The following is an 87,329-nucleotide window of genomic DNA, read 5'->3' on the forward strand; positions in this document are numbered from 1 at the left end:
TCGCGGCCGGCACGGTCATCGCCGTGGCGCCGCTGATCGCCCTCTTCGCCTGCCTCCAGCGGTACTTCTTCCGCGGGGTCGGCGAGGGCGCCGTCAAGGGCTGACTCCCGCCCGGACACGACCCCGGGCCGAGGGCCGACTCCCGAACCTCCCCGTAGCAAGGACACCGCATGCCTTCCGCCGTGCGCTTCGGCGTCAACTACACCCCCAGCCAGGGGTGGTTCCACCACTGGCTCGACTTCGACCTCGACTCCGTGCGCGCCGACCTCGACTCGATCGCCGCGCTGGACGTGGACCACATCCGGGTCTTCCCGCTGTGGCCCTACTTCCAGCCCAACCGCTCCCTCATCCGCGAGCGTGCGGTGGAGCACCTGGTGGCGCTGGCCGACGCGGCCGGCGAACGCGGACTCGACGTCAACGTGGACGGCCTCCAGGGGCACCTGAGCAGCTTCGACTTCCTGCCGGCCTGGACCCGCACCTGGCACCGCCGCAACCTGTTCACCGACCCCGAGGTCGTCGAGGGCCAGGCAGCCTATCTGCGCACCCTCGCCGCCGCGCTCGCCGGCCGGTCCAACTTCCTCGGCATGACCCTCGGCAACGAGGTCAACCAGTTCTCCGCCGGCCCCCACCCCGACCCGGACCGTGCCACCGCCGAGCAGATCGACGCCTGGCTGGATCGGATGCTGGCCGCCTGCGAGGAGGGCGCCCCGGGCCGCATGCACCTGCACGCCGAGTACGACGCCACCTGGTACCAGGACGACCAGCCCTTCACCCCCGCCCAGGCCGCCCGCCGGGGCGCCGTCACGGCCGTGCACTCCTGGGTCTTCAACGGCACCGCCCAGCGCCACGGCCGCACCTCCGTGCCCAGCGAGCACCACGCCGCCTACCTCGTCGAGCTGAGCAAGGCGTGGGCCGACGACCCGCACCGCCCGGTCTGGCTCCAGGAGGTCGGCGCCCCCGCGCCCCTCGTCCCCGCCGAGCACGCCGCCGCCTTCACCGAGGCGACCGTCGCGAACGCCCTGGACTGCCCGGACCTGTGGGGCGTCACCTGGTGGTGCTCCCACGACGTGTCCCGGGCGCTGGCCGACTTCCCCGAGCTGGAGTACGGCCTCGGCCTGCTCACCAACGACCGCCGCCCCAAGGACACGGCACGGGTCCTGGCCCGCGCGGCCCGTGCGGCACGCGGGGGAACACACCCGGCCCCCGCCCCGCGCACCACCGCGCTGACCGTCCCGGCCGACCCCGCCGCACGCGCGGCCTGCGCGCCCGGCGGCGCCGTCTTCGACGCCTTCTTCCGGCTGGTCGCCGACGGCGCCCGACCCACCACCGTCCTCGAGACACGCGCCGCGGACCCCGGGCACCTCGCCGCCCGCGGCATCACCGAGGTCGTCACCCCCGACGACGCACTCGCCGCCCCCGGCCCGCACGGTTCGGACCGCGTACGGCGGGGGAGCTGTACTCCAGGCCGGCCCCCGTCCTGACCCCTCCGCCGCGCCGGAAAGCAGCCGCAGCACCACCGGAACCAGCCGCCCCCGACCCCGGAGCACCCGCATGCATGACGACCGCAACCTGGTCGAAGCCCGCCTCAAGCGCGTCCTCGACGAGCGCGTCCGCCCCGCCGTGTATCCCGAGTCCGTGCCGCTCGACGTCGCGGTGTGGAACGCGCCCGGCGAGCCCGTCCCCGTCGAGGAGGGACTCGCGGCCGAACCCGAGCCCATCGCGGTCGGCGCCCGCTGGGGCGCGCCCTGGGGCACCAGCTGGTTCCGGGTCACCGGCACCGTGCCGGAGGAGTGGGCCGGGAGGACCGTCGAGGCGGTCCTCGACCTCGGCTTCGACGAGAACATGCCCGGCTTCCAGTGCGAGGGCCTCGTCTACCGTCCCGACGGCACCCCCGTGAAGGGCCTCAACCCGCGCAACCAGTGGGTGCGCATCGGCGCCCCCGTCGAGGGCGGCGAGGAGGTCCGCCTGCACATCGAGGCGGCCTCGAACCCCGTCATCCTCGACTACCACCCCTTCGTGCCCACCCGGCTCGGCGACAAGGACACCGCGGGCAGCGAACCGCAGTACACCCTCGCCCGCATGGACCTCGCCGTCCTCGACGAGACCGTGTGGAACCTGGTGCTCGACCTGGAGGTCCTCGGCGAGCTGATGACCGAGCTGCCCGTGGAGTCGCCGCGCCGCTGGGAGATCCTGCGCGCGGTCGACAAGGCCCTGGACGCCATCGACCTCCAGGACGTCAACGGCACGGCACAGGCGGCACGTTCCCGCCTCACCGGGGTGCTGTCCGCCCCCGCCGTGCCCTCGGCGCACCGGATCAGCGCCGTCGGCCACGCGCACATCGACTCGGCGTGGCTGTGGCCGCTGCGCGAGACCGTGCGCAAGGTCGCCCGCACCACCTCCAACATGACCGCCCTGCTGGAGGAGGAGCCGGACTTCGTCTTCGCCATGTCGCAGGCCCAGCAGTGGGCGTGGGTGCGCGACCACCGGCCCGAGGTGTGGGCGCGGGTGAAGAAGGCCGTCTCGGACGGGCGGTTCGTGCCGGCCGGCGGCATGTGGGTCGAGTCGGACACCAACATGCCCGGCTCGGAGGCGATGGCCCGGCAGTTCGTGCACGGCAAGCGCTTCTTCCTCGACGAGTTCGGCGTCGAGAACGACGAGGCGTGGCTCCCGGACACCTTCGGCTTCGCGGCCGGGCTCCCGCAGATCATCAAGGCGGCCGGCGCCAAGTACCTGCTGACGCAGAAGATCTCCTGGTCGCAGACGAACAAGTTCCCGCACCACACCTTCCGCTGGGAGGGCATCGACGGCACCCGGATCTTCACCCACTTCCCGCCCGTCGACACCTACAACTGCTCGATGAAGGGCAGCGCGATCGCCCACGCGGCGAAGAACTTCAAGGACAAGGGCGTCGCCCGGCACTCCCTCGCCCCCACCGGCTGGGGCGACGGGGGCGGCGGCACCACCCGGGAGATGGTCGCCAAGGCGGCCAGGCTGCGCGACCTCGAAGGCTCGGCCACGGTCGAGTGGGAGACCCCGCGGGCCTTCTTCGAAAAGGCCGAGGCCGAGAACCCCGAGCCCCCGGTCTGGGTCGGCGAGCTGTACCTGGAACTGCACCGCGCCACCCTCACCAGCCAGGCCAGGACCAAGCAGGGCAACCGGCGCAGCGAACACCTGCTGCGCGAGGCCGAGCTGTGGGCGGCCACGGCCGCCGTGCGCGCCGGGTTCCCCTACCCCTACGAGGACCTGGACCGGATCTGGAAGACGGTGTTGCTGCACCAGTTCCACGACATCCTGCCCGGCTCCTCCATCGCCTGGGTGCACCGCGAGGCACGCGCCACCTACGACAAGGTCGCCGACGAGCTGAACAGCATCATCGACGCCGCCCAGCGCGTCCTGGCCGGCGAGGGCGACACCCCGCTCGTCTTCAACTCCGCCCCGCACGCACGGGCCGGCGTCCCGGCGGGCGCCGCCGCGTCGCCCGTCACCTGCGGCCGCACCGACGTCACCCCCCGCCCCGGCGGCGGCCACGTCCTGGACAACGGCCTGCTGCGCGTCGAGATCGACGCCCAGGGGCTGGTCGTCTCCGCGTACGACATCGACGCCGAGCGCGAGACGATCGCACCGGGCGGCGCGGGCAACCTGCTCCAGCTCCACCCCGACTTCCCCAACATGTGGGACGCCTGGGACGTCGACGAGTTCTACCGGAACACGGTCACCGACCTCACCGACGCCGACGAGGTCGCCCCCGGCGACGACGGCGCCTCGGTGCGGATCGTCCGCTCCTTCGGTTCCTCCCGCGTGACCCAGGTGCTGACGCTGGCGCCGGGGGAGCGGCGTCTCGAGCTGGACACGGAGGTCGACTGGCACGAGACGGAGAAGTTCCTCAAGCTCGCCTTCCCACTCGACGTGCACGCCGAACGGTACGCCTCCGAGACCCAGTTCGGGCACTTCCACCGGCCCACCCACACCAACACCAGCTGGGAGGCCGCCAAGTTCGAGGCCTGCAACCACCGGTTCGTCCATCTGGGGGAACCCGGCTGGGGCGTCGCCGTCGTCAACGACTCGACGTACGGCCACGACGTCACCCGCACCGTCCGCACCGACGGCGGTACGACCACCACGGTCCGGGTCTCCCTGCTGCGCGCCCCGCGCTTCCCCGACCCCGAGACCGACCAGGGCGTGCACCGCTTCCGGCACGCCCTGGTGCCGGGCGCGGGCATCGGCGACGCGGTGCGCGAGGGCTGGCGGATCAACCTGCCCGAGCGGCGGGCCACCGGCGCCGGGGAGGTCGCGCCGCTGGTCACCGTCGATCAGGACGCGGTCGTGGTGACCGCCGTCAAGCTGGCCGACGACGGCAGCGGCGACGTGGTCGTCCGCTTCCACGAGGCCCATGGCGGCCGGGCCCGCGCCACCCTCACCACCGGGTTCCCGGTCACGGACGTGCAGGTGACCGACCTGCTGGAACGCCCGCTCGCGGACGCAAAGGCGCCCCGGCCGGACGGCGACCGGATCGCCGTACGGCTGCGGCCGTTCCAGCTGATGACCCTGCGGCTGAAGCGCGCCTGACGGCACCGGCGGGCCCGGTTCATTCCGCGAGCCGGGCCCGCAGCCACTCCTCCACCCCGCGCACGTGCGCCGCCGCGGCCGCCCTCGCCGCCTCAGGGTCGCGCGCGGCCAGTGCGCGGTGGATGGCGGCGTGCTCGCGGCGCGTGCGGTCGAGGGCGCCCTCGTCCTGGTGACCGCGCCGCACCCGGTCCCGGAAGGTGCGCGAGGACAGGCCCTCCAGGATCGCCGCCATGGTGTCGTTGCCGGCCGCCGCGACGATCTCCCGGTGGAAGGCCAGATCGTGGGCGACGAGCTCCTCCGGGTCCTCGGTCGCGTCCATCGCCACCAGATGCTTCTCGACCTCGGCCAGCCGCTCCGGAGTGATCCGGGCCGCGGCGAGCGCCGTCGCCGCCGACTCCAGGACCCGGCGGACCTCCAGCAGCTCCACGGTCCGCGTGCCCCGCGACAGATCGGCCACCACGCCGAACGTCTCCAGCAGGTCGCCGGCCTCCAGCCGCGTCACGTAGATCCCCGAGCCGTGCCGGGCCTCCAGCACGCCCAGCGCCGTCAGCGCGCGGATCGCCTCGCGCATGGAACTGCGGGAGATGCCCGACTGGGCGGCGAGTTCCCGTTCCGTCGGCAGCCGCTGCCCCGGCTCCAGCAGGCCCTCCGCGATCATCGCCTTGATCCGCTCGATGGCGCGCGCGGTCACCGTGCCCTTGCGCGGGGCCCTCTCGTCCACGCCGTTCCTCCACTTCACCGGGGGTGCGCCGCAGTCTAGGCCGCGCACCGGGCCCCGGGACTACGTCCGCCGCGCCTCCCCGACCAGCCGGGTCGGCGGCAGGAACTCCCGGACGTACGTCCGCTCCCAGCACGCGCCCGTCTCCCGCAGCTCCCGCCAGGTCGTGTACCGGTAGCGGAACAGGCGGGCCCGCACGAACCGCGGCGGCGCGTCGGGCGGGAACGGGGAGCGGCGCAGCAGCCTCAGCGTCGCCCGGTCGTTCTCCAGCAGCCGTTCCACCAGGACGCCGAACCACGGCGAGGCGTACGAGGGCGACAGCGCGGCGAACCACATCAGCCAGTCCAGCCGCAGATGGTACGGCGCGAACTGGCGCGGCCAGCGCCGCGGGTCACCGGGCTTGCCCTTGAACTCGTACTCCCGCCACTTGGAGTCCCGGCGCGCGACCTCGTCGGCGGTGCCCTCGATCACCACCTCGTACCGGACCCGGCTGACGCTGCCGAAGGCACCGTAGGTGTTGACCAGGTGGAGCGGGTCGAAGGACCGGTTCATCACCTGCTGGCGGGAGATCATGTTGAGGACCGGCCGGTGACTGAGGAAGACCAGCAGCGCCGCCACCGCGAGGACCACGACCACGTACCACAGGGGAGCGTCGGGCACGGACGGCGGATCCGACGGGAACCGGAGCGCCGACAGGGCCAGCACGATGGTGATCCAGTTCAGCCAGGCGAAGTTGCCCGACAGCACCAGCCACAGCTGGGTGACGATCATGAGCGCCGCGGCGGCCGTCGCGACGGGCTGCGGCGTGAACAGCAGGAAGGGCACCAGCAGCTGCGTGACGTGGTTCGCGGCCACCTCCACACGGTGCAGCGGCCGGGGCAGGTGGTGGAAGAACCAGCTGAGCGGGCCCGGCATCGGCTGGGTCTCGTGATGGTGGTCCAGGCACGTCAGCTTCCGCCAGCACTCGTCGCCGCGCATCTTGATCAGCCCCGCTCCGAACTCGACGCGGAACAGCAGCCAGCGCAGCAGGAACAGCACGACGACCGGCGGGGCAACCTCCTCGTTGCCGAGGAAGACCGCGAGGAACCCCGTCTCGAGCAGCAGCGACTCCCAGCCGAACGCGTACCAGGTCTGCCCGACGTTGACGACCGACAGATACAGCGCCCACGGCACCAGCCACAGCAGCATGGCCCCCCACAGCGGCAGCAGCGAGTCCAGCCCCGCCGCCAGTGCCGCCGACACCGCGCAGCCCGCCCAGACGCAGCCCGCGAAGAAGCGGTCCGAGCAGCGCCACTGGAACAGGCTGGGCGCCCGTTTGAAGGGCACCCGCTCGACGAACCGGGACACCGGCAGCAGACCTCGTTCGCCGATCAGCGCACGGAACTGCAGGGCCGCAGCGACGAACGCGATCAGATAGACGACGGCCAGGGCCCGCTGGAAGACCAGCCGGGTCAGCCAGTAGTCGGGTGCGGTGAACCACTCCACGGCTCGCGCTCCTCTCGTGCCACGCTCCCGGGTACCCCGGCCCGCGCGGAGTCCCTCGCGGCCTCCTCCGGCAGCCGATCAGGAGTCGAATATCGGAGCAAATCCTGGCAAGGTGGTGCGCATGGTTGATCGGGGAGCGCATGCCCTGTCACTCCCGGACGACTGGCCCGCCCACCCGGACCCGACGATCCTGGCGCTCAACCGCATGGGGAGCTTCGACTGGGACCTGGACTCCGGGCTGTTCCACATGGACGCCCAGGCGCACGAGGTGTTCGACCTGCGCCCGGACGAGTACGACGGCCGTCCCGAGTCGCTGGCGGTCCGCGTCCCGGCGGCGGAGGGCTCCCGCCTGGACGCCCTGGTCTCGCAGGCGCTGAAGGACGGCAGCGAGAACTACGGCACCTACTTCCGCATCCGCTGCCGCGACGGCACCCTGCGCTGGACCCACACCCAGGGCTACATCCGCCGCGACGAGACCGGCCGGCCCCGCCGCATCATCGGCATCCTCCGCGACGCCACCCAGGAGCTCGGGGACATCGAGGCCCGCCGCGAGCAGGCCGCCCTGGACGAGGCCCGCCGGCAGCAGACCAACGTCGTCCAGCTCACCACGGCCGCGCTCGCGCACGCCCGCACCGTGGACGACGTCATCGACGCCCTCCGGGACACCCAGGGCCTCACCCATCTGGGCGCCACCAGTTTCGTCATGGGCCTCGTGGAGGCCGACCGCATCCTGCTGGTCGCCGAGCAGCCGCACGGCAGCTTCGTCCACGGCACCCGCGTCACCGGCGTCGACGACGCCTACCCGATGAGCGAGGCCGTCCGTACGCTCAGTCCGCGCTTCATCGAGTCGCCCCAGGAGTTCGCCGAACGCTATCCGGTGCTGTGGCCGCACCTCACCGGCCTGCACGTGACCGCGGCGGCCTATCTGCCGCTGATCGCCCAGGCCCAGCCCATCGGCGCCCTCGGGCTGCTCTACAGCGACCGGCGCGAGTTCTCGCCCGAGGAGCGCAACGTCCTCGTCGCCCTCGGCAGCAGCATCGCGCAGAGCCTCCAGCGGGCCATGCTCTACGAGCAGGAGATGGACCTCGCCGAGAGCCTCCAGCAGGCCCTGCTGCCGCGCACCATCCCCAGCGTCCCCGGCTGCGACGTCGCCGTCCGCTACCGCGCCGCCACCATCGGCGGCGCCCTCGGCCGCGACATCGGCGGCGACTGGTACGACCTGATCCCGCTGCCCGGTGGACGCGTGGGCGCCGTCATCGGGGACGTCCAGGGCCACGACACGCACGCCGCCGCCGTCATGGGGCAGCTGCGCATCGTGCTGCGCGCCTACGCGGCCGAGGGCCACCCCCCGGCGACCGTGATGGCACGGGCCTCCGTCTTCCTGCACGAGCTCGACACCGACCGCTTCGCGACCTGCCTGTACGCGGAGGCCGACCTGACCACCGGAGTGGTCCAGGTGGTGCGCGCCGGGCACCTCGACCCGCTGCTGCGGCACGGCGACGGCAAGTGCCGGCGCGTACCCGTCGAGGGCGGGCTGCCGCTCGGCCTGTCCGCCGAGTTCGGCCGCCTCGCCTACCCGGTCGCCACCGTGGAACTGGACCCGGGCAACACCCTGCTGCTGTGCACCGACGGCCTGGTCGAGGAGCCCGGCGCCGACCTGGACGACGGCATGCAGGCGCTCGCGGAGCTGGTCGCCTCCGGCCCGCAGGACGTCGGGAGCCTCGCCGACCTGCTGATCGAGGCGGCCGAGCAGCGCCGCGGCGACGACGACGTGGCCCTGCTCGTGCTGCGCCGCCGTGTCCCCGACACGCCCCGTGTCGGCGGCCGGGTCCGCCAGCACGTCGCCCCGGGCGACCCGGAGGCCCTCACCGAGGCCCGGCACATGATCCGCACGGCGGTCCGCTCCTGGGGCGACGAGGAGCACGCCGACTCGATCGAGCTGGTCGCCGACGAGATGATCACCAACGCCCTCATGCACACCGAGGGCTCCGCGATCGTCACCCTGCGGTTCCTCTCCGGCACCGACCGGCGGCTGCGTGTCGAGGTCGAGGACGGCTCCAGCGCCCTGCCGCGCCGCCGTGACCCCGGGGACGACGGGGTCTCCGGGCGGGGACTGCGCCTGGTCGACGCGCTCGCGGACGCCTGGGGCGTGGAGGCGCGCGGCAGCGGCAAGTGCGTGTGGTCGGAGTTCGTGATGCCGCACGCCTGATGCCGCGGCGACGGTGCCCCGGGGGGGCCGGGGCGCGTGGCACGGCCGGCGTTGTCGGAGGCGGGTGGCACTCTGGACACATGCCCGAACTGCCCGAGGTCGAGGCGCTCAGGGACTTCCTGACCGAGCACCTCGACGGCCGCGAGATCGTACGGGTGCTGCCCGTGGCGATCAGCGTCCTGAAGACGTACGAGCCTGCGCTGTCCGCCCTGGAGGGCCACCAGGTGGCCGCCGTGCACCGGTACGGCAAGTTCCTCGCCATCGAGACCGCCGGCGGCCCCCATCTGGTGACCCATCTGGCCCGCGCGGGCTGGCTGCACTGGAAGGACCGCCTGCCGTCCGGCATGCCCCGGCCCGGCAAGGGCCCCCTGGCACTGCGCGTCGCCTTGGACACCGGCGCGGGCTTCGACCTGACCGAGGCGGGCACACAGAAGCGGCTCGCGGTGTACGTCGTGGCCGACCCGCAGCAGGTGCCGGGCGTGGCCCGGCTCGGCCCGGACCCCCTGGCCGACGACTTCGACGAGGCCCGCTTCGCCGCACTCCTCGACGGCGAGCGGCGGCAGCTCAAGGGCGCCCTGCGGGACCAGAGCCTGATCGCGGGCGTGGGCAACGCGTACAGCGACGAGATCCTGCACGCCGCGAGGATGTCGCCCTTCAAGCTGGCCGCGTCGCTCACCGACGAGGAGACGGCGCGGCTGTACACGGCGCTGCGCACCACCCTGACCGAGGCGGTCGAACGCTCCCGGGGGCTGGCGGCCGGCCGGCTGAAGGCCGAGAAGAAGAGCGGCCTGCGCGTCCACGGACGCACCGGCGAGCCCTGCCAGGTCTGCGGCGACACCGTCCGGGAGGTCTCCTTCAGCGACTCCTCCCTCCAGTACTGCCCCACCTGCCAGACCGGCGGCAAGCCGCTCGCCGACCGGAGACTGTCGCGGCTGCTCAAGTAGCGGCCCGATACCTCCCCAGAGACCCGAGTCGCGCTGTTGATGCGGAAGTGAGCGGGAGGAGTGAAAAAAGCAGAAAGGGACGAAAGTCCCGAATGATGCCACGGGGTGCATGGGCACAGAAGGCCGGAGAGCACGTGACCGAGCCCACAGTGAGGACGCCCGCCGTATGCAGACCGAAGTAGCCGCCCGCCCCTGCCCGCCCGCACCCTCCGCCCGCACCGCCGCACTCGACAGCCAGGAGGCCGTCGCCGCCGCCTTCGACCGCCTCGCCACCCTGGACGACGGCCCCGGCAAGGAACGGCTGCGGGAGGAGCTGACGCGGGCCTGGCTGCCGATGGCGCACCGCCTCGCCGCCCGTTTCCGCGACAAGGGCGAGAGCGCCGAGGATCTGCGCCAGGTCGCCGCACTGGGCCTGCTCAAGGCGATCGGCCGGTACGACCCGGCCAGGGGACCGTTCGAGCCGTTCGCGATACCCACGATCCGGGGCGAGCTGCGCCGGCACTTCCGCGACCGCACCTGGGACGTACGGGTGCCGCGCCGCGTCCAGGAACTGCGCAACCGCGTCCGGACCGCCTACGTCGAGCTGGCCCTCGCGCCCGGCGGCGCGCGTCCCACCGTGACCCGGCTGGCCCGGCACACCGGGCTCGGCGAGGAGGAGGTCGGCGAGGGCCTGGAGGCCCTGGAGAGCTACCGGGCGCTCTCCCTGGACGCGTCGCACGGCTCCGCCGGCGAGGCCGACGGGGGACCGGGCCTCGTCGACGTGCTGGGCGAGCCCGACCGGGGCTTCCAGCTCGTGGTCGACCGGGAGAGCGTCAAGGAGGCGGTGCGCCGGCTGCCGTCGCGCGAGCGCGCCATTCTCTACCTGCGCTTCTTCGAGGACTGGTCGCAGAGCCGTATCGCCCGGCGGCTGGGGATCTCCCAGATGCACGTCTCCCGGCTGCTCGCCCAGACCTGCGCCCGGATACGCCGCGAGACCCTCGCCGCGCGGTGAGCCCCGCTCATCCGACGGGGAGGGTCACCAGACGCTCCCCCTCCGCGGTCCGCACCTCGTAGCGGGCGGTCTGGCCGGGGCGCAGCGCCGCGCCGCCGTGCATCGTGTTCCGCCGGGCGTCGTGATCGGGGACGCTCCAGCTGGTGACCGTCTCCTCGGTGCCGTCGCGGCCCACGGCGACGAGCCGGCAGGAGCGCGGTCCCGCCCCGTCCTCGACCTGGAGCTCCACGTCGCTGCCCCAGGCCTCGTCCTCGGCCGTGACCCGCGCCCACACCCCCGTCCGCTCGTCGGTCGCGGTGACGCGCACACCCGGCGCGTCCTGCTGCGCGTGCAGTGCGAGGGCGGGGCCGGCCACGGCGCAGACCACGGCCGCGGCCACGGCGTACAGCAGCCGGCGGCGGCCGCTCCGGCGGCGGGCCGCCACCTGGGCCAGCAGGCGGTCCAGCAGCCCCGGCCCGGGCCGGGTCAGCGGGTGGACGAGGCGTGGCGTCGCGTTCCGGTAGAGCATCAGCTGACGGGCGGTGGGGCCGAATTCGGTGACCTGCACCGCGCACCGGGGGCATTCCATGAGGTGGTCCTCGAAGCGGAACGCCTCCGCCTCGTCCAGCACGCCGAGCGCGTAGGCGCCGACGTCACGATGCCTTTCCAGGGACCTCATGCCGAATCCTCGTACCGTTGGGTGCGGGTGGGGTTACTCCTTGCTCCCACCGGTACGCACCGGGCAGCCGAATCACTCAAGCCACACACGGAATCGACACCCACGGGTTCGGAGCGGCCGAACCCGTGGATTGGTCCGTGGGCGAAGAAAACCGGGCCGGGGGCGGCGCCGGATCGGTCGAGGCGACGCCTGTGTCGGGTGGGGCCGCCTAGAAGAGGTGAATGGCCAGGTGGCCCAGTGGCAGCCCCAGTTGCCAGGCCGGGGTCCACACCTTCGGCCCCTCGTCCTCGCCGCCGCCAGGGCCGCCGCCCGGCACCGCGTTGAGGTCCGGGGCGAGCAGTTCGGTCTCCTGGAGCCAGCGCCACGCCGCCCGGGCCAGCTCCAGGTCCGGCGAGTGCCGGCCGTCGGCGACGGTGTCGGCCGTGACCTCGTCCAGCCGCTCGCGCACCCACTCCTGCCACGGCTGGTCGTACGCGGTGAGGGACAGCCAGGTCTCCAGTCGGGTGACGACCCGGATGCCGCTCAGCTCGTTCTCCGTGTCGGACAGGAAGACGGTCAGTGCCAGCGCGTCGCGCCCGGCGCGGAACTCGAAGGACGTCGGCGGCATCAGGTCGCCGGTCCGCAGCAGCTCGTCGGCGATGTACTCGGCGTACAACCAGGCCATCGGGACGGTCAGTTCGCCTCCGCCGGTGCCGTCCGTGCTCTCTGGACCTCTGTGCAGCATCCCTTCCCTGCCTTCCTCCGGTGCGTGCGCGTCGCCCGACCCGGGTCATGGGCCCCCGTCCGGAACACGGATGAGAACAGCCGATTACTCAACCGGGGTCCACGGCAAGGCGCTTTACGGAGGCTTGACCATGTGGTCGGTTTCACCGCAGGTCGGCGGCGTATCCCGGTAGCACCCTGCGCAGGGCTCGCAGCGCGTAGTACGCGCGGGACTTCACGGTACCGGGCGGGATGCCGAGGGCGGTCGCGGCTTCCGCCACACTCGCCCCCTGGAAGTACACGAGCACCAGGACTTCACGGTGCTCCGGAGTGAGTGTCTTCACAGCCTCCCGCACATCGAGGGCGGCGGCGGCCCGTTCGGCGTGGTCGGCGCAGACCGGCGCGTTCTCCAGCACCGCGTCGCCGACCTCGGCCGGCCGGGCCTGCCGGGCCCGGCGCGCGTCGATCGCCAGCCGCCGGGCCACGGTGAGCAGCCAGGGCCGTACCGAGTCGAAGGCGTCGGCGCGCAGCGCCTCGGGATGCTGCCAGGCGCGCACCAGTGTCTCCTGCACGAGGTCCTCGGCGCGCTGGCGGTCGCCGTCGCTGAGCCGCAGCAGCAGGGCGAAGAGCGGCCGGCCGTGCTCGCGCTGGAGTGCGGCGAGCTCGTGCTCGGCGGTCGTCGCGTCGGGGAGGGTGATTCCGGCCGTCATGGCCGTATGGCACCGCAGGGCCCCGTGCGGGGACAGGGTGCGCGCACGGGTCTGCGACGGACGGTCGATCGCGTCGGTGAACGGTCCGACGAACGGTCGGCGCCCCCCTTTCGCGCGTGCCGGACGGGCTAATGGGCGTGTCGGAGCCCTCTGGGGCGGACTCCGTCTCTATACCTGTTTGTGTGTAAATGTGATTTTCCTCGTGCATGCGACCACAGCGGAGTGAACGGATGATCACACGCAGTCGGCAGGTGGCCCTGGCCCTGACCGTCCTCCTCACCGCGGGCGCGGCGTGCCAGGCCCGCGATCACGAACCGCCGGCGCGACCGGCCCCCGCCCCGTCCGCCACGCCCGCCGGTTCCTTCACGCTCGTCGCCTCCGGCGACGTCCTGCCGCACGACTCGATCATCGAGCGGGCGCGCTTCGACGCGGGCGGTACCGGCTACGACTTCCGCCCGATGCTCGCCGGCGCGAAGCCCGTCGTCGGGCGCGCCGATCTCGCGCTGTGCCACATGGAGACGGTGTACGGCGTGAACGGCGACTACAGCGGCTACCCCCTGTTCAAGTCCCCGCCCGAGGTGGCGACCGCGCTGGCCGCCACCGGCTACGACGGCTGCTCCACCGCCTCCAACCACACCTTCGACGACGGCGCGGACGGCATCCGCCACACCCTGGACGCCCTCGACCGCGCCGGCGTACGGCACGCCGGGTCCGCCCGCACCGAGGACGAGGCGCGCACCACGACGATCCTGCGCGCGGGCGCCGCCCAGGTCGCCCACCTCGCCTACACCTTCGACACCAACGGCCGCCCGGCACCGCAGGGGCAGCCGTGGGCGGTGCAGCTGATCGACGAGCACCGGATCGTCACGGACGCACGGGCCGCACGGCAGGCCGGCGCCGACGTCGTCGTCGTGTCCCTGCACTGGGGCACCGAGTGGCAGGACGAGCCCGACGACCAGCAGCTGGCCCTCGCCGAGGGCCTGACCGCCGCCCGCAGCGGCGACCGCCCCGCCATCGACCTGATCCTCGGCACCCACGCCCATGTCCCGCAGGCCTACGAGAAGGTCAACGGCACCTGGGTGGTCTACGGGATGGGCGACCAGATCGCCGGCGAGATGATCAACGACGACGGCGAGCGCGACCCGCGCGGCAACCAGTCGAGCATCGGCCGCTTCACCTTCGCCCCGCCCGCCCGGCCCGGCGAACGCTGGCGCGTGACGAAGGCCGAGTTCCTCCCCCAGCTCTTCGACGTAGACGCCGGCCGGGTGGTCGACCTCAACAGCGCGCTGAAGGACGGCGCCGAGGTCCGCGCCGTCCGCGACCGCATCCGAGACGTGGTCCTCAGCCGCGGCGCGGCCGAGGACGGCCTGGTGATGGGGGAGTAGGGCCGAGGCGCCGGACGCTAACGGCCCGCCAGCTCCGACTTGCGGTAGGAGTAGCCGAAGTAGATCACCAGGCCGATCGCGAACCAGACCGCGAAGCGGACCCAGGTCTGCCACTGGAGGAAGGTGATCAGCCAGATCGAGAAGACGATGCCCAGCGCCGGTACGAACGGCATCCACGGGGTGCGGAAGGTGCGCGGGAGGTCCGGCTGGCGGTAGCGGAGCACGATCACCGCGGCGCACACGACCACGAACGCCAGCAGGATGCCGATGTTGGTCAGCTCGGCCGCCTCGCCGATCGGCAGGAACCCGGCGATCACGGCCGACGCGACCCCGACGATCCAGGTGACCCGCGTCGGCACATGGCGCGTCGGGTGCGTCTTGGCGAACCACTTGGGCAGCAGCCCGTCACGCGACATGGAGAACCACACGCGGGTGACACCCAGCATGAAGGTGAACATGACGGTGAGGATGCCGATGATCGCGCCCACCGCGATGACGTCGGCCAGACCGCTGAGCCCCACCGACTTGAACGCCGTCGAGAAGCCGCTCTCGGGATCGATGTCCTTGTAGTTCTGCATGCCGGTCAGCACCAGACACGCCGCCACGTACAGCACCATCGAGATGACCAGCGAGTAGATGATCGCCTTCGGCATGTGCCGCTGGGCGTCCTTCGACTCCTCGGCCGCCGTCGACATGGCGTCGTACCCGAACACCGCGAAGAACACCGTCGCCGCACCCGTGAAGGCGCCGCCGACCCCGAACGGGAAGAACGGGTGGTAGTTCGCGGTGCTGATGTGGAAGACGCCGACGCCGATGACGAGCAGGACCACCAGTACCTTCAGCACGACCACGACCATCTCGAAGCGGGCCGCGTTCTTGATGCCGAGGGTCAGCAGATAGGCGATCAGCAGGCACAGCACCGCCGCGAACAGGTCGACCTTGTGCCCGTCGCCGGTGCCCGGCGCCCCCAGCATCCAGTCCGGCAGGTCGGCGCCCATCTCCCCGACCAGGAAGCTGAAGTAGCCGGAGATGCCGATCGCGACCACCGCCACGATCGCCGTGTACTCGAGGAGCAGGTCCCAGCCGATGAACCAGCCGACCAGCTCGCCGAGGACCGCGTAGCCGTACGTGTAGGCCGAGCCCGCCTTCGGGATCAGCCCGGCGAACTCCGCGTACGACAGCGCCGCCGCCGCGCTCGCGACACCCGCGATGAGGAAGGAGATCAGCACCGCCGGGCCCGCGGTGCCGTTGGCCACGGTGCCGGCCAGGGTGAAGATGCCGGCACCGATGATGCCGCCCACGCCGATGGCCGTCAGCTGCCACAACCCCAGCGACCGCACCAGGCCGGCACCCTGCCCGGCCTCCGTGTCCTCGATGTGCTCGATGGGTTTGCGACGCAGAACGCCCTCGCCCATGCGCAACCCGGCCATGCGCCTCACCTCTTTGTGATCGGCAAACGGCTGACGGTGGATCATGATGACTCACTCGCGTCCCCGACGGAAGGCACGACGCACGCACCGGACCCACCCGTGTCACGGCACCACGGTCACCGGCCAGCGCCCCGCCTTCACCAGCCGCACCGCGACCGAGCCGACGATCCGGTGCCCCGCCTGTTCCGACGCCCCCACGACCACGGCGTCCGCCCGCAGTTCGTCGGCCGCCTTCACCAGGCCGTTGTAGGGGTCGCCCCGGAACGTGTGGAACTCCCAGCGCACGTCGAATATCCCCCTGGACCGCTCCGTCGCCGCCCGGATCTGGGCCACCAGGTCCTCGGCGATCTCGTCGGTCGTGTCCGCCACCGGCGCGCCCAGCGCCGCCCCCGCCGCCAGCACCGGCTGCACGTACACCACGGCGAGCAGCGCGCGCTGCCGCCGGGCCAGACCGCCGGCGTAGGCCGCCGCGCGGAGCGAGGAGTCGGAGCCGTCCACCCCGACCACGATGACCTTCGGTCCGTCCGTGCCCCGTTCGAACTGAGAGGAGTGCTGTTGCGTCACGCCGCGAGGCTATCGGAACCCCCGCCTCCGGCCACGGGCCCCTTCGTCCGCGGCCGGCCCGGGCGGGCCCTCGCTGCGCCGCGCGGGTGGTTCCGTGCCGCCGCACCGGTGTCGTTCAGGGGCGTCGGCCCCTGTCCGGGCGAGGGATGAGTCATGAAGAAGGATCAGTTGCTCACACGGCGCCGCGCCCTGCTCGCCGGTGCCGCGGCGGCCGGAGCGGCCGGTACCGCCGGCGTCCTCGCGGCGGGCCGGGGCCACGGACCGGCCCGGCCGGCCGCACCCGCCGCGGGCGCCCAGGCGCAGAGCCCGCTCAAGCCCTCCGCCTACCGCCTCCAGCCCCTGACCGGATACGGCACACCCGGGACCGGACCCCGCCGGCCCGCGGTGCGCAGCGAACCGATCCTGCGCATGTCCGGCCGGGGCCGCACCATGATGCTCACCTTCGACGACGGACCCGACCCCCACTACACGCCCGAGATCCTGGACACGCTGGCGGAGTACGACGTGCACGCGACGTTCTTCGTGTGCGGGGAGATGGCCGGCTACTACAAGGACCTGCTGTCCCGGATGGCCGACGAGGGCCACGTCGTCGGCAACCACACCTGGTCCCACCCCCTGCTGACCAAGCTCAGCCGCAGCCGCGTCCGCGCCGAGATGGAGAGCACCTGCGAGATCGTCGAGAAGACCTACGGCGAGCCGCCCCGCTGGTTCCGCGCCCCCTACGGGGCGTGGAACCGCGCGGTCTTCCAGCTCGGCGCCGAACTCGGCATGGAGCCCCTCGCCTGGACCGTCGACTCCCTCGACTGGACCACCCCCGGCACCGCCACCATCGTCGACCGGGTCGAGGACGGCGCCGCCCCCGGCGTCGTGGTGCTCTCGCACGACGCCGGGGGCGACCGCTCGCAGACCGTGCGCGCCCTGCGCACCTATCTGCCGCAGCTGCTGGACTCCGGCTACCACCTCACCGTCCCCCGGCGGCAGCAGGTGTGACGCGCGCCGCCCGCCCGGACGGGCCCGCTCAGCGGACCTCGACCAGGCGGGCGAAGGCGACGACGTTCCCGTCGTAGCCGTTCTGCTTGGTGAAACCACCGCCGCAGGTGATGACCCGCAGTTCGGGCGTGCCCTTGGACGCGTACACCCGGTCGCCGGGGAAGTCGTCCTTCGCGAACACCTCGATGCCGTAGATCTCGAACACCGCGGTCTTCCCGTCCTGCCGGGACACCTCGACCCTGTTCCCCTTCTTCAGCGCACCGAGCCCGTAGAAGACGGCGGGGCCCTGCTTGTTGTCGACGTGGCCGACCACCACCGCGGTGCCCTTCTCACCGGGGGAGACCGCGCCGGTGAACCAGCCGGCGAGGTTCGGGTCCTCCGGCGGCGGCGCGCCGACCCAGCCGTCCGCGTCCAGGCCCACCGGCATGATCGGCGCGTCGACCTGGATGGCGGGGATCGCGACCCGGTCGGGCACCGCGTACGCCAGCGGGGCGAGGCCCGCGACGGCGTTCTCCCCGCCGGCGACCCGGGTGTCGGCGGCGGCCGCCGAGGCGGGCTGCGGCGGGCCCTCGTCGAACTCCCCCGAACCATTGCGAATGAGCGCGAGCCCGGTCAGCAGAACCAGCGCTATCACGCCCCAGGGAGCGCGCTTGCGCCGCCGCTCCTCCTCCTCGGCCAGCTCCTCGGACCCGTACATTCGCCTTCCCCTCTCGGCCCGGCCGTCGCCGGGGCGTCCGCGCATACGAGCACGCTAAGCGCGGTGCGCCCGAGCGGCGACGGGGCGCATGCGAACGGGTGGCCCGCGCACCCGGCGGTGCGCCATCCGGGACACGCCCGGCCGGAATTTCCTGACGGTCCGTGACCTGCGGCGATATCCACTCGCCGGTTCCGGCCCGGCATAGCCCCTCACCAGGACGGACCACTCCCGAAGTGCGGTGGCGGGCAGGGCAACTGAGGGTCTCTCTGGGAGGCGCTTTCTCGCCGATCGACCGGGGACGGGTCCCGGGGCGCCTTCCGCGGAGGATGACATGCGCAACTTTCGTGCCCTGGCGGCCGCGGGTGCCGCGGTCGCCGTTCTCGGGATGGCCGCCCCCACGGCCACCGCCGGCGGCGACCACAACACGCCGAGCAACATCGTCGCCCTGCCCAGCGTCATCGCGCGCGGCGGTCAGCTGACCGTCACGGTCGACGGCTGCCCGCAGGGCGGGAGCATGACCTCGGACGCGTTCGGCAGAGCCCACCTGACCCCGGTGCGGGGGGCCAACGAGACCTCCCGGGGCACCGCGACCATCAGGAACGACGCCCGGCCCGGGGCCTACGACATCACCGTCAACTGCTCGGGCCGCACGCTGACCCGCCCGTCCGCCTTCACCGTCATCGGCGGCGTCCGCGGCGGTCTCGGCGGCAGCAGCTCGAGCGGCGCCACGCCGACGGACATCGCCATCGGCGGCGGACTCGTGGCCGCGGCCGTCGCCGGCACCGGCCTGTTCTGGCTGCGCCGCCGGTCCGAGCGCCGGATCTGACCCCGCCTCCGGGCCCGTCCGTCACCGCTCCCGGCGCAGCGCACGTCGACAGGGCGTCGCCCCGGACCCTCAGGGGGATCCGGGGCGACGCCCTGTGCACGCGGGGCGACGACGTCGGCGCGGGACCATGAGGTCAGGCACCCTCCTCGCCGGATCGGCGCCGGGACAGGTGGTACGCCACACCGACGGAGCCCGCGATCAGCGCGACGCCGAGCCCCGTCTCCTTGAGGTCGAAGCCGGCGACGCTGCCGCCCTCACCGGCGTGCACCCCCTTGGGCGGCACGGTGCCCGGCCGGTGCGACTGGCCGCCGGCGATGGTCAGCTCCGCCGTCCCGCTCCTCCCGTCACAGGTGAACGACACCTCGTAGACCGCGCCGGGCCGGGCGTCCCGGTCGACCCGTGTCCGCGCCGAGTCCTGCGTGCGCGGGATGACCACCGTGTCGAACACCGGGGACGCGACCCTCACCCGGCCCCGGCAGGCGCCGTCGCTCCGGTCCACGCGCAGGGTGACCTCCCCGCCCGGTGGGACGGTGGAGGGCCGGACGCTGAAGCCGAACGGCGTGTGGCCGCCGACGGCCGCGCCGGCCGGCACGCAGGACGAGAGAGCGGCGACGCCGAGCAGCGCGGCCGAGGCGACGGGTATCGCGCGCATGGTGAATCCTCCGGGTCCCGAGGAGCAGCTGCGGACCTGTTCCGCTCGCGCCAGGAATGCACCTCGATGCCCGAAACGCTAGGAAGCTCCGCTCGCGGGCGCGATCGCAGTCGCGCGAATGGGGCAAGGGTGTGGGCCGTCCGGGGGGCGGCGGCCCGGCGGCCGGAGGACGGCATCGGCGTGTCGGTGCGCGTGCGGGCCGCTCCCCGTGTAGGAGCGGCGGGCGGCCCGCATCCCCGCCGGTGCCGGCTCAGCCCTTGACGCCCGGGAACAGGCTCAGGAACGGTTCCGTCGACGCCGCGACGCCGCGGCTGTAGGGCGCGTCGAAGTCCCAGATCAGGAAGAGCAGGAAGGCGATCAGCGCGGAGAACAGCCCGGCGAGGACCAGTTCCCGTGTGGTGCGCCGGATCTGCAGGGCGAAGACCATGCCGATGGTGACGACGGCACCGGCGATGAGCCCGAACCACACCACGCCCGGCATCGTGGCCCCCGTCGACTCCGCCCGGGACGTCCGGGCCTGGTCCGCGGCGGCCACCTGGTCGACGAGCGGCTGGTAGGCCTGGGCCTCGAAGTCCGACCGCGGCTCGTAGTCGGTGACGTCCGCGCGGACCCGGTCGAGGAGCTCGGTGCCCCGCTCGGTGACCTCGCCGTCGTCGGCCATGGACCGCCACTCGGTCGTCACGACGTGTCCGACATAGGCGTTGACATCCTCCCGGATGCGGTCACGGACATCGGGGGGATAGACCCGGACACGTTCGGAGATCTCGTGCAGCGCGACGGCCTCCGCCTGCACATGGTCCTCGGCGGCGCTGCGTGCCTCCCAGACGCCGGCGATGGCCAGGCCCAGGACGATGGCGTACACCACGCCGATCCACATCGTCATGTACTCGATGACGTCCGGTGTCTCGGAGACGTCCTCGTCGTCGGAGGCCCTGCGGTGCCGCAGGAGCGTGACGATGACGACGACGGCGCACGCGGCCAGCATCGCGAGGATGAGAACAAGCCATTCCGGCAAGAGAAGCCTCCAGGATCAGCGCGCGCGGAGCGCGGCGACGGCCACCACCGCGGGCACCGTGATGAGCAGGACGAAGACGAGGGGGGAGGTCGCGCCGCGCGTGGACCGCTGCTGCACCCGGGCGGTGCGGTGGCGCGGGTAGTGCACCGGGGTGAGTGACGGGCGGGGCGTCGGCGTGGCCGAGGGGGCGGGCGCGGGAACGACGGGCCGGGCCCGCGTCGGCGGGGGAGTCGGTGCCGGCGTGGGTGCGGGCGTCGGGCGGACCGGTGCCGGGCGCGGTGACGGCGTGGGCTTCGGCGTGGGCTTCGGCGCAGGCGGTGGCGTGGGCTTCGGCGCGGGCGGCGGTGGGGTCGGCGTGGGCTTCGGAGGCGGCGGTGGCGGTGGTGTCGGAGGGGGAGTGGGGGTGGGGGTCGGAGTGGGCGTCGGCGGGGGCGTCGGCTCCCGACACGGTGGGAAGGCGGGCCAGGTGGCGCTGCCGGCGATCGCCACCGCTTCGGTGCCGTCCGGGCCGGTCGAGGCCCACGCACAGGCGTCGGCCTGCGCCGGGCCGACCGGTGTGCCGACGAGCGTGAAGGTCAGCGTCACCAGGGCCAACACCCGTCCGGCGAAAGCGGATCGGGTCGGTTCGGGTCCATGCACGACGAGATCATCGGACGCGGCGCGCGCTGCCATGCGGGAGAAGCCGGTGATTGCCCCGAACGCGTGAGAAGGGCCCGCGCGCGGTTTGAACGGCGCCCGGGCGCCCGCGCACGGAACCGCACGAGGGTACGAGGGGGAGTGCCAGGAGAAAGAAATCAGCACCCGGTTGAACACAACCCGCTCCGCCGTGCGTACCCAGTGTCGTGCGTCGGCGCAGCAGGGCGCCGCAACACCTTTGTGACGATCGGGGATTGACGATGAAGACCTCCTGGCGGAGCGCCTCACTCGTGGCGAGCGCCGCGGCGGTGCTGGCGCTGACGACGGCGTGCGGCCAGGACGGCGGCAGCACCGCGGGCAGCCAGAACGTGGGAGCGACGGCCGCGCCCGGCGACGTCAGCACCATCGGCGCCGGAGCCGGCCTCGGCGACGGGCTCGGCGCCAAGGGCGGACAGTCCTCCGCGGCTCCGCCCGTCTCCGCAGGCAAGCTGTCCGTCACCGCCGACGCCGAACTCGGCGAGCTCGTGACCGACGGCAGCGGCCGCACCCTGTACCGGTTCGACCAGGACACCGCCCAGCCGCCCAAGACGACGTGCGAGGCCGACTGCGCCACGACCTGGCCGCCGGTGGCCGCGGACGACGCCATCGCCGGCGAGGGCATCGACAAGGCGCTGCTCGGCGAGGTCACCCGCGCCGACGGCACCAAGCAACTGACCATCGGCGGCTGGCCGGCGTACCGCTACGCCAAGGACGCCGTCGGGGATGTCAAGGGCCAGGGCGTCGGCGGCAAGTGGTACGCCCTCGCCCCCGACGGCAAGAAGGCCGAGGCCGCCGACCTGGCGGGACTGTCCACCCGCAAGGATCCCGAACTCGGCGAGATCGTCGTCGACAAGAACGGCATGACCGTCTACCGCTTCATGAAGGACGAGGCGTGGCCGAAGCCGGTCTCCGCGTGCACCGGCGCCTGTCTGGAGAAGTGGCCGATCGTGGCCCCCGTGGAGGCGAACGACACCAAGGGGGTCGTGAAGAAGGGCCTGATGAGCTTCACCCGGCCCGACGGCGGCGCGCAGCAGACGGTCAACTGCTGGCCGATCTACACCTTCGCGGGTGACAAGAAGGCCGGCGACACCAACGGCCAGGGCGTCGGCGGCACCTGGTACGCCGTCGCACCGGACGGAAAGCCGGTCGGCGCGCCGAAGGAGTGACGGTTCCCTCTCCCCGCAGCCCCCTCCCCGGTGCCGTCCCCTCCGTGTCCAGGCGGAGGGGGCGGCACCTTTCGCGCGCTTTGGCGTGCCTTGGCGCCCGGCACGTGCCGCAGGCAGTGACCGGGAACGGACGGTCAATCTCCGCTCGGGCTCGCTCGTTTGGCGGGCGATCAGTAGCCTCAGCTCGAACACCGGATCGCCCGAGCCCTTGGAGAGATAGATGGAGCGTCCCGCCTGGGCCCCACGGAGCATCGACATCTCGGTGCCGAGCGTGTCCCGCATCTACGACTTCTACCTGGGCGGTTCGCACAACTTCGAGGTCGACCGCGAAGCGGCCCGCAGGGCCATGGAGTTCATGCCGGGACTCCCCAAGATCATGCAGGCGAACCGGGCGTTCATGCGCCGCGCCGTGCGCTTCGCGGCCCGGGAGGGCATCGACCAGTTCCTGGACATCGGCTCCGGCATCCCCACCTTCGGCAACGTCCACGAGGTGGCCCGCGAGGCCCGGCCCGGCGCCCGCGTGGTGTACGTCGACCACGACCCGGTCGCGGTGGCGCACAGCCAGGCCGTCCTGGAGGGCGACGCGGACGCCGACGTCGTGGCCGCCGACCTCCTCAAGCCGCGGGACATCCTCGGCAGTCCCCAGGTGGAGCGGCTGATCGACCTGAATCGGCCGGTGGCCCTCCTGCTCGTTGCCATACTGCACTTCGTGGAAGACGCGGACGACCCCTACGCTGCGGTGGCCGAGCTGAGCGGCGCGCTCGCGCCCGGCAGCCTGCTCGTCCTCACGCACGCCTCGTACGAGGGGATCCCGGGCCCCGCCGAGCGGGCCGGGGGCGCGGTGGACGTGTACCAGGACATCCGCAATCCGCTGATCATGCGTTCGCGCGACGAGATCGCCCGGTTCTTCGAGGGGTACGACATGGTGGAACCCGGACTGGTTCCGATGCCGCGCTGGCGGCCGGAGACGGCGCCGGAGGACGAGGACCCGTACGCCTTCTCGGGCTTCGCCGGCGTGGGACGTACGGCGTGACCGCGGAGCCGGGCGGGCCGGAGGACAGACTCCGCCGGTTCGCGACGATCTGGAGCCGCGCGGTCTTCCCGGTGACCTCGACGTCGTCGACCCGGCCCGAGTTCGAGGAAGAACTGATGCCGCTGGCCCGACGGCTGAGCGCGCTGCTGCGGGCCCGGAGCCTCGACACCGAGGAGGCGAAGGCGGTCGGCGCGGCACTCGTCGACGTGCACTGCACCGACCCCGACGCCCTCGCCCGCACCCTCGACTGCGTCGACGCCTACCTGGTGCTGTACTGCGGAGGGGACGGCGACCCCGAGGCCCTGCGGGCACGTTCGGCGCGGCTCCAGCACGCCATGGCGGCCGGGTTCGCCGGGGCGCTGCGCGGCCGTACGCTCGCCGAGCAGGAGGCCATCGCGCAGGCCGCGCTGAGGGCGCAGGGCGTGGTCGCGGAGGCGCTGCACGCCAGCGAGGCCCGCTTCCGAGCGGTCTTCGAGGGTGCCGCCATAGGCATCGGCATCGCGGACCTCGACGGCAACATCCTCCAGGTCAACGGCGCCCTGACCCGCATGTTCGGCCTGACCGACCCCTCGCTGCGCGGCCGCAACGTCCGGGAGTGGACCCACCCCGACGACGCGCCCCAGACCTGGCGGCTCTACCAGGAGCTGGTGCGCGGCGAACGCGAGGCCTACCACTGCGAGAAGGCCTTCTACCGGCCCGACGGCACCGTCCTGTGGACCAACCTCACCGTCTCGCTGCTGCGCGACGCCGACGGCACCCCGCAGTACCAGCTCGCGCTGATGGAGGACACCACCGAGCGCCGCCTGCTCAATCTGCGGCTGCGCTACGAGGCCACCCACGACGCGCTCACCGGCCTGCCCAACCGCAGCTTCTTCTTCGAGCGCCTGGAGAAGGCCCTCGGCGCGGGCCCGGGCCAGCGCTTCGGCCTGTGCTATCTCGACCTCGACGGCTTCAAGACCGTCAACGACAGCCTCGGCCACGCGGCCGGCGACCGGCTGCTCGTGGAGGTGGCCGACCGGCTCCAGGCCTGCGCCACCGCACCCGGCGAGATGGTCGCCCGGCTCGGCGGCGACGAGTTCGTCGCGCTGACCACCGGCCCCGACACCCGCCACGAGGTGGACGAGCTCGCCGGGCGCATCATGAACGCGCTGCTCGCGCCCATCAGCGTCGACGGCCGCGAACTGACCGTGCGCGGCAGCATCGGCATCGTCGAGGGACCGGCGGGCGAACGCAGCCCGGCAGAGGTGCTGCGCAGCGCCGACATCACCATGTACCGGGCCAAGTCGGCGGGCGGCAACCGCTTCGAGCTCGCCGACCCCGAGGCCGACGCCCGCGTCATCACCCGGCACGGGCTGACGACCGCGCTGCCGGCTGCCCTGGAGCGGGGCGAGTTCTTCATCGAGTACCAGCCGCTGGTGCACCTCGGCGACGGCAGCGTGCGCGGCGCCGAGGCCCTGGTGCGCTGGCTGCACCCGCAGCACGGCGTACTCGGCCCGGACCGTTTCATCCCGCTCGCCGAGCACACCGGGCTGATCGTCCCGCTGGGCCGCTGGGTGCTGGAACAGTCCGTGCGGCAGGCCCGTGTGTGGCGCGAGCGGTACGGCGAGACGACCGCCGCCGGGCCGCTGCGGATCAACGTCAACCTCTCGCCCTGCCAGCTCACCCACCCCGGGCTGGTCCAGGACACCATCGAGATCCTGGAACGGACCGGCGTCGCACCGGACGCGCTCTGCCTGGAGGTGACGGAGTCCGCCCTGATCGGCGCCGACGACGACCTGCTCAAGCCGCTGCGCCGGCTCGCCGAGATGGGCGTGGACATCGCCCTGGACGACTTCGGCACCGGCTACTCCAACCTCGCCAACCTGCGCCGGCTGCCGGTGAGCGTCCTCAAGCTGGACCGCTCCTTCACGCAGAGCATGCAGCAGTTCCCGGCGGACCCGGTCGACCTCAAGATCGTCGAGGGCATCGTGGCCCTGGCCCACAGCCTGGACCTCACGGTGACCGTCGAGGGCGTGGAGACCGGCGCCCAGGCCGAGCAACTGCGCATCCTGGGCTGCGACACGGCCCAGGGCTGGTACTACGCCCGTCCGGGCCCGCCGGAACGCCTGCACGAGCTGGCGCTGGTGGACACCACGGGCTGACCGGAGACCCGGCCCCGGGGCGCCGCCCGTAGCGCCTACGCTCCGTCGCGGGCGGTCCCGGCGACCTCGGCCGCCACGCGCACCAGTGCCGCGGTGGCGGTCGAGCGGGACTGCCACGGCCAGGCGAGGGCCAGGACGACCGGCGGTGCGTCGGACACCGGCCGGTAGGCGACGCCCGGGCGCGGATAGCGTCCGGCGACCGAGGCGGGCAGCAGGGTGACGGCCTCGCCGAGCGAGACGGCCGTCAGCATCTGGGCCAGGTCACCCAGCCCGCGGCGGGCCTCCTCGATGTGCCGCTCCATGGTGGCGGAGCGCAGGCCGAGGTCGGCCAGCTCCAACCGGTCGCGGGCGGCGAGCGGATGGTCCGAGGCGAGGACGGCGACGCGCGGTTCGACGACCAGCGTCTCGCTGTCGAGGCCGGTGCCGTCGAACGGCGCGTGGACCAGGGCCACGTCCGCCTCGCCGTCGCGCAGCAGCCCCGGCTGTTCCTGCCAGCCGCACAGCCGGACGGTGACCGGCACGGACCCGGGCTCGGAGGCGTAGCGCGTCAGGATCGGCTCGAGCAGGCCCGCGTCCCCGTCGGCCTTCACGGCCAGCACCAGCTTCGGTCCCGCCGCCGCGCGCCGAGCCCTGCGCCCGGCCGCTTCCAGGGCGTCCAGTGCGAAGCGGGCCTCGGCGAGCAGGACGTCCCCGGCCGCCGTCCTGGTCACCTGGTGCGTCGTCCGCTCGAACAGGGTGACGCCCAGCTCGGCCTCCAGCCGGCGGATCGCCCGGGACAGGGGCGGCGGGGAGATGCCCAGCCGCTCGGCGGCGCGGGCGAAGTTGAGTTCCTCGGCGACCGCGACGAAGTAGCGCAGGGAACGGGACTCCATGCTCTCCGCCTCCCTTCGGTATTGCCCTCAGGGTAACGACCGGGACCCGATCGGTCCTTCAGTTCCGCCGGGCCGCGGAACAGGATGAGAACGCGCCGGAGGTCGTGCGGGACCGGTCCGCGGACCCGGCGCGGTCCCTCATCCGTCCCTCCCTGAAGCGGAGTTGTGTGTCCGTGATCGTCATCACCACCCCGACCGGCGGCATCGGCCGGCAGGTCCTCGACAACGTCCTCGACGCCCTGGGCGACGGGACCGCGGTCCGGGTGATCGCCCGCGACCCCGGCAGCCTCACTCCCCGGGCGCGCGAGAGGGCCGAGGTGTTCCGGGGCTCGCACGCGGACCCCGGCCTCCTCGGCACGGCCTGCGCCGGTGCCGACCGGGTCTTCTGGCTGGTGCCGCCCGCGCCGGGCGCCGACAGCGTCGAGGGCCACTTCCACGACTTCACGACGGCACTGTGCGAGGTGATCGGGCGGCAGAAGGTCCGACGGGTCGTCGCCGTCTCCAGCCTCGGACGAGGTGTCGCGGAGAACGCGGGGCCGATCTCCGCCTCGCTCGCCATGGACGACCGGATCGCGGCCACCGGCGTGCACTACCGGGCGCTGTGCCCGCCCTTCCTGATGGAGAACGTGCTCGCTCAGGCGGCGGCCCTGCGCTCCACGGGCGAGTTCCGCGTGGCGTACGCCGCCGACCGGGTCCTGCGGACCTGCGCCACCGGCGACATCGCCGCGACGGCGGCCCGGCTGCTGCTCGACGACACCTGGACCGGCCGGGCCGACGTCCCGCTGGTCGGACCCGACGACCTCACACCCGAGGGCATGGCGAAGGTCATGTCCGACGTGCTGGACCGCCCGGTGCGGGTGCGGGAGACCACCCCGGCGGAGTACCGGGCGGCGGCGCTGCGCTTCGGGGCGAGCGAGGACGGCGCCCGGGGACTGGCCGACATGGCCTCCGCGATGGACACCCAGGGTTTCTACGGCTCCTCCGCGCCCAGCACGCCGGACACGGCGCCCACGAGCTTCCGCCGCTGGTGCGAGGAGACCCTGAGGCCGGCCGTACTCGTCTGAGCCCGGCGCCGGAAGCGGCCGAGAGGCGGAGGCGAGACGAAGGCGTCCCGGCGTCTCGTCGGAACCAGGGCGCGCATGAGCCGGTCAGGCGCTTCCCGAACGGTCCGGCGAGGCTCATGGGCGTGGCCCGCTTGACCGGCCCGGTCCGCCGCTTGCAGAGTCGGGTTGCGGCGCTGCGGCGACGCCTCCTCCTCCTCCACCGGCCGGTCCCCCGACGACAGGCGGCGCACGGACACCAGACCCGGGAGCGGCTGATCCATGGTCCTCGACCTGATCGTGATCGGTGCGGCCATCTCCCTGGGGCCCTTGCACAACAGCGCCTTCATCCTGCTGCTCTCCTCGCGGCGCGGTGTCCGCCAGGGCCTGGCCTTCCTGGTGTCGTGGCTGGTCAACCTGGTCGTGGTGATCGCCTGCGTCATGCTGCTGACCGGCGGCCGGCCCCCGGCCCGTCACACCGGGCCGGGGGCCGCCGTGCTCGACGTGAAACTCGCCGTCGGTCTGGCACTGGTGCTGTACGGCGCCCACCGGCACCGTCGGCCGCCCCGCCCGCACGGCCCGCCCCGCTGGAGGGCCCGGATCGACGACGCGTCCCCCGCCACGGCGGCCGGTCTCGCATGGCTGCTGCAGTCCTGGGGACTGGTCGCCGCGGGTGCGGCGACGGTCGTCGACGCGGACCTCTCCGCCCTCGCCGACTGGATCGCGCTGAGCGGCTACTGCCTGCTGGCCACCCTCAGCCTCATCGTCATGGAGGTCTACGCCGTCCGGAGGCCCGCGGTCGCGAGCGCCCGCCTGAACGCCCTGCGGAGCCGGCTGGAGCAGCACCAGGCCCAGCTGGTCGTCGCGCTCTCCCTGGTGGTCGGCCTGTGGATGACCGCCCGGAGCATCGTCGAGCTGGTCGCCTGACCCGGCGAAACCCGGTGCGTCGCAGCGCCGGCGAGGCGTCACCGCGAGGGACGGGAAGCCGTCCGCGGGCGGGTGCCGCCCGGTGCCGAAGCGCGGCAGGAGGCGCTGCCCTCACCGCTCCAGCAGCATCCGCTGCAGTTCCCGCGCCGCCCGCGGCGGAGCCACGTCGCTGCGGTGGGCCAGGGCGATGGTCCGGTGCAGGCCCGGGCGGGCCAGCGGGGTCACCCGCAGTCCGCGGCCCGAGCGCGCCGCCACCATCCGCGGGACGACCGCCATCCCGAGCCCCGCCCGCACGAATCCCAGCACCGCGTCCATCTCCCCGCCCTCCACGGCGAAGTCCGGCTCGAACCCCGCGGAGCGGCACGCGGCCACCGTCAGTTCCCGCAGGTCGTACCCGTGCCGGAACATCACCAGCCGCTCGCCCTCCAGGTCGGCGATCCGCACCGTCCGCCGCCCGCCGCCCGGCCGGGGCGCCTCCGGCGACGACACCACCACCAGGTCCTCCCGCAGCAGCTCCACCGTGGTCAGCGCCGGCGACGCGGTGGGCAGCGGCAGGACCACCAGGGCCAGGTCGAGTGCCCCGCGGGCCAGCTCCCGCACCAGGTCGTGCGAGCCGCCCTCCTCGATCAGCAGCCGGACCCCGGGGTAGCGGTCGTGGAACGCGCGCAGCACGTCGGGAAGCAGGCCCGTGCACAGGCTCGGCGTCGCGCCCAGCCGGACCCGCCCGCTGCGCAGCTGCACCAGCTCCAGCACCTCGTGCCGCGCGGTGTCCGCGTCGGCCAGGATGCGCCGGGCCAGCGGCAGCAGCGCCTCACCGGCGTCCGTCAGCGTGATGTTGCCCCGCGCCCGCAGGAACAGATCCGCACCGAGCTCCCGCTCCAGCGCCCTGATCTGCTGCGACAGCGACGGCTGGGCCACATGGACGGTCTCGGCGGCCCGGGTGAAGTGCCGGGTCTCGGCGACCGCCACGAAGTACTGGAGCTGCTGGAACTGCATAGCCCGAGCATACGACGCGCGATAGGCAGACCCTATGGAAACGAGGCACACCATGTCTTGGACCGATGGACCCTCACCCCCGTAGCGTCTTGTGCCATGGCTCTGGCAACGCGGACGGACCGACGGCCGTCCATGGCGCGCACCGTGTGGGACTCGTCCGTCGGCAAGAAGACAGTGATGGCGGTCAGCGGCATCGTCATGCTGCTCTACCTGGCCGTCCACATGATCGGTAACCTGAAGATCTTCTTCGGGGCGGGCGAGTTCAACCACTACGCCCACTGGCTGCGCACGCTCGGCGAGCCCTTCATGCACTACGAGTGGTCGCTGTGGCTGATCCGCGTCGTGCTGGTCGTCGCCGTGGTCGCCCACGCCGTCTCCGCGTACCAGCTCAGCCGCCGCGACATCAAGGCGCGGCCCAGCAAGTACGTCCACCGGAAGCCGGGCTCGAGCTACGCGACCCGCACCATGCGCTGGGGCGGCATCATCCTCGGCCTGTTCATCGTCTGGCACATCCTGGACCTGACCACCGGCACCACGCACTCCGGCGGATTCGAGACCGGCAAGCCCTACCAGAACGTCGTGGACACCTTCTCCACCTGGTACGGCAACACCATCTACATCGTCGCGATGCTCGCCCTCGGCCTGCACATCCGGCACGGCTTCTGGTCCGCCGCCCAGACCCTGGGCGCCGGCAGCCGCACCCGCGACCGGGCCCTGAAGACGACCGCGAACGTCCTCGCGCTGCTGCTCACGGCCGGCTTCGTCGCCGTACCCGTGGGCGTCATGACCGGAGTGGTGAGCTGACATGACAACCTACGCCGACTACACGACCGGCGAGCCGGTCGCCGACACCAAGGCCCCCGCCGGGCCGGTCCAGGAGCGCTGGGACACGCGCCGTTTCGAGGCGAAGCTGGTGAACCCCGCCAACCGGCGCAAGCAGACCGTCATCGTCGTCGGCACCGGTCTCGCGGGCGGCTCGGCCGGTGCGACCCTCGCCGAACAGGGCTACCGCGTCGTCCAGTTCTGCTACCAGGACTCGCCGCGCCGCGCCCACTCCATCGCCGCGCAGGGCGGCATCAACGCCGCGAAGAACTACCGCAACGACGGCGACTCGATCCACCGCCTCTTCTACGACACCGTCAAGGGCGGGGACTTCCGCTCCCGCGAGTCCAACGTGCACCGGCTCGCGCAGATCTCCGTCGAGATCATCGACCAGTGCGTGGCCCAGGGCGTGCCCTTCGCCCGCGAGTACGGCGGCCTCCTCGACACCCGTTCCTTCGGCGGCGTCCAGGTCTCCCGCACCTTCTACGCCCGCGGCCAGACGGGCCAGCAGCTGCTGCTCGGCGCCTACCAGGCGCTCAGCAGGCAGATCGCGGCCGGCAACGTCGAGATGCACCCGCGCACCGAGATGCTCGACCTGATCGTCGTGGACGGCCGGGCCCGCGGCATCGTCGCCCGGGACCTGATCACCGGGAAGATCGACACGTACTTCGCGGACGCCGTCGTCCTGGCCAGCGGTGGCTACGGCAACGTCTTCTACCTGTCGACCAACGCCATGAACTCCAACGCCACCGCGATCTGGCGGGCGCACCGGCGCGGCGCCTACTTCGCCAACCCCTGCTTCACGCAGATCCACCCGACCTGCATCCCGCGCACCGGCGACCACCAGTCCAAGCTGACGCTGATGAGCGAGTCGCTGCGCAACGACGGCCGTATCTGGGTGCCGAAGGCCAAGGGCGACGACCGGCCGCCGAACAGGATCCCCGAGGACGAACGCGACTACTACCTGGAGCGCATCTACCCGTCCTTCGGCAATCTCGTCCCCCGCGACATCGCCTCCCGCGCCGCGAAGAACGTCTGCGACGAGGGCAGGGGAGTGGGCCCCGGCGGCCAGGGCGTGTACCTGGACTTCGCCGACGCCATCGAGCGGATGGGCCGCAAGGCGGTCGAGGCCAAGTACGGCAACCTCTTCGACATGTACCAGCGGATCACCGACGAGGATCCGTACCAGGTGCCCATGCGGATCTACCCGGCGGTGCACTACACGATGGGCGGCCTGTGGGTCGACTACGACCTCCAGACCACCGTCCCCGGCCTGTTCGCGATCGGTGAGGCCAACTTCTCCGACCACGGCGCCAACCGGCTCGGTGCCTCCGCGCTGATGCAGGGCCTCGCGGACGGCTACTTCGTCCTGCCGGCCACCATCAACGACTACCTCGCCCGCAACCCGCACAAGGACGAGGTCGACAACGGTCACCCGGTGGTGCAGGAGGTGCTGGCCGAGACCGAGGACCGGCTGGGCCGGCTCCTGGCCGTCGACGGCGACCGCACCCCCGACTCCTTCCACCGCGAACTCGGCCAACTGATGTGGGAGTTCTGCGGCATGGCCCGCACCGACTCCGGACTGCGCAAGGCCCTGGAGCGCATCCCGCAGATCCGCGAGGAGTTCTGGCGGCGCATCAAGGTCCCCGGCACCGGCGAGGAGTTCAACCAGTCGCTGGAGAAGGCCAATCGCATCGTCGACTACCTGGAGCTCGCCGAGCTGATGTGCCTCGACGCACTGCACCGGTCCGAGTCCTGCGGCGGCCACTTCCGCGAGGAGTCCCAGACCCCGGACGGCGAGGCCGCCCGCAAGGACGACGAGTTCGGCTACGCCGCCGCCTGGGAGTTCACCGGTACCGGCGAGGCTCCCGCCCTGCACAAGGAAGACCTGGTCTTCGAGTACGTCCACCCCACCCAGCGGAGCTACGCATGAAGCTCACCCTGCGCGTCTGGCGGCAGAAGAACGCCGACGCCGAAGGCGCCATGTCCACGTACGAGGTGGACGGGATCTCGCAGGACATGTCGTTCCTGGAGATGCTCGACACCCTCAACGAGGAACTCATCCTCAAGGGCGAGGACCCGGTCGCCTTCGACCACGACTGCCGCGAGGGCATCTGCGGCGCCTGCTCGCTGGTCATCAACGGCGACGCCCACGGCCCCGAGCGCACCACCACCTGCCAGCTGCACATGCGGTCCTTCAAGGACGGCGACACCATCGACGTCGAGCCGTGGCGGGCCGCCGCCTTCCCGGTCGTGAAGGACCTGGTCGTCGACCGCTCGGCCTTCGACCGCATCATCCAGGCCGGCGGCTACATCACCGCGCCGACCGGCGCAGCGCCGGAGGCGCACGCCACGCCGGTGCCGAAGCCCGACGCCGACTTCGCCTTCGAGCACGCCGAGTGCATCGGCTGCGGCGCGTGCGTCGCCGCGTGCCCGAACGGCGCGGCGATGCTGTTCACCTCGGCGAAGATCAACCACCTCAACGTCCTGCCGCAGGGCGCGCCCGAGCGGGAGACGCGGGTGCTGGACATGGTCGCGCAGATGGACGACGAGGGCTTCGGCGGCTGCACACTCGCCGGCGAGTGCGCGACGGCCTGCCCGAAGGGCATCCCGCTGGTCTCCATCACCAGCATGAACAAGGAATGGCTCCGCGCCACCCGCAAGGCGGCCAGGCGCTAGCCCACACCCCGACGTTCGCCGGAAGGTGCGGACGGGCGGGGCCGGGAGAGGTGCTCCTCCCGGCCCCGTCTCGCTTCCCGGCTCCCGGCATTCAGCAATCCCACATCCGCTCTCCCGGTACCGGTCACGCACAGGACAGCCGCCGTCGGAAGAACTGTGGCGGACCCGCCCCCGTCACCAGGAGAGCACCCATGACCGGCGTACTGACCGCGGACCGTCCCCCGGCGCCCGCCGCACCCCCGCGCTACACCGTCACCCTCGCCCGCGACGAGGACGAGGTGCGGGCGGCCCAGCGGCTGCGGCACGACGTCTTCGCCGGGGAGATGGGCGCCCTGCTGACGAGCCCGCAGCCCGGCTACGACATCGACCCCTTCGACGCGTACTGCGACCACCTGCTGGTGCGCGAGGAGACGACCGGGCAGGTCGTCGGCACCTACCGGCTGCTGCCGCCGGAACGCGCCGCGGTCGCCGGACGGCTGTACGCGGAGGGCGAGTTCGACCTCGCGGCCCTCGACGCGATCAGGCCCTCCCTGGTCGAGGTCGGCCGGTCCTGCGTCCACCCCGACCACCGCGACGGCGCCGTGATCGGGCTCATCTGGGCGGGGCTGGCCCGGTACATGAGCGAGCGGGGCCACGAGTGGCTCGCGGGCTGCTGCTCGATACCGCTCGCCGACGGCGGCGCCCTCGCCGCCGCCACCTGGGACCGGGTTCGCGCCAAGCACCTCGCCCCCGAGGAGTACCGCGTACGGCCGCTGCTGCCGTGGACACCGAGCGCCGCGGCGCCCGCCGCAGACACCGCGCTGCCCGCCCTGCTGCGCGGCTACCTCCGCCTCGGCGCCCGGGTCTGCGGCGCGCCCGCGCACGACGTGGGCTTCGGCGTCGCCGACCTGTACGTGCTGCTGTCGATGAGCCGCGTCGACCCGCGCTACCTGCGGCACTTCCGCTCCCTGCTCCCGGCCCGATGAGCGCCTGGCTGCCCGCGGCGCCCTGCACTCCCGGGGCCTGCGTGGAGCCCGCCCGGAGTGCGGGCGGCGCGGCGCGTGCCGTGCTGCGGCTGACGGCGGTCGCCGCCCTGCTCCTCGCCGGGACCGCGGTCGCGCTGACGCCGCTGCGGGGGCGGCTGCCGGCCGGCCTGGTGCGTGCCTGGTGCCGCCGGACCGTACGCGCCGCGGGTGTCCGGGTGCGCGTCACGGGTGCCGCCGCCCCGGCCGGCGGCCTGCTGCTCGTCGCCCACCATGTCTCCTGGCTGGACGTGCCGCTGCTCGCTGCCGTGCGCCCGGCCAGGATGCTCGCCAAGAGCGAGATCAGGCGCTGGCCTGTGGCCGGGCGGCTCGCCGCGCGCGGGGGAGCCCTGTTCATCGAACGGGACCGGCTGCGGGCCCTGCCGGACACCGTCGCCGTGGTCGCCAGGGCGCTGCGCGAGGGTGCCGCGGTCGCCGCGTTCCCCGAGGGCAGCACCTGGTGCGGACGCGCCCGGGGGCCCTTCCGCCGGGCCGTGTTCCAGGCCGCCCTGGACGCCGGGGTGCCGGTCCAGCCGGTCCGCATCCGCTACCGGACGCAGGACGGGACGCCGAGCACGGTACCTGCGTTCGTCGGCGACGACACCCTGCTCGCCTCCCTGTGGCGGGTCGCCTCGGCGCGCGGGCTGACGGCCGAGGTGGAGGTGTGCCCGGCCGTGCCGCCCGGCCACCACCGCGACCGCCGCTCCCTCGCCGAAGCCGCCCAGCGGGCGGGACACGGGAGCGTGGACGGGTCCGGGCGGTCACCAGGGGAAAGCACCATCGAAAAGTATGTGCCATTTGTGACGCATGTGCAGTTTTCGGACTGCTGATGCGGACAGTCGGAGTAGAGGCACTCCGGAAGGAGGGTGATGCCAGATGATCACCCGTGAAGAGATCGCCGACGTCCTGGACCATCCGGTCTACGACGGGGACGGCAACAAGATCGGCGACGCCAAGCACGTCTTCTTCGACGACATGACGGGGCGCCCCGAGTGGGTGAGCGTCAAGACCGGCATGTTCGGTTCCAACGAGTCGTTCGTGCCCATCCGCGACGCCTCGCTGGTGCAGGACCACCTCGAGGTCCCGTACCGCAAGGACAAGGTCAAGGACGCACCCAATGTGAACGTCGACGCGGGCGGCCATCTGTCGGAGGCCGAGGAGCAGCGGCTCTACGACTACTACGGCATCAACTGGGACAGCGTGCTGTCCGAGGCCGAGCGCACCGACGACGACCGGGGTGCCGCGGGCGGCCCCGGCACGGCGGGCGCGGCCGGAGCGGCCGGCATGGCGGGCGCGGCCGGCGCCGCGGGCACGGCGGGCCGGACGGGCATGACCGGCAAGGCCGGCATGGCGGGCACCGCCGGGCGTCAGGGCGCCGCGGGCCGGCGCGACATGGGCGGCGACGACGCCATGACCCGCTCCGAGGAGCGGATGCACGTCGGCGTCGAGCGGCACGAGGTCGGCCGGGCCAGGCTGCGCAAGTACGTGGTCACCGAGGAGGTCGAGCAGACCGTTCCGGTGCGCCACGAGGAGGTGCGCGTGGAGCGCGAGCCGATCACGGACGCCAACCGTGACGAGGCGCTCGCCGGCCCCGACCTCGGCGAGGCCGAGCACGAGGTCACCCTGCACGAGGAACGCGCCGTCGTCGAGACCGAGACGGTGCCGGTCGAACGCGTCCGGCTCACCACGGAGGAGCACATCGAGAACGAGACCGTGCGCGGCCAGGTCCGCAAGGAGCGGATCGACGCCGAGACGGAGAACTTCACCGAGGACGACATCCGGCGCGGCCGCGAGTAGCGCCCGGCCGGCTTCGGGCGGGGCGCGCGCCGGTGAGCCGTCCTCACCGGCGCGTGTCGCCGTGCAGCACCGCGGCCAGATAGGGCGCGGTCGCGCCGTCCCGCGCCCGCGCCACCTCCGCCGGAGGGCCCGCGGCGACGATCCGCCCGCCCGCGTCGCCGCCGCCCGGCCCCAGGTCGATCACCCAGTCGGCGCCCGCCACCACGGTCATGTCGTGCTCCACCACGATCACCGTGTGCCCCGCGTCGACCAGGCCGTGCAACTGCCGCATCAGCACCTCCACATCGGCGGGGTGCAGACCGGTCGTCGGCTCGTCCAGGAGGTACAGGGTGTGCCCGCGGCGGCCCCGCTGCAGCTCGCTCGCCAGCTTGATGCGCTGCGCCTCCCCGCCGGACAGCTCCGTCGCGGGCTGGCCGAGCCGCAGATAGCCGAGGCCGACGTCGAGCAGCGCCGCCAGGCTGCGCGCCACAGCCGGGGTGTCCGCGAAGAACCGGGCCGCGTCCTCCACGGTCAGGTCCAGGACCTCGGCGATGTTCCGCCCCCGGTAGGTCACTTCCAGCGTCCGCGGGTTGTAGCGCGCCCCGCCGCAGTCCGGGCACGGGGCATAGGTGCTCGGCAGGAACAGCAGCTCGACGCTGACGAACCCCTCGCCCTGGCAGGTCTCGCAGCGCCCGCCCGGCACGTTGAAGGAGAACCGGCCGACGCCGTACCCCCGTTCGCGCGCCGCGCCGGTCTGAGCGAAGACCTTGCGCACCACGTCGAACAGGCCCGTGTACGTGGCCAGGTTGGACCGCGGGGTCCTCCCGATCGGCTTCTGGTCCACCGAGACCAGCCGCTCCACACCCGGCAGCTCCGGTGTGATCGCGCCGATGAGCGTCGACTTCCCGGAGCCGGACACGCCGGTGACCGCGGTGAGGACACGCAGGGGGAATCCGGCGCTCACCCCGTGCAGGTTGTGCCGGGTGACCGGGCCGACCGTCAGGGTGCCGCGCGGCTCGCGCACCTCGCGGGCCGGGGCGGGGGAGCGGTCGAAGAGGTACCGTGCCGTCGCCGACTCCGCGACGTCGGCCAGCTCGGGCACCGGCCCGCTGTACAGCACCCGCCCGCCGTGCTCGCCCGCGCGGGGGCCGACGTCCACGATCCAGTCGGCGCCGCGCATCACCTCGAGGTGGTGCTCCACCACGAACACCGAGTTGCCCGCCGCCTTCAGCCGCGCCAGCACCGTCAGCAGGGCCTCGGTGTCCGCCGGGTGCAGACCCGCGGACGGCTCGTCGAGGACGTACACGACCCCGAACAGCCCCGAGCGCAGCTGCGTGGCCAGCCGCAGCCGTTGCAGCTCGCCCGCCGAGAGCGTGGGCGCGGGGCGGTCGAGGCTCAGATAGCCGAGGCCCAGCTCCACGACGGGGGTGATGCGGGAGGTCAGGTCGGCGGTGAGCACCCGGGCCGTCTCGTCGTGCGTCGGCAGCAGCCCGGCGAGTTCCGTGAGCGGCAGCGCGGCCAGCTCGGCGATGCTGCGCCCGCCGACGGTCACCGCGAGAGCCTCGGGCCGCAGCCGGCCGCCGCCGCAGACCGGGCAGGGCGCGCTGGTGAGGAACCGCTCGGCCTTCGCCCGCAGCGTCGCGCTCTTCGAGTCCGAGAACGTCTTCATCACATACCGGCGGGCGCTCATGTACGTGCCCTGGTACGGCCGCTGGATGCGGCCCGCGTCCCGGACGGGGTGGACGGTGACGACCGGCTGCTCGTCCGTGAACAGGATCCACTCCCGCTGCTCGGCGGGCAGCTCGCGCCAGGGCCGGTCCACGTCGTACCCGAGCGCGTCGAGGACGTCCCGCAGGTTCTTGCCCTGCCAGGCGCCGGGCCACGCGGCGATCGCGCCGTCCCGGACCGACAGCGACGGGTCGGGGACGAGCAGTTCCTCGGTCGTACGGTGCACCCGGCCGAGCCCGTGGCACTCGGGGCACGCCCCGGCCGACGTGTTGGGCGAGAAGGCGTCGGAGTCGAGCCGCGCGGCGCCCGGCGGATACTCACCGGCGCGCGAGAACAGCATCCGCAGCGAGTTGGACAGGTTCGTGACCGTGCCGACCGACGAACGGGAGGTCGGCGCCGCCCGGCGCTGCTGGAGCGACACGGCGGGCGGCAGCCCGGTGATCTCGCCGACCTTCGGCGCGCCGACCTGCTGGATCAGCCGGCGGGCGTAGGGCGCGACCGACTCGAAGTAGCGCCGCTGCGCCTCCGCGTAGACGGTGCCGAAGGCGAGCGACGACTTGCCGGAGCCGGACACGCCGGTGAACACGGCGACCACGTCCCGCGGGACGTCGACGTCCACGCCCTTGAGGTTGTGCTCACGGGCGCCGCGGACGCGGACGTACGGGTCGTGGGGGCTGTGCATCGCTGGGAACTCCGTACGGTCTTCGGTTTACGGCACGGTCCTCCGGGCCACGGCACGGTCTTCCGGGCCACGGCCGGCGGGACAAACCCCGCGATTCTACGCCGCGCCGGTCCGCGTCCCCGCGCCGGTGACACGGGCGAGCCGCCGGTAGGAGTCCAGCAGGGCCTCGCGGTCGTACGTGCTCGTGGTGACGAGCACCTCCTGGGCGCCCGTCTCCTTCAGCAGCGACTCCAGTTCGCCGGCGACCTGCTCCTCGGTGCCCGCGATGTGGCCGGTCAGACCGGACTCGTACAGGTCGCGCTCCTTCGCGGTCATCGAACGGGCCTCGACGGCCCCGGCCGGCGGCAGCGGCGGGAAGGCGCCGCGGGTGCGGGCGTGCGCCATGGACCAGGCCTCCGGCAGCAGCAGGCGCCGGGCGGCCTCCGGGGTGCCGGCCACGGCGACGGTGCCCGAGACGACGACGTACGGCTCGCCGCTCCACGCGGACGGGCGGAAGGCGGCGCGGTAACGGTCGATGCCGCGCAGCATCCGGTCCCGCGAGCGCAGGTCGCCGATGACCATCGGCAGGCCCGCGCGGGCGGCGACGACCGCGCCCTCGCCCATGGCCAGCACGAACGGCGGCACCGTCAGCCCCTCCGCGGGGCGGGCGTGCACCCCCGTGGGGGAGGTGCCCCGGAACCAGCCGAGCAGCTCGGCCAGTTGCGCCTCGAAGTCCTCCGCGTCGTCCTTGTCCCGGCCCAGCGCCCTGCGCACGCCGTCGGTGAAGCCCACGGACCGGCCGAGCCCCATGTCGATCCGGCCCGGGAAGAGCGACTCCAGCACGCCGAACTGCTCGGCGACGACCAGGGGCCGGTGGTTCGGCAGCATCACGCCGCCGGTGCCGACCCGGATGCGGTGCGTGGCGCCGGCGACGGCGGCCGCCAGGACGGTCGGCGCCGAACCGGCCACGCCCGGCACACCGTGGTGCTCGGCCACCCAGAACCGGTGGTAACCGAGCCGCTCCACCTCCCGCGCCAGGGCGACGGTGTCACGCAGCGCCTCGGCGCCGGTCGCGCCCTCGCGGATGCGGGAGCGGTCGAGGACGGAGAAGCGGGTCGCCGCGATCACTGAGCTCACACGGGGTTCAACGCGTGCGCGGCGCCAGGATTCCCGCGCCCGCCTGTCCATCCGCCCGCCCGGTCGTCCGGTCCCGGTCAGCCCCCGGGGCGCAGCAGTCCGCGCTCGTAGGCCCGCACCAGGTGCTGCGGCACGAGGTGGCGGACTCCGTCCACGGTGACGGGCACGAGCGCGGGCGTGGCGGCCTTCCACCGGGCGCGGCGGTGGCGGGTGTTGCTGCGGGACATCTTCCGCTTCGGAACGGCCATGGTGCTCCCCATCGGTCGGTGACCGTCGGGACGCTACATGAAAATGGATCCCATTAACAATCAAGGGTTGCCGGAGGCCGTGGTCTGCGCTCTAGGGTGGGGATGTGACCGACCGCAGCAGGCCTCCGCTGGCCGTGTTCGACCTGGACAACACCCTCGCCGGCACCGCGCACCGGCAGCGCTTCCTGGAGCGCCGTCCGCGTGACTGGGACGCCTTCTTCGCCGCCGCGCCCCTGGACCCGCCGCTGCCGGAGGGCGTCGCGCTGGTGCACGCGCACGCGGAGGAGTGCGAGATCGTCTACCTGACCGGACGCCCCGAGCGCTGCCGGCGCGACACGCTCGACTGGCTGGCCGCCCAGGGGCTCCCCGAGGGCCGGGTGTACATGCGGGGCAACACCGACCGCCGGCCCGCCCGGCGCACCAAGCTGGAGATCCTGGGCCGGCTCGCCCGCGCCCGCGATATCCGGGTCCTGGTGGACGACGACGAGCTGGTGTGCGGCGACGCCGAACGGGCCGGGTTCACCGTCGTCCGCGCCGGCTGGGCCGCGGACTCGGCCGAGCTGAAGGACGCGCAGGAGCGGCAGGGGTGCACCTGACCGGTCCCGCAGCTCTCCTGCTCGTTCCGGGCCGGCGGGGTGTTACTCCGAGCCCTCCAGGCGGAATCCGAGCTTCAGGCCGACCTGCCAGTGGGCGACCTCGCCCTCCTCGATCTGGCCGCGCACCTGGGTGACCTCGAACCAGTCCAGGTTGCGCAGGGTCTGTGAGGCGCGGCCGATGCCGTTGCGGACGGCCTGGTCGACGCCGTCGGGCGAGGTGCCGACGATCTCGGTGACCCGGTAGGTGTGGTTCGACATGCGGGTGCTCCCTTCCGCGGGGCGGACGACGGTGTCGCGTGACTCGCGCGTGACTCCACCGTGCCCCACGCGGCGGCGCGGCGCGAGGCGTCGGTGATCGACGGTGACCGAGCCGGTCGCCCCGGTTCGCGTGCTTCCGCCGTCACGGTCGGATTTCCGGTCGGATCTCCCCCCTTGACCTTCGCATTGGTCCATACCAAAATCCCAGACACCCGTACGAGCCCCACGCTCGTCCCCCACGTCGGGTCTCCCTTCGCGTGCGCGGGACCCTCCGGTCCGCCACCGACACCTGTTCGACCAGAAGGACCCCTCGTGAGACGTCGCCTCCTCGCCCTTGTCTGTGTCTCGGCCTCCCTGCTCAGCGGCTGCGGCCTGATGCCCGGTGACAGCGGGAACGGACGGCGCTCCGTCACCGTGTGGCTGATGAAGGGCAGCGCATCGGAGGACTTCCTGAAGCGCTTCACCGAGGACTTCGAACGCGAACACCCCGACCTGCACGTCGACGTCCGCATCCAGGAGTGGACCGGCATCGGCGAGAAGGTGCAGACCGCGCTCAAGTCCGACGGCGGCGACGGGCAGCCGGACGTCATCGAGGTCGGCAACACCCAGGTTCCGCAGTACGCCGAGGGCGGCAGGCTGGAGGACCTCACACTGGAGTCGATGCGGGACTGGGGGATCCGCGACTGGCTGCCCGGCCTCGCCGAGCCGGGGGAGTACCTGTCCCAGCAGTTCGGCATCCCCTGGTACGCCGCCAACCGCGTCGTCATCTACCGCAAGGACATGTTCCGGCAGGCCGGCATCACCGAGCCGCCGCGCACCCGCGAGGAGTGGCTGACCGTCACCGAGAAGCTCGACCAGGGCGCCGACCAGGGCATCTACCTGGCCGGGCAGGACTGGTACACGCTGTCCGGCTTCATCTGGGACGAGGGCGGCGACCTCGCCAAGGAGAGCGGCGGCGTCTGGTCGGGCGCGCTGGACAGCCCGGCCGCCCTGCGCGGCATGGACTTCTACCGCGAACTGCAGGCCCTGGGCGAGGGACCCGTCGACGCCGACGAGGAACACCCCCCGCAGGCCGGTGTGTTCGCCAAGGGCAGGGTCGCCCAGATCGTCGCGGTGCCGGGGCTCGCCCAGTCCATCCTGCGCGAGAACCCCGAACTCAAGGACAAGCTGGGCTTCTTCCCCGTGCCCGGCAAGAGCGCCGACAAGCCCGGGGCCGTGTTCACCGGCGGCTCCGACCTCGTCGTCCCGCAGAACACCGACGACCGGGACGGTGCCGTCGCCGTGCTGGAGGCCCTCACCGGGGCCAAGTGGAACACCGACCTGGCCCGCACCATGAACTACGTCCCCAACAAGAAGTCGCTGGCCGCCGACGTCGCGGGCGAGGAAGGTGTCGAGGCGATGGCCGCCGGCGCCGCGCAGGGCCGGGCGACCCCCGGCACGCCCCTGTGGGGCGCCGTCGAGGCGGACAACCCGGTGAAGGAGTACATGACCAAGGTGCTCAAGGGCGCCGAGGCGCGGCCGGAGGCCGAGCGGGCCTCCGCGCGCATCACCGAACTCCTGGACCCGGACGCCCACTGACGCGGCGCCGGGTGCCGCCCGGACCAGGGCACCCGGCTCACGGCACGTCGTTCACCGAGCCCCGCTCACCGCACCCGGCTCAGCGACAGCGCGAAGCGTTCCTCGCCGTCGGTCCACCAGTGCGTGAGGTCCAGGCCGGCCGCGGACAGCTCCGTCCGCACGCCCTCGCGGCGGAACTTCGCGGACACCTCGGTGCGCAGCTCCTCCCCGGCGCCGAAGTCCACGGCCAGGTCGAGTGCCTGCACCTTCACCGTCTGCGCGGTGCGCGAACGCAGCCGCATCTCGATCCACTCCCGCTCCGCGTCCCACACCGCCACGTGGTCGAAGGCGGCGGGCACGAAGTCGGCGCCCAGTTCACGGTTGATCACGGCCAGGACGTTCTTGTCGAACGCGGCCGTCACGCCGGCCGCGTCGTCGTACGCCCGCACCAGCACCCGCTCGTCCTTGACCAGGTCCGTGCCCAGCAGCAGCGCGTCGCCGGGTGCGAGCAGGGCCCGGACGGACGTCAGGAACGCGGCCCGTTCGGCGGGCAGCAGATTGCCGATCGTGCCGCCGAGGAACGCCACCAGCCGCGGACCCGGGGTGTCCGGAAGCGTGAGCCCGGCCGTGAAGTCCGCGATCAGCGCGTGCACGTGCAGCCCCGGCCGCTCGGCGACGATGGCCTCGCCCGCCTGGGTGAGGGCGCTCTCGCTGACGTCGACCGGCACGTACGCGTCCAGCCCGGTCAGCGCGTCCAGCAGGTGCCGCGTCTTCTCCGACGACCCCGAGCCCAGCTCGACCAGCGTCCGGGCACCGGTCGCGGCGGCGATCTCCCCGGCCCGGGCGACGAGGATCTCCCGCTCCGCCCGGGTGGGGTAGTACTCGGGCAGCCCGGTGATCTCCTCGAACAGTTCGCTGCCCCGGGCGTCGTAGAACCACTTCGGCGGCAGCGACTTGGGCGTGCCCGACAGGCCGGCCAGGACGTCGGCGCGCAGGGCGGCGCCGGTGGCGTCCTCGGGCAGCGTGCGGGTGAGGCGGAACGGGCTCACGTGCGGGGCTCCTTCGCAGAGACGGATACGGACGCGACCGTGGCCGCGGGCACCAGGGCGTTCTCGCGCCGGTCCTCGAGCGGCGCCAGCAGCACGTCCGTGCCGCTCGCCACGAGCAGGGTGCGGTCGGGGACCTCCTGCCAGTGCGGATCGTCGTCGTACGGCTCGGAGGCGACGACCGTGCCGCCGCCGGGCCCGGGCAGGTACCAGAGGGTGTCTCCCCAGGCGGTGGCCGCGACGGTCCCGCCGTCCGTGAGGAGCAGATTGAGCCGGGAGGCGGGGGAGGCCGCGGCGACCTCCAGCACCGTGTCGGCCAGCGCCCCCGCGGCGGACCGCGGCCCCGGCTCGCCGGTGCGCAGCCGGTGCAGCACCAGGGCCCACACGAGCGCCGAGTCGTTGCGGGCCTCCAGCGACAGCAGCTCCCGTGCCGGCAGTCCGCCGGCCACGTGCTCCAGCGAGCCGGGCCAGCCCGCCACGGCGCCGTTGTGGCTGAACAGCCAGGGCCCCGCGGTGAACGGCGCCGCCGCGGCCTCCGCGTCGGCACCCGCGAGCGTCGCGTCCCGCACCGCCGCCAGCAGCGCGCCGGTGCGCACCACCCGGGCCAGGTCGGCGAAGGACTGGTCGGCCCAGATCGGCCCGGCCCGGCGGTAGCGCGCCGGCACCGGGTCGCCCTCGGCGTACCAGCCGACGCCGAAACCGTCGGCGTTGACCGTGCCGTACCGTTGGCGCCGCGGTGCCCAGGACTGGCGGTACAGGGCGTGCGGAGGCTCCACCAGGAGCCGGCCCAGAGGCACCGCGGGGCCCACGTAGGCCAGGTGACGGCACATCAGGAGGCCTCCGCGCTGCGGGCGGTGCGGAAACCGGAGAAGATCTGCCGACGGATCGGATAGTCCCAGTTGCGGAACGTGCCCCGGCAGGCCACCGCGTCCACGGCGAACGAACCCCCGCGCAGCACCTTGTGGTCCGGCCCGAAGAACACCTCCGAGTACTCCCGGTACGGGAACGCCCGGAAACCCGGGTACGGGGCGAAGTCGCTCGACGTCCACTCCCAGACGTCGCCGATCAACTGCCGTACGCCGAGCGGCGATTCTCCGGCCGGATAGCTGCCGGCGGGCGCCGGACGCAGATGCCGCTGGCCGAGGTTGGCGTGCTCCGGGCCGGGGTCGGCGTCGCCCCACGGATAGCGCATGGAGCGGTCGCCGGCCGGGTCGTGCCGGGCGGCCTTCTCCCACTCGGCCTCGGTGGGCAGCCGCCGCCCGGCCCAGCGGGCCCACGCGTCGGCCTCGTACCAGCACACGTGCACCACCGGCTCGTCCGGCGGCACCGCCTCGGTGACGCCGAAGCGGCGCCGCAGCCACTGCCCGCCGTCCCGGCGCCAGAACAGCGGGGCCCTGATCGAGTGGCGGCGGATGTGCTCCCAGCCCTCCGGGCTCCACCAGCGCGGGTCGTCGTAACCGCCGTCCTCGATGAACGCCTGGTACGCCGCGTTCGTCACCGGGGTGGTGTCGATGAAGAACGGGGCGACCTCGCGCCGGTGCGCGGGCCGCTCGTTGTCCAGGGCCCACGGCTCCGTCGAGGTGCCCATCGTGAACGGGCCGCCGGGCACCAGGACCTCCGCCGGTCCGGTGAACAGCGGCACCGGGTCCGGGTCTGGCGCGGTCAGGGCCTGCGGGCCCTTACGGAGCTGGTGGGTGATCAGCATGGTCTCGTCGTGCTGCTGCTCGTGCTGGGCGATCATCCCGAAGGCGAAGCCCGCCTCCGTCAGCCGCGTCCCGTGGAACGCGGCGCCCTCCAGCACGTCCAGGGCCCGGCCGCGGACGTCCGCCGCGTACCGGCGGGCCTCGTCCGGCGGCAGCAGCGGCAGGGCGGGGCGTTCGGCGCGCGGATGCTCGAAGGCGTCGTACAGGCTGTCGATCTCGGGCCGTATCGCCTCCTGCCCGCCGACGGCGCGCAGCAGCCACTGCTCCTCCTGGTTGCCGATGTGCGCGAGGTCCCACACCAGCGGGGACATCAGCGGCGACACCTGGGCGGTGAGGTCGGGGCCCTCCACGCAGCTGGTCAGCAGCGTGGTGCGCTCCCGGGCCGTGACGAGCGTGGCCAGGACCCGTTCGCGGAGCGTCTCGGAGTCCACCGGGGCGCCGGTGGCGGGCCCGGTGGACGGGTCGGCGGCGGTCTCGGTGGTGGGGCCCGTGGCCGGGCCGCCGGCGGGGTGCGTGGCGGAGTCGGTCATGGGCGGGTCTCCCTCCCGTGCGGGCCGGTGCCCGCGCCGTCGTGCGCGTCCAGCAGGTCGTCGGCCGGGCAGCGGCCCCGGGCGACATAGCGGTCCAGGTACCCCGCGACCGCGTCCGTCACCGCGGCGGTGGCGCCCAGCCGGGGCAGGGCCTCCAGCGCCGCCGCGAAGCACATGCCGGCCGCCTCCCGCAGCTCCGGATCGGTGAGCGCGTCGCGGGCCGCGTCCCGGTAGAGCGGGTTGTGCGGGGCGGACAGGCCGAGGGTGCGCTCCGCGAGGGGCTTCACGGCCCGGTACGCGGTCTCGGACGCCTCCGGGTCGTCGAAGAGCGCCGCCGTCACGGCGAGCGGCACGATCCAGCCGTCGTCCCCGGGCTGCGCGTCGATCATGCGCAGCTCCAGGTGCCCGCGCGGTCTGACCGGCGGGAACAGCGTCGTCAGGTGGTACTCGAGATCCTCGCCGGTCGGAGGTCTCGGCGACCGGGTCCTGGTCCACTCCCGGAAGGTCATCCCCTCCGGCACCTCCCAGGGGCCGTCGCCGTCCGCGCGGACGCACATCACCGGGGAGTCGAGCACATGGCGGGCCCAGGCGCGGCGCGGGTCCGCGTCCAGCGGCGGGCCGCCCGCCCGGCCGGCACCGATCTGCGTCCACCGCAGCTGACGCGTGGACCGCCAGCCCGTGGGCAGGCCGCCCGACAGCGGGGAGTTGGCGAACGCGGCGAGCAGGACCGCGCCCAGCTGGTGGGCGAGCCACCAGCGGCGCACATGACCGAGCTGGCCGGGCTCCTCGTGCCCGGCGTCCAGGCACACCTGCACGGAGGCGGTGGCGCACATCATGAAACGGCCCCCGGGGCCGTTGCGGTCGAGACAGGCCTCCATCGCGTCGTACCGCGGCCGGCGCAGATACCGGCGGGGCGGATGCCACGGCTCGTGGCCGAGGCCGACGAGGGCGAGACCGTCCTCGCGCAGCACGGCCCGGACGGCGTCCAGGTCGCTCCGGACGGCGTCGACGCACTCCATCAGGGAGGCGGCGGGCAGCGAGCTCAGCTCCAGCTGGCCGCCGGGTTCGACGGTCAGCGCCGAGCCGAGGTCCACGGTCCGCAGCGCGGCGTAGACGGCTTCGAGTCGTTCGTCGGTCACCGGGAGCCGCGGCGCGCGCAGCTCGTGGACCAGCCACTCCACCTCGACGCCGAGGCGCGCGGGCGGACCGGTCTTGAAGCAGATGCCGTGGACCAGCGCCTCGACCTCGGCCTCCGTGACGGTGGTGCGTGGCCGCGTACAGCCACTTACCGCATCGGACATGTCGGGATCCTCCTGATTCCACCATGTCGCCGACCCCGTTCGTGGTGGGCCGGGTCGGCACACGCGTCCCACCCAAGACCCTCGCGCCGCTCCGCACAAGGGTGCATATCGGGACGTTCCAGCTCGGTGATCTCCACGCCCCGACCGTTTCCGGTGGTTTTTCCGGTGGTTCCCCCGCCGTCTGCCGGACGGGGAAATGCCGTTGCGCCGCATCACCAGCATCACCCAGGATTCCCGCATGAGCACGACGGGGGAGGCCGCGCCGCGCGCGGTCATGGCGTCCACGGGGGTGGCGCCATGAGCGCGCGCCTGCGGAGCATCGCGCAGCAGACCGAGCAGATCGTGACGGCGGGGACCTACCGCACGCCCGGCGGTCGCGAGGTGTCGATCGCGGCGGCGGTCGCGGCGGCCCGCGAGGGCACCCGGATGCACGGACCGGAGCCGGTCGCGGTCCCACCGTCCGTCCCGGCCGTCGATGCCCCGGCCGTCGATGCCACGGTCTTCGAGGTCACGGGGGAGAGCACCCTGGAGGCGGCGCGCCGGCTCGGCGGCGAGGTCGCCGTGCTGAACTTCGCCTCCGCGCGCAACCCGGGCGGCGGATACCTCAACGGCGCCCAGGCGCAGGAGGAGGCCCTGTGCCGGGCCTCCGCCCTGTACACCTGCCTGCTGCGGGCCCGCCCGTTCTACGACCACCACCGGGCCCACCGCGACCCGTTCTACACCGACCGCGTCCTTCACTCACCGGCCGTGCCGGTCTTCCGCGACGACCGCGGACGGCTCCTCGAGACGCCGTACACGGCGGGATTCCTCACGGCCGCCGCACCGAACGCGGGCGTGGTGCTGCGCACCGCACCGGAGCGCGCCGGCGAGCTGGGCCCGGCGCTGGCCGTGCGCGCCGAACGGGTGCTGGAGACGGCCGCCGCCCACGGCTACCGGCGGCTGGTGCTCGGCGCCTGGGGCTGCGGCGTGTTCCGCAACGACCCCGCTCAGGTCGCGGGCGCCTTCCGGACGCTGCTCGGCCCCGGCGGACGGTTCGCCCCGGCGTTCGAACGGGTGACGTTCGGCATCCTGGACCGCACCCCCGGCGGCACGGTCCGCGAGGCGTTCGCGCGGGCCTTCCCCGAGGCCGCCGCCGACGGACGTCAGCTCCAGCCGTAGCGCTCCCGCAGCCGCTGCCGTACGAGGCCGAAGCGCATCCGGTCCAGCGCGCACGCCTCACGGCGCATGCCGGCCTCGTGCAGCCGCAGCACCCGGTCCACGGCGACCCAGGAGTCCCGCCCCGACCGGTCCCACGGGCCGCTGCCGATCGGCACCCACTCCCGGTCGCCGTCGTGCCGCTTGCTGGACAGCTGTACGGCGAGCACCGTGCCCGCCGCCTCCCGGGCCACGACCAGCACCGGCCGGTCCTTGCCGCGCCCGTCGTTCTCCTCGTACGGAACCCACGTCCAGACGATCTCGCCCGGATCCGGGTCCCCGTCGTGCGCGGGCGCGTACTCGGTACGCACCCGCCCCACCTCCCGCGGGTCCGCCTCCGTGGTCGCGGAGGGGCCGTGGCGGCCGGGCACGTACGCGTCGCTGTCGTCGGTCCTGCGGGCGAAGGTGTTCACGGGCCGTACCGTACGCGACGCCGGTCGGCGCCGGTCCCGGCCGGATGGCAGGCTGACCCTCGGCCACCCTCCCGTACGAACACGAGAACAGGAAGCCGACGTCATGACCGACAAGCTCGCCGTGAGCGTTCTGGGCACCGGCATCATGGGCGCCGCGATGGCCCGCAACCTCGCCCGCGCCGAACTCACCGTCCGCGCCTGGAACCGCAGCAGGGACAAGGCCGAGCCGCTGGCCGCCGACGGCGTGCACATCGCCGGCAGCCCCGAGGAGGCGGTGCGGGACGCCGACGTCGTCCTCACCATGCTCCACGACGGCCCGGCCGCCCTGGACGTCATGCGCCGCGCCGCACCCGGCCTGCGCGCCGGTGCCGCGTGGGTGCAGTCGACCACCGCCGGCCTCGACGCGCTCCCGGGCCTCGCCGCCTTCGCCCACGAGCACGACCTGGTCCTCTTCGACGCCCCGGTGCTCGGCACCCGGCAGCCCGCCGAGGCCGGCCAGTTGCTGGTGCTGGCCGCCGGACCGGCCGACGCGCGGGACGCGGTGACGCCCGTCCTCGACGCGGTCGGCTCCCGCACGGTGTGGACCGGCGAGGACGGCGCCGCCGGCAGCGCGACCCGGCTCAAGCTCGTGGCCAACAGCTGGGTCATCGCCGCCACCAATGCGGTCGGCGAGGTCCTGGCCCTGTCCCAGGCGCTCGGCGTGGACCCGGACGGCTTCTTCGACGCCATCGCCGGCGGCCCCCTCGACATGGGCTATCTGCGCACCAAGGCCGCCATGATCCGCGACGACGCCCTCGTCCCGCCCCAGTTCGCCGTCACCACCGCCGTGAAGGACGCCCGCCTGATCGTCGAGGCGGGCGAGCGGGGCGGCGTACGCCTGGACGTCGCCGCCGCGAGCGCGGAGCGCCTGGAGCGCGCCGCGGCCCAGGGCCACGGGGGCGAGGACATGGCCGCGGCCTACTTCGCCAGCTTCGACGAGAAACCGTCCGACTGAGCCCGTCCGGGGTACCGGAGGAGCTGAAGAGGACGAGCGGGGGAAACCGGACCACCGAAGCAGCCTCGAACGATCACGACACGAAGGAGTCCCATGTCCAAGCCCCCGCTGCCGCCCGAGGCCGTCGACCTGCTGCGCCGCCCCAACCCCTGCGTGATGGCCACCCTCCGCTCGGACGGCGGCCCCGTCTCCACGCCCACCTGGTACGTGTGGGAGGACGACGGCCGCGTCCTGATCAGCCTCGACGAGGGCCGCGTTCGCCTCAAGCACCTGCGCCGCGACCCGCGCGTGACCCTCACCGTCCTGGACGGCGACGACTGGTACACGCACGTCACCCTCATCGGCCGCGTCGCCGAGATGCGCGACGACGAGGGCCTGGCCGACATCGACCGGCTGTCCACGCACTACACGGGCAAGCCGTACCCGGACCGGGTCCGCCCCCGGGTCAGCGCGTGGATCGAGGTCGAGCGCTGGCACGGCTGGGGATCGATGAAGGACAGCGACCAGGCGTCGGGCTGAGGGCGGACCCGGCCGGTTCCGCGCCGGCCGGGCTCAGCCCGCGACGGCCGCTCGCGTCGCCGGCGCCGCCCGCACCACCGGCGACGGCGACGGGACCGGTGCGCCGGCCGGGTGCCGCCACAGCCCCCTCGCGGCGAGCCGCGGCAGGACGCCCTCGCCGAACCAGTACGCCTCCTCCAGATGCGGGTAGCCGGAGAGCACGAACTCCTCGATGCCCAGGGCGGCGTACTCCTCGATCCGCTCGGCGACCTCCTCGTGGCCGCCCACCAGGGCCGTGCCCGCGCCGCCGCGCACCAGGCCGATGCCGGCCCACAGATTGGGGTGGATCTCCAGGCCGTCGCGGGCGCCGCCGTGCAGGGCGAGCATGCGCCGCTGCCCCTCCGACTCACTGCGGGCCAGCCCCTCCTGCACGGCCCGCACCGTGTCCGGATCGAAGCCCGCCAGCAACCGGTCCGCCTCCGCCCACGCCTGCGCCGAGGTGTCACGGGTGATGACGTGCAGCCGGATGCCGAAGCGCAGGGTGCGGCCCTCCCGCGCGGCGAGCTCCCGGACCCGGGCGATCTTCTCGGCGACCTGCGCGGGCGGCTCGCCCCAGGTGAGGTAGACGTCCACGTGCCGCGCGGCGACCTCGAGCGCGGCGGGCGACGAGCCGCCGAAGTACACCTGGGGCACCGGGTCGGGCAGGCGGGTCAGCCTGGCGTCCTCCACCCGCACGTGCTCGCCGTCCAGATCGACGCTCCTGCCGTCCCACAACCGCCGTACGACGCTGAGGAATTCGTCGGTACGACGGTAGCGGGCGTCCTTGTCGAGGAAGTCGCCGTAGGCCCGCTGCTCCCGGCTCTCGCCGCCGGTGACGACGTTCAGCAGCAGCCGTCCACCGGTCTGCCGCTGGAAGGTGGAGGCCATCTGCGCGGCGAGCGTCGGTGAGATGAACCCGGGCCGGAAGGCCACCAGGAACTTCAGCCGCTCGGTGTGCCGGCTGACCATCGCGGTGGTCAGCCAGGCGTCCTCGCACCAGGCACCGGTGGGGGTGAGGGCGCCGGTGAAGCCGACATCCTCGGCGGCACGGGCGATCTGGCCCAGATACGCCACCGTCGGCGCCCGGTCCCGGCCGGACGTCGTGGCCGGTGAGCCGTGGCCGCCGCCCACGACATCGCGGCTGTCGCCGTTGGTGGGCAGGAACCAGTGGAACGTCAGGGCGGACATGCCGTCTCCGATCGGGGGTCGGGTCTTCGGGGGCGGGCGGGGCCGCGTGGAGCCGAGTGGGCCCCGGGTGGGTCAGCTGGCGGCGGCGAGCAGCGGGGCGGGCCCCAGCGCGGCGGAGAACTGGTCGAGCACCTGGGTGAGCGCCTCGGCGGCGCCCGGGGCCACCGACAGCGACCCGTCGTCGTGCCGGATGATGTCCCGGTCGAGGGTGAACCAGCCCTGGACGATGTGCCGCGCGCCCATCGAGGTGAGCACCGGCCGCAGGGCGTAGTCGATGGCCAGCACATGGGCGACGCTGCCACCGGTAGCGAGCGGCAGCACGGTCTTGCCGGTGAGCGCGTACTGCGGCAGCAGGTCCAGCAGCGCCTTCAGCACACCGGAGTACGCGGCCTTGTAGACCGGGGTGCCGACGATCACCCCGTCCGCTGCGGCGAACAGTTCGGTGGCCTCGACGATCGCCGGGTGCGTGAAGTCGGCGCCCAGCAGCGCCTCCGCGGGGATGGTGCGGACGTCGAGCGGTATCACGCGGTGTCCCTGGGCGACGAGCCGCTCGTCGAGGTGGCGCAGCAGACGGTTGGTGCGGGAGGAGGCGGAGGGGCTGCCGGAGACGGACAGGACGGTGGCCATGGGGACCTCTTTCGGAAACGCCCGGACGCCGCCGCGCAACCGGAGCGCGCGGCAGGCCGGGGCAGGGGACACGAGGGCCGGCGCGCCGGTCCGGCGCGCGGAACCGGAGCGGGAGAGCCGGCACGCGTCGGCGTACGCGGATGAGGGAACTGGGGGGAACTGGGGACCGAGGGGGATTCACCCGGGAAGGGCGTCCATCGCCGCGCACGTCGAGGCGCTGCGGTCGGACGGCGACCGGCCGCCGGGAGCGTCAGACCGGGCGGCGACAGCAGGCGCTGGAGACACGCGCGAGGTCGACATGGCGTCGCCGCGTGAGATCCGGTCGCATCTGCTTCATGACGGCGATCGTGGCAGCCGGCCGACACGGCCGTCAAGGAACAGCCCCCCGTTCCCGCCCGTCCCCGTGGGATTTCACACGGGCGTGACACGGCGGCCGGAGCCGTGAACGCGCTCCCGCCCCGCCGGGCGGGCTAGCGGGCCCGGGAGCGCCGGCGCGGGTACGGACCAGACCGGCGGTGCGCAAGTCGGGGTGGCCCGGGGGCCGGTTTTCGGGTCACATTCACATAGACCGATTTCGGCCGGTGAGGACCGGACGAGAAGCGCCGCTTCCGTCCTCCCGCCGCACACCCGTCCCGATTCCGGGGCGAAGAGCCGCGTCGTCAGTGGTCACCTGGCCGGTTGCGGCGCGGCCGGTGCGTCACCGGCCCACGCGCCGTGGGTGTGTTCCGGCCTGACCGCCCGCCCCGGGCACGGCCTTTGGCCCCTCCCAGAACGGCGTATTGATGTCGCTCTCTCCCGGTCCGACCGCATTCCGTGCTTCTGGGCCAGGACCCCGGGGCAGACGGCTGGGGACATTGGGGGACGAGCCCGGTGGTCCGCGCGGACGGCCGGGAGACCTTGGGGGTCGTACATGGTGCGTGTTCTCGTGGTGCACGACGCGCTGCTGCTGCGCTCGGCACTGGCTCAACTGCTCCTGTCCGCCGACGGACTCGAGGTCTCGTCCATGTCCTCGCGCGGGGAGGAGCCCGACGAGGACGACTTACCCGCGGACGTGTGCGTCGTGGACGGAGACTGTCTGGACGGGACGGAGGACCTCTGCCGCGCACCGTACTGGCACCGGTGCGCAGCCCGGCTCGTCGTCCTCGCGGCGCCGGAACGGCCGGGCGTGCTGCGCCGGGCGTTCGACGCGGGAGTGCTCGGCTTCGTCGCCAAGGACGCCCCGTCCCACCGTCTGATCGACGCCGTGCACACCGTCGCCAAGGGGGAGCGGTTCCTCGACGAGACACTCACCGTCGCCCTTCTCGAGGCGTCCCGCAGCCCGTTGACCGCCCGTGAGCTGCATGTGCTGGCGCAGGCCGCGCAGGGCTGTTCCGTAGCCGAGATCGCCGGCGTCCTGCACCTGTCGCGGGGCACGGTCCGCAACTACCTGGCCAGCGCGATCCGGAAGGTCGGCGCGCGCAACCGGGTGGACGCCATACGCATCGTCCAGAGCGCCGGCTGGGTGTGAGAGGGCGGGGCACGGGAAGTGTCCCGGGTCAGCTCCGGGTCTCCCCCCAGTGCCCCACCAGATCGCGGTAGAGCGGGGAACGGCCGAGGAGTTCACGGTGGGTGCCGCACGTCGCGCCGACTCCGTCCAGCACCAGGATCCGGTCCGCCCGCAGCGCCGACGACATGCGGTGGGCCACCACGACCAGCGCACCCGGACGCCGGGCGAGGGCCTCCTCGGCCCGTGCCTCGGCGGCCGGGTCGAGGTGGCAGGTCGCCTCGTCGAGCAGCAGCAGACGCGCCGCGGACAGGTGCGCCCGCGCCAGCACGAGCAGTTGACGCTCGCCCTGCGAGAGGTCGTCCGGGCCGAGCGGCGCGTCGAGGCCGCCCAGGCGCTCCACGAGGCCGTCGGCCCCGAGTTCGCGCAGGGCGGCCCCGATGTCGGCCGCGGAGGCGTCCGGCCGCAGATAGGTGAGGTTGTCCCGCACCGTCGCGGTGAAGACGTACGCCTGCTGGGGCAACAGGACGCGCAGACCGGACAGTTCGGCTGGGGCACGGCCGGTGACCGTACGGCCGGCCACCTCGACCACACCGCTGCTCGGCGCCAGTGTCCCGGCGACCAGACGGGTGAGCGTCGACTTGCCGATGCCGCTGGGGCCGACGACGGCCAGGTGTTCACCCTCCGCCACCCGCAGGTCGAGCGCGTCGAGGACCGGCTCCGCCCGTGCGCCGTAGGACAGCGTCACCGACCGCAGTTCCACGGCGGGCACGGGCGGATCCGCTCTCCGGACCGAGTCCGCGGCGGGCGCCTTCGGCGAGGAGCCGTCGGCCGGTGATGGTGCCATGCCGGTGATGCGGTCCAGGACCACGAGCAACCGGGTGCCGGCCGCGCCGATCGCCGTCATGAGGGTGTGCAACGCGGGCAGCAGGGCCTGCGCGAGGTACGTGAAGGCCCCCAGCAGCGCGCCGGTGGTGACGCCCCTGCCGCGCAGCCACGGCACGGTCACCAGCAGGAGCAGGACCGGCAGTTGACCCGCGACCCCCAGGGCCAGCGTGCGCACCGCGGCCCAGCGGGCGAGGACCCGTGCGGTGGCGGCGGCCTCCGCGACGAGCCGTTCACCGCCGAGCGCCACCTCCTCCCGCGTGCCGCACGCGGTGATGTCGCGCAACGCCCCCCGGGCCCGCGCCGCGTGGTCGCCCAGCGCCTCGTCGGCGGCGAGGGCCCGGCGCTGCGCCGCCGCCATGGGCCGCAGCGTGACCAGGAACAAGGCCAGGCCTCCGGCGAGGGGCGGCACGACGACCAGCAGCAGCGCGGGGTCCAGCGAGAACAGGCCGAACAGCGCGCCCGCGGCGGTGAAGACGAACGAGCGCAGCGTCAGCACGAGCCCGGCGAAGCTGTCCCGCACGATCTCGACCTGGTTGGTGAGCCTCGACACGGCGGCACGGTCCCCGCCCCCCGGGCGGGCCTGCGCCTCGGCCATCGACCGCTCGACCGCCCGCCGCACCAGCCGGTCCCGCAACGGCTCGGTGAGGCCCGCCAGTTGGGCGAAGACACCCCTGATCACGGGCGCCCCGAACACCACGGCGACGGCGGCGACCGCGAGCCAGCCGAGCCCCGTGGCCGTGTCACCGGCCAGGAAGCCCCGGTCGACGGCCTGGGCGACGCCGTACCCGGCCAGGAAGGTCTGCGCCGACTCGGCCACCGACCACGCCCCGAGCCGCGCCAGGACGCCCTTGCGCCCGGCCAGGAAGCGCCGGGCGGGCGGCACGGCCCGGCGCAGCGGACCCGGCTCCCGGCCGGCCCACGCCGTCCGGCCGCCGTCGGCGGCGGTCACGGCCGCGCCTCGCCGTGCAGTGAGGCGATCCGGCCGGACCCGGCCTCCGTCCCATCGGCACCTTGGGTACCTTCCGCACCTTCGGTCCCTTCAGCGCCTTGGGACCCATCGGAACCGGACCGGGCGCCGACGGCGAACACCTCCCGGTAGGCGGCCCGTTCCCACAGCCGCCGATGCGGTGCGACCGCCCGTACCCGCCCGTCCTCCAGCCAGATCACCAGGTCCGCCCGCGCCGCGACCGACGGACGGTGCGCCACGACCAGGCGCGTGGTGCCCGCGAGGGCGTCGCGCACCGCCCGGTCCACGGCGTGCTCGGTGGCGGTGTCGAGGCTGGAGGTCGCGTCGTCCATCACGAGCAGCCGGCCCGCGTGGGCGAAGGCCCGGGCCAGCCCCAGTCGCTGGTACTCGCCGCCGGACAGCGGGACGTCGGCGAGGGGGGTGTCGTACGTCCGCGGCAGGCGGCGCACGAAGGCGTCGGCGCCCGCCACCCGGACCGCCTCCCGCACCCGGTGCGGTGCCGCGGGGCGGACCCCGGCCGCGACCGCCTCCGCCACGGTGCCGTCACCGAGCACCGGACGCGCGAAGGCGAAACCGACCTCGGTGCGCAGGCTCGCACGGGTCAGGGAGTCCAGCGGGGCACCGTCGAGCAGCACCACTCCCTCGTCGGGGTCGATCAGCCGGCCCGCCACAGCGGCCAGTACGGACTTGCCGGCGCCGCTGCGGCCCACCACGGCGGCCGTCGCCCCGCCGGGCACCACCACGCCGTCCGCCCGCAGCACCTCCGTGCCCTCCCGCAGGACGCGCACACCGCGCAGTTCGAGTACGCCCGGGCCGCCCGGGGGCAGGGTCCGGCCGCCGTGGCGCAGTGCGGGCAGCCGTTCCAGGACCGCCGTGCGCTCGCGCGCCGTCCGCCCCCGGACCAGCGCGCCGAGCAGCGTGGCCGCGCTGCCGAACCCGGCGGCCAGCTGCGCGTAGCGGCACACCGCCAGCAGCTCACCGACGCTCAGGGCGCCAGCGCCGAGCCGGAGCCCGCCGACGGCCGTGGCGGCCACCGTCAGCAGCGGGACGAGGACACCACCGGTGGCGAGCGCCCGCCCGTGCAGCACCCACATGCGCTCGCCCAGCGCGCCGAGCTCGCCCAACGGCCGCAGCACGCGCTCGCGTTCGCGGTCGGACGTGCCGGCGGCGGCAATGGTCTCCGCGCCCTCCATGGCTTCCAGCAGACGGCCCGCGATGTCCGACTGCACCCGCTGGTAGGCCCGCACCGACGAACCCGTGTCGCGCGCGAACACCCTGAGCACCAGGACCAGGGCGGGCAGTCCGGCCAGGACGCACCCGGCGACCCACACGTCGACGAAGGCCAGCGCGACGAGCGCGCCGGCCGGGGTGATCAGCGACGCAGCCAGCGCCGCCCGGGCCGCCGGGGCGCCGCCCGCGTCGGAGGCGTTGACCGTCAGCCGCGTCCCGACGTCTCCCGCGGAGTACGGACGCGTGGCCTCGGGTACGGCGTGCAGCAGGCCGGTGAGGGCCCGGTAACGGATCGACGCCGTCCAGCCGGCCGTGCACCGGCCGGTGAGCCACGCGGTCAGGCCGTCGAGGAGCACCTCGCCGACGAGCAGCACCACGCTCACCGCGAGCCAGGGACCGGCCTCGCCGTCGTTCAGCAGCAGGTCCAGAGCCCGGCCGAGGACCAGGGGCTGGGCGACCGCGGCGGCGGCCGCCGCCACCGAGCACACCAGCACCAGCAGCTCCGGCCCACGGCCGGGACCCGCGCGTTCGTCACGACGCCGGACCGGGGTCGTGTCCACCGGCCGCCCTCCTCGTGGTCGGTGCCGCACACGGCGGCGACGGGAGACGGCACCGGCGCCCCGGCGGTGAGGCCGGGACGCCGGTACCGGACCGTGCGGCCCGCCGCGGCGGGCCGCCTCGGACGTCAGTTACAGGTCGTGACGCTGAGGCTGCTGTCGCCGCAGAGCAGCAGGCTGGCGCGGCTGCCGGTCTCGACGTCCCCCATGGCCTCTTCCTTCGGGGTCTCCATGGACTGCAGGTCGAACAGGTTCATGTGCTCATCCCTTCGTACGGACAACGGGTGTTTCTTCACGGCCCCTCGTGGGACCGGCTCGTGGGCCGCGGCTCGGGCCGCGGCGGTGGGAGGAACGGCAGACCGGCGGACCGGTCGCCGTGCACGGAGGCGAGGGCCAGCAGACAGCCGGCCGTCCCGGTGGACAGGTCCATCGACAGCCGCATCATCTGCTCGCCCGGAAAGGCGAGCCGGCCGCGGTAGGACATGGCGTGCCAGGTCAGCGCGTCGATCTGGCGGCGGACGGCGCCGGGCCCGGTGCCCGGTCCGGGTGCCGTCGTCCGGCCGAGGTACAGCACCATGCCGGCCACGCCCCGGTAGAGCCCGGGCTGGGCGTAGAACATGGCCTGCGCCGCGCGGACGATCTCTGTCCGCGCCCGCTCGAACTCCTCGTCCGCGCGGTGCGCCAGGTAGTCGTCGAGGACCATGCCGATGCCCACGCTGCCGGCGCCCAGGTACGGCATGGTGCGCCAGCCCTCGTCCACCTGGAGCGCGCCGCCCGCGCCGCGGACGCAGCACGCGAGGTCCCGGCGCAGGGCGTCGGCGGCGAGGTCCAGCAGGGCCCCGTCCCCGGTGCGTTCGTACAGGCGCAGGAAGAGCAGGGCGCTGCCCGTCGCTCCGTGCAGCAGCCCGGCACGCGGCCGGCGGACCGGCCCCCCGCCCGGAGAGCCACCCCGCGTCGCGCCGCGGGCGCTCAGCTCGGCGCACCGCAGGGCGGCAGTGCGCAGGGCCGGGTCCCCGGTCGAGGCGGCCAGGGAGTCCAGCATCAGACCGATGCCGGCGGTGCCGCCGTGCAGGTCGGGGGAGAGCCCCTCGAGGGGGTGCTCCAGGAGGGTCGCGGTCAGGTCCAGCGCCCGTGCCCGGTGCCCCAGGCGGTCCAGCGTCCAGGCCGTTCCGGCGATCCCGTCGTGGAAGCCCAGCGGCATGCCCGACGGGGGCTCCTTCGTCCGCTCCAGCAGCCACTGTTCGCCGTCCTCGTCGCGTCCCGCACCGCTCTCGGTCAGGGCGTACAGCACGCCGGCGGCTCCGTACCCGAACGAGAGGCCCCCGCCCGCCGTGGCGAACTGGGCGACGTCGCCGGGGAACAGACGGTCCTCGCGGGACGGGGTGGCCGACGCGCGGACGGCCGCCGCCATCGAGTCCCGGCTGCGGGGCCAGTCGCCCGGGGCGACCGGGACGAAGCCGTCGCCGTCACCGTCCCGCCGCACCGACGGCGGGCGGGCCGGCGTGCCCGTGATCTCGGCGACCGCCCCGTCCAGGAAGGCCCGCGGGACCGGGAACTGCAGCGCGACCACGTCGGCGAGATGCGCCGCCTTGCGCCGGTCGAGCGCCAGCAGGCTGGTCAGCGGCAGGAACAGGGCCAGCCGCAGACAGGCCAGCGCGTACCGGTCCACCGCCGGGCCGCGCCGGCCGGGCGGTGCCACGAAGCCGGGGTGCGCGACGGTCTGCCGGCCGGGCTCGTCGACATGGTGTGCGGCCTCGAAGTCCAGCAGGGCCACCCGCCCGTCGTCGCGGACCATGATGTTGAACAGGTGCAGGTCGTTGAAGACCACGCCCCGCTCGTGCACCTGCGCGACGGCCCGTTCGACCTGGGCGTGGACGTCGAGCGCCCACGCGGTGTACTCGGCGAGCCGCGCCTCGTCCGGGCCGGCCTCGATGAGCGGATGCCGCCGGGCGAAGAAGGTGTTGAGGGGCTTGCCGTCGAGATGTTCGAGGACCAGGAAGTGGTGCTCCCCGACCGTGAACGCGTCCCGCACCTCGGGCGTGCAGTCCAGACCGGACAGCCGCTCCAGGGCCCGGCGCTCGCGCCCCAGCCGGGCCACCGCGTCCGCCCCGTCGGCCGCCAGGCCCGCGTGCGGACGGGCCTCCTTGAGGACCACGAGCTCGCCGGTGCGGGTGTCCCGCGCCCGGTAGACGCCGCCGCCGTTGGAGAAGTGGAGCGCCGACTCGACGGTGTAGGGGACGTCCGCCAGGGTCATCCCGGCCCGCGCCTCCAGGTGGGGCCGCAGGAACGCCGGCACGCTCACCCACTCGGGCACCCGGAACACCGGGCCGCGCAGGTCCGGGACGAGCACCCCGTCGGGGTCCGCGACCGCCGGGCGCAGCTCGCCGTCCTCGTCGTAGCAGTTGCGGCGGGTGAAGCTGCCGTAGCGCACGTGCACCGGGCCGTCGCCGAGTCTGAGGTCGCTCAGGATGTGCGGCCCGGGCTCCCCGGCCAGCAGGTCCCCCAGCTCGCCCGCGATGCGCTCGAAGCGCTCCTCGTCCGCCGGGTACACGGTGATGAACTTGCCGCTGCCCGCCCGGTCGGCGTACTTGGCGTTGCGCTGGTGCAGCAGATAGCGGCTCGGGACGAACTTGAACGCGACACCGTGATCGAGGCAGTACCGCCGTACGCGCTCCAGTACGGACTCGGCGTTGTCCAGACAGGCGGAGACGTGGATCTTCCAGCCCTGGTCCGGCAGTCCGGCGTCCAGCGGGCGCAGCGCCAGCCAGTCGCCGCTCTCGCCGCGCCGCCATCCGGCCGGGACGGGCTCGGTGGCCGCCGCGTACCGGGTGCCGGCCGCGGCGGTGCCGGGGGCCGTGCGGTGCGGCGCGTCGTAGAAGTGCGGGTCTGCGTCGCAGTACACGGCGTAGCCCTTGTTCACGCCTTCTCCCTCCACCGGTCGGTGCCGGGGAAGACGCTGTCACGCGCCGCGGCGTCCGGGACAGTCACCGCTGTCACCACTCGAACGTGCGGAACGCACAGGTAACTTGGGGACGCCGGAGCTCCGGGCGGGCCCGGACCTAGTCCTTGCGCCCCGTCACCGCCACCGTGACACCCAGGCCGATCATGGCCAGGCCGCCCGTGCCGCCGACCGCGGACAGGCGGCGCGGTGAGACGGCGAACCAGTCGCGGGCGGTGGACGCCAGCAGGCCCCACGCGCTGTCGCAGGTCAACGCGATGACGTTGAACACCAGGCCGAGCAGCAGCATCTGCGCCGTGACCCCGCCCTGCTCGCGGTCGACGAACTGCGGCAGCACCGCGGCGAAGAACACGATGGTCTTGGGGTTGGTCACGCCGACCGCGAACCCCTCCCAGAAGGTGCGCCGGCCTCCGCGCGGCTCCCCGTCACCGGTGAACGCCGCGCGCAGCGAACGGCGTTCACGCCACGCCTTCACCCCGAGGTGCACGAGGTAGGCGGCGCCCGCCAGTTTGAGCACCGTGAAGACGAGGAGCGAGCGTTCCACGGCCGACCCGACCCCCAGGGCGACCGCGACGACCAGCGCGTACGCGCCGAGGGTGTTCCCCACGACCGTGGTGAGCGCGGCCCGGCGTCCCTGCGCGAGCGCCCGGCCGATCACGAACAGCACACTGGGGCCCGGCACCACGATGAGTACCGACGACAGGGCGGCGAAGGCGAGCAGACGGTCGGAGGACACCATGGCGTCATGCAAACACGCGGCCGGTCCGGCGCTCCACGGATTTCCGCGGCCGCCCGAGCGGCCCGGGCCGCCGAACCGCCCGGGCCCTCGGTGCCCCGCGGGGCCAATGCGGTCGACAGGGCCGGGTCACCCGCCTAAGATCTTCGGCGCGGCATCGCGTGCCGGTCACCGGCCGGGTGAGGCATGGAGGCGCCGCGGAGATGCCCGTGGAGGCATTGACCCGTGTCAGTCGAGTTCAACCACACCATCGTTCTCTCCCGCGACCGGGAGACGTCCGCCCGTTTCCTCGCCGGAATCCTCGGTCTCGAGGTCGGCGAACCCGCCGGAATGTTCCTGCCCGTGACGACCGCCAACGGCGTCACCCTGGACTTCGCCACCGTCGACATCGACATCCCGGTCCAGCACTACGCGTTCCTCGTCTCCGAGGACGACTTCGACGCGATCCTCGCCCGGCTCGTCGAGGACCAGGTGCCCATCCAGGCCGATCCGCCCGGGCGGCACCCGCGCCGCATCAACCGCAACGACGGCGGACGCGGCGTGTACTTCACCGACCCGTCCGGGCACGGCATGGAGGCCTTCACCCGCCCCTACGGCAGTGACCCGTCCTCACCGCTGAACGGCGTCACCGAGGACGTACCCGGAGCGCGCTGACCGTCGTCACCGGGCCAGCAGGTCCCGCAGGGCCCCGGCGACCTCGCCGGGCGCCTCCTCCGCCATGAAGTGGCCGCAGCCGACCGTGACATGGCGCAGATCCGGGGCCCAGGCCCGCCACAGCGCACTCGCGTCGTAGCCGAGGGCCGTGCCCCAGTCCTGCTGGAGCACGGTCACCGGCATCCGCAGCCGGTTGCCGCGGTCGCGGTCGGCGCGGTCGTGGCCGACGTCGACGCCCGCCGAGGCCCGGTAGTCGGCCACGATGGACGGCACCGCCTCGCGCGACGCCTTCAGGTAGGCGGCGCGGACCTCGGCGGGCAGGGCGCCGGGGTCGCGGGTCCAGACGTCGAGGAAGTGGCCGAAGAAGGGGTCCGGCGCGGCGCCGATCAGTTCCTCCGGCAGGCCGGGCGGCTGCGCCATCAGGTAGAGGTGGAAGCCCACGGCCGCCGTCGTGCCGTGCAGGACGTCCCACATGTCCAGGGTCGGCAGCACGTCCAGCGCGGCCAGGTGCGTCACCGCGTCCGGGTGGTCGAGTCCGGCCCGGATCCCCACCAGGGCGCCCCGGTCGTGCCCGGCCAGCGCGAACCTGTCGTGCCCCAGCGCCCGGGCCAGAGCGACGACGTCGGCGGCCATGGTCCGCTTGGCGTACGCGGTGCCGTCCGTGTCGGCGGGCTTGTCGCTGGCGCCGTAACCGCGCAGGTCGGGGCAGACGACCGTGTGCTCGGCGGCCAGGTCGGCGGCGACGTGCCGCCACATCAGGTGGGTCTGCGGGAAGCCGTGCAGCAGCACCAGCGGGCTGCCGGAGCCGCCGACGGCGACGTTCAGCGCGACGCCGTCGGCGACGGGGACCCGGTCGTAGGTGAAGCCGGGGATGGTCGGTGCCATGAGTGATCGTGCCTTCCGGTGGTGCGGGGATCTCCGGTGCGTCCGGTCCCGGACGTCTCCCAGGCTGCCGGGCACGGATCAGCAACCGATCAGCAACGTCTCCGCGCGCGTACCGTGGTGATCACGGATACGGGCACGGACACGGCGTGACGGCGCGGAGCAGGGCGGACGGAACATGGAAGCGGTCACCTTCGGGGTGCTCGGACCCGTCACCGCCGAGCGGGACGGCGGCCCCCTCGACCTGCGCGGGCCCCGGCACCGGGCCCTGCTCGCCCGGCTGGTGCTGGCCCGGCGGCGCGTCGTGCCCGTCGCGCGCCTGGTCGAGGACCTGTGGGACGCGCCGCCCGCCCGGGCCGTCGGCACGGTCCGCACCTTCGTCGGCGACCTGCGCCGCGCCCTGGAACCCGAACGCCCCCGCCGCGCACCGGCCCGGCTGCTGGTCACCGAAGGCCCCGGCTACGTCCTGCGCGCGGCACCGGACGCGGTGGACGCCTGGCGTTTCGAGGCGGCCGTCGCCCTCGCCGACCGGCTGCCGGCCGACCGGGCGCCGGCCCGGCTGGACGCCGCCCTGGAGGAGTGGCGCGGGCCCGCCTACGCCGGGTTCGGCGACGAGGCGTGGGCCCGGGGCGAGCGCGCCCGGCTGACCGAGCTCAGGCTCCACGCGGTCGAGCGGCGGGCCGAGCTGCTCATCGGACTCGGCCGGGCCGCCGAGGCGGTGCCCGACCTCGAGGCCCACCTGGCCGAGCACCCCCGGCGCGAGGAGGCCTGGCGGCTGCTCGCGCTGGCCCTGTACCGGACCGGCCGCCAGGCGGACGCCCTCGCGGTACTGCGCCGGGCCCGCGCCCGGCTCGCCGGGGAACTCGGCATCGACCCCGGGCCCCGGCTGCGCCGGCTCGAGGACCGCGTCCTCGCCCAGGACCCGTCTCTCGACCCGCCCGCCGAGCCCGCGGACGCAGCGGCCCGCCTGTGGTCCCGGGCGACCGAGGCGTACGACCGCACGGTCGCCGCCGGCGCACGCGCCCGCCTGGAATCGGCCGTCGGCCTGCTGCGCCACCTCGCGGTCACCGGCGGCGGCGGCCTCGAGGCGGCCCAGGAGCACCGCGCGGCGGCGGTCGTCGCGGCCGAGGAGACCGGCGACGCCGAACTCGCCGCCCGGGTCATCGGCGCCTACGACGTCCCCGCCGTCTGGACCCGCAGCGACCACCCCGAGGCGGCCCGGCGGATCGTCGCGGCGGCCGAACGCACCCTTGCCGCCCTGCCGGACGACGCCGGGGCCGCACCCGCCCGCTGCCGCCTCCTCGCCACCGTCGCCCTGGAGTCCCGGGGCGTCCGCTCCCCGCGCGGGCCCGAGGCCGCCGCCGAGGCCGAACGCATCGCCCGCCGCCTCGACGACCCCGCCCTGCTGGCCTTCGCCCTCAACGGCGCCTACATGCAGTCCTGCACCACCGCCGGGCTCGCCCCGCGCCGCGACGCGATCGGCGCCGAACTCGTCGCACTCGCCCGCCGGCACGGCCTGGACAGCCACGAGGTGCTCGGCCTGCTCATCCGCGTCCAGGCACGCTCCGCCCTCGCCGACTTCACCGCCGCCGACGAGCACGCCGACGCCGTGGACCGACTGGCCGGGCGGTACGAACGGCCCCTCGCGGCGGTGTTCACCACCTGGTACCGGGCCCTGCGGCAGGCCGCCACCGGCAGCCCGTACGACATGGCCGAGGCCGGCTACCGGGCCGCCGCCGCACCACTCGACGGAGCGGGGATGCCCGGCCTGCGGCGCGGGCTGCTCCCGCTGGCCCTGCTCGGCCTGCGCCTGGCCCACGGACGGCCCCCGGAGGTGGACCCGCGGGCCGACTGGGGCCCGTACCGTCCATGGGCCGCACCGTTCGCGCTGCTGCGCGAGGGCCGCGACACCGAGGCCAGGTCGGCGCTCCACGCCCTGACCGAACCGCCGCCCGACCTCCTCTACGAGGCCCTGTGCTGCGCCGAGGCCGCGCTCGCCCTCGCCCTCGACGACCGGACGGCGCTGCGCCGGACCTACCGCAGGCTGCTCCCCGCGGCCGGTGAACTCGCGGGTGCGGGCAGCGGGTTGCTCACCTTCGGGCCCGTGGACGACTGGCTCGCCGCGATCCGCCGCGCGCTCGGCCCGCAGACCGGCACACCGCAGGACGCCCCCGCCGCACCGCACGACTGACACCGCGCGGCCCACCCTCCCCCGTGGCGGTGGTTGTGCGGAGCCCCGCCGGGTACCCGGCCGCCCATGAAGTGGCAACAGGTGCAGGAGGGCCCCTCGGCGGTGTACGTGGTGGTGCTCGACCCCGGCGAGGACGCGGTCGCCGAGCTCACCGCCTTCGCCCGTGACCGCTCCCTCAAGGCGTCCCAGGTGACCGCCGTGGGCGCCTTCTCGGAGTCGGTCGTCGGCTGGTTCGACCGCGCGGCCAAGGACTACCGGCGCATTCCCGTCGGCGAGCAGTGCGAGGTGCTGTCGCTGATCGGGGACATCGCCGTCGCCGACGACGGACCCACCCCGCACCTGCACGCCGTACTGGGCCTGTCCGACGGCTCCACCCGCGGCGGCCACCTGCTCTCCGGCAGGGTCTGGCCGACGCTGGAGGCCGTCGTCCGCGACAGCCCCGCCGAGCTGGCCAAGAAGTACCGGCCGGAGATCGGCCTGGCCCTGATCGACCCGGGCTGACGCCGGCCGCCGCAGGACGGCCCGGACGGTTTACCGGCCCGCGTTCGGGCTACGCGGCCCGCACGCGAGCACGTACCGACACCCAGGGAGGTGCCGCCATGACACACCGCGTCCGAGACGTGATGTCCCCCGCGACGGTGGCCGTCGAGCCCATGACCACGGTGACCCGGGCGGCCCGGCTGATGCGCGACGAGAACGTCGGCGACGTCCTGGTGACCTACGACTGCGACCTGTTCGGCCTGCTCACCGACCGCGACATCGTCCTCCGGAGCGTGGCCGACGGCCTCGACCCGGACGCCACCACGGTCGGCTCGGTGTGCACGCCGCCGCCCGTCGTGACCCTCGCGCCGGACGACTCCGCCGAGCACGCCGTCGACCTGATGCGGCGCCACGCCGTGCGGCGGCTCCCGGTCGTCGAGCACGGCGGCGTCCCCGTCGGCGTGGTCAGCCTCGGCGACCTCGCCGGCTCCGAGGACCCGCACTCCGCCCTGGCGGACATCAGCGCGGCCGACCCCGGGCACTGAGGGCACCGGCGGCACGGGTGACCGCGGTGCCCCGCCGGCGTCCGCGCCGCTCCGAGAACCGGAGGAGGGGGGACGGAGGAGGCGACATGACACCCCTGGCCCGAACCCCCACGGCAGGCCCCCGCGAGGACCGCCGTGCCGCCGGCCGCACCGCACGGCTGCGCAGCCGCATCCCCGAACCCGACGAGGAACCGGACCTCCTCGGCCAGTACCTGACCCAGATCGGCGCCACCCCCCTGCTGACCGCCGAGGACGAGGTGCGGCTCGCCCAGCGCATGCAGGCCGGCGTCCGGGCCGCCGACGAGCTGGAGGCCGCCGACGCCGGCGAACCCGCCCCGGACCCCGGCCGGCGCCGCGCGCTCGAGGAGACCGTCCACGACGGCCGGGCCGCCAAGGACCACATGGTCCGCGCCAACCTGCGGCTCGTCGTGTCGATGGCCAAGCGCCACGCCCACCGGGGGCTGCCCCTGCTGGACGTCATCCAGGAGGGCAACCTCGGACTGATCCGCGCCGTCGAGAAGTTCGACCACACCAAGGGCTTCAAGTTCTCCACGTACGCCACCTGGTGGATCCGCCAGGCCATCGAACGGGGCCTCGCCACCCACGCGCGCACCGTACGGCTGCCCGTGCACGTCGTGGAGCAGCTGCAGAAGCTCGCCAAGGTGGAGCGCAAGCTCCGCGGTGCCCTCGACCGGGAGCCGACCGTCGAGGAGGTGGCCGCCGAGAGCGGCATCGACGCCGAGAGGATCGTCTGGCTGCGCCGCGTCGGACGGGACGCCGTCAGCCTGGACACGCCGGTGGACGAGACGGGCGAGACCGTCGTCGGCGACCTCATCCCCGACACCGAGGTGCTGCGAGCCCCGGAGGTCGCCGAGTTCCGGGCCCTCGCGGAGGAGCTGCGGGAGGCCGTCGGCACCCTGGCCCCCCGCGAGGCCCTCATCCTGAGCCTGCGCTACGGCCTGCACGACGGCCGGACCCGCACCCTCCAGCAGGTCGCCGAGCACGTGGGCCTGACCCGCGAGCGCGTCCGCCAGCTGGAGAAGGAGTCCCTCGCCCACCTGCGGGCCCCCGAGAACCGGGAGCGCCTGCTGGACTGGGCCGGCTGATCCCGGCCGGTGGTCAGACCACCGCGTCCGCGCGCAGCGCCGCGATCTCGTCGGGGGAGCGGCCGAGCTCCGCGAGGATCGCGTCGGTGTGCTCGCCGACCGCCGGCACCGGGTCCATGCGCGCGGGGAGCCCCGCGAGGTCGGCCGGTGGCAGCAGCGCCCGTACCGCGTGGCCGCCCGGCACCGGCACCCGGCGCCAGCGGTCGCGGGCCTCCAGCACCGGGTGGTCGAGGAACGCGGCGATGTCGTTGACCCCGGCGCAGGCGACGCCGATGTCCCGCAGGTCCTTCAGGACGGTGCCGCTGTCCGAGCGGGCGATCCGGGCGGCGACGACGGCGTCCAGTTCGTCCCGGTGGGCGACGCGGTCGGAGCCGGTGGCGAACCTGGGGTCGGCAGTGAGCTCCGGCTGCCCGAGGAAGCCGGCGCACAGCGCGGCCCACTCGCGTTCGTTCTGGACGGAGAGCAGCACCTCCTTGCCGTCGGCGGCACGGTAGGTGCCGTACGGCGCGATGGTGGCGTGCCGTGTGCCCAGACGCGGGGGCTGGCCCCCGCCGTACTCGGTGTAGTAAGCGGGCTGGCCCATCCACTCCGCCAGGGCCTCGAACAGGGAGACCTCCACCGGGTGCGCCCGGCCGGTGGTGGCGCGGGTGTACAGGGCGGTGAGGACGCCGCTGTACGCGTACATCCCGGCGGCGATGTCGGCGACGGAGATGCCGGTCCGCGCGGTCTCCTCGGGGGTCCCGGTGAGCGAGACCAGCCCGGTCTGGCACTGGACCAGCAGGTCGTAGGCCTTGCGGTCGGCCCAGGGGCCGGTGGTGCCGTAGCCGGAGACGGTGCACGGGATCAGCCGCGGGAAGCGCTCGGCGAGGGCCGCGGCGTCCAGGCCCAGGCGCCCGGCGGCGCCCGGCGCGAGGTTCTGCACGAAGACGTCGGCGCTGCCGAGGAGGCTGAGCAGGATCTCGCGGCCCCTGGGTTCCTTGAGGTCGAGGGTGAGGGACTCCTTGGACCGGTTCAGCCACACGAAGTAGCTGGAGTGGCCGTGCACGGCCGTGTCGTAACGGCGGGCGAAGTCACCGTCGCCCGGCCGCTCCACCTTGATCACCCGGGCGCCGAGGTCGGCGAGCTGCCGGGTGGCGTAGGGCGCCGCCACGGCCTGCTCGAGGCTGACCACCGTGACCCCGGTCAGGGGAAGCCGCTGCACGCCGATGTCTCCTGCCGCCGGACCGGGCGCCCGCCGGCGGGACTCCCGGCGGGCCTTGTGCGCTGATTTCTACGGCCCCCGTGCGGCGGATGTCAACGGCGGCCGGCGCCGGCCCGGGTGCCCTCACCTGTGCCTTCGCCGGCCCGCGGCTCCTCAGCGGCCCGCCGGACCCGAGGGCGCGGGCGTGGGGCCGCCGCGGGAGACGACGCGCATCCCGTGGCCGTCGACGACCCGGGCCTGCAGGGAACCGCAGGCGCACCGGGTCCACACCGTGCCGCCCGCGGCGGTGGTGTGCGTGGACACCACCTGGAAGGGCTCGGCACCGTCCGGCCACCCGCAGTGCGGGCAGCGGGCAGCGGTCGTGCTGGGCATGGCGACTCCTTCGAGCGGGGTGGTACGTGAGGACGGTGGGGCCGGTGTGCGGCGGTTGGCCGACCGTGGCACCACAGACAGGGTGCGGCCACAGGTCCGTTCACGTCCAGGTTGACTTTGCGGAGTCGACCGTGAAGCGTTGCCTTCATGATTGACCTGCGCAGGCTGCACGTCCTCAGGGCGGTCGCCCACTACGGCACGGTCACCGCGGCGGCCCGCGCCCTGCACTTCACGCCGTCCGCCGCGTCCCAGCAGATCCGCCAGCTCGCCCGCGACCTGGACGTCGTCCTGCTGGAGCCGCAGGGCCGGGGCGTACGGCTGACGCCGGCCGCCGAGAGCCTGCTCGCGCACGCCGACGCCATCCAGGCCCGCTGGGACGAGGCGGAACTCGATCTGCGCGCGGGGGAGGGAGTGCCCGCCGGGCCGCTGCGGATCACGGGGTTCCCGGTGGCGGTGGCGGTGCTGCTGGCGCCGATGGCCGCGCGGCTGCGGGAACGGCATCCGCGGCTGTCCCCGCGGATCCGGGAGGCCGGCGTGACGGAGAGCTTCGACCTGCTCTTCGAGGGGGAGAGCGATCTGGCGGTGGTGGAGTCGACGCCGCACAACCCGCCGTCGTCCGACGCGCGCTTCGACCAGCGGCCGCTGCTGGACGACCCGTTCGACCTGGTCGTGCCGGAGGGGCACCCGCTGGCGGGACGGAACCCGGTCGGCCTGGCGGAGGCGGCGGACGAGCCGTGGATCGCGCCCGTGCCCGAGAGCCCCTGCCGGCCGCACGTCATGTCGGCGTGCGGGGCCGCTGGGTTCACCCCCGACGTGGTGCACCACGCCCTCGACTGGAACGTCACCGCCCACCTCGTCGCGCACGGGCTCGGCGTCGCGCTGATCCCGCGGCTCGCCCGGCCGGCCGCGGACCTGCCGATCGTCCGGGTGCCCTGCGCGGACCGGCCGCACCGCACGCTGCTGACCTGCACGCGGCGCGGCGGCCACCGGCGCCCGGCGGTCGCGGCGGCGCTGGAGGAACTGCGCGTACTGGCGTCCGGCGCGGTGGCCTGACACACGTCAGGACCGGAGCCCGCCGGGCTCCGGTCCTGGTCGCTGCTGCGGGGCCGGTCAGGCGGCCGCGCCCTCCGCGTGGCCGTGCAGGCGGGCGACGACCTCGGTCAGCTGCGCGGCGACCTCGGCGTCGTCGGCCGGGTGGGTCTCGGCGAAGCGGGTGACCGAGCCCGGGATGGACAGCTTGATGTCCTCGATCACCTTGCCGCCGGCGATGCCCACCGACTTGCGGGTGTCGTCCTGCGCCCACACGCCGCCGTACTGGCCGAAGGCGGTGCCGATCACGGCGACGGGCTTGCCGTTGAAGGCACCGGCACCGAAGGGGCGGGACAGCCAGTCGATGGCGTTCTTCAGCACGGCCGGCATGGTGCCGTTGTACTCCGGCGAGAAGAACAGGAAGGCGTCGGCGGCCTGCGCGGCCTCACGCAGCTTGACCGCGGCGGCCGGGACGCTGCCCTCGACGTCGATGTCCTCGTTGTAGAAGGGGACCTCGGCCAGACCCTCGAAGAGCACGACCTCGGCGCCCTCGGGGGCGAACTTGACGGCCGCCTCGGCGAGCTGGCGGTTGTGCGAACCGGCGCGAAGGCTGCCGACGAGGGCGAGGATGCGGACAGACATGAATACTCCCACTGCTGAGGCTGCTGCTGACGGCCGGTGCGAAACACCGCCGGAGTGATCCGGACCGAGGTCCGTTTAATTTCTAACATCCTAAGCGGACCGCGGTCCAGTTTTGTTCCCGATGCTTTACGCTGTTTTCATGTCCGCCGTTCCACCGCCCCTTCCGCAGCCCCAGGAGACCGACGGCCCGCCCGAGTTGCTCCAGCTCGGCACGGGAGCCGATGCGGACGAGCCCTGCCTGCGGGCCGACGCCGCCCGTAACCGGGCCCGGCTGCTGGAGGCCGCCGCGCGGCTGGTCGCCGAGCACGGCGCGGCCGGTCTCACGATGGAGGCGGTGGCCGCGGCGGCCTCGGTGGGCAAGGGCACGGTCTTCCGCCGCTTCGGCGACCGCACGGGCCTGCTGACGGCACTGCTCGACCACTCCGAGAAGAAGTTCCAGGCCGCCCTCCTCGGCGGACCTCCGCCCCTCGGGCCCGGTGCGCCGGCCGTGGAGCGGCTGCGCGCCTTCGGCTGCGCGATGCTGCACCGCAGCGTCGACGAACTGGCCCTGCAACTGGCCGCCGAGCCCAGCGCGGACCGACGCTACACCGCCGCCCCCCGCCGTTTCCTGCGCGGCCACGTGGCCCTGCTGCTGCGCCAGGCCGCTCCGGACGCGGACGGCGAGCTGCTCTCCCACACGCTGATGGCCCACCTCGACCCGGCCCTGATCCACCACCTCACCCAGCAGTGCGGGGTGCCGGTGGAACGGCTGGAGGCGGGCTGGCTGGACCTGGTGGCCCGGGTGACCCGCACCGAGCCGACGCCCTGAGTCCACGGCGGGTCGCTCCGCCGGCCTCGGGCCGTCGCTCTCGCCCGCCGTGGGCCGCGGTCTCGTCCGATCCGGACGACCGTCCCCCGCTCGCGGACGGCGTACGGGGCTCTGCCAGGATGCCGTACGTCATGGTGCAGATACCGAAAACGCCCGCCGCCGCGTCCCTGACACCGCGCCCCGTCCCCACGAGCACCGATGTGGCCCGCCTGGCCGGCGTCTCGCGCGCGACCGTCTCCTACGTCCTCAACAACACCGGCGCCGTACGCATCAGCGAGGCCACCCGCCGCCGCGTCCACGAGGCCGCCCGGGAACTCGGCTACGTCCCGCACGCGGCGGCCCGTTCCCTGCGCGCCGGACACAGCCGCATGGTCCTGATGCCCGCCCCGGCCTTCCCCGTCGGCCCGCTCTACAACCAGTTCCTCACCGAACTCCAGTGGGCGCTCGGCCGGCTCGACTACACCGTCGTACAGCACGGCACCGCCGCCGGCCCGCACGACGACGACGCGGCCCGCGCCTGGGCGGAACTGCGCCCGGTCGCCGTCCTGGTACCCGGCTCGGGACTGGGACCACGCGGCGTGGAACTGCTCAAACGCTCCGGCGCGCGCGCCGTGGTCACCCTCGCGCCCGAGGCCGTCGAGGGCGCGCACGCCCTGCTCATGGACCACGAGGCCGTGGGCCACTGCGCCGGACGTCACCTCCACGACCGCGGACACCGCCGGATCGGCGTCGTCGTCCCCGCGGAAGCCGGCCTGGAGGTCTTCTCGGCGCCCCGACTGCGAGGAGTGCGCCGCGCCGTCGCGGACACCGACGCCACCGTCACCGAACTCCCGCTCGCCTACGACGAGCGGGACGCCGCCCGGCTGGCCGCCCGCTGGGCCTCCCTCGGCCTCGACGCGGTCTTCGCGTACAACGACGAGTACGCGATGCTGCTGATGCGGGCCCTGCAGGACGCGGGCCTTGACATCCCCGGGGACGCGGCCGTGATCGGCGCCGACGACCTCATGCTGGGCCGCCTGCTGCGGCCCCGGCTGAGCACCGTCCATCTCGAACTGCCGTCCGGCCGCGACCTGGCCGCGCTGGTCGACCGCGCGGTCCACGACCCCGGCGCCCCGCCCGAGCTGCACACGGTCCTCGGCGCGAGGGTGGTGCACCGCGAATCGAGCTGAGCCGCGCGGCGGCCCCTGCCGACCGTCCGGCCCCTGCCGACCGCCCGGACTCTACTGAGCGTCCTGCCCGGTGGCCTGGCCGCCCTGCTGCGCCTGCTGCTGGGCGACCGCCTTGCGGACCTCGTCCATGTCCAGGTTGCGGGCCTGCCCGATGACGTCCGTCAGCGCGGCCTCCGGCAACGCGCCCGGCTGCGCGAACACGGCCACCTGGTCCCGCACGATCATCAGCGTCGGGATCGACTGGATCTGGAAGGCCTGCGCGAGTTCCGGCTGCGCCTCGGTGTCCACCTTCCCGAACACCAGGTCGGGGTTCTCCTGCGCCGCCTTCTCGTAGACCGGGGCGAACTGACGGCACGGCCCGCACCAGGACGCCCAGAAGTCGATCAGGACGAACTCGTTGTCCGTGACCATCTGGTCGAAGTTCTCCTTGGTGAGCTCCACGGTGCTGCTCATGACGTGATCCCTCTTCCTGGTGTCGGCGACAAGCCATCGGCACGAACGCGGCCGACGAGACGGCTATTCCGCGCACGTACCCATGTGGCCCCGCCGCACACCACCCACCAGACTGGCCCCATGACGGAAACGGAATCCATCGCGTACGACGTCGTGGTGATCGGCGCGGGCCCCGTGGGGGAGAACGTCGCCGACCGCACCCGGGCGGCGGGCCTGACGACCGCGATCGTGGAGAGCGAACTGGTCGGCGGCGAGTGCTCCTACTGGGCGTGCATGCCCAGCAAGGCCCTGCTGCGCCCGGTCATCGCCCACGCGGACGCCCAGCACACCCCGGGACTGAGCCGGGCGGCGCAGGCTCCCCTGGACGCCGCCGCGGTACTCGCCCACCGCGACGAGTACACCTCGCACTGGAAGGACGACGGCCAGGTCCAGTGGGTCGAGGGGATCGGCGCCGACCTGTACCGCGGACAGGGACGCCTCGCCGGACCGCGCACGGTGGAGGTGACCGGCCCCGACGGCACCCGCCGCGTCCTGACCGCCCGGCACGCCGTCGCCGTCTGCACCGGCACCCGCGCCGCCCTGCCGGACCTGCCGGGCCTCGGCGACGTACGGCCGTGGACCAGCCGCGAGGCCACCAGCGCGCAGAGCGTACCGGGACGGCTGATCGTGGTCGGCGGCGGAGTCGTCGCCGTCGAGATGGCCACGGCCTGGCAGGCCCTCGGCTCCCGGGTCACCCTCCTCGTCCGCGGCAAGGGCCTGCTCGCCCGCATGGAGCCGTTCGCCGGCGAACTGGTCGCCGACGCCCTCAGCGGCGCCGGCGCCGACATCCGCACCGGCACCTCCGTCGCGTCCGTCACCCGCGAGAACGGCACCGTCGTCGCCCTCACCGACACCGGCGAGCGCTTCGAGGCCGACGAGATCCTCTTCGCCACCGGCCGCGCCCCGCGCACCGACGACATCGGGCTGGAGACGGTCGGCCTCCAGCCGGGCTCGTGGCTGCCGGTCGACGACAGCCTCCGCGTCGACGGCCACGACTGGCTCTATGCCGTCGGCGACGTCAACCACCGCGCGCTCCTCACCCATCAGGGCAAGTACCAGGCGCGGATCGCGGGCGCCGCCATCGCCGCACGCGCCTTCGGCGGGCCCGAGGAGTCCGCCCTGGAATCCGGCCCGTGGGGCGCACACGCCGCGACCGCCGACCACGAGGCCGTACCCCAGGTGGTCTTCACCGACCCGGAGGCCGCCGCCGTCGGCCTCTCCCTGGCCGAGGCCGAAGAGGCCGGCCACCGCGTCCGCGCCGTCGACGTCGACCTGTCGACCGTGGCCGGCGCCGGGCTCTACCGCGACGGCTACACGGGCCGCGCCCGCATGGTCGTCGACCTCGAGGACGAGATCGTCCGCGGTGTCACCTTCGTCGGCCCCGGAGTCGGCGAGCTGATCCACTCCGCGACGGTCGCCGTCGCCGGCCAGGTGCCGGTCAGCCGGCTGTGGCACGCGGTGCCGTCCTATCCGACGATCAGCGAGGTGTGGCTGCGGCTGCTGGAGGCGTACCGGGACAACTGACCGGGGCCGGCGTCCGACGTGCCGTCGCGGAAGGACGTGCCGTCCGGGCAGGACGTGCCGTCGGGGAATGACCTGCCCGTCAGGGAAGGTCGAAGCCCAGGGCGGCCGCGGCCCGCTCCGGCGTGGGCTGGGCCCACCGCTCGGCCACCGCCTCACCGGACGCCAGGGAGCGGAGTTCGGCCCGGTCCAGATACAGCGTGCCGTCGAGGTGGTCCGTCTCGTGCTGCACGATCCGGGCCGGCCAGCCCGGCACGCTCAGACAGCCCTCGTAGAACGCGGCCCGGCCCGCGCCGACGGGCTCGTACCGCGGATTCACCAGCACCCGGAACGGTTGCGGCACCCGCCCGCGCGCCACCCGCACCTCGTCCGGCACCGGCGCCGGGTCCTCGATCACCGCGATCCTCAGCCCGACCCCGACCTGCGGCGCGGCCAGGCCGACACCCGGCGCCGCGTGCATGGTGACGCGCAGCGCCTCGACGAACCGCGCGAGCAGGGCGGGCTCCAGCTGTCCGTCGAAGGGCTCGGCGGCCCGCCGCAGCACCGGGTCACCGGCGGCGAGGATCGGCAACGGACCGTCGGTGCCGAGCAGTTCCTCGACCTGCTCGGCAAGAGACGCGTGCTCACTCGGGGCTCCCATCGCGCCAGCATGACACGGTGCGGCTATCACCGGCAGGGAGCCCCGCGCAGCCCCGGTCGGCTCAGCTCCGCTCGGCGAAGTCGCCGTCGAAGTCGCCCGCGAAGGCGGAGGCGATCCGCAGGTGGGAGTCGGCCTCCTCCTGACGGCCCTGCCGTTCCAGGGTGCGGCCCAGCATCAGCCGGGCGTAGTGCTCCACGGGATCGCGCTCGACGATGACCCGCAGTTCGGCCTCCGCGCGTCGCAGCTGGGCCGAGTGGTAGTAGGCACGGGCCAGCAGCAGCCGCGGCCCGGTCTGCCCGGGCACCTCCTCGACCAGTCCGCCGAGCACGCGCGCGGCGGCGGCGTAGTCCTTGGCGTCGAAGAACATCCGCGCGCGCTCCCAGCGCTCCGCCGGCGTTCCGTGGTCGTAGTACGTCGTGTCCACTCGTGACCTCCTTCTGCGGACTCTGCAACCACTCCGTTTGGTTGAAAATTCCACCACTGTTTCCGGGCTGCTCCGGGCTGCTCCGGGCTGCTCCGGGGTGACCCGGAGGGTGATGGGCCCGGCGACGGACTGACGCGACGGGCCGTCCGGGACTAGGTTGGGCGCCATGAGCAATCTTGATCGCGAGGCGGTTCCCTCCGTGTGCGGCGGCCGCGGCTTCGTGGTGGCGGAGCCGGTGCGTGAACTCCTCAGTCCCCGCCAGGTCAAGCTGGGCGAGTCCACCGAGGTCCGCCGACTGCTGCCCAACCTGGGCCGGCGCATGATCGGCGCCTGGTGCTTCGTCGATCACTACGGACCCGACGACATCGCCGACGAGCCCGGCATGCAGGTGCCGCCGCATCCGCACATGGGCCTGCAGACGGTGAGCTGGCTCCACGAGGGCGAGGTGCTGCACCGCGACTCCACCGGCAGCCTCCAGACCATCCGCCCGCGCCAGCTGGGTCTGATGACGTCCGGCCGCGCGATCAGCCACTCCGAGGAGAGCCCGCGCTCCCACGCCCGCTATCTGCACGGCGCCCAGCTGTGGGTGGCCCTCCCGGACACCCACCGCCACACCGACCCGCACTTCGAGTTCCACGCCGACCTGCCGCACGTCACGGCACCCGGCCTGACGGCCACCCTGCTCCTCGGCACACTCGACGGCGCGACGTCGCCCGGAACGACGTACACCCCTCTCGTCGGCGCCGACCTGAGCCTCACCCGGGGCGCGGACGTCCGCCTGCCGCTGGAGCCGGACTTCGAGTACGCGGTCCTCGCCATGTCCGGCGAGTCCCATGTCGACGGCGTCCCCCTGGTGCCGGGGTCGATGCTCTACCTGGGCTGCGGCCGCCGTGAACTCCCGTTGCGCGCCGAGTCGGACGCGGGCCTGATGCTCCTGGGCGGCGAGCCGTTCGAGGAGGAGCTCATCATGTTCTGGAACTGGATCGGACGCTCCCAGGAGGAAATCGAACAGGCCCGCCGGGACTGGATGGAGGGCACGCGGTTCGGCGAGGTGAAGGGCTGTGACGGCGCCCCGCTGCCCGCTCCCGAGCTGCCGGTGACGCCGCTGAAGCCGCGGGGAAGGGCTCGTTGACCTGCTGAAATGACTGGCGCTGTCGTTGAGGGCTGGGTCCGGCCCCTGCCTGCTCGGACGACCCGCCCCAATGGGGCCTGGCCGAACTCCCGTTCAGGTCGGGGATGCGAGGGCGTTGACCAGCAAGTCCAGCCCGGGTGTGCCGCGTTGGCAGTCAGGGCGGCGCACCCCGGTGGGGCGAGGGTTACCCGGCCTGTTCCTGCGAGTCCGCTGTGGGAACATGCGCGGGCATGCGCTTGTGAACGGTGCCGTCCTTCATGACGAAGTCGACCTTGCCGGTGACGTCGATGTCGGTGAAGGGATCGCCGGGCATGGCGATGATGTCGGCGATCTTGCCGGGCGCGAGTACGCCGAGGTCGTCGATTTCTAGCAGTTCGGCGGCGACGCTGGTCGCCGCTTTCAGCGCGCGGACGGGAGTGATGCCGGTGGAGACCATGGTGGGGAACTCCTTCCAGTTCTCCGCATGTGGGAACATGCCGGCGTCGGTACCGAAAGCGATCTTGATGTCGGATGCCGCGACGTGCTCCGCACCGTCCAGCAGCGCCTTCTGGTGGATCTGGAACTTGCGGCGCTTGTAGAGGGGCTGGCCTTCCCAGAAGGCGTCGTCGTCGGCGTGGCGGGCGTCGTCCAGGACGGTGAACTGGGTGGGCACCAGGTAGACGCCCTTGTCAATCATCATCTGCAGGGTCTCGGCGGTGGCGAGGTTCCCGTGCTCGATGCTGCGTACCCCGGCTCGCACCGCCCGGCGCACGCCCTCGTCCCCGTAGCAGTGGGGCGTCGAGGAGCGGCCGAGGTCCCGGGCGGTGGAGACGAGGGTGTCCATCTCGTCCTGGGTGTAGGTCGTCCGGGTGGGATCGTCGGAGGGGCTGGAGAACCCTCCGGTGGCACCGAACTTGATCCAGTCGGCGCCGGCGCGGATCTCGGTGCGGACCCGGGTGCGGATCTCGTCGCAGCCGTCGGCGGCGGCCAGTTCCATCAGCCGCGGCAGGCCCTGGTACTGGTCGCCCACGATGGTGGAGAAGTCGCCGTGCCCGCCGCGCGCGGAGATCAGGTGGGGGGCCACCAGCATGCGCGGCCCTTCGATCAGCCCTGCGGCGACCGCGTCCCGCAGGTCGAGGGTGCTGTAGCCGGGGTCGGCACCGGTCAGGTCCCGGATCGTGGTGAACCCGTTGTGCAACAACGTCCTCAGGACCGGGAGCGAGGCCAGCGCGGTCGCCGTCGCCGAGCGGCCGAGGGCTCCGGTGATGTCCGGGGTGATGGTGACGTGGGTGTGACAGTCCATGAAGCCGGGGGTCACCGTGTGCCCGGTCAGGTCGATCACCTCGGCGCCCTCCGGCGCGGGGATCTTCGCCTCGATCCTGGCGATCCTGCCGTCCTCGACCAGGATGTCACGGACCCCGGCAGGCGTATCGTCCAGACCGTCCCACACAGTCGCACCGGTCAACAGAGTGCTCATCACAGCCCTTTCTCCCAAAGCGGGTGGCAGACCCCGGCACGCTGCCGTTCCGGCCCGGACGGAATTTGGCCGTTCCCGCGCACGCATCCCTTCCCTGCAAGGTCACGGCGGTCTCTCCTCCCACCCGTCCGGCCCAGCAGGAGAGGACGAGGGCCGTTCTCCGCGGCCCCTCGCCACCGGCCCCGCCTGTCGCGGAACCGCCCCCACCCCCGAAATTCCCCCGATGCACCTCAACGCGGCCGCGTCCAGTTCGCTGTTCTCCTCGGACGTCGGCCTCGCGACGTGCTACCTCGACCTCGCCGGAGTCCTCACCGCCGCCATGCCGGGCGGCATCATCTGCTGCAGTCGGGCTCCTACGCCGGCCGCCCCAGAGCCACGACATTTGTACAAGACCGAGGGCCGGCAGCCCCGGCATCCTCCCGGGCATGGCTATCTACGACGGTAAGCACGCGCACGGGATGCACGTGGTCCACGACGGCCCGCGGGAGGCGCCGCCGATACTGCTCATTCACGGATCGGGAGCCTCGGGCAGCTCCTGGGGTCCGGTAGTGCCGGCACTGGCCAGCCGGTATCACGTCGTCCGGATCGACCTCCCGGGCCACGGTCAGTCCCCGCCCGCGCCGTCGTACGACGTGCCTGAGCAAGCAGCCTGCCTGGCCGCGGCGCTCGATGAGCTCGGCCTTCGTCCGGTCACCGTGGCCGGGCACTCCAGCGGCGGATACATCGCCACCGCCCTCGCCGAACAGCGCCCGGACCTGGTGGGTTCGCTCGCGCTGATCAGCAGTGGTCCGAGTCCCGACGCGCTCCTTCCGCAGCCCGTCCTCCTTCGGGTCCTGATCGACCCGCCGTTCGGCCCGCTTCTGTGGAAAGTCCGTTCCGACGCGATGCTCCGCCGGGGGGTGACCGCAGTGTGCAACCGCCCGGTGGACGTCCCGGACGACCTGGTCGCCGACGTACGGGGCATCGACTACCGCACGTTCAGGACGGTGCTGCGCCAGAACGGCGCGTACATCGCCGAGAAGAGCCTGCCCGCGCGCCTGACCGCACTCGAGGTCCCGGTTCTGGTGATCTTCGGCGCTGCCGACCCCCGATGGGATCCGTCTTCGGCGCACCACTACGACATGGTGCCGAACGCGCGAGTCGATCAGCTGCCCGACATCGGGCACTTCCCCATGCTCGAAGCGCCGGAGGCGACCGGGGAGTTGCTGCTGCGCTTCGCAGCGACGGGCCGCTGACACCCATCGCCTAGCCTGGTGCTGTGAAGTCCGCCGAATCACCACCTGACTGGGCGTCGGTGGAGGTCGCCGTGCCCCGGCAACCGGCTCGGCTGCCCGGGGTCTGCATGGCCGGGTTCCGCCAACGTGCCCCGGTGCGCGTTGATATCGCTATGGTCGCGCACCCCTCGGTCACTCTGTTCGTAGACCTGAGCGACGCAGACAGCCTTGTCTACGACGCCCACGGCCGGCGCCAATGCGGCAGCACGGTCGTTGGACTGGTACCCGGCGACCTTCGGCTCGGAGGCCGGGCGGCTGGAGGGATCGAGTGCCTCCAGATCCGGTTGTCGCCGGCCCTGGCGGTTGCGGTGTTCGGCGCATCGACCGACCTCAGCGGGACGGTGGTCTCCCTGGACGATGTCTGGGGCCGCGACGCCGGGCGAACCGAGGAAAGGCTGCGGGCCGCCACGTCGTGGGACGCGCGGTTCACGATCGCAGCGGACGCCCTCGGCCGACGGATGAGCGCCCGCCCGTCGCCCGATCCAGAGGTGGCCGCTGCCTGGTGGCTGATGCTCACCAACCGGGGACGGGTGCGCGTCGACAACCTGGCGAGCGAGGTGGGATGGAGCCGTAAGCGCCTGTGGTCCCGCTTCCGGTCCCAGATCGGCCTCACGCCCAAGCATGCCGCCCGGCTGGTGCGCTTCGACCACGCCGCCCATCTCCTCGCGGCGGGTAACGCCGCCGCCCAGGTGGCGGCCACCAGCGGCTACGCCGACCAGGCCCACCTCCACCGCGAGGTCAAAGCGTTCACCGGGGTGACACCCACCGCCATAGCTGATGCGCCGTGGCTCGCCATCGATGACGTCGCGTGGCCGACGCGTTCGCGGACCTGACACCGTCGACGTCTCCGGTTCATCAGGCTCCGGCGAAGTGAGCTCCCGGCGGCATCCCCGCGGCCGCTGCCATCGACCTGGCCGACCGGTGAGTGGCGTTGTTCGGTTTCTCCTCGAGCGTCCTGACGATGACGCGTTCGAGGAAGCGCCGCCAGGTGCGGACCGTGTCCGGAGTGACGCGCAGCCGGCGCGACACCTCCATGATCGAGGGCCCTCGGCACCCTCCACCACGATCCGCGACCGCAAGGCCGGTGGGTGGCCGCGGCGGTGATCATCAGCGCGCACCGACCTCTCCGCAAGGTCGGAGCGTAGCCGGCCCGAAGGGGCGCGGCTCGTTCAGAGCCCGGGAGCGCTGGGCGACGAGGTCGTCGTAGGCGCCGTCGCGAGGCACAGTCATGGGCTTCTACGCCCTTCCCGGAGCCGCTGTCCACCGGACGATGCGCGGCTTACTGTCGGCGCTGGTCATCGGCGCCCTCGGTGTCGTCGCCGCACCGGTCGCGCCGACCGCGCACGCCGCTGAGAGCGCGCTCGGCGCCGCGGCGGCGCAGAGCGGCCGCTACTTCGGCACCGCCATCGCCCCGGGCCGGCTGGGCGACTCGACGTACACGACGATCGCGAACCGCGAGCGCGTCGGCTACGCCGCACTTCTCCGGCCCGGGTCTTGTCCGCGAGAGCGACCAGGACACCGCCTACGCGGGGCCCTCCTGCTCGCCGTCGCCGACGCCTGCGGCAGCGGAGGTGCCGAGGTGCCCCCGCAAGCGCCGCCGCCGGCCCCCGTGCTGCCGTCGGGCCGCCGAAGCCGCGGGGGAGGGCACGCCGACCCGCTCGGACGCGTCCGCACCGGTGGCCGCGCGGCGCACCCGCCCCACGGCTTTCGTGGTTTCATGGCCATGATCCGGACGGCCGACAGGGGAGTGGGGGCGTGGCCATGCGCATCGCGGTGATCGGGGCCGGTGGCGTCGGGGGTTACTTCGGAGCCCGGTTGGCGGCCGCGGGGAACGAGGTCACCTTCGTGGCGCGAGGCCGGCACCTCGAGGCCATCCGCCGGTCGGGCCTGCTCGTGCACAGTCCGCTGGGCGCGTTGCGCACCTCGCCCGACTCGGTCGTGTCGAGCATCTCGGAGCTCGGCCCGACCGACCTGGTACTCGTCGCCGTCAAGCTGTGGGACACCGAGGCCGTCGCCGGGCAGCTCCGGTCCTCGGCGGCGCACAAGGCGCCCGTGCTGTCCCTGCAGAACGGGGTGCACAAGGACGCCGTCCTGCGCGGCTCGCTCACGGACGAACAGGTCCTGGGCGGTGTGTGCTTCATCTCCGCCTTCATCGAGGAACCCGGCGTGGTCAGGCACAACGGAGCCCTGCAGAGGGTCGTGCTCGGCCCCTACGGATCCGGCTCGGCGACGACCGGCCGGGACGTACTCGCCGCCTTCCGCGACGCGGGGATCGACGCCGAGGCGAGCGACGACATCGAGAGGGTGATCTGGGAGAAGTTCGTGTTCCTCGTGGGCCTGTCGGCGACCACGGCGACCGTCCGCCGGCCCATCGGCGTCGTCCGAGCAGACGAACGGAGCCGACGCCTCCTGTACGACGTGATGGCCGAGACGGTGGCCGTGGCGCAGGCGTCGGGAGTGCGGCTGGACAGCGGCTTCGCCCAGGACCGACTCGACTTCTGCGACACCCTTCCCGCCGACATGACCTCCTCCATGCACAACGACCTGGAAAAGGGCAACCGGCTCGAACTGCCCTGGCTCAGCGGGGGAGTGGCGGACCTCGCCGACCGACTGGGCGTCCCGGCGCCGCGCAACCGCACGGTGGCCGACATCCTCGCACCGTACGTCCTGGGCCGGCCGGCCGACTCCTGACCGGCGCGGAGAGGAGCTCCGAGCCGGAGCCGTACAGGTCCGTGCCGGCCGTTCCCCGGCGGTGCCGGGCTACTCCTCGGGTTCCCAGGCGATCAGCTGCTCGAAGACCCGCCGGTCGCCCTCGGTCTTCAGGTCGCTCAGCGTGAGGCGGCCCCAGACGAAGAGGAGCAACTGCTCGGCCGTGCCCGTGGCCGAAGCGGAGGCGGGCGGGGCATCGTCGGTGAGGGGTGCGGGCCAGGCGCCGGTGTCGTCCAGCGTGAGCTGCCAGGAGCGGCCCTCGGTGGCGTGGTAGTGGATCCTGGCGGCCTCGTGCGGCCAGGCCGCCGGGGTGGAGTTGCACGTGTCGAGGAACTCGGCCACGCCGTCGAGCGCGACGTCCGCCGGCATCGGCTGTACGGCGCCTGCGGCGAGCTGGGCGTCGTAGGTGTGCACCAGCACCTCGTGCACCCGGCGCCGGGCAACGCCCCAGGCGTTCGCCGGCGACACGCCGGCGGCCCACCACGCCCAGCAGCCGCGCTCCGGGCCGGCCTCGCGCAGCGCATTCAGCAGCAGCTCGTTCGACTCGGCGTACCAGGACAGCAGCGCCTCGAGCTCGCCCGGCACCTCCGCGGCGTCCTTGGCCGGCGGAGCCTCGGCCGGGCCCGCGGCGACGATCGCGGCCCACCAGCGCTGGCCCGTACCCAGGTGCCGCACCAGATCGAACAGCGTCCACTCGGGGCAGGACGGCACGGGCACGTCAAGGCCGGGCGCGGCGGCAACCGCACTCCGGAACGCGGCCGACCGCTCGTCGATCAGTCGCAGCAGGGCGGAATACTCAAGACTCTCTGTCACCTCGCTTGCCTATCACCCCGGTCGGGCCGACCGCATCCCCATTCCGTACCGTCGGCCGCGGGAGTACGCGCGAGCTGCACTGCCCTCGTCACGGCTCGTCCTCCTGTGGCGGGTACGCGTCGATGCCGTCATCGCGGCAGGCCGTCCCGAATCCGGTCCGCACGGCCATCGACAGTGCCGGCCGCACGAGCAGGTCACGCGGGTGTGCGATCGCCACCTCGTGGCCGTCCGTCGCGGCGGAGGCGTGGACGCTCGTCCGGGCCATGCGCCGGGCATGCCGTGCCGCCCCGTGCCCGCGGAGCCCTCTTACGGCCCCGGCGGGATCGCACGCCCTCTCTCGGTTGCTCGGTCACGCCCGCCGGCCGGAAGGAGCCCCCGGCTCGAGAGGGTCTCCGTATGACCGACGACCTCACCGGCCGGCCCGCCCACGTCCAGCTCCAGGCCCCGGAACGCCGCGAGATCTCCAGCCGCGAGCTGCTCGACCTGCACCTCGCTCAGCTGGACGCCGCAGCCCGGCCTGTGGCGGGGACGCTCCACCCGCCCCGGGTCACCGGGATCGCGCCCGGCAGCCGCGGGCGGGCACTGCGCGGCCGAGACGATCACATCACGGGTACCCGGTGCCCCTGACCGGCTGGTGCTCGTCGACCGGCTGGGCCGTGCCACCACTGCGGCGAGTACGGTGTCGAGAAGACCGTCCACGACCTGGACGTCCACCAGATCCTGGAAGGAACCGGCGAGATCATGCGTGTCACCGTGACCCGTGGACTGACGGGGGCGTCGCGATGAACGACGTCCTGTTCCGCACGAGCGGCCACGCCGCCCACATCGTCCTCAACCGTCCGAGGGCCCTGAACGCCCTCACCCACGACATGGTGCTCCGCATCGACGAGGCGCTCACGGAGTGGGAGCGCGACCCGGCCGTCGCGACCGTCGTCATCACGGGCGCGGGGGAGCGCGGTCTGTGCGCGGGCGGTGACATCCGCGCCGTGCACGACGACGTCCGGGCGGGCGGCGGCACCGCCTCGGCCGCGTTCTGGCGCGACGAGTACCACCTCAACGCGCGTATCGCCCGCTACCCCAAGCCCTATGTCGCGGTCATGGACGGCATCGTCATGGGCGGCGGTGTCGGTGTCTCCGCGCACGGCAGCGTCCGCGTCGTCACCGAGCGGTCCAGGGTCGCCATGCCGGAGACGGGCATCGGCTTCGTCCCGGACGTCGGCGGCACCCGTCTGCTCGGCCTGGCGCCCGGGGAACTGGGCACCCATCTCGCGCTGACGGGCGCGCAGATCGGCGCCGGGGACGTGCTCCTGTGCGGTCTCGCCGACCACTACGTGCCGTCTGACGCCCTTCAGGGCTTCGTCGACGACCTCGCCGAGCAGCCCGTGCGCGACGCCGTCGCCCGGCATGCCCGGCAGGCGCCGCCGGGAGAGCTCGCCGGCCGGCGGGACTGGATCGACGCCTGCTTCTCGGCCGGCACGGCCGAGGACATCGTCCGGCGGCTCCTCGCCCACGGGGACACGGCCGCCAAGGAGACCGCCGAGGTCCTGCTCACCAGGTCACCGACCTCGCTGAAGGTCACCCTGGAGGCCGTGCGCCGCGCACGCCGACTCGGCACGCTGGAGCGGGTCCTCGACCAGGAGTACCGCGTCTCCTGCGCCTGCCTGGACAGCCCCGACCTGGTGGAGGGCATCCGCGCCCAGGTCGTCGACAAGGACCGCGCCCCGCGCTGGTCACCGGCGGCGCTCGGTGAGGTCACCGACGCGGACGTCGAGCGCTTCTTCACGCCCCTCGGCGCACGCGAACTCGGCCTGGCCGGCGCATCCGGCGCCGGCGAGGCGGCCGCCGGGTGAGCACGGCCGTGGCGTGCCGCGCTCAGGCGCGTCCCTCCGGCCGGCCAGACCGGTCCGCGGGCGTTCCCGGCGGTGGCCGCGTCCTCCGTCGGCCCCGCGAGCGGACCCACGTCGGCCGACTCAAATGTTTCCCCGGGCCGCCGACGCGGGGATACAGTCCGGCCAGGGCCGCGACCAGGCCGGGAGCGGGGAGCAGGAGGGGGCGACGTGCTGGAGGTTGTGGCGCTCAGCGCACTGACCGCGTTTCTCATGTCCGTGGGCAACGGTGCCGCGGGCGAGATGGGCAAGCAACTCCTGCTGTCGACCGGCACATTGGTGAGAAGGACCACAGGGCGTCGGACGCCGCTGCCGTCGGACGCGGACGAACGGACGGCACTGGCCGGGCTCGTGCACACACGGCTGTCGCAGGACGCACGGCTGGCCGGTGAGTGGGCCGTGCTGCTGCGCACCCACGGGCAGCCGGGGGCGCCGGTGATGTCGCGGGGGAGCGGCCTGCCACCCGCCCCGCGCTGTTTCACCAACAGGGAGAAGGCGCTGAGGCAGTTGGCCAGGGAGGCGAACCGGCCCACCGACGGACGGCCGCGGGTCGCCCTGCTCCACGGGCCGCCCGGCATCGGCACGACCGCCACGGCGCTGCGCCTGGGCGCCGAGCACCACGACCGCTTTCCCGACGGCCAGTTCTACGTCGACCTGCGGGACACCGCGACGGACGGCGGGCCGGGGCCTGGCGCGGTCCTGTCGCGCCTGCTGCGGCAGATGGTCGACGCACCCGGCGACCTCCCCGCCACGGAGGCCGGCCGGGAAGAGCTCTACCGGCGCCTCACGGCGGGCCGCCGGGCCCTGGTCGTGGTCGACCATGCGACGTCACTCGCCCAGGTCCGCGGCCTCGTCCCCTCGACGCCCGGTGTCTTCCTGCTGGTGGTCGTCTCCGGACAGCCCTTCGCGCTGGACGCGGAACGCGTCGCGGTCGAGCCGCTCAGCGACCGCCACGCGATGCGCATGCTGCGGGAGCTGGCGGGGCGGGAGAAGGCCGCCCGGGTGAGGGCCCGCATGCCGCAGGTGCTGAGCCGGTGCGCCGGCAACCCGTTCGCCCTCAACGCCGTGGCGATGCAATTGCAGGCCGGCCGGCAGGACGACCCGCTGCCGGCGCCGCCCGGCCCCGATGCCGCCGATCCCGATCCCGTCCGCGAGGCCGCCCGGCACGCCACCGGGCTGCTGCGGCCGCCGACGGCCCGCCTGTGCCGGCTGGCGGCACTGGGGGCATGGGCACACCTCGACGCGCCTCTGGCCGCGGCCGTCGCGAGCGTGACCCCGGAGGAGGCCGCCGGGATGCTCGCGGAAGCGGCCGACGTCCAACTGCTGGACGCCCTGGCCGACGAGCGGTACCGGTTCCGGCCCGAGGTACGCCGGTACCTCGCGGACACCGCGGGTCCGGAACTCGGTGTCGCCGAGTGCTCGGCCGCCGTCGGCCGCGGTCTCGACGCCGTACTGCACCGCGCCCTGCACGCCGCGCACGCCGCCCTCCCGCAGAGCTGGCGCACCGAACCGGCACCCCGGGACGGTGCCCCGTACCCGGACGAGGCCGCGGGCCTGCGGGCCCTGACCGCCGACGCGGGCAACCTCGTCCGAGCCGTCGTCCTGGCCGACGAGTACGGCCACACCACCACGGCGCTGCGGCTGGCCCGCGCCCTGTGGCCGCTGCAACTGAAGGCGGGCCACTGGGACGACGTGCTGCCCGCCCTGCGGGTCGCCGTGCGCACCGCCGACACCCACCAGCCCCGCACCCGCATGGCCGGCGCCCTGTACTTCCAGTTGGCGCACTGCCTGGACCAGTTGGGGCACAGGGAGGAGGCCGAGCGCGCGGCGCTCACCGCGGTGGAGTGCGAGAGGGCGGCGGGGCATCTGCGCGGCGAGGCCTCCGCGGTCGAGATGCTCGGCCTGCTGCGGCTCTACCAGTGGGACCACGCGGCCGCCTACGATCGGTTCACCGAGGCCAAGGCCGTCTACGCGCAGATCACTTTCGGCCAGGAAGGCGCCGACGACCTCCCGCGCGCCCTCGCCCTGGTGGAACGGCATCGAGGGCGCGCCCTGGGCGGCATGGGCCGGCTGGAGGAGGCGGAGGGCCTTCTGGGGGCCGCGATCGACTTCTTCGAGCAGCAGGGCGAGGACTACAACACGGCACGGGCCCTGACGGACCTGGCCGAGGCCCTGCACGGCGCCGGCCGGCACACCGAGGCGCTGACGCGGATCGCCGAGGCCGAACGCCGGCTCGCACCGGAAGCCGTACCGCACCGCCGGTACCTCACCGTTCTGCGGGAGCGCTGCGAGGCCGCCGCCCGGTGAGCGGCTCCACGCACACCGGATGAACGCGGCCGGCGGCGCGCACCCCGAGCACGACGCCCTCGCGGGGCACGCGGCCGCCGGTCGAGAGCCACGAGTACAACGACGAGGCGTACGCGGCCGGATCGAGGTCCGCGCCGGTCCCCGCGGAGAGCCGGAACACCTCGTCCGCGCGGGTCAGCACGGTGCACGTGTCGGGGCCGGTCACGAAGACCGCCATGGCGCACTGGCGGTGTCTGCGCAGCACCTCGGCCGTCCACCCCTGCCAGCCGCCCAGGCGGGGGTCGTCCGGCTGTCCGTCCCGCACGATCAGGTCGGCCGTCTCCAGGGCGGCGGGGTCCCGGGTGTCCTCGTGCACCGTCGTGTGCACGTCGCCCTCGGCCGCGTAGGAGACCACGGAGGACCGCTCGATCTCCACGGTGGCCCCGTCGACGCGTGTCCTCACCCGGAGCGGGGCCGTACGGCGCGGGGGATCGTAGGCGGGCAGCGGCAGGCGTTCCAGCAGTGCGGGGGTGGGCGGTTCGGGCAGATGCAGCAGGCGGTAGAAGTGCCGGCGCAGCAGCGTCGCCGCAGCGCCCGGAACCGAGGTGACTCCGTCCGCCGTATCCGCCTGCGGACGTGCGGCCGCCAGCAGTCGCTCCACCTGGCCGGGCAAGGAGCGGTGCGGATCCAGGCGCGGGGCCTGCCGGACGAAGGACGCGAGCGGTGTCGCGGGGTCCAGCTTGGCGTGCCCGTCGGCTGCGACGAGCACCGGTACGTCCAGCGCCGCCGCGTAGTAGGACACCGAACCGAAGTCCCCGACCACGGCGTCGGCCGCCAGGATCGCCTGACGCCAGTCGCGGAGGGGATCCACCAGGGCCAGGCCACGCCGGCACGCCTCGTCCAGCCAGGCGCGGATCTGGCCCGGGCCGTGCCCGTACCAGATGTTGGGGTGCAGCACGGCGGCCACCCGGTACTCGTCGGCCGGCAACTCGGCGGCCAGCCGCGGCAGGAGGCTCGGCAGCAGGTCCCGGTCGGCGCTGCCGAAGAGCCCCTCGGGGTTCCAGGTGGAGCTCAGCACCACGAGCCGCTGGCCGTCCCGCACCCCCAACGCGCGGCGGAAGCGGGCCCGGTGGTCACGGGCGGCGAGCATGCGGTCGAAGCAGGGGTCGCCGGCCACCACCGAGGCCTCCAGCGCCTCGGGGCAGACACGGCGCAGCCGTTCGACCTGTTCGGGGTGGGACAGCACGAGGCCGTCGACGAAGGGTTTGCCGTCCGCGAGGAGCCACTCCGGAGACAAACCGAAGGTCGGCTCCCGGCTCCCGGCTCCCGGCTCCCGGCTCCCGGCTCCCGGCTCCCGGCTCCCGGCTCCCGGCTCCCGGCTCCCGGCTCCCGGCTCCCGGCTCCCGGCG

The 87,329-nt window shown here is 73.7% G+C and carries 85 protein-coding genes and 1 pseudogene (1 of these 86 only partly in view); 44 read left to right on the top strand and 42 right to left on the bottom strand.

The genetic code is table 11. From position 1 onward, the window contains the following. The 3 genes from AB0E77_RS12455 to AB0E77_RS12465 all read left to right on the top strand — a co-directional run. On the top strand, positions 1 to 104 hold the 3' end of the coding sequence (locus AB0E77_RS12455) for a carbohydrate ABC transporter permease (RefSeq protein WP_361569314.1). The gene continues 796 nt to the left of window position 1, outside the view; only the last 104 of its 900 coding nucleotides appear in the window; its start codon lies off the left edge, out of view; its stop codon occupies positions 102 to 104. A gap of 66 nt (positions 105 to 170) precedes the next feature. Beyond that, positions 171 to 1,481 carry a glycosyl hydrolase gene (locus AB0E77_RS12460; RefSeq protein WP_361569106.1) on the top strand — a complete coding sequence of 437 codons (1,311 nt, stop codon included), beginning with the start codon at positions 171 to 173 and terminating at the stop codon, positions 1,479 to 1,481. 70 nt (positions 1,482 to 1,551) lie between these two features. Next, the gene (locus AB0E77_RS12465; RefSeq protein ID WP_361569107.1) at positions 1,552 to 4,566 is read left to right on the top strand and encodes a glycoside hydrolase family 38 C-terminal domain-containing protein; all 3,015 of its coding nucleotides are present in this window, start codon (positions 1,552 to 1,554) and stop codon (positions 4,564 to 4,566) included. Between the two features lie 19 nt (positions 4,567 to 4,585). On the opposite strand, the gene AB0E77_RS12470 is transcribed toward AB0E77_RS12465, so the two are convergent. Both AB0E77_RS12470 and AB0E77_RS12475 read right to left on the bottom strand, forming a co-directional pair. Beyond that, complete coding sequence (locus AB0E77_RS12470; protein WP_361569108.1) at positions 4,586 to 5,287, bottom strand: FCD domain-containing protein; 702 nt, start codon at positions 5,285 to 5,287, stop codon at positions 4,586 to 4,588. Between the two features lie 60 nt (positions 5,288 to 5,347). Further along, positions 5,348 to 6,769 carry a lipase maturation factor family protein gene (locus AB0E77_RS12475; RefSeq protein ID WP_361569109.1) on the bottom strand — a complete coding sequence of 474 codons (1,422 nt, stop codon included), beginning with the start codon at positions 6,767 to 6,769 and terminating at the stop codon, positions 5,348 to 5,350. 121 nt (positions 6,770 to 6,890) lie between these two features. Here AB0E77_RS12475 and AB0E77_RS12480 point away from each other — a divergent pair, with 121 nt between their 5' ends. The 3 genes from AB0E77_RS12480 to AB0E77_RS12490 all read left to right on the top strand — a co-directional run bounded on the left by AB0E77_RS12480 (position 6,891) and on the right by AB0E77_RS12490 (position 10,913). Beyond that, positions 6,891 to 8,978, top strand: a complete 2,088-nt coding sequence (locus tag AB0E77_RS12480; protein WP_361569110.1) for a SpoIIE family protein phosphatase — start codon at positions 6,891 to 6,893, stop codon at positions 8,976 to 8,978. 80 nt (positions 8,979 to 9,058) lie between these two features. Then, positions 9,059 to 9,922 carry a DNA-formamidopyrimidine glycosylase family protein gene (locus AB0E77_RS12485; protein WP_361569112.1) on the top strand — a complete coding sequence of 288 codons (864 nt, stop codon included), beginning with the start codon at positions 9,059 to 9,061 and terminating at the stop codon, positions 9,920 to 9,922. A 166-nt stretch (positions 9,923 to 10,088) separates the two neighbouring features. Next, positions 10,089 to 10,913, top strand: coding sequence for a SigB/SigF/SigG family RNA polymerase sigma factor (locus AB0E77_RS12490; RefSeq protein WP_361569113.1), 825 nt, complete (start codon positions 10,089 to 10,091; stop codon positions 10,911 to 10,913). Positions 10,914 to 10,920: 7 nt separating this feature from the next. On the opposite strand, the gene AB0E77_RS12495 is transcribed toward AB0E77_RS12490, so the two are convergent. The 3 genes from AB0E77_RS12495 to AB0E77_RS12505 all read right to left on the bottom strand — a co-directional run bounded on the left by AB0E77_RS12495 (position 10,921) and on the right by AB0E77_RS12505 (position 12,983). Next, positions 10,921 to 11,571 (bottom strand): zf-HC2 domain-containing protein, encoded by a 651-nt coding sequence (locus AB0E77_RS12495; protein ID WP_361569115.1) that lies wholly within the window; start codon positions 11,569 to 11,571, stop codon positions 10,921 to 10,923. A gap of 208 nt (positions 11,572 to 11,779) precedes the next feature. Next, positions 11,780 to 12,295 carry a hypothetical protein gene (locus AB0E77_RS12500; protein WP_361569116.1) on the bottom strand — a complete coding sequence of 172 codons (516 nt, stop codon included), beginning with the start codon at positions 12,293 to 12,295 and terminating at the stop codon, positions 11,780 to 11,782. Positions 12,296 to 12,437: 142 nt separating this feature from the next. Then, complete coding sequence (locus AB0E77_RS12505) at positions 12,438 to 12,983, bottom strand: sigma-70 family RNA polymerase sigma factor (RefSeq protein ID WP_318216402.1); 546 nt, start codon at positions 12,981 to 12,983, stop codon at positions 12,438 to 12,440. A 230-nt stretch (positions 12,984 to 13,213) separates the two neighbouring features. Between AB0E77_RS12505 and AB0E77_RS12510 the strand changes: the two genes are divergently transcribed. After that, positions 13,214 to 14,368, top strand: coding sequence for a CapA family protein (locus AB0E77_RS12510; protein ID WP_361569118.1), 1,155 nt, complete (start codon positions 13,214 to 13,216; stop codon positions 14,366 to 14,368). Between the two features lie 17 nt (positions 14,369 to 14,385). Here the strand turns inward: AB0E77_RS12510 and AB0E77_RS12515 are convergent, their stop codons facing one another. Further along, the gene (locus AB0E77_RS12515) at positions 14,386 to 15,798 is read right to left on the bottom strand and encodes an amino acid permease (protein ID WP_361569120.1); all 1,413 of its coding nucleotides are present in this window, start codon (positions 15,796 to 15,798) and stop codon (positions 14,386 to 14,388) included. Between the two features lie 102 nt (positions 15,799 to 15,900). Continuing rightward, the gene (locus AB0E77_RS12520) at positions 15,901 to 16,362 is read right to left on the bottom strand and encodes a universal stress protein (protein ID WP_361569122.1); all 462 of its coding nucleotides are present in this window, start codon (positions 16,360 to 16,362) and stop codon (positions 15,901 to 15,903) included. 153 nt (positions 16,363 to 16,515) lie between these two features. On the opposite strand from AB0E77_RS12520, the gene AB0E77_RS12525 reads away from it, so the two are divergent. Beyond that, on the top strand, positions 16,516 to 17,352 hold the full coding sequence (locus AB0E77_RS12525; protein WP_361569123.1) for a polysaccharide deacetylase family protein: 837 nt from the start codon (positions 16,516 to 16,518) through the stop codon (positions 17,350 to 17,352). Between the two features lie 28 nt (positions 17,353 to 17,380). Here AB0E77_RS12525 and AB0E77_RS12530 read toward each other — a convergent pair whose 3' ends face one another. Then, positions 17,381 to 18,049, bottom strand: coding sequence for a class F sortase (locus AB0E77_RS12530; RefSeq protein ID WP_361569125.1), 669 nt, complete (start codon positions 18,047 to 18,049; stop codon positions 17,381 to 17,383). A gap of 331 nt (positions 18,050 to 18,380) precedes the next feature. On the opposite strand from AB0E77_RS12530, the gene AB0E77_RS12535 reads away from it, so the two are divergent. Next, a complete protein-coding gene (locus AB0E77_RS12535) occupies positions 18,381 to 18,875 on the top strand; it encodes a hypothetical protein (protein WP_361569127.1) in 495 nt (164 codons plus the stop codon). A 133-nt stretch (positions 18,876 to 19,008) separates the two neighbouring features. Here the strand turns inward: AB0E77_RS12535 and AB0E77_RS12540 are convergent, their stop codons facing one another. The 3 genes from AB0E77_RS12540 to AB0E77_RS12550 all read right to left on the bottom strand — a co-directional run bounded on the left by AB0E77_RS12540 (position 19,009) and on the right by AB0E77_RS12550 (position 20,689). After that, a complete protein-coding gene (locus AB0E77_RS12540; protein WP_361569128.1) occupies positions 19,009 to 19,527 on the bottom strand; it encodes a hypothetical protein in 519 nt (172 codons plus the stop codon). 250 nt (positions 19,528 to 19,777) lie between these two features. Next, positions 19,778 to 20,542 carry a hypothetical protein gene (locus tag AB0E77_RS12545; RefSeq protein ID WP_361569129.1) on the bottom strand — a complete coding sequence of 255 codons (765 nt, stop codon included), beginning with the start codon at positions 20,540 to 20,542 and terminating at the stop codon, positions 19,778 to 19,780. 15 nt (positions 20,543 to 20,557) lie between these two features. After that, positions 20,558 to 20,689: a hypothetical protein gene (locus tag AB0E77_RS12550; protein WP_361569131.1), complete on the bottom strand. Its 132-nt coding sequence runs from the start codon at positions 20,687 to 20,689 to the stop codon at positions 20,558 to 20,560. A gap of 94 nt (positions 20,690 to 20,783) precedes the next feature. On the opposite strand from AB0E77_RS12550, the gene AB0E77_RS12555 reads away from it, so the two are divergent. From AB0E77_RS12555 to rmdA, 4 genes are all read left to right on the top strand, one after another. Continuing rightward, the gene (locus AB0E77_RS12555; protein WP_361569132.1) at positions 20,784 to 21,248 is read left to right on the top strand and encodes a hypothetical protein; all 465 of its coding nucleotides are present in this window, start codon (positions 20,784 to 20,786) and stop codon (positions 21,246 to 21,248) included. Between the two features lie 190 nt (positions 21,249 to 21,438). Further along, entirely contained in the window at positions 21,439 to 22,383 is a 945-nt protein-coding gene (locus AB0E77_RS12560) for an SCO0930 family lipoprotein (RefSeq protein ID WP_361569315.1), read from the top strand. 220 nt (positions 22,384 to 22,603) lie between these two features. Then, positions 22,604 to 23,416 carry an SAM-dependent methyltransferase gene (locus AB0E77_RS12565; protein WP_361569134.1) on the top strand — a complete coding sequence of 271 codons (813 nt, stop codon included), beginning with the start codon at positions 22,604 to 22,606 and terminating at the stop codon, positions 23,414 to 23,416. After that, on the top strand, positions 23,413 to 25,557 hold the full coding sequence (gene rmdA / locus AB0E77_RS12570) for a cyclic Di-GMP phosphodiesterase RmdA (protein ID WP_361569135.1): 2,145 nt from the start codon (positions 23,413 to 23,415) through the stop codon (positions 25,555 to 25,557). Before AB0E77_RS12565 ends, rmdA begins: the two co-directional genes overlap by 4 nt. A gap of 35 nt (positions 25,558 to 25,592) precedes the next feature. On the opposite strand, the gene AB0E77_RS12575 is transcribed toward rmdA, so the two are convergent. Beyond that, on the bottom strand, positions 25,593 to 26,429 hold the full coding sequence (locus tag AB0E77_RS12575) for a LysR family transcriptional regulator (RefSeq protein WP_361569137.1): 837 nt from the start codon (positions 26,427 to 26,429) through the stop codon (positions 25,593 to 25,595). A gap of 173 nt (positions 26,430 to 26,602) precedes the next feature. On the opposite strand from AB0E77_RS12575, the gene AB0E77_RS12580 reads away from it, so the two are divergent. Beyond that, positions 26,603 to 27,493, top strand: coding sequence for an NAD(P)H-binding protein (locus tag AB0E77_RS12580; RefSeq protein WP_361569138.1), 891 nt, complete (start codon positions 26,603 to 26,605; stop codon positions 27,491 to 27,493). A 258-nt stretch (positions 27,494 to 27,751) separates the two neighbouring features. Next, entirely contained in the window at positions 27,752 to 28,396 is a 645-nt protein-coding gene (locus tag AB0E77_RS12585) for a GAP family protein (RefSeq protein ID WP_361569140.1), read from the top strand. Positions 28,397 to 28,507: 111 nt separating this feature from the next. Here AB0E77_RS12585 and AB0E77_RS12590 read toward each other — a convergent pair whose 3' ends face one another. After that, entirely contained in the window at positions 28,508 to 29,392 is an 885-nt protein-coding gene (locus tag AB0E77_RS12590; protein WP_361569142.1) for a LysR substrate-binding domain-containing protein, read from the bottom strand. A 132-nt stretch (positions 29,393 to 29,524) separates the two neighbouring features. Between AB0E77_RS12590 and AB0E77_RS12595 the strand changes: the two genes are divergently transcribed. The 6 genes from AB0E77_RS12595 to AB0E77_RS12620 all read left to right on the top strand — a co-directional run bounded on the left by AB0E77_RS12595 (position 29,525) and on the right by AB0E77_RS12620 (position 35,691). Then, positions 29,525 to 30,196, top strand: coding sequence for a succinate dehydrogenase (locus AB0E77_RS12595; RefSeq protein WP_361569317.1), 672 nt, complete (start codon positions 29,525 to 29,527; stop codon positions 30,194 to 30,196). A 1-nt stretch (position 30,197) separates the two neighbouring features. Beyond that, on the top strand, positions 30,198 to 32,147 hold the full coding sequence (locus tag AB0E77_RS12600; protein WP_361569143.1) for a fumarate reductase/succinate dehydrogenase flavoprotein subunit: 1,950 nt from the start codon (positions 30,198 to 30,200) through the stop codon (positions 32,145 to 32,147). Beyond that, positions 32,144 to 32,893 (top strand): succinate dehydrogenase/fumarate reductase iron-sulfur subunit, encoded by a 750-nt coding sequence (locus tag AB0E77_RS12605; RefSeq protein ID WP_361569145.1) that lies wholly within the window; start codon positions 32,144 to 32,146, stop codon positions 32,891 to 32,893. The genes AB0E77_RS12600 and AB0E77_RS12605 overlap by 4 nt, the downstream gene beginning before the upstream one ends. A gap of 191 nt (positions 32,894 to 33,084) precedes the next feature. Next, positions 33,085 to 33,858 (top strand): GNAT family N-acyltransferase, encoded by a 774-nt coding sequence (locus AB0E77_RS12610; protein WP_361569146.1) that lies wholly within the window; start codon positions 33,085 to 33,087, stop codon positions 33,856 to 33,858. Further along, complete coding sequence (locus AB0E77_RS12615; protein WP_361569148.1) at positions 33,855 to 34,724, top strand: lysophospholipid acyltransferase family protein; 870 nt, start codon at positions 33,855 to 33,857, stop codon at positions 34,722 to 34,724. Before AB0E77_RS12610 ends, AB0E77_RS12615 begins: the two co-directional genes overlap by 4 nt. A gap of 46 nt (positions 34,725 to 34,770) precedes the next feature. After that, complete coding sequence (locus tag AB0E77_RS12620; protein ID WP_361569150.1) at positions 34,771 to 35,691, top strand: PRC and DUF2382 domain-containing protein; 921 nt, start codon at positions 34,771 to 34,773, stop codon at positions 35,689 to 35,691. Positions 35,692 to 35,734: 43 nt separating this feature from the next. Here the strand turns inward: AB0E77_RS12620 and AB0E77_RS12625 are convergent, their stop codons facing one another. The 3 genes from AB0E77_RS12625 to rpmF form a co-directional block, all read right to left on the bottom strand. Continuing rightward, positions 35,735 to 38,080, bottom strand: coding sequence for an excinuclease ABC subunit UvrA (locus tag AB0E77_RS12625; protein ID WP_361569152.1), 2,346 nt, complete (start codon positions 38,078 to 38,080; stop codon positions 35,735 to 35,737). A 96-nt stretch (positions 38,081 to 38,176) separates the two neighbouring features. Next, the gene (locus AB0E77_RS12630) at positions 38,177 to 39,196 is read right to left on the bottom strand and encodes an LLM class flavin-dependent oxidoreductase (RefSeq protein WP_361569153.1); all 1,020 of its coding nucleotides are present in this window, start codon (positions 39,194 to 39,196) and stop codon (positions 38,177 to 38,179) included. A gap of 77 nt (positions 39,197 to 39,273) precedes the next feature. Next, positions 39,274 to 39,444: a 50S ribosomal protein L32 gene (rpmF, locus tag AB0E77_RS12635; RefSeq protein ID WP_361569154.1), complete on the bottom strand. Its 171-nt coding sequence runs from the start codon at positions 39,442 to 39,444 to the stop codon at positions 39,274 to 39,276. A 104-nt stretch (positions 39,445 to 39,548) separates the two neighbouring features. On the opposite strand from rpmF, the gene AB0E77_RS12640 reads away from it, so the two are divergent. Then, positions 39,549 to 40,040 (top strand): hypothetical protein, encoded by a 492-nt coding sequence (locus tag AB0E77_RS12640; RefSeq protein ID WP_361569156.1) that lies wholly within the window; start codon positions 39,549 to 39,551, stop codon positions 40,038 to 40,040. A gap of 42 nt (positions 40,041 to 40,082) precedes the next feature. Here AB0E77_RS12640 and AB0E77_RS12645 read toward each other — a convergent pair whose 3' ends face one another. After that, positions 40,083 to 40,298 carry a dodecin gene (locus AB0E77_RS12645; RefSeq protein WP_361569157.1) on the bottom strand — a complete coding sequence of 72 codons (216 nt, stop codon included), beginning with the start codon at positions 40,296 to 40,298 and terminating at the stop codon, positions 40,083 to 40,085. A gap of 312 nt (positions 40,299 to 40,610) precedes the next feature. On the opposite strand from AB0E77_RS12645, the gene AB0E77_RS12650 reads away from it, so the two are divergent. Beyond that, a complete protein-coding gene (locus AB0E77_RS12650; protein WP_361569159.1) occupies positions 40,611 to 41,876 on the top strand; it encodes an extracellular solute-binding protein in 1,266 nt (421 codons plus the stop codon). A 65-nt stretch (positions 41,877 to 41,941) separates the two neighbouring features. On the opposite strand, the gene egtD is transcribed toward AB0E77_RS12650, so the two are convergent. The 4 genes from egtD to egtA are packed head-to-tail and all read right to left on the bottom strand — an operon-like array spanning position 41,942 to position 46,435. After that, positions 41,942 to 42,904, bottom strand: a complete 963-nt coding sequence (gene egtD, locus AB0E77_RS12655) for an L-histidine N(alpha)-methyltransferase (RefSeq protein WP_361569160.1) — start codon at positions 42,902 to 42,904, stop codon at positions 41,942 to 41,944. Then, the gene (gene egtC / locus AB0E77_RS12660; RefSeq protein ID WP_361569161.1) at positions 42,901 to 43,731 is read right to left on the bottom strand and encodes an ergothioneine biosynthesis protein EgtC; all 831 of its coding nucleotides are present in this window, start codon (positions 43,729 to 43,731) and stop codon (positions 42,901 to 42,903) included. The genes egtD and egtC overlap by 4 nt, the downstream gene beginning before the upstream one ends. Then, the gene (egtB, locus tag AB0E77_RS12665; RefSeq protein WP_361569163.1) at positions 43,731 to 45,134 is read right to left on the bottom strand and encodes an ergothioneine biosynthesis protein EgtB; all 1,404 of its coding nucleotides are present in this window, start codon (positions 45,132 to 45,134) and stop codon (positions 43,731 to 43,733) included. The genes egtC and egtB overlap by 1 nt, the downstream gene beginning before the upstream one ends. After that, positions 45,131 to 46,435 (bottom strand): ergothioneine biosynthesis glutamate--cysteine ligase EgtA, encoded by a 1,305-nt coding sequence (gene egtA / locus AB0E77_RS12670; protein WP_361569165.1) that lies wholly within the window; start codon positions 46,433 to 46,435, stop codon positions 45,131 to 45,133. Before egtA ends, egtB begins: the two co-directional genes overlap by 4 nt. A 297-nt stretch (positions 46,436 to 46,732) precedes the next feature. On the opposite strand from egtA, the gene AB0E77_RS12675 reads away from it, so the two are divergent. After that, the gene (locus tag AB0E77_RS12675) at positions 46,733 to 47,593 is read left to right on the top strand and encodes a TIGR02452 family protein (protein WP_361569167.1); all 861 of its coding nucleotides are present in this window, start codon (positions 46,733 to 46,735) and stop codon (positions 47,591 to 47,593) included. On the opposite strand, the gene AB0E77_RS12680 is transcribed toward AB0E77_RS12675, so the two are convergent. Then, positions 47,578 to 48,042: a type II toxin-antitoxin system PemK/MazF family toxin gene (locus AB0E77_RS12680; RefSeq protein ID WP_361569169.1), complete on the bottom strand. Its 465-nt coding sequence runs from the start codon at positions 48,040 to 48,042 to the stop codon at positions 47,578 to 47,580. The genes AB0E77_RS12675 and AB0E77_RS12680 overlap by 16 nt on opposite strands. 103 nt (positions 48,043 to 48,145) lie before the next feature. Here AB0E77_RS12680 and AB0E77_RS12685 point away from each other — a divergent pair, with 103 nt between their 5' ends. Together AB0E77_RS12685 and AB0E77_RS12690 are read left to right on the top strand one after the other, a co-directional pair. Further along, a complete protein-coding gene (locus tag AB0E77_RS12685) occupies positions 48,146 to 49,036 on the top strand; it encodes an NAD(P)-dependent oxidoreductase (protein WP_361569171.1) in 891 nt (296 codons plus the stop codon). 93 nt (positions 49,037 to 49,129) lie between these two features. After that, positions 49,130 to 49,555, top strand: a complete 426-nt coding sequence (locus AB0E77_RS12690; RefSeq protein WP_361569173.1) for a PPOX class F420-dependent oxidoreductase — start codon at positions 49,130 to 49,132, stop codon at positions 49,553 to 49,555. Positions 49,556 to 49,588: 33 nt separating this feature from the next. Here the strand turns inward: AB0E77_RS12690 and AB0E77_RS12695 are convergent, their stop codons facing one another. The 3 genes from AB0E77_RS12695 to AB0E77_RS12705 all read right to left on the bottom strand — a co-directional run bounded on the left by AB0E77_RS12695 (position 49,589) and on the right by AB0E77_RS12705 (position 51,725). Next, positions 49,589 to 50,761, bottom strand: a complete 1,173-nt coding sequence (locus tag AB0E77_RS12695; protein ID WP_361569175.1) for an LLM class flavin-dependent oxidoreductase — start codon at positions 50,759 to 50,761, stop codon at positions 49,589 to 49,591. A 72-nt stretch (positions 50,762 to 50,833) separates the two neighbouring features. After that, complete coding sequence (ssuE, locus tag AB0E77_RS12700) at positions 50,834 to 51,388, bottom strand: NADPH-dependent FMN reductase (protein WP_361569177.1); 555 nt, start codon at positions 51,386 to 51,388, stop codon at positions 50,834 to 50,836. 250 nt (positions 51,389 to 51,638) lie between these two features. Further along, positions 51,639 to 51,725 (bottom strand): putative leader peptide, encoded by an 87-nt coding sequence (locus AB0E77_RS12705; RefSeq protein ID WP_361569319.1) that lies wholly within the window; start codon positions 51,723 to 51,725, stop codon positions 51,639 to 51,641. Positions 51,726 to 52,298: 573 nt separating this feature from the next. Here AB0E77_RS12705 and AB0E77_RS12710 point away from each other — a divergent pair. After that, positions 52,299 to 52,895, top strand: a complete 597-nt coding sequence (locus AB0E77_RS12710; RefSeq protein ID WP_361569179.1) for a response regulator transcription factor — start codon at positions 52,299 to 52,301, stop codon at positions 52,893 to 52,895. A gap of 28 nt (positions 52,896 to 52,923) precedes the next feature. Here the strand turns inward: AB0E77_RS12710 and AB0E77_RS12715 are convergent, their stop codons facing one another. The 5 genes from AB0E77_RS12715 to AB0E77_RS12735 all read right to left on the bottom strand — a co-directional run bounded on the left by AB0E77_RS12715 (position 52,924) and on the right by AB0E77_RS12735 (position 60,211). After that, positions 52,924 to 54,708 (bottom strand): ABC transporter ATP-binding protein, encoded by a 1,785-nt coding sequence (locus tag AB0E77_RS12715; RefSeq protein WP_361569180.1) that lies wholly within the window; start codon positions 54,706 to 54,708, stop codon positions 52,924 to 52,926. Beyond that, entirely contained in the window at positions 54,705 to 56,516 is a 1,812-nt protein-coding gene (locus tag AB0E77_RS12720) for an ABC transporter ATP-binding protein (protein ID WP_361569181.1), read from the bottom strand. Before AB0E77_RS12720 ends, AB0E77_RS12715 begins: the two co-directional genes overlap by 4 nt. 125 nt (positions 56,517 to 56,641) lie before the next feature. Next, positions 56,642 to 56,770 (bottom strand): SapB/AmfS family lanthipeptide, encoded by a 129-nt coding sequence (locus tag AB0E77_RS12725; protein WP_006130296.1) that lies wholly within the window; start codon positions 56,768 to 56,770, stop codon positions 56,642 to 56,644. Positions 56,771 to 56,805: 35 nt separating this feature from the next. Beyond that, positions 56,806 to 59,433, bottom strand: coding sequence for a class III lanthionine synthetase LanKC (lanKC, locus tag AB0E77_RS12730; RefSeq protein ID WP_361569183.1), 2,628 nt, complete (start codon positions 59,431 to 59,433; stop codon positions 56,806 to 56,808). Between the two features lie 139 nt (positions 59,434 to 59,572). Next, entirely contained in the window at positions 59,573 to 60,211 is a 639-nt protein-coding gene (locus tag AB0E77_RS12735; protein ID WP_361569185.1) for a LysE family translocator, read from the bottom strand. A gap of 222 nt (positions 60,212 to 60,433) precedes the next feature. Here AB0E77_RS12735 and AB0E77_RS12740 point away from each other — a divergent pair, with 222 nt between their 5' ends. Then, entirely contained in the window at positions 60,434 to 60,862 is a 429-nt protein-coding gene (locus AB0E77_RS12740) for a VOC family protein (RefSeq protein WP_361569187.1), read from the top strand. Between the two features lie 6 nt (positions 60,863 to 60,868). On the opposite strand, the gene AB0E77_RS12745 is transcribed toward AB0E77_RS12740, so the two are convergent. Continuing rightward, positions 60,869 to 61,747: an alpha/beta hydrolase gene (locus AB0E77_RS12745; RefSeq protein WP_361569188.1), complete on the bottom strand. Its 879-nt coding sequence runs from the start codon at positions 61,745 to 61,747 to the stop codon at positions 60,869 to 60,871. 175 nt (positions 61,748 to 61,922) lie between these two features. Between AB0E77_RS12745 and AB0E77_RS12750 the strand changes: the two genes are divergently transcribed. The 4 genes from AB0E77_RS12750 (at position 61,923) to AB0E77_RS12765 (ending at position 66,066) form a co-directional block, all read left to right on the top strand. Continuing rightward, positions 61,923 to 63,935, top strand: coding sequence for a BTAD domain-containing putative transcriptional regulator (locus AB0E77_RS12750; protein WP_361569190.1), 2,013 nt, complete (start codon positions 61,923 to 61,925; stop codon positions 63,933 to 63,935). A gap of 66 nt (positions 63,936 to 64,001) precedes the next feature. Further along, positions 64,002 to 64,436, top strand: coding sequence for a PPC domain-containing DNA-binding protein (locus AB0E77_RS12755; protein WP_361569192.1), 435 nt, complete (start codon positions 64,002 to 64,004; stop codon positions 64,434 to 64,436). A 98-nt stretch (positions 64,437 to 64,534) separates the two neighbouring features. Then, a complete protein-coding gene (locus AB0E77_RS12760; protein ID WP_361569194.1) occupies positions 64,535 to 64,960 on the top strand; it encodes a CBS domain-containing protein in 426 nt (141 codons plus the stop codon). 86 nt (positions 64,961 to 65,046) lie between these two features. Beyond that, positions 65,047 to 66,066 carry a sigma-70 family RNA polymerase sigma factor gene (locus tag AB0E77_RS12765; RefSeq protein ID WP_361569196.1) on the top strand — a complete coding sequence of 340 codons (1,020 nt, stop codon included), beginning with the start codon at positions 65,047 to 65,049 and terminating at the stop codon, positions 66,064 to 66,066. Between the two features lie 13 nt (positions 66,067 to 66,079). On the opposite strand, the gene AB0E77_RS12770 is transcribed toward AB0E77_RS12765, so the two are convergent. Continuing rightward, positions 66,080 to 67,273, bottom strand: a complete 1,194-nt coding sequence (locus tag AB0E77_RS12770; RefSeq protein WP_361569321.1) for a CaiB/BaiF CoA-transferase family protein — start codon at positions 67,271 to 67,273, stop codon at positions 66,080 to 66,082. Between the two features lie 147 nt (positions 67,274 to 67,420). Further along, positions 67,421 to 67,639: a hypothetical protein gene (locus AB0E77_RS12775; protein WP_361569198.1), complete on the bottom strand. Its 219-nt coding sequence runs from the start codon at positions 67,637 to 67,639 to the stop codon at positions 67,421 to 67,423. Positions 67,640 to 67,786: 147 nt separating this feature from the next. Here AB0E77_RS12775 and AB0E77_RS12780 point away from each other — a divergent pair, with 147 nt between their 5' ends. Then, the gene (locus AB0E77_RS12780) at positions 67,787 to 68,692 is read left to right on the top strand and encodes a LysR family transcriptional regulator (RefSeq protein WP_361569200.1); all 906 of its coding nucleotides are present in this window, start codon (positions 67,787 to 67,789) and stop codon (positions 68,690 to 68,692) included. A 57-nt stretch (positions 68,693 to 68,749) separates the two neighbouring features. Here the strand turns inward: AB0E77_RS12780 and AB0E77_RS12785 are convergent, their stop codons facing one another. Beyond that, a complete protein-coding gene (locus AB0E77_RS12785) occupies positions 68,750 to 69,310 on the bottom strand; it encodes an NAD(P)H-dependent oxidoreductase (RefSeq protein WP_361569202.1) in 561 nt (186 codons plus the stop codon). A gap of 139 nt (positions 69,311 to 69,449) precedes the next feature. Between AB0E77_RS12785 and AB0E77_RS12790 the strand changes: the two genes are divergently transcribed. Both AB0E77_RS12790 and AB0E77_RS12795 read left to right on the top strand, forming a co-directional pair. Beyond that, entirely contained in the window at positions 69,450 to 70,118 is a 669-nt protein-coding gene (locus AB0E77_RS12790; protein ID WP_361569204.1) for a helix-turn-helix domain-containing protein, read from the top strand. A 119-nt stretch (positions 70,119 to 70,237) separates the two neighbouring features. Beyond that, positions 70,238 to 71,287, top strand: coding sequence for a LacI family DNA-binding transcriptional regulator (locus AB0E77_RS12795; RefSeq protein WP_361569205.1), 1,050 nt, complete (start codon positions 70,238 to 70,240; stop codon positions 71,285 to 71,287). Positions 71,288 to 71,338: 51 nt separating this feature from the next. On the opposite strand, the gene trxA is transcribed toward AB0E77_RS12795, so the two are convergent. Further along, positions 71,339 to 71,740 (bottom strand): thioredoxin, encoded by a 402-nt coding sequence (gene trxA / locus AB0E77_RS12800; protein ID WP_361569207.1) that lies wholly within the window; start codon positions 71,738 to 71,740, stop codon positions 71,339 to 71,341. Between the two features lie 120 nt (positions 71,741 to 71,860). Here trxA and AB0E77_RS12805 point away from each other — a divergent pair, with 120 nt between their 5' ends. Further along, positions 71,861 to 73,303 (top strand): NAD(P)/FAD-dependent oxidoreductase, encoded by a 1,443-nt coding sequence (locus AB0E77_RS12805; RefSeq protein WP_361569209.1) that lies wholly within the window; start codon positions 71,861 to 71,863, stop codon positions 73,301 to 73,303. Between the two features lie 79 nt (positions 73,304 to 73,382). On the opposite strand, the gene AB0E77_RS12810 is transcribed toward AB0E77_RS12805, so the two are convergent. Then, entirely contained in the window at positions 73,383 to 73,940 is a 558-nt protein-coding gene (locus tag AB0E77_RS12810) for a peptide deformylase (RefSeq protein WP_361569210.1), read from the bottom strand. A 61-nt stretch (positions 73,941 to 74,001) separates the two neighbouring features. Continuing rightward, positions 74,002 to 74,364, bottom strand: coding sequence for a tetratricopeptide repeat protein (locus AB0E77_RS12815; protein WP_361569212.1), 363 nt, complete (start codon positions 74,362 to 74,364; stop codon positions 74,002 to 74,004). Between the two features lie 166 nt (positions 74,365 to 74,530). On the opposite strand from AB0E77_RS12815, the gene AB0E77_RS12820 reads away from it, so the two are divergent. Then, positions 74,531 to 75,496: a pirin family protein gene (locus AB0E77_RS12820; protein ID WP_361569214.1), complete on the top strand. Its 966-nt coding sequence runs from the start codon at positions 74,531 to 74,533 to the stop codon at positions 75,494 to 75,496. Positions 75,497 to 75,680: 184 nt separating this feature from the next. Here AB0E77_RS12820 and AB0E77_RS12825 read toward each other — a convergent pair whose 3' ends face one another. After that, a complete protein-coding gene (locus AB0E77_RS12825; protein ID WP_361569215.1) occupies positions 75,681 to 76,952 on the bottom strand; it encodes an amidohydrolase family protein in 1,272 nt (423 codons plus the stop codon). 425 nt (positions 76,953 to 77,377) lie between these two features. On the opposite strand from AB0E77_RS12825, the gene AB0E77_RS12830 reads away from it, so the two are divergent. Together AB0E77_RS12830 and AB0E77_RS12835 are read left to right on the top strand one after the other, a co-directional pair. Continuing rightward, positions 77,378 to 78,187 (top strand): alpha/beta hydrolase, encoded by an 810-nt coding sequence (locus AB0E77_RS12830; protein WP_361569217.1) that lies wholly within the window; start codon positions 77,378 to 77,380, stop codon positions 78,185 to 78,187. A gap of 23 nt (positions 78,188 to 78,210) precedes the next feature. After that, on the top strand, positions 78,211 to 79,059 hold the full coding sequence (locus AB0E77_RS12835; protein ID WP_361569218.1) for a helix-turn-helix domain-containing protein: 849 nt from the start codon (positions 78,211 to 78,213) through the stop codon (positions 79,057 to 79,059). A gap of 22 nt (positions 79,060 to 79,081) precedes the next feature. Here the strand turns inward: AB0E77_RS12835 and AB0E77_RS12840 are convergent, their stop codons facing one another. Continuing rightward, positions 79,082 to 79,261: a hypothetical protein gene (locus AB0E77_RS12840; RefSeq protein ID WP_361569220.1), complete on the bottom strand. Its 180-nt coding sequence runs from the start codon at positions 79,259 to 79,261 to the stop codon at positions 79,082 to 79,084. A gap of 193 nt (positions 79,262 to 79,454) precedes the next feature. Between AB0E77_RS12840 and AB0E77_RS12845 the strand changes: the two are divergent. Both AB0E77_RS12845 and AB0E77_RS12850 read left to right on the top strand, forming a co-directional pair. Further along, positions 79,455 to 79,685: pseudogene (locus AB0E77_RS12845) on the top strand (1,4-beta-xylanase); the annotation flags it as partial. 302 nt (positions 79,686 to 79,987) lie between these two features. Further along, on the top strand, positions 79,988 to 80,917 hold the full coding sequence (locus AB0E77_RS12850; RefSeq protein ID WP_361569322.1) for a 2-dehydropantoate 2-reductase: 930 nt from the start codon (positions 79,988 to 79,990) through the stop codon (positions 80,915 to 80,917). Positions 80,918 to 80,986: 69 nt separating this feature from the next. Here the strand turns inward: AB0E77_RS12850 and AB0E77_RS12855 are convergent, their stop codons facing one another. Both AB0E77_RS12855 and AB0E77_RS12860 read right to left on the bottom strand, forming a co-directional pair. Further along, positions 80,987 to 81,748, bottom strand: a complete 762-nt coding sequence (locus tag AB0E77_RS12855; RefSeq protein WP_361569221.1) for a maleylpyruvate isomerase family mycothiol-dependent enzyme — start codon at positions 81,746 to 81,748, stop codon at positions 80,987 to 80,989. 88 nt (positions 81,749 to 81,836) lie between these two features. Next, entirely contained in the window at positions 81,837 to 82,013 is a 177-nt protein-coding gene (locus tag AB0E77_RS12860) for a hypothetical protein (RefSeq protein ID WP_361569222.1), read from the bottom strand. Positions 82,014 to 82,144: 131 nt separating this feature from the next. Between AB0E77_RS12860 and AB0E77_RS12865 the strand changes: the two genes are divergently transcribed. The 3 genes from AB0E77_RS12865 to AB0E77_RS12875 all read left to right on the top strand — a co-directional run bounded on the left by AB0E77_RS12865 (position 82,145) and on the right by AB0E77_RS12875 (position 85,941). After that, positions 82,145 to 82,375 (top strand): hypothetical protein, encoded by a 231-nt coding sequence (locus tag AB0E77_RS12865; RefSeq protein ID WP_361569223.1) that lies wholly within the window; start codon positions 82,145 to 82,147, stop codon positions 82,373 to 82,375. Positions 82,376 to 82,530: 155 nt separating this feature from the next. After that, the gene (locus tag AB0E77_RS12870) at positions 82,531 to 83,598 is read left to right on the top strand and encodes an enoyl-CoA hydratase/isomerase family protein (protein WP_361569224.1); all 1,068 of its coding nucleotides are present in this window, start codon (positions 82,531 to 82,533) and stop codon (positions 83,596 to 83,598) included. 207 nt (positions 83,599 to 83,805) lie between these two features. Further along, on the top strand, positions 83,806 to 85,941 hold the full coding sequence (locus tag AB0E77_RS12875; RefSeq protein WP_361569226.1) for an ATP-binding protein: 2,136 nt from the start codon (positions 83,806 to 83,808) through the stop codon (positions 85,939 to 85,941). Here the strand turns inward: AB0E77_RS12875 and AB0E77_RS12880 are convergent. Then, positions 85,901 to 87,329: hypothetical protein (locus tag AB0E77_RS12880; RefSeq protein WP_361569228.1), on the bottom strand; the 1,429-nt coding region annotated here is incomplete at its 5' end. The genes AB0E77_RS12875 and AB0E77_RS12880 overlap by 41 nt on opposite strands.

The organism is Streptomyces sp. NPDC032940 (genome assembly GCF_040636935.1).
GTDB lineage: Bacteria > Actinomycetota > Actinomycetes > Streptomycetales > Streptomycetaceae > Streptomyces.

What these genes read in the sequence shown, in the direction of transcription:
- AB0E77_RS12495 (WP_361569115.1), bottom strand. Translation starts at nt 11,571, where the DNA reads ATGAGGTCCCTGGAAAGGCATCGTGACGTCGGCGCCTACGCGCTCGGC.
- AB0E77_RS12685 (WP_361569171.1), top strand. Translation starts at nt 48,146, where the DNA reads ATGACCGACAAGCTCGCCGTGAGCGTTCTGGGCACCGGCATCATGGGC.
- AB0E77_RS12535 (WP_361569127.1), top strand. Translation starts at nt 18,381, where the DNA reads ATGCGCAACTTTCGTGCCCTGGCGGCCGCGGGTGCCGCGGTCGCCGTT.
- AB0E77_RS12600 (WP_361569143.1), top strand. Translation starts at nt 30,198, where the DNA reads ATGACAACCTACGCCGACTACACGACCGGCGAGCCGGTCGCCGACACC.
- AB0E77_RS12785 (WP_361569202.1), bottom strand. Translation starts at nt 69,310, where the DNA reads ATGTCTGTCCGCATCCTCGCCCTCGTCGGCAGCCTTCGCGCCGGTTCG.
- AB0E77_RS12645 (WP_361569157.1), bottom strand. Translation starts at nt 40,298, where the DNA reads ATGTCGAACCACACCTACCGGGTCACCGAGATCGTCGGCACCTCGCCC.
- AB0E77_RS12830 (WP_361569217.1), top strand. Translation starts at nt 77,378, where the DNA reads ATGGCTATCTACGACGGTAAGCACGCGCACGGGATGCACGTGGTCCAC.
- AB0E77_RS12870 (WP_361569224.1), top strand. Translation starts at nt 82,531, where the DNA reads ATGAACGACGTCCTGTTCCGCACGAGCGGCCACGCCGCCCACATCGTC.
- AB0E77_RS12675 (WP_361569167.1), top strand. Translation starts at nt 46,733, where the DNA reads ATGAGCGCGCGCCTGCGGAGCATCGCGCAGCAGACCGAGCAGATCGTG.
- AB0E77_RS12620 (WP_361569150.1), top strand. Translation starts at nt 34,771, where the DNA reads ATGATCACCCGTGAAGAGATCGCCGACGTCCTGGACCATCCGGTCTAC.
- AB0E77_RS12860 (WP_361569222.1), bottom strand. Translation starts at nt 82,013, where the DNA reads ATGGCCCGGACGAGCGTCCACGCCTCCGCCGCGACGGACGGCCACGAG.
- AB0E77_RS12490 (WP_361569113.1), top strand. Translation starts at nt 10,089, where the DNA reads ATGCAGACCGAAGTAGCCGCCCGCCCCTGCCCGCCCGCACCCTCCGCC.
- AB0E77_RS12790 (WP_361569204.1), top strand. Translation starts at nt 69,450, where the DNA reads ATGTCCGCCGTTCCACCGCCCCTTCCGCAGCCCCAGGAGACCGACGGC.
- rpmF (WP_361569154.1), bottom strand. Translation starts at nt 39,444, where the DNA reads ATGGCCGTTCCGAAGCGGAAGATGTCCCGCAGCAACACCCGCCACCGC.
- AB0E77_RS12525 (WP_361569123.1), top strand. Translation starts at nt 16,516, where the DNA reads ATGAAGAAGGATCAGTTGCTCACACGGCGCCGCGCCCTGCTCGCCGGT.
- AB0E77_RS12485 (WP_361569112.1), top strand. Translation starts at nt 9,059, where the DNA reads ATGCCCGAACTGCCCGAGGTCGAGGCGCTCAGGGACTTCCTGACCGAG.
- AB0E77_RS12745 (WP_361569188.1), bottom strand. Translation starts at nt 61,747, where the DNA reads ATGGCACCGACCATCCCCGGCTTCACCTACGACCGGGTCCCCGTCGCC.
- AB0E77_RS12755 (WP_361569192.1), top strand. Translation starts at nt 64,002, where the DNA reads ATGAAGTGGCAACAGGTGCAGGAGGGCCCCTCGGCGGTGTACGTGGTG.
- egtA (WP_361569165.1), bottom strand. Translation starts at nt 46,435, where the DNA reads ATGTCCGATGCGGTAAGTGGCTGTACGCGGCCACGCACCACCGTCACG.
- trxA (WP_361569207.1), bottom strand. Translation starts at nt 71,740, where the DNA reads ATGAGCAGCACCGTGGAGCTCACCAAGGAGAACTTCGACCAGATGGTC.
- AB0E77_RS12510 (WP_361569118.1), top strand. Translation starts at nt 13,214, where the DNA reads ATGATCACACGCAGTCGGCAGGTGGCCCTGGCCCTGACCGTCCTCCTC.
- AB0E77_RS12705 (WP_361569319.1), bottom strand. Translation starts at nt 51,725, where the DNA reads ATGAAGCAGATGCGACCGGATCTCACGCGGCGACGCCATGTCGACCTC.
- AB0E77_RS12690 (WP_361569173.1), top strand. Translation starts at nt 49,130, where the DNA reads ATGTCCAAGCCCCCGCTGCCGCCCGAGGCCGTCGACCTGCTGCGCCGC.
- AB0E77_RS12610 (WP_361569146.1), top strand. Translation starts at nt 33,085, where the DNA reads ATGACCGGCGTACTGACCGCGGACCGTCCCCCGGCGCCCGCCGCACCC.
- AB0E77_RS12615 (WP_361569148.1), top strand. Translation starts at nt 33,855, where the DNA reads ATGAGCGCCTGGCTGCCCGCGGCGCCCTGCACTCCCGGGGCCTGCGTG.
- AB0E77_RS12825 (WP_361569215.1), bottom strand. Translation starts at nt 76,952, where the DNA reads ATGAGCACTCTGTTGACCGGTGCGACTGTGTGGGACGGTCTGGACGAT.
- AB0E77_RS12750 (WP_361569190.1), top strand. Translation starts at nt 61,923, where the DNA reads ATGGAAGCGGTCACCTTCGGGGTGCTCGGACCCGTCACCGCCGAGCGG.
- AB0E77_RS12805 (WP_361569209.1), top strand. Translation starts at nt 71,861, where the DNA reads ATGACGGAAACGGAATCCATCGCGTACGACGTCGTGGTGATCGGCGCG.
- AB0E77_RS12505 (WP_318216402.1), bottom strand. Translation starts at nt 12,983, where the DNA reads ATGACGGCCGGAATCACCCTCCCCGACGCGACGACCGCCGAGCACGAG.
- AB0E77_RS12515 (WP_361569120.1), bottom strand. Translation starts at nt 15,798, where the DNA reads ATGGCCGGGTTGCGCATGGGCGAGGGCGTTCTGCGTCGCAAACCCATC.
- AB0E77_RS12850 (WP_361569322.1), top strand. Translation starts at nt 79,988, where the DNA reads ATGCGCATCGCGGTGATCGGGGCCGGTGGCGTCGGGGGTTACTTCGGA.
- AB0E77_RS12810 (WP_361569210.1), bottom strand. Translation starts at nt 73,940, where the DNA reads ATGGGAGCCCCGAGTGAGCACGCGTCTCTTGCCGAGCAGGTCGAGGAA.
- AB0E77_RS12795 (WP_361569205.1), top strand. Translation starts at nt 70,238, where the DNA reads ATGCCGTACGTCATGGTGCAGATACCGAAAACGCCCGCCGCCGCGTCC.
- AB0E77_RS12605 (WP_361569145.1), top strand. Translation starts at nt 32,144, where the DNA reads ATGAAGCTCACCCTGCGCGTCTGGCGGCAGAAGAACGCCGACGCCGAA.
- AB0E77_RS12765 (WP_361569196.1), top strand. Translation starts at nt 65,047, where the DNA reads ATGACACCCCTGGCCCGAACCCCCACGGCAGGCCCCCGCGAGGACCGC.
- AB0E77_RS12540 (WP_361569128.1), bottom strand. Translation starts at nt 19,527, where the DNA reads ATGCGCGCGATACCCGTCGCCTCGGCCGCGCTGCTCGGCGTCGCCGCT.
- AB0E77_RS12775 (WP_361569198.1), bottom strand. Translation starts at nt 67,639, where the DNA reads ATGCCCAGCACGACCGCTGCCCGCTGCCCGCACTGCGGGTGGCCGGAC.
- AB0E77_RS12530 (WP_361569125.1), bottom strand. Translation starts at nt 18,049, where the DNA reads ATGTACGGGTCCGAGGAGCTGGCCGAGGAGGAGGAGCGGCGGCGCAAG.
- AB0E77_RS12460 (WP_361569106.1), top strand. Translation starts at nt 171, where the DNA reads ATGCCTTCCGCCGTGCGCTTCGGCGTCAACTACACCCCCAGCCAGGGG.
- AB0E77_RS12565 (WP_361569134.1), top strand. Translation starts at nt 22,604, where the DNA reads ATGGAGCGTCCCGCCTGGGCCCCACGGAGCATCGACATCTCGGTGCCG.
- egtB (WP_361569163.1), bottom strand. Translation starts at nt 45,134, where the DNA reads ATGACCGACTCCGCCACGCACCCCGCCGGCGGCCCGGCCACGGGCCCC.
- AB0E77_RS12840 (WP_361569220.1), bottom strand. Translation starts at nt 79,261, where the DNA reads ATGGAGGTGTCGCGCCGGCTGCGCGTCACTCCGGACACGGTCCGCACC.
- AB0E77_RS12560 (WP_361569315.1), top strand. Translation starts at nt 21,439, where the DNA reads ATGAAGACCTCCTGGCGGAGCGCCTCACTCGTGGCGAGCGCCGCGGCG.
- AB0E77_RS12590 (WP_361569142.1), bottom strand. Translation starts at nt 29,392, where the DNA reads ATGCAGTTCCAGCAGCTCCAGTACTTCGTGGCGGTCGCCGAGACCCGG.
- ssuE (WP_361569177.1), bottom strand. Translation starts at nt 51,388, where the DNA reads ATGGCCACCGTCCTGTCCGTCTCCGGCAGCCCCTCCGCCTCCTCCCGC.
- AB0E77_RS12500 (WP_361569116.1), bottom strand. Translation starts at nt 12,295, where the DNA reads ATGCTGCACAGAGGTCCAGAGAGCACGGACGGCACCGGCGGAGGCGAA.
- egtC (WP_361569161.1), bottom strand. Translation starts at nt 43,731, where the DNA reads ATGTGCCGTCACCTGGCCTACGTGGGCCCCGCGGTGCCTCTGGGCCGG.
- AB0E77_RS12820 (WP_361569214.1), top strand. Translation starts at nt 74,531, where the DNA reads ATGAGCAATCTTGATCGCGAGGCGGTTCCCTCCGTGTGCGGCGGCCGC.
- AB0E77_RS12625 (WP_361569152.1), bottom strand. Translation starts at nt 38,080, where the DNA reads ATGCACAGCCCCCACGACCCGTACGTCCGCGTCCGCGGCGCCCGTGAG.
- AB0E77_RS12735 (WP_361569185.1), bottom strand. Translation starts at nt 60,211, where the DNA reads ATGGTGTCCTCCGACCGTCTGCTCGCCTTCGCCGCCCTGTCGTCGGTA.
- AB0E77_RS12710 (WP_361569179.1), top strand. Translation starts at nt 52,299, where the DNA reads ATGGTGCGTGTTCTCGTGGTGCACGACGCGCTGCTGCTGCGCTCGGCA.
- AB0E77_RS12585 (WP_361569140.1), top strand. Translation starts at nt 27,752, where the DNA reads ATGGTCCTCGACCTGATCGTGATCGGTGCGGCCATCTCCCTGGGGCCC.
- AB0E77_RS12695 (WP_361569175.1), bottom strand. Translation starts at nt 50,761, where the DNA reads ATGTCCGCCCTGACGTTCCACTGGTTCCTGCCCACCAACGGCGACAGC.
- AB0E77_RS12760 (WP_361569194.1), top strand. Translation starts at nt 64,535, where the DNA reads ATGACACACCGCGTCCGAGACGTGATGTCCCCCGCGACGGTGGCCGTC.
- AB0E77_RS12865 (WP_361569223.1), top strand. Translation starts at nt 82,145, where the DNA reads ATGACCGACGACCTCACCGGCCGGCCCGCCCACGTCCAGCTCCAGGCC.
- AB0E77_RS12465 (WP_361569107.1), top strand. Translation starts at nt 1,552, where the DNA reads ATGCATGACGACCGCAACCTGGTCGAAGCCCGCCTCAAGCGCGTCCTC.
- AB0E77_RS12780 (WP_361569200.1), top strand. Translation starts at nt 67,787, where the DNA reads ATGATTGACCTGCGCAGGCTGCACGTCCTCAGGGCGGTCGCCCACTAC.
- AB0E77_RS12575 (WP_361569137.1), bottom strand. Translation starts at nt 26,429, where the DNA reads ATGGAGTCCCGTTCCCTGCGCTACTTCGTCGCGGTCGCCGAGGAACTC.
- AB0E77_RS12725 (WP_006130296.1), bottom strand. Translation starts at nt 56,770, where the DNA reads ATGAACCTGTTCGACCTGCAGTCCATGGAGACCCCGAAGGAAGAGGCC.
- AB0E77_RS12480 (WP_361569110.1), top strand. Translation starts at nt 6,891, where the DNA reads ATGGTTGATCGGGGAGCGCATGCCCTGTCACTCCCGGACGACTGGCCC.
- AB0E77_RS12595 (WP_361569317.1), top strand. Translation starts at nt 29,525, where the DNA reads ATGGCGCGCACCGTGTGGGACTCGTCCGTCGGCAAGAAGACAGTGATG.